This window comes from Sporosarcina sp. NCCP-2331 (assembly GCF_023707945.1).
In the GTDB taxonomy this organism is placed as follows: domain Bacteria; phylum Bacillota; class Bacilli; order Bacillales_A; family Planococcaceae; genus Sporosarcina; species Sporosarcina cascadiensis.
In genome coordinates this window covers 57,672-165,215 of the sequence record NZ_BRCD01000003.1, presented here as the reverse complement: position 1 = coordinate 165,215, position 107,544 = coordinate 57,672, and the positions used below count along the sequence as shown (strand labels likewise).

Here is a 107,544-nt window from a genome sequence, read left to right as displayed (position 1 = left end):
CACACAACTTCAACACAATTCAGAATAGTGTCCAGGTTGTGTCGCACACAGGCACCTCAATTCAGCAATCTTGAATTACTTCCGTAAAATATTCTCCATCTTCTTTCCTTTTGCCAGTTCATCAATCAGCTTATCCATATACCGGATTTCCCGCATGAGCGGTTCTTCAATATCTTCCACCCGCACACCGCAGATGACGCCCTTAATCAATTCGCGGGACGGATGAAGCTGCGGAGCCTCTTCAAAGAACGTCTCAAAATCTGTCTGCTTTTCCAGCTGCATGTCCAATTCTTCTTCACTGTAACCCGTCAGCCATTGGATAATTTCATCCACTTCCTTTTTCGTACGCCCTTTCCTCTCCGCCTTCGCTATGTAAAGAGGATAGACTTTCGCAAAACTCATCGTATAAATTTTATGTTTCGTCATTGCATTCTCCACTTTTCCGTATGCATATTATAAACGGCCTTTATAATCTCCTGGGACGATCTTTCGTAATATGTGCCTTCCCGACTTTTTCATCAGCACATAATCCACAGTATAGTTCTGATCCACTTCGATTAATGCCCATATACTGAAATCTTCAATATATACTTGCCTTTCATTCGCGAGTACAATCCATTGTTCATCAGAATTAATCTCATGGTCTTTATCGATTACATTTATATATTCAGTCGTACTCCCGACAACGCTGTCGCCAGTGAAGATGAAGAATAATGCAAACACCGCAATCGCAGCGAATAATAACAGCAGTCGAATTTTGTTATTCATAGGTTCCTCCTTGAAATTCTATGAGATATCAGAGAATGAAACTATACATTTTTTCATAACCAAACGGCAGGATTGCCGCTGTCAGTAAGGCAATCAAAATCACTGCGGACATCAATATCTGCTGTTTTCTTTTTGATATGGTTTTTCTCCTAAAGGCAATCCTCCCTGCTTTTAGAATGAATACAACCATAATCCCAATGATGACAATAGAAAATGAACTGCTCAAAATAACTTCGATGACGATTCCTCATTTCCATAACCCTTTAGCTCTCAACGTTCTTTTTTATAGTCAGCATGCTTCCTTCCTGCAATAAAAGCTGGCTGACATCAGTGATCTCGTGCAAGTACACTTCGGATTTTCTTAATATTTCCAATCCAACACGATTCGAACTTAACAGATTTGCGATTTGCACATGGCAAACCTCATAAGGAGCTGTGTGGTTGTGAATATATTGCAGTAACTCCCGCAGCTCCCACTTCTTTTCAAGACTTTGCATTTCTATTTGAATCGGATAATCGAATCCTGAAATCTCTGTCTCCATAAAGTTAAAATCAAGGGACCCGCTTCCTGCATTCATTCTTTTATCTGAAGATAGATAATAATAATGTGTCATAGCACACCTCCATCCTGCTCAGAATCGCAATTATAGTACGTTTGAAAATAAAGATCATACGCACGTTTCACTATTTCTCCAAACTACTGTTGAATTAAGCTCAATATCATATCGCCTATGTACGTTTCCACAAAGGCAGCCAGGGCAATCAGCGGCAGCACGAACAGCACGTAGATTTTCACTGTTTTGAGAGCCTTCCTGCCAAAAGATATTCTCTCTTTGTCTTTCTTACATACATTTCTGATTTTACCTCTGACAGCCCGATTTAGTTCAAATAAAACTGCGGCAAATAAACAAAGTGCAAACACTTCTATTACATAATGAGGAATCGCAGATGTGATGATCTCCAAACCTTTTCTGGGTTCAAGCTGCAATAGAATGCCAAAAAGGATGCCAGGCAATAAAGAAGTTGTAAGTATGTTTACTAGATATAGAAATTGCACTGGAATGAATGCCAGGACAAACATTTGTAAAGGCACGCTAAACCCATTATTCACAATGTATGCCCCTACTTTTTTAATCCCCGTGGCCTCTTTCACCTGCTCTGGCGACCTATTATCAACCCATTCTGTTACACTCTTCACATCAGGGCTGATTATATAAGTAAGCAAGGCTGCCAATATAGTGGCAGCTGCTGCTAGTATAAAAAATGTAAAAGCTCTTTTACATGTACTGTTATTCACGATTTTAAAGATTTACGACACCTCATCCAGAATATAAATATTCAATCCATAATTGTAACGCCATCTTCCTGCTGAGATTTCCCATTGCGAAACTTTCATTATCTAATGGCACTTTTACTGAACAGCAAAGTTGCCATTCACCAGAATCCCAACCCGCGCTGTCGATTGGACAATCCAAAAGTATTATCGATAGTTCGCTATATAGTTCACTTCTTCATAGATCTCCTTGGGATCTGCAAAGGTCCATTCTTCCACCGTTATCTCCGGATGCAATTCTAAGTAAGACCTGACTATTTTGTATCCTTCGCTGTAGTCGTAGGAAGTAGGAAGTCCATTCGCGCCTCCTATTTTCATTTCCAGAATCTCCTCCCCGGCCACACTATCAAGGTACGGTTCCAGCTTGCTCCAATGATCGCTGTTAAAACTTTCGTCTAATAAAGCATGCATATGGTTTAAATTGGGATACACGAGAGTTTCAAACATCACAGCCTCCCCTTCCAATCCTACATGATCTAACCCGGTCAGAAACTCTTTTTCCGCCAGATGTTTTCCGAGCCAGACGCTGTGATGATATTCATGGGCCATGCCCGGTTTAAAATAGTGGTCGAACCTTTCATAATGGACAATAATTTTCCCAGCGCCAATTGTCGCCATATCAGAAGGGAAGTTTTCATTTTCAGGAAAAATACATACGGCAGTTTTTTCATCTGCCGGAAGAATACTGGAGGATTTCACAAGCGATTCTTCAAATACTTCATCTAACTTATCTGTATTTATGATGGTTCTGAATAGTGTCCAAATCGTTTCTTACACAGGCACGTTTCAACGCTATGCAGCGCTTACAAATAAAACTCCCAATAAAAAACATTTACACATAAAATAAAGGTAAAGATCACTGTCAGGATCCAAAAAGCCCTTTCGTACTTGCGCAGTCTCTTACTTCTCATTTTGACAAGTAACACTCCACTGCTGGCCAGGGCCAGTACGACATACAGAAAATTGCAGAATAAAAACGGTTTGAGAGATGAATAACTCACCATGGAAGCAGTTTTATTAAATATCCAAAACAGATTGAGCGCAAAGAGCAGATGCAGCAAATGTTGGACAAATAGAAGCGAGTACATGCTTTTTTTACTCCGGACCTTTCGGAATACCGCTAATGCCATGCAGAACAAGGAAAACACAATAGCCAGCAACCCGAGTATAATTCCAGCCCATTCCAGCAGATGTTTAGGATAGGGAATGTACAGCAGATCTGAATACATATTTGATAACAGCTTCCCGCCTTGCGGGCCTGCTGAATACACATCCATACTGTACATGCTGAAATCACTTTCCGTTTGATAAATGCCCGGCTCGAGCTGCGAATAAGATAAACCGTTCGTCCTAACATCGTGCGGCCCGCTCTGTTTCGTATGGCTTCTTAACAGCAGTCCATACACCTTGCTGAATCCGTGCCGGGGCACCCGGGCCGGTTCATAAATACCTTTCCATTGTGAAGAGTCTTCCAATCTGCTGTCATTTTCACTATGTGTATAGTTACCGAAAACCAGTTCAGGTATCCCTGCTGTGAACGTACTTTCATTTTCACTATTCGTCAGCACCAAAGCTCCAGTGCGTTCTTTTCTATCCACATAAAAAGAGGAGCTGAACGCCTTGGTGTTTCCGCCATGGCCATACACATGCCCGCTCTTTGACGGTAAATAAAATAAACCGTTTGCGACCCTCGGGATATTGGTTGCGGGATAATACAGCGTCGGCTCAAACAGCGTATCAATCGTGGATTCATCCGAAAATAAAGAGGCTCCATCTTCAGCCGCCAGCGCATGCAGCAATTTCTGAAGATCTCCAGCTGTCCCTATCGCACTGCCTGCCGGATACAACGGAATGGCGTATAAGTTCGGTTCGATTACTTCCAGTTCATTCGAATAGCCCTTCACCTTTCCCCTTTGCTCTTTCACCCATTTATTATCATCTTGTTCGGGGTCTATCGCTGTTTTCGTCATGTGAAGGGGCTCGAAGATATTCTTCCGCACATAGTCCCGGTAATCCAGGCCGCTGATTTCTTCTACAATGTACGCAGCGAGTGCACTACCATAATTCGAATACGCCACCACCTCCCCGGGAGAAAATACTTGCCGGACATCCGCCGATTCCAGCACTTCCCGCAATGAATTCTTCCGGGCTGGGCGGTGAATCATCAAGTCGGTAAAGCTGTCATCAAAACCCGCGGTGTGATGCATTAAATGCCGCATCGTGACAGGTTCCTTAAGCTTTGCTTTAGGAAGAAAATCATTCGGCAGATACGTATCGACAGCTGTGTCCAGATCCAGCTTGCCCGACTCTGCCAACTGCAGAACACTGATCCAGATCAGAATCTTCGAAACCGATCCCCATTCAAAAACTGTATTTTCTGTTACCGGAATCTGTTCTTCTCTATTAGAATAGCCTTTCATCTTGTATATCACGTCATCTTGGTCCAGCACAATCGCTGCCAGTCCCGCGATCTCCGCTTCATGTTCCTTCATATACATCTCCAGCTGATCTTCCAAAGTAGAAAACTCACTTTCGGAAAACGCGGAATGAGAAGTCCATGCAATTGAACTCACAAGCAGCAGAAAGCAGATGAACATTTTAAAAACCTGACGACTGCCCACTATGTTTCCGCTCCCCTTCCCCAAACAGTTTCATTTTGGAATCTGGTACCTAGATCTGCTTACTTCTTCTTTACTCTGTAACCGCCCGGATCTCATTTATCGCATTTGTAAAACTCGGATCAGGCGTACTTATCTTATGCCCTTCGGCAAGCGAGATGTAATAATCCTTATTTGATAGTTGGAAGTAGTTTTGATTTTCCTGCTCTTTTTCAAAATAAATGGTGTATTTGTGATTGGAGTTTGTTTCTAATTCCCAGCTTCCACCCATCTCCATGACAACATTTGCCGATATTCTATGGGCAGAATAGCCATCTTTATTTTTGAATAGTTCCCCTGCAGAATACATGTTTTTCTTGAGTTTGATCACCAATAGTTCTTCGTCATTCGTTGTCGTAATCAAGTCAATATTCCCTTTAATTTCATCGCTTTGAATAAGATCTTCTATAGCCTCTTCTTTTGACGGGAAATAGCTTAATTCATCATCTTCGCTGCAGGCAGATAAAAATAAAACACTGGTCATCAGCAACATCATGATAAAACGTTTGATCATACGTACACCCTACTTTTCTATTAGTAAAATTGATAAATGAACTGCGCTTGATTCCCAAAGTCACTGATATCTTCTGCGCTTACTACTGCTGCAAGCTCGACATAAACCAAATCTTCCAATCGAAAACTCCTTCAAATTCAAAAACCTCTGCATCATCAGGAACCGGAATACCGTCTTGGATATATCCCATTTCATACCCCGGCTCCTCATTTACAAATACAGTCTCCACGTCCTCAGCGTCCTCAAACGGTCCATTCATTTGAAATGTTTCTCTAATTGCCCATTGACCATCTTCTTCATGAACCTCAGCTACCCAAATATCCTGATCATTCATCATTCCTCTAAAAACCAGTAATTCTAACTATCCATTCACTTGATGAGATCCATACACATGAGTTTCTCTTTCATCGTTTTCAACCAACATCAACTGTAAAGCATCCTCGGGGGTATCCGCTGAACTCTGACTTTTTTCAGAGCATCCTAAAAGTAAAAGCGCCAGTGAAAATGCAAGAATCATAAAATTTCTCTTCATTTTTTCACCTCTTCCAGTCAGCTCTCCAATAAATCATTCAGCTTAGAAAACCTGCCAATACATGATTAAATTCGTTGTAATTGTCGACATTGGCGTTATGCGCAGCATCACTTATTACAGCTACTGGATACCCGGTCCGGGCTGACCATTTATAATTATATTTCTTCACATTCCCCGTATGATCTTTTTCCCCAATTACTAATAAGACAGGAAAGGGAAATTTAGCTGTTTTAGTTCTCTTAAGTAATTCTTTATAGGATATGTCCATGATGTTGATAATTTCCTCTTTGCTAAGTTTAGAAATCGAAGAAAACATAACAGCAAACGCATAATCTGTTCTGGTTGCACCTTTGGAAATACTTTTGATTAACATTTTATAAGGAATTAAGGAAGATAAATAACCTACCCTAGATAAGATAAACCTTTCCCGTCTCGAATAGTAATAATATCCAAAAGGAGTGGCACCAACGCCTACCAACCCCTCTACATGTTCAGGGTAACGGACTCCAAACTCCTGGCAAACATAGCCGCCTAAAGACTGACCCACTAGTACAACTTTGCATATGTTTTCTTGAGTCAATATATTTTTTAATACGTCCGCAATGTTTGTGAATGTAAAATCCTTGTAATATCGGGACTCTCCATGCAGCGGCAGATCTAAGGTGATAATTTTACACTCGTTAAGGAAATAATTAACTTGCTTATCAAACATCGAATGGTCAGCCGTCATGCCGTGTACAAAAACGAGACATTTTGCATCAGATCTTTGATTGCCCCCAATCCAATAATATAAATCTCCATTTTGAGTATGTATGAATTTTTTCTCCATGGTTATTCTCACACCCCTTTTCTTCAATCAAATAACTTGAAGCTGACTGCAGTCTCCTTTATTTGAAATCCAAGCAGATTTTCCATTAAACTATTTTTAGCGTGCCTGTGCGCCACACAACTCGGACACTATTCAGAATTGTTTCCAAGTTGTGTCGCGCACAGGCACCTCCAAATAGAGATTGGCGAAGGGAAGGTCATTCATGTCACCGAAAAAGCGCTATACGAACCTGGATCATATGAGCAGCGGAAATTCCTTGCACGATCTCTTGCGCTGGCAGAGCGAACGCAGGAAGAATCCAAAAGACCTCAGCTTGTCGATCGAACAGGCGCCTTCTAAAGAAACCAGCCGGCTATTTGCCAACAGAACCGTAGCTTCTATCACCTGGATCGGACACTCCACATTTTTAATTCAAATGAACGGACTCAATATGATTACCGATCCAGTCTGGGCGTCCCGCATGCCGATTATGAAACGATTGACGAAACCCGGCATCAAACTGAACGAGCTGCCGGAAATCGATGCCGTGCTTATTTCTCACGGTCATTATGATCACCTGGATTTCGCGACCATTAGGCGTTTGAAAGGCAAGCCGACTTATTTCGTTCCTGCTGGTTTGGGACGCGCATTCAAAAGACGGGGTTATAAAAAAGTAGTCGAGGGAGAATGGTACGATTCCTTCCTGCTCGATGACCTGACATTCACATTTGTGCCAGCGCAGCATTGGACGAAACGGACGCTGACCGATACGAACACTTCCCATTGGGGCGGCTGGATTATCGAAAGCAGGGAACATTCCGTCTATTTCGTCGGTGACACAGGCTATTTCCGCGGCTTCAAGGAAATTGCCGCTAGGTTCACTATCGACACCGTGCTGATGCCGATCGGCGCCTATGAGCCCGATTGGTTTATGAAAGTCGACCATATTAATCCAGAAGATGCGGTGAAAGCATTTTTGGAGCTGAATGGAAAGACATTTATCCCGATGCATTATGGTGCCTATCATTTAGCTGACGACACCGGGCCAGAAGCGATTGAACGACTGGATGCAGAGTGGAACAGACAGCAATTGAATGCCTCTCAATTAAGGAAATTACTTATTGGGGAAACGCACTGGCTGTGATATATTCACGGACCAGCTGCAGCATCTTTTCCTGCATTTCCTCGTCATTCAGTTCTTTGTCAATCGAATATCCTATGTGATAAATATGTCCTTCATAATAAGCGTAAAATTCATTGGCAGCTGTCCCCACAACAGCTATCCCTTTATCCGTTTCTTCATAATACCGATATAATAACGCACTGTCGGTAGCGAGAACTTGTTGATACACAGGCAGATCTTCCGTTAGCTGTTCTTTCCTGATCTCATTTCCAACAGAGTCAGTTTTCTCTGTACTATCGTATGATTCAAGTGGATTTTTATCAGCTTCCGTTACCGAAACAATGAAAAAGTCATCGGATAAGCCATACTCATCTGTGCCAAAATAGCTTAACTGCACTTGATTTTTCACGTTACCATTCTCGTCTTTGGATGTGACCAGATACACTTTCTGCTCGTCAGTCTGGAACGGAAGCTTCGTAAGATCAATCGTCTTTACAGCGGTTTTCATTTTTTCGGATAATGAGGTATCTGATTCGATAATTGGAATCGGTTTATAGTAATTGACACGCTCTCGTTCATCCAGATGGTCGTAGGATTTGAAGTATTCGCTGAACGTCAAGCCTTCACCTTTTACTTTTTCCAAGTCTGCCTGATCCGTCGAACAGCCGGCTACTATACTGCTGAAGAATAGCAGCAACAAAATGAAGCCTGATATTCTTTTTACCGTCATACACAAACTCCCCTTCATGCTGAATTACATAACTTTCCTATATCTGACGGCAAATGCTGCCAGCATGGAACCGATGAGTAAGATGAGAATTGCGCCTGCAAGTATTAGCGCATAGTTCGGTTTATTCGAGAAATAACTTCCCAGGAGTATCGCTGGAAACATTGTCATCGAAACAAAAGTCATCCTGCCAAGCGAAGTGATTTTATGTGCCGTATCACACTCGCTGCACGTTATCGGTCTGTAATTTCGCCACAGTGAAGTGAAAATCGTCTTCCATTTAAACTGCTTGCCGCAGTTTTCACATTTTTTCAAGATAGAACCACCTCGCATTTATATCTCCTGAAATAGTCGTGTAAACTCATTCTTAATTCAGGAAATCTTTTCCTCTATGATAAGCTAAAGCTAATAGCTTTACTAGGGGAGGATGATTTTGCACCTTATTTTCTATGTACCTGTGTGCCACACAAATTAGATACTATTCAAATCAGTGCTGTACATAGCCATCCAAAAAAACAGCAGCACGAACCATTGAAGGTACATGCTGCTGTTTTTTCATTTATTTATACAAAGATATTCACCAGCAGGCCGGCGAGCAGGATAATCAACGCTCCGCCAAGTCTGGATGAAATCTGGGCAAACGGCATCAGCTCCATACGTTTTGCTGCTGAAAGAACAGCGACGTCCCCTGTTCCGCCCATATTCGCCATACAAAGACCTGCTGTAATGGCTGCTTCGATTGGATAGAAGCCTACCAGTTTGCCGACAAATCCTGCACCGATAATCGCACCGAGCACCACACCCATTACAATGAACACATATTGAATACTCAAAGCTGAAAGAATAGCTCCTAAATCGGTATAAACTACACCTACGCCGATCAACAGAGCAAGTGTAAAGTTTTTCGATACGAATTGATACCATTGACTTGCGCTTTCTTCAATATAAGCAGGCAGCAGATTGGCTGCTTTCACCGCAGCGACCACGATGATCATGATGGCATACGGGTGAATTGGAATGAATTCACCGAGAATCGTTCCAATCATATAGAAGGAAGCTGCAGCCACCAAGCCTACTCCCATCTTGCTGAAGTCAGCTTTCAAAACAGGCTGTTCATACGTGAATCCTTTGATCAGCTGTCCGTTCCCTGTCAAACTTGGGAATTTATTGCCGAGGGCATTCAAGCCGGCAGCGAAAATGATGGCAAATACATTACCAAGCGCTAATGCCGGAATCAAAAGTGACATATAGTAGCTCGTATCTTTCCCGAGAAGCTCGGAATACACCTGCGCCATCGGAACAGCTCCTGCCCCAAGGCCACCTCCCATGATCGGCAGTGTCATGACAAGCACAGAATCCTGAAGTGAAAACCCGACAAGCGCGCCGACAAGTGCAGCCAGAATAATTGCCCCTGCAATTCCTGCGAGCAGCGGCAAGGCGTAACGGACACCCGCCTGAACTAAAACTTTAGAATTCATTCCTAAAATACTGCCTGTAATTAATGCGGCGATATAGAAATTAAGAAAGTCGCCCGCTTTCATAAATTCGGAAATACTTTCGACTGTTCCTGCAGGCATTAGTCCCGAATATGCAAGGTAAGATGACCCGAAAATGGCAACAATTGCACCGCCTCCGAGAAGTGACTTGACAATCGGTGTATGATCGCCGATAAAACCGAGCAGTTCACCAAGTACAATCATGATCAGCAGTGCACCAATCAACCCTGGCGGCAGAACGCCCATATACATACTGGCGATTGCAATGGCTGAAAAGCCTAGGAACCATCCGATCGGCAAATTAAAAATCGTAACTTTTTGCGATAATAACGGATTTGCATCTATCTCTAACGTTTTTTTTGTATCCGCTGCATTTGCCATCAGTTTTCCTCCTGTCTTTTCAAATCGAGCATCTTAGCCAGTTGGCAGATTTGTCTCGCCCGCTTGATGATTGGTTCATCAACCATTTTGCCGTGTAATTGGAATACCGCAGCGCCGTGTTCTTCCACGTATGCCATAATTTCCGCTGCTTCCTCTTTCTCAGCCTGCGTCGGCTGGAAAATTGAATTGACACTATCCACTTGCGCCGGGTGGATAGCAAGCTTACCGCCAAAACCAAGTCCCTTCACCATTACCGCTTCTTTCTCCAGCCCCGCTGTATCCCTGAAATCAACGAATACTGTATCAATCGGCTTTTGCAGTTCAGCAGCACGTGATGCAAGAACAATTCTTGAGCGTGCATATAATAACTCCGTTCCTTCTGCTGTCAGTGTAGCTCCGATATCCAATCCAAAATCCACAGAGCCGAACGCCAGTCGCTTCACACGGTCTGATGAGCAGCCGATATCAAAAGCATTCTGTACACCGAGCGCTGTTTCAAGCAAAGGTAAAATCTCGACATTTGCCGGAACGTCCAATGAAGTCAGCAGCTGATCCAGCGCCATAACATCCGCATCGCGATTCGTCTTTGGCAGCATAATCGCTCTTATTGTATCCGCTTTCACCGATGCGACAGCTTGAATATCGTCTAAAAAGTAAGGTGTTTCCATGGAATTAACACGCACAACCACAGATTTGGCAGTCGCAGAGAGAGCGGCGCATACTCTCTCACGTGCATCCGCTTTCTGATCAAGCGCCACAGCGTCCTCCAAATCATAAATGATGACATCAGCAGGCAGCTGCTCCGCCTTCGCAATAACCTTTTCATTATTTCCTGGAACAAACAGTAATGATCGCAGTAACATCGCTAGTCCTCCTCAGATTGTGTTTGTATCTTTACATTTTTGAATAAAGTCTTCATCAAAATTAAATTCACGCAAGATGCTGTCTGTATTTTCGCCGACGGACGGAATCGCTTCCATCACTGGTTCAAAGTCTTCAAATGTTGCAGGCGGCAGCAAAGCCTGAATCATGCCGTTCGGTGTTTTCACATCACGCCAGCGGTTACGTGCCTGAAGCTGCGGATGCTGGACAAATTCTTCAACAGAGTTCAGTCGTGCATTTGCAATCTTCGCCTTTTCGAGCAGCTCGATTAATTCATCTGCAGTATAGGCAGAGAAGCCTTCTTCAATGATTTTCTTCAGTTCTTCTTTATTTCCGACGCGGGCTGAATTGTTCTTATATTTTTCATCCGTGATCAAATCCGGGCGCTTCATAACCGTTTCTGAGAATGAGGCCCATTCCCTGTCATTCTGTATGGAAAAGAATACAAACTTTTCATCCTTCGCGGGAAATGGTCCGTATGGGAAGATCGTTGCGTGACTTGCTCCTGATCTGGCTGGTTCCGTGCCGCCGTAATGTGAATAATAAAGCGGATAGCCCATCCACTCGCCAAGCGCTTCGAGCATGGATACCTCAAATACTGAACCTTTCCCTGTCCGGCTCCGCTGAATGATCGCTGTCAGAATTCCTGTATACGCATACATTCCGGCCGCAATATCCGCTACAGAAACACCGGCTTTCGATGGTGTATCTTCTGTTCCTGTGGTCGAGACAAGTCCCGCTTCACATTGAATCAGCAAATCATATGCCTTTTTATCGACATACGGGCCGTATGAACCGTAGCCTGAGATGCCGCAAACAATCAACTTCTCGTATTTCTCCTTCAAAACCTGCGGGCTGAAACCTAAACGATCAACTGCGCCTGGTGCTAAATTCTGTATAAAAACATCCGCTTCTGACAACAGTTTGTGCAAGATTTCTTTTCCTTCATCACTCTTCAAATTCAGTGTCAGAGATTCTTTTGATCTATTGATCCAGACAAAGTGACTGGATAGACCGTCAACTGTCGTATCGTAGTGTCGGGCAAAATCACCGCTGATCGGGCGTTCTATTTTAATGACTCTGGCACCGAGATCGGCCAGCTGTCTTGTAGCAAACGGAGCTGCAACAGCCTGTTCCAATGAAACGACTGTGATTCCTTCAAGTGGTAACATCCATTTCTCCTCCTTTGGATTCTGGATACAGAATACTGTATCAATAGTATATCGATTTTTTTAAGTTGTCAATCAATTTTTCTTTGAGGTAGAATTTCCTTTTAAAATCGCTATAATGGAGAGAACAGATGAATGGGGTGCATATCAAAATGGAACCAATTGCCAAACTATCAACCAGAGACCAAGTCATCGCAACGTTGAGGAAAGCGATTTTTAACGGTGACTTAAAGGACGGGGAAGAGTTAATTCAGGAAGATATCGCCGCTAAATTAAATGTCTCCAGAATGCCTGTCCGTGAAGCGTTCTATGCGCTGGAGCGCGAGGGACTGCTGACGACCAATCAAAAACGCCGCGTCACAGTTAAAGGAATTACACATAAGGATATTCAAGATCACTACGATATTCGTGCCATGCTCGAAGGCGAAGCCGCAGCAAGAGCAAGCCAAAAAGAATTCGACAAAGACGAGCTGCTGGAAATTCAGAAAGATATTGAAACCGCAGTAGCTGGAGGGCAGACAAAGGATTACATCGTCGCCAACGAGCATTTCCACCGCATTATCTGGAAAGCTTCAGACAGTGAACGCCTGCAGTCCTTCCTCGATCAGATGTGGAACGGCCTCCCCCCTCATCTTGCCGAGATGCTTGGAGAGCAGATGAATAAATCAGTGGAAGAACATAAAATAATTGCCGACGCCATCATTTCCGGAAATGACAAAAAGGCCCGCGAAGCAACGGAAACTCATATCCGTCGAAGCATGAGGGACTTTCTTGAGAACTATTGAATTCCCGAAAGGCGGATCTAGATGATTGAACTACGCGGTCATCACATATTCTGCCTGCTCGGCTATCGCGGGATGGGCTACTCAAAGGAATATGTAGAGAATATGACGAAGGTACACACGATTTTACGAGAACAGACGGAAACCATGATTCAAATCATTCCAGGACCTGACGATTTATGTGCGAAGTTTCCTGACGACCAGCCGTACCATTGCCTAGACAAAGGGGTTTATGAACGCGACGCCGACATCCTCAAGCGTCTCGGCCTCACATTCAGCGACGTCCTCCCTGATGCGAAGTGGAACGCCGGATTTGCGAGAATGTTGTGCCGGAGGATATTGCCGTCGTATGTGAGTCGTGTTCTTGGCGGGAGTATGGAGTTTGTGAGGAAGGGGTTGGATCGGTCAGGGAGTTGAAGGGGTTACGGAAGGTTCCTGAGAATAAAGGGGCGGCCCAATACGGCACAGCTAGTCTTTGAAATAGACTGGTTGTGCCGCTTTTATCATATAAAACTTCCAACACTTACATTTATCAAGCAAACTTCCGGTTTTTCTGATGTACATTCGTTAGGAGTGAATTTTCGTGCGCACAAGATCTTGTTACGTGCGGCTGCCTGGTTGTTTGGTTCGCAGATCTCACTTTTTCGCGCGCCTAAGTCGTAAGTACGAGCGGAGCGGTCCGCATTGAAATCATCGCCGGATCATTCTCAACCTAAGAAGACGAGCGGAACTGATCCATGAGTGCAAATGGGAACTTTGAAAGTCCGATATGATCACGCGAACGACATCAATGAGTGCACTGGCAGCTTGCACGATTTAAAATAACGTTCGACCTACATGCACTCTCTCCACCTTACATTTCATTCACAAGCGACAAAACCGTTTCATATAACAGTTCTGTCCCTTCTCCACAGTCTTCTCTGGAACTCCATTCTGCCGGATTATGGCTGATGCCGTCTTGTGAACGGACGAAAATCATGCCGATCGGAAAGAAATCTTTGAATTGCATCCCGTCATGTCCGGCGCCGCTCGGTAAGCTGAAATAGGTCATGCTTAGTTTATGGCAGGCTTCTTCGATTGTCCGCTGAACAACTTCAGAGCATGGGACAGGGGCAACTCTTTGCAATGTTTCGAATGCCACCTCAACACCTCTGCCACGACATACTTGCTGTGCATATGCCATCATGTTTTCCTCAGCCTGCTGTCGTAATTCTTCGTCAATATCCCGAAGGTCAAGTGTAAATACCGCTTCAGAAGGGATGACATTCACACCGCCAGGCTTCACGGAAATCTGGCCGATGGTCGCCACCAGATTCGGATAACTTTTCGCTTCTGATTCTATGAACTGCATGATTTCCGAAGCAGCCATGAGCGGGTCTTTCCGCAGATTCATCGGTGTTGCACCTGCGTGTCCAGCCTCTCCGGTAATGGTCCATTTCATCCAAAGCGGGCCCGCGATCCCCGAAACGGCGCCTATTGCCAAAGCCTGATTCTCCAGCACCCGTCCCTGCTCGATATGCAGTTCTACATATGCTTTTACAGCTGCCGGATCTTTCGCGGCGTCTGCAATCAATTCAGGATGAAGCCCCGAGTCCTTCATTGCCTGTGCAATCGTCATCCCATTTTCATCGCGCTGTTCCAGATCCGTATCGGTTAACGTACCGGCAATCGCCCGGCTGCCAATCATCCCGAAGCCGAAGCGACTGCCTTCTTCATCCGTAAATGCGATTACTTCAATCGGATGATCATGTGATATACCTTGTTCACTCATTGTCTGCACTACTTCGATACCGGCAAGCACCCCGAGCGCTCCGTCGAACATACCGCCATTCGGAACCGTGTCGATATGGGAACCCATCAAAACAGCCGGTGCATCTTGTTGCCGTCCTTCTTTCCTGCCAATCAAATTTCCGACCGCATCTTCTCTGACCGTCATGCCGGCTTCCGCCATATACGAAGAGACCAACGCCTTTGCTTTACGTTCTTCTTCTGTAAAAGAAAAGCGAGTGACGCCTCCGCCAGCCTGCTTGCCGATCTCTCCCAATTCCATCAACCGAGCCCAAAGACGGGTTGGATTGATCATTTAGAAGCCTCTTTCTCGCCGTTCTCTTCTTTCATTTGGAATCGGAAGTGGCAGTTGCCTTCTTTCAATACATATTGATCGTGCACCACTTCAAAATTCGGATTAAATCCTTTGGCGATGGACGGGTCAATCATATGGCAATATAGTATTCCATAGTCTTCCATCCCATCCTTTTTCCATTGCTCTGCGAACGCGCATTTAGTAAATGTCTGTTCAATCTCCGTCGGATGAAAAGTTGTTTCATATTCAAATAATTCACTACGTCCCATATCATAATTGGATAAGTAATTGTCCATCGTATTCGGTTTTCCGGCTGCTGCGGCACGGCGGGCAATATCGCGGCCGCGTTCTTCACCGAAAACGCCGACACTGTCCATCATCGCCCGCTCGCCTTCTTCTTTACCGAACTGCTCCACGACCGACTTGGCGATATGCGCAAAGAGTTTTGCCATTACGGCAAACATCGTGGAAGCTTCATGTCCTGCTGATTGCTGCGCTGCATTGTAGTACTTCGACGCTTCTTTAATCTCTTCCTCGTCAAACAGCTTTTCAAATGAAAATAGCGATTGTTCCGTCAACTGTCCGTCCATTTCCTCCTGCTGCCCGTCCACAACTTGCTGAACACCGGCCCGCATCATCTGTTTCCCCTCATCCCCGAATCTGCTCGTAAGAATTTCCTCTATATGAGCCATCAGCTTCGCCGTAATCGTGTACATGGACACCGGTTTTAAATCTACTTCTTCACGCATTTGCCAACACTCCGTTTCGTTTACTGGATTCATTTACTATCTCAAAAGCCTGCGTTAAATCTGCAATGATGTCTTCTGCATCCTCAAGCCCAGCCGACAAGCGGATGAGTCCATCTGTAATACCTGCAGCAATCCGTTCCGATTCAGGCAGCGATGAATGGGTCATCGTTGCCGGGTGCTGCACGAGGGTTTCGGGATCACCAAGACTAAAGGAAATCATCGACATTTTCAAGGCATCCATAAATGAAGTAGCCGCTGCTTTCCCGCCTTTCACCTCAAATGAAACGATACCGCCCGTCCCCTTCATTTGCTGTTCGGCAATTGCATATTGTGGATGAGATTTCAAGCCCGGATAAAATACTTTTTCCACTAGTGGATGACTTTCCAGAAATGTCGCGACCTCATGAGCATTGCTGCAATGACGCTCCATTCTGATTCCAAGTGTTTTCATTCCCCGTAAAATCAAAAATGCATCCCACGCACTTAATACTTGCCCAAGGTCGCCCATGATCTGACTGCGTATGAACTTGATGAATTCCGCATCTCCGACAATTACGCCCGCCATCACATCACCATGGCCATTCAAATACTTCGTGGCACTGTGAATAACGATATCCGCTCCCAAGTCCAACGGTTTCTGCAAGCATGGCGACATAAATGTATTGTCTACAATCAGCGGAAGATCATGGCGTTTCGTCACTTTTGCAATCGCTTGGATATCTAAAATAGTCAGCAATGGATTGGACGGTGTTTCGATATAGACTGCCTTTGTATTAGGCTGTATCGCCTCCATGATGCAATTGATATCCGTACAATCCACCAAACTGAATGTAATCCCGCAACGCGGCGCTAATGTCGTTAAGAAATGATACGTACCGCCATAGACGTCTTTCGTGACAATCAGATGATCTCCACTCTGCAAGATGCCAAACAGCACACTCGATATAGCGGCCATCCCTGAACTTACTCCAAGGGCAGACTCCCCATTTTCGAGCGCCGCCATTTTATCCTCCAATTCACGCAATGTACTGTTGCCGTATCTGCCATAATAAATCCCGTCTCTTTTTCCCGACACCGTGTCAGACGCCATCTCATGAGTTTCAAACGAGTAAGCCACAGCCGGCACGATCGGCTGGACGACAGCACCTGTTTTTCTTGTTGCTGCCGGCTGGCCATGAATAAGTTCCGTGCTAACTCCCCAATGTCTAGTCAATATCAAAACTCCAATCGTTTTATTATTCATTCTATTATAATTTCTCTATTTTACATAAGTCAAATGAATGTTTATAATACATTGTATGAATAAAATTAATAGTTGAAAGAGAGGAAACGTATGTCACTGCCAAAGTACGAGATTTTCAGAACAGTCGTCGAATTGGGGAGTTTATCAAAAGCCGCAGAGTCGCTTCAGCTCACCCAGTCTGCCGTCAGTCATGCCATTGCCAGCCTGGAAGCTGAATTCGGATTTACACTATTAATCAGAAACCGATCCGGAACGAGTCTGACCGAGAATGGTAATCACATGCTGGTATATATGCAAGAAATGTTGAAGCTCAACGAACAAATGCTGCAGGAAGCGTCTAAGATAAACGGCATCGAAACAGGAATCGTCCGAATTGGCACGTTTCCAAGCGTCTCCATTCAATGGATTCCTCTCATTCTGAAAACCTTTCAAAAGGATTATCCATTAATCAACATCAAGCTGTACGAAGGAAACTATCATGACATTACCGAGTGGATTTCAGAAGGGAAAATTGACTTCGGTTTTTTATCCCTCCCTGTGGCAAGTTCTTTTGATACTATTTTGATCAAAAAAGATCCACTGTTGTGCATCATCCCGGACACACATCCACTTTATCATAACCAACTGATTCACTATAGGGATCTTCACCAAGAGCCATTTATCATGCCTAAATCCACAATCGATAATGATGTCAGCAGAATCTTTAAAAAGCATCAAATCACACCGTCTATCCAATATGAAATCGAAGAAGACCAAGCCATCATTGCAATGGTACAAAATGGCCTCGGCATTAGTATCCTGCCTTCCATGATACTGTATCGTCTCCCTGATACTGTCCGCGCCATCCCGCTGGAAGGAAATTATTCCCGTTCCATCGGCATCGCAGCCACTTCTTTTAAACGCCTTTCCCCGGGAGCGGAGAAATTGATTCAGCATATTCAGGACCGGGTGCTATGATCGTTTTGTCGGTGCCTTTTTTTGACGGTGCCTGTGCGCCATACAATTCTGAAACAATTCAGAATAGTGTCCGAATTGCACCGCGCACAGGCACCGCTTAATATCCACTTTTAATTTTTTTAAAACCAATTGACAAATCATCAATATAGTTTTACTATTATTAAAAAGGTTTTAAAAAAAATAAAGGTGGTTTTATAGATGAGTGAAACAATTTACGGTAATACACCATGTATGTTAGGTGCGAAAAATGTATCCGCTTCCAAGGACTTTTCAGATGTCGATGTTTTAGTATACGGTGTTCCTTGGGAAGGTGCGGTTACTTGGGGAGATTACACAGGCTGTGAATTGGGACCGAAAGTAATGCGTCTCACTTCTGCGCGATACTCAGGTTATCTTCCTGAACTCAATGATATGGATGTCTTCGAACATGTAAAACTCGGTGATGTTGGCGATGTAGATGTCGTGCCGGCAGATGTGGATGAAACAATGGACCGTATCACTGCTTTTACTTCTGATCTATGGAAGTCCGGTAAATTCGTCGTCGGGCTCGGTGGAGATCACGGGGTGACATTCCCGATCGTTCGCTCCATCACTGACCAAGGCAAAAAAGTCGGCATCATTCATTTAGACGCACATTACGACAATCTGCCTTCTCACAACGGAGATCAGTTCGCGCGATGCAGCCCGTTTGCTCGTCTTTACGAACTGGAAGGTGTCCGCAACGAAAGCATTATTCACACAGGAATCCACGGTCCGCGTAATATTCCGCAAAGCGGTCGCAACGCGAAAGCTGCCGGAGCTGTTACGGTTTCGATTAATGATATTCGTGAACATAAAGATATTAGAGCAATGGCGAAAGAAATCTATGACATGGCATCAAAAGATGTTGACTGTGTTTACTTGACTATTTGCAGTGACGTACTCGATTTCGCTTTCAACCCGGGCGGCCCTGTAGACGGAAACGGTTTGACTTCCTATGAACTATTAACAATGGTTCATGAAATCTGCAAACTCGGCGTCATTGGCATGGACTTCGTGGAAATCTATCCACAGCAGGATCCAAATCAAAACTCTGCACACTTTGCGTCTACACTCATTCTTTATGCTCTTGCAGGAAATATTTTGCACAATCAGCAGAATGAAACGAAGTAATTTTGCACGCGGCTCCTCAGCCATCGGAACTCAATCGCTGAAATCACTCGATTTTTTGCCGATTATATAGGAAACTAGATAAGATGATCTTGATACTGAGGAGTGTTTTTTAAATGAAAACAAATGACTATTTATTCGAAACGTATATACGGATGGCAGATGCAATTTACAGCATCTTTAATGTGAACTGCGAAGTGGTTATCCACGACATCACCAATGTAGGATCGTCGCTGATCTATATGAAGGGCGATGTGACTGGAAGAAGCGTCGGAGCTCCAACCACGGAAGTCATTTTGCGGGAATTGAAGAAAAAGCCGGAAGACATAAAAGACCTGAACGGCGTTATCACGAACACCGCCCGCGGCAAAATGATCAAAACTTCGATCGTTTTCATCCGCAATGAAGCGGGACAGGTCGTCGGATTCATGGGTATTAATTTGGATATTACGGAAGCGAACCGGCTCCATCAGATGCTTGGGGAGATGATTCAGCCGGATGAAAGTCATGACGGACAACAGTTTGACGAGTCTTATGCAACACATATTGACGAAGTGTTTGATCAGATTACGAAGAGTACGATTGTAGAGTTGGGGATCGATATTGAAAACTTGAAACGCGAAGACCGGATTAAATTCGTGCGTCACTTGGAAAATAAGGGAATGTTTCTTATTCAAGGGTCTGTGGATCGGATTGCCGAGTTAGTGGGTGTATCGAAACAGACAATCTACAATTCACTCGAGGAAAAGTAAAGTCTCTTTTCCTCGTTCATTCGTAAGAAATTCAGGGGGATAGGAAAATGACAGCTAATTCTACAATTTCAGATACGGGCAATAAAAAAGGATTGATGGCAAAAATCAAAGCCATGGGCCCTGGTGCGATTATCACAGCTTCTTTCATTGGCCCGGGCACCATTACGACTGCGACCAGAGCAGGGGCAGGTTTTGGCTACGCAATTTTATGGGCGGTTGTATTTTCTATAATTGCCACTATTGTTCTGCAGGAAATGTCTGCACGATTAGGGGTCATTACGCAAAAAGGGCTCGGCGAAGCGATTCATGATCAGTTTCAGAAGCCTTTGCTGAAGTTCGCATCGATCTGGCTTGTAATTATTTCTATCGGAGTCGGCTGTGCTGCTTATATTTCAGGTGATTTAATGGGTACCTCATTAGGCATCTCTACCTTGACAAATATTCCTGCCAATGTTGTAAGCCCTTTCATCGGCGTTGCTATTTTGATTCTGGGGCTGTCAGGCAGTTATAAATTGATTGAAAAACTGATGATTACGCTGGTAGTCATTATGAGTCTGACCTTCATCACGACGATGATAGTCGTCAAACCGGATCTTGGCGCGGTATTCGCAGGTTCTGTGATTCCTACTATCCCTGCCGGCTCTATCATCATGATTATCGCACTCGTTGGAACGACGGTAGTTCCTTACAACTTCTTCATTCATTCCTCTATGGTGCAAGAACGCTGGACGAAAGCGAGTGATCTGAAAGAAGCTCGCTGGGATACGATTATTTCTATTTGCATCGGCGGTTTAATTACAGCGGCTGTGCTGATCACGGCAGCAACCACGATGTATGGAATGGATGTGACAAGTGTTGCAGATCTTTCCTATCAGCTGGAACCATTATTCGGCTCATGGGCGAAAACATTCATTGCAATCGGGATTTTTGCAGCAGGCTTTTCTTCCGCGACAGCCAGCCCTCTCGGTGCAGCAGTCGCTATCAGCAGCGTGTTGAAATGGGAAGGCGGCATGAAGAACAAGAAGTTCAAAATGGTTTTTGCCGCTGTTATTATCATCGGAATCGTTACTTCTGCTATCGGCTTCAATCCGCTTGATGTATTGCTAGTTGCACAGGCATTGAACGGAATTCTTCTTCCGATCGTTGCTATTTATCTGTTCATTATCATGAACAATAAGAAATTGCTGGGCAATCATCGCAATACAGTGCTCCTCAACATCATTGGGGCGATAGTCATTCTCATCGCTGTATTCCTTGGCGGCTACAGTCTGCTCGACGCCATCCAAAACTATCTATAAGAATGAACGGCACTTCCCTGCTGCACGTCGGGGGAGTGCTTTTTTATTGTTTAGCGACAGCAATTCCGGGGAAGTATGGTATCGATGGACATACGCAGGAAAACTTATCTGACAGGTTTTGAAATCAAAAATTCTTACAGAAAAGGATGATGACAGGATGAATCAGAAAAATAATAAGCAAGACCAAAAGGATCAGCAACTGGAACAATATCGTCATGAAAACAACGGTCCTGATAAGCAAATGACTGAAGAAAGCGGCAACAAAGTCTCTGATGACCAAAAGTCCCTGCGTGCAGGAAAACGCGGCCCTCTTCTCATGCAGGATTTTCATTTTTATAAGAAGCAGTCACATTTCAACCGTGAACGAATTCCTGAAAAAGTTGTCCACGCACGAGGATTTGGCGTATATGGAGATTTCGAGCTCTATGAGTCTATGAAAGAATACACGATGGCAAATTTCTTGCAAGAACCAGGTAAGAAGACTCCTCTTTTCGTACGTTTTTCTAACTTTGTCGGCAGCAAAGGTTCAAAGGACACAGCAGTCGATATCCGCGGATTTGCGGTGAAATTCTATACCGAAGAAGGAAACTATGACTCGCTTTCCTTGCAGTTCCCTGTCTTCGTAATGTCTGATCCAATGAAATTCATGGAAGTGACACATGCTGCTAAGCCGAATCCAAAAACGGATCTGCCGCAGGCGACAGTCGCCCATGATAATTTCTGGGATTATGTCGTCAACAATCCGGAGTCTGCCCATATGGTTATGTGGCTGATGTCGATGCGCGGACGTCCGAGAAGCTGGAGAATGATGGAAGGCTATCCGGTCAATACGTTCCGTTTCGTTAATGATAAAGGTGTGTCGACATTCGTCCGATTCGTCTGGAAACCGAAACTGGGTGTTCACTCCCTGAAGCTGGATGAAGCCAATCTAATCGGCGGTGTAGACCCCGATTTCCACAGACGGGATATTATCGCGGCGATTGAAACGGGTTCCTACCCTGAATACGAACTGGGCGTGCAGCTGATTGCCGAAGAAGATGAGTTCAAATATGACTTTGATCTTCTTGATGATACGAAATTGTGGCCTGAAGAAGAAGTTCCACTGAAGATCATCGGGAAGATGACACTGAACCGCTTAGTCGACAATTTCTTTGCTGAAGAAGAACAGTCTGCATTCAACCCGTCGAATCTCGTACCGGGCATTGAGTTTTCGAATGATCCCGTCTTGCAGGGCCGTTCATTCGCTTACCGTGATACGGAATTATATCGTCAGAATACACCGAACTATGAAGAGCTGCCGGTCAACCGCCCAATTTCGGAAGTGAATAATAATCTCCGCGACGGTCATTACAAAGTGCCGATTGATACGGGTACCGTTCATTACCATAATAACTCGATGGCCGGCAATACGCCTGCTGAAGTCCCGCCGGAAGAAGGCGGCTATGAAAATTATCCAGGCAAAGTCGAAGGGCATGTCACGAGGGAACATCCGAGCGATTCATTCGAAGATTACTTTACGCAGGCACGAATTTTCTGGAACAGCTTGAGCAAACCAGAGAAGGATGATCTGGTCGAATCGTTCAGTTTCCATATCGGTGGCGTCAACAATAAGGAAATACGTCAGCAGAACGTGGAGATGTGGGCAAATGTAGATGAGGAGATGGCTGCCCGGATTGCTGAAAACGTGGGGGTTAACCCGCCGAAGAACAAGCAGGTCAAAACGGACAAGAACTATCCTTCGCTCAGCCAGCTGAATTCTCCGCACTCCGCGATGACACAGAAAGTCGGTGTCTTGGTCGGAGACGGATTTAATGGAAAAGAACTGCAGAACACACTTGATACGCTCAGTAAAAGTGGTGTCCTGATCGAAGTGATTTCCGAAAAACTGGGGCCTGTGAAGGGCGATGACGGCACGGAGCTGATGCCTGCCAAGTCCTTCCTGACATCGCACCCGGCCTTGTACGACGCAATTTACGTGGCGGGTGGAAAATCGGCCAATCAGATGATGTTCGACCAGCATCTTCATGATTTCATCCGCATGCAGTTCATGCATTTAAAGCCGATCGGTGTAGCGACCGGCCTGGAAACATTTATTTTGAAAAAAGATGCGCCCGGCATCGTGCTAGCTGCGGGCAACTCGGATTTCCCTGAACAATTTGTTGGAGCGATTGCAAAAAAGCGTTTTTGGGACCGCATTTGATGTGAGTAACTGACTAACGAAAACCTGGGGGCTTCAGCCTCCAGGTTTCATTCCAGACTTAAAATTATTGCAGTACTTCCGGCAATTGGCCGCGAAGTACTTTTTTGATTTACCCGAAAAGGAAGGCTGTGAGTAAACAGCCCGCCAGTTCATCCCCGCTCACTCATACCTCCCGTTAGATGAATGAACCTCCACATTTTCCCGGCCTTTATCCGTCTCTACATCGAACTTATAGACAGTGTAAGTAAACGGCTTTTTCGTGAAGTAATCAGTATCTTTATCGGATCTCTGAGATACATAATTAACATTGACGTAACGGGCACCGTAGCTCATATACGATTCTGTCAAAAGTTTTTTGGCTTCATCGGCTGTCAATTGAAAGTTCTTTGAGCCGGCCATTTTGTACGTATAGCCGTCCAGCTTCCACTTGCCTGACTCTTTTTTAAATTTATAGTCGACAAATCCGCCATGCGCCAGACCGTCCCACAGCTCTATTGTCTGGACATGCAATGTTTCAGGTGCAGGCTGCTTGAAATCAAATCGAATTTTCGGCTCGAACCGAAGTGTCGGGAACAAGAATGAATCACACTCTGTACAGACGTTTGGATAATCGTCTTTCAGCAGACCGTCTGTGAATTCCTTCGTTGCATAGGCAAGTAATTTCGGACGGATCGTATTGAACGACTGCTTATTGCGCTTGCCTTCGATTAACGTCATTTCCGTAAGATGCGGAAGACGGTTGGACAAATCCCATGCTTTTTCCTTCGTTACAGCCTTTGTGTCTGGACGTTCCTGAACCGCCTTAATTGAACGATTTAAGAACTCTGCATAATGTGCACGTGTGACAGCGGTATTAGGTAGAAACTTCCCCTCGTCCCCTTTTGCTACACCGCTTGAATAGAGCGCATTCGCATGTGTATACCCCCAATGGCTGCTGTATACATCTTCGAATGCATGCTGTGCCGTCATATTAAAGTCAAACGCTAAATCCAGCACTTTCGCCATCTGAATTCTTGTAATCGGCGCGTCCGGATTGAACTTACCATTCGATCCACTGACAATACCCGCCTGTGATAACTTCATGATCGGTGTGTAATACGGATGGCTTTTCGGGACATCCGAATAAAATGCTTTTGCGGCAGAAGGCTCTCTCAGTTTCAAGGTTTCATTCAATAGTTTAGCCACGTGCTTGCGGCTAATCTTTTCATTCGGGCGGAACGATCCATCTGGATAACCGTTGATGTAGCCTGCTTTTTGCATAGACTGAATGGCCTCATAGTTCGGATGGGATTTCGGCACGTCTTTGAACTCTTTCGCGGACACCTGACCCGGTGCTCCCGCGGTAAATGACAGCAGCAGTAAAAGTCCTGTCCAGGCCGCAATTTGCAAAAGTTTCTTCATATAATTCCTCCTCACTCTCCTATCATTCTAGCAATATCTGGAATGTACGTAAATAGGTCAATAGGAGAGTTCAGAATTTTTGCGCATAATAGCAAAACCATTTTAGAAATGAGAAAAGCTGTCTTGCCATCCTCATTCGCCTATGATAGTATGTAAGCAATCACTTACATACATAGGAGATGATTTTTTGCCCACGCGCAATACATCTGAACGTATTTTGGACGCTGCGGTTCAATTAATCAGCGAAAAAGGCTATGCCGCTGCCACCACACGTTCGATTGCCCAGCTTGCTGAGGTCAATGAAGTCACCGTATTTCGTCATTTCGGGAGCAAACGGGGTATTTTAAGAGCTATTATTGACAAATTCTCTTATGGACCAGTCTTTGAAAACGTCATTCAGTTCGACGTTCAGTATGAATTGGAGAAAGATTTACTTCATTTCTCAAAAAAGTATTTTCAAACCATGCTGCCGATCAAAGATCTCGTCTTAATCGCGTTTAAAGAAGCGGGCGCATTTCCTGAATTTGATGAAGAGCTCGGCAGTGTTCCCCGTGCCCTTAAAGAACAGCTGATTTTGTATTTCGCCGAGATGAAGAACAGAGGGAAAACTATCGATTTGAATGAAGAGGAAATTGCTCTTTCCTTCATTGCATTAAACTTCGGTCATTTTATTTCCCATATACGATTAGGGAAAACTGTGACAAGCTTAGATATTCAGAGCTTACTGCAAACCAGCGTCTCCATTTTTTCTAGGGGCTTAACTCCCTAGAAAAAATTTTATTACATATGAAAGTAAGTACTTACATTCAAAAGGAGGATTTAATTATGAAGACTTTAAAAGGACTTTTTCAAGTAAAGGGAACCTATATAGGAATCGCTGCTGCCATTCTGTTTCAAGTAATATTCTTCTCCGTTTGGCTGACGGCTTATCATGACGTAGAAAAGCGTGCGGGGAACTTGTCCATTGGGTTGGTAAATGAAGATGCTAACAAGGATATGCAATTTGCGGAACAGCTTAAACAGGCCGTTCCTTTCCGAATAAAAGAATATTCCGATCTCGAACAAGCTGCCGGGGAATTAAATGAGCGTGCCGTCCATATGATTATTCAAATTCCCGCCGACTTTTCTACTTCTCTCCAAGCAGGCAAAACGCCTTCCATAGACTACTGGATTAATCAGGCAACCGCATCCGCCACAAAAACTATGATGCTGCAAACTGCGCAGGAAGTGAGCCGGGAACTGAATCAACAATTTTTCTCTATACAGAAGACAGCCATGTCATCAGGAATCACGCAGGCCATTGCACAAATGCCGCTTGACCCGCCCATTGCACACTTGATTGGAAATGAAACAGTCTCCGCAATCGGTTCGCTTGATTCGGAACCTGCAGAAACGGTAGTTCATAAAACGAACAACGTAGAAGAATTCTCCGCGAACCTCGTACCTTTGATGGTCATCATCAGCTCATTTGTCGGAGCAATGGTCATGATCATGCAAATTAATGAAGCTGCCACATCCATTCGATCTTTGCACCCGAAGTGGAGTTTATTTTGGAGCAGGCAGATCATCAATCTGGCGGTGGCATTCTTGCTTCCTCTATTGACAATCAGCCTGATGAAACTATTTGGCATCAACAGCCAAGAAACATTTGCTATGATTTATCTGTTTCAAAGCGTCCTCTTCCTCGCCTTCTTGACCTTCGCGCAAGTTTTCGTCTTTTTATTCGGTAATTTGGGGATGGTCTTCAATATTCTTGCTCTGTCCCTGCAGCTCGTCACATCAGGAGTCTTAGTTTCACGTGAGTTATTATCGAACAGTTATCAAAAAGTAGCGGCTTTTTTGCCGGCTACGTACGGTGCAGACGGTTACTTTGCCATTATTTTCGGCGGGGGCAGTGGGATTTTAACGGAAAACATACGGCCTTTGCTGATAATTACTGTACTGGCATTTGGTTTGGCGGCGGGTGTAACAGCACTGAAGAGGTATGGGGAAAAAGCAGTAATTACTGAAAAGATAATTGAGTCACTGTAAGGAGTGCATATTGCCCTGTGCCTTCGCGCCGGCTAGAACAGTTCGGCCCGGAATGCTAAGATAAGAAGTAATCATACTGCCGGAAAGGAAGGATCTTTCATGCCACATCGGATTATTGATCAGCTTGAGCTGACGGGCTCTCCCCTTGACCAAATCAGCCAGGTACAGACACTGTTCGCTAAGCTTTTCGAGTTTGAGAACTTGGATGTCTTACTGAAGAATGAAGAATCGGTCACCGAAGCCTTTTTGCTGGATAAAATGGTGGAACGGGGCCGCGGCGGAGTGTGCTATGAACTGAACGGCCTGCTGCAGATCGTTTTGAAAGAATTAGGATTTGACGTTTCATTTGCTGCAGCTACAGTAGCCGACGAGAATGGCTGGATTTTGGACCGTACGCATACGGTGAATTTATTCGAATACGGAAGGACTCTCTACCTGCTCGACAGCGGTTCGGGCAACAATCTGCCGATGGCGCCGATTGCATTAGACGGCGAAACGGTCAGTTCTCCGTCAGGAAGCTACCGGCTGCGTACCGAAACAACTGAACGCGGCTCCATCGTCTGCGAACATCGGACGAAAAACGGTTGGGCATTGCACTATGCATTCGAACCTGATGTGGTCGGTTGGGAAGACCTGAACCGCATCAAAAAGTTAATTCATACCCATTCTGCGTCGCCATTCAACAAAACGCTGTTAGTCGCGAAAACGCTGGAAGACGGCACTTATTCGATCAATGAAAAACGCTTTAGCCGCAAATGGTCGGACGGACGGGCAAAGACAGTCCGTTTCGCCGGATCTGCGGAGATGCTGGAGCATATACGGCTTCACGCGGCACCTGCTGTTTATGAGGATGCTAAAAAGCTGTAAACATAAAAAAACACAGCCTCAATTACCCTGCGGCTGTGTTTTGTTCCAATTCACATTTTAAAAATATATACCCGTCCTTTTCATGCGTTTCATTCATCATAACAGGAATTCGTTCTTTGAAAATCGGCCCGTCGACCACTACCGTGTGGAATTCCCCCGATTCGCCGCAGCTATCAATGCCGAGCACCTCAAGTTCTTCCATCAGCCCGATCGTAAACCGCCTGCCAATAAATTCAGCGGGCATCATTTTCGTATTGACGACCACGATATATGCTTCAAAGCCTTCTGCAATGAATTCCTCCAGCAGTTTGCGGCGCGGCTCCTCCCAAAGCGGATGCACTGCTTCCATGCCGACTTTCGCACACATCGACTGCACCCAAAGCAGATGGTCTTCCAAATCGATATCCCCGAAAACGGCCTGTGGAATTCCGTGAGCTTTACAGACACGCATGGCATCGATGAATTGCGTCTCATAACCCGCCCAATCTGCTTTGCGTATCATCAGCGGGATACCGATCTGCTTTGCCTGAGCCTGCACAATTTCCAGCGGCAGTGCATGCGACTTGGAATGGCTCTGGTCTTTCTCGAACATCGTCCATAACATCGCGGGTGTCCTGCCGTCTTTTACTGCGCGGTGAAATGCCAGCGCAGAGTCTTTTCCGCCGCTCCAGGAAGAGACGAACTTTACGCCGCTCATTGTCCGTCCGCCCAGGCGATCCGTGCATCGACCGTGCGTGCCATGCGGATCAGATAGCAGCGGAATCCGAGCTTCGGCCAGAAATAAGAAGCCAGATGATTTGCCGTATACCAGTCCGTCATAATGTATTTATAGCCCGCCTTCTTCATTTGCGTGAAACTGTGATTGGCAATCGACTTGCCGATACCCTGTCCGCGCATATCAATATTCGTTGCAGCCTGAATGAGCGCCGCCGCCTTCCCCGGCGTTGTCATCGCATGCCTGTCGTCCGCAGGTGTATACAGATGAAACGCGACTGGCACGCCGTCCTGCTCCGCCACCCAGCTGCGCGTTCCTTCTTTTCCTTCATATGATTTCAGCACGGAGCGTTCCTGATCGAGTGCTTCCTGCGTAATCGGCTTCCATGCCGGCGCTTTCGCCTGATGCATGCTGTTCCAGGATGCCATTTTCTCCAGCAGCGACTGCTCCTCAGAAACTAATTCCTTCATCGTCACCAGGCTGTTCTCACCCGGCTGTGCCCGGTAACTTTCCAATGAAAGCGCGGCAAAACGCTGCTCGAAATGAAACGACTGCTCGAGAAGCTCGAAAATTAATTCGTCATTGCCGACCGGGACATCCACCACATGCTCAAAATAACCGTTGCGGACCCATTCTGCGCCTGCTTCTGTGTACATCAGACGCGCCAGCCGCGGATGCTCGTCCTCATGAATGACAAACGACGGATAGCCGATATACACCATGCGCCCCCGCGTCGCATCCTGGCGGTATTCATACAGCAGATACCCGATGACCTTCTCATCACGCAGCGTTACAAGGCCGCCGGTATACGGCTTCGCCATCTCTTCACGCAAACGTTCTTCCGCTTTCTCCTGCTCTTCAAACCGTTCCTGCAAAAATGGAAAACGCTGACGTTCATCCTGATGTCTCGCCGCCAGCAGCGAAGCCATCTGCGATATGTATTGATCTTCAAATTGAACAAAACGAATCAACCGAATCCCCTCCCGCTTAATTGTAAGTAAATTATATCATACCCCTCTTCCTTTCCAATGAAACGAACGGACCAGATTGTTACTGCTTGGCCAGCTTCATGATACCGGCCTGTTTGGGTTTCTTTACAACATATTGATAAAAGTTAGTTTAAATAATGAGATTGAGGGGAAAATGAGGGTGATAATATCTTAGGTGGATGAATTGCCCTTCAATCGGACATGCCTTTCAATCTCTTCCTTAACTGATAACATTTGCTTGGAGATGTAAGAAGCCTTACGAAAGAAAAGGAGGTTTTTTTATGACGAATAAAGATAAGCATCAAAACGATGTACAAAACGAGTCCCGGCGCAAGTTTCTGAAAAATTCAGGTTTAACTGTCGGCAGCCTGGTTGCGGGTGGAACTATAGCCGGGATGCTGGGTGCCAATCCGAAAACTAACCATCAGGACGCGACGGACACAGAGACCGCTTCAAAAGGGTATGAAAACCCGAACGAAGCCTTAATGTTCTTTACGCCTGCTCAATATCAAACGACTCAGGCAGCGACAGAACGTATTTTTCCAAAGGATGAGATCGGTCCTGGAGCCAAAGAGTTAAATGTGGCGATTTATATTGACCACCAGCTTGCCAGTCCGTGGGGAATCAATGCGAAAAATTATATGTCGGGACCATTTTTTGAGCCCGAACCTACACAGGGAGCACAATTACGTATTCTTCGGAAAGATATGTTCCGATTAGGTTTACAAGGACTGGATGACTACAGTCAAAAAAAATATCAGAAAGCATTTACTGAATTGGAAACGGAAGAACAGGATCAAGTATTGGTGGATTTTGAGGAAGGTAAAGCCTACCAGCTTGCCGCCGGTCTTTCGACTTCCGGATTCTTTACTATATTGAAGACACTGACAATTGAGGGTGTCTATGCAGATCCGATGTATGGCGGAAATAAGGAGATGCAGGGCTGGAAAATGCGGAATTACCCTGGTACCCGTATGAGTTATGCACAGGAAATTAAGGAAGAAAAATTTATAAAGCTGGATCCGCAAAGTCTGCGCAGCCATATGGGATGATAAATTAGGAGGGTGAATATGAGTAAAAAATTACCTAAAGTACCGGTTGTAATTGTTGGAATGGGATGGGCAGGCGGCATCATCGCCTCCGAATTAACAAAAGCGGGTGTTGAAGTTGTAGGATTGGAACGCGGCAAGGAAAGGCAAGTAAGTGATTTTTTAATGGTGCATGACGAACTTCGTTATCAGCATAGGGAAGATTTAATGCAAGATTTATCAAAGGAAACCATCACTTCCCGTAATAATGCGAAGATGAAAGCTTTGCCAATGCGGGAGTACGGAACCTTCATCGTTGGAGATGGCACGGGAGGCGCTGGGACTCACTGGAACGGACAAACTTACCGCTTTCTTCCCTATGACTTTGAAATTAAAACGATGACGGAAAAAAGATACGGGCCCGATAAAATCAAACCTGGTTATACAATTCAAGACTGGGGAATTACATACGACGAAATGGAGCCCTATTACGATAAGTTTGAAAAAATGGCCGGTATTTCAGGTGAGACGGTGGATCTGTACGGACCTCGTAAAAACCCGTATCCAACAGGTCCCATGGTCAAAACACCTATCATGGAAGATTTTGAAAAAGCTACGAAAAATCTTGGCTATAAACCTTATGTCATGCCTTCTGGGAATTTATCTGAACCGTATACGAATCCTGACGGCATTTCGCGCTCTGCATGTCAATACTGCGCGTATTGTGAAAACTTCGGTTGTGAGTATGGGGCCAAAGCAGACCCGATCGTCACGGTTATTCCGGTGGCGAAGCAAACAGGAAAACTGGATCTCCGGACGCATGCAAACGTAACAAAGATTTTAAATGACGGAAAAAAAGCGTCCGGTGTAATTTATGTAAATACCATTACGGGCGAAGAGTTTGAACAGCCGGCTGAAGTAGTCGTCATCGCGAGTTATGTATTTAACAATGTGAGATTTTTGCTGAACTCAGGTCTCGGAAAGCCGTATAATCCCGAAACCGGCACTGGTTCAGTGGGCAAAAATTATTGTTATCAGGTAACGGCCGGTTCTACCACTTTATTCTTTGAAGACAAACAGTTTAATTTATACGGCGGTGCAGGCGCATTAGGTATTGAGATTCCCGAATTTACAGGAGATAACTTTGACCATACGGATGTCGATTTCATTCACGGTGCCGGTATCCGCACCACCCAGTACGGGAATCGGCCGATTGCGAATAATATCGTGCCAAAAGGTACGCCTTCATGGGGATCCGAATTCAAGAAGCAATCGATCAAATACGCGAATAGTTCATACCCGGTAAAGATACAAGGAGCCAGCATGCCGCATGAGCAAAACTATCTCGATATAGATCCTACGTATAAAGATGCGTATGGCATACCTTTATTGCGCATGACGTTCGACTATACAGACCAGGATAAAGAGCTGGTGAAATATATGATAAAAGTAACAAGAAAGATTGCAGAAGAAATTGGCGCTGATCATATTGAGTCCATTGAAACGCAAGGAGAATTCAACGTTAATAAAGATTCAAATACGCATAATACAGGTGGTGTCATCATGGGGGCTGACCCGGAAACGTCAGCAGTCAACACATACTTGCAGATGTGGGACGCCCCAAATGTATTTGTTGTCGGATCTTCCGCCTTTCCTCATAACAGCTGCTTCAATCCAACTGGCACATTAGGTGCTCTTTCATACAGAGCAGCTGAAGGTATTCAGACATATTTGAAGACAGGTGAACCACTTGTATAAGATACCAGTGCCCAAAATATCTTTCATTTCGAGATGGCGCGGCTCCTCTAAGGAGAGATAGGAAAATCCTAAGATGCAAAATAGTAATATAAGCCGTTTTGGGATTATCTTATTAACGACTGGGGTATAAGTCATAATAAGTTTGCATTAAGTCCCTGAAAATCCGTTGCACTTGCTTACCAGACCGTAGATAAAATTCAAAAGTATCGTCTAAAAGGCAAATCAAATATTTGATACGAAAGGATGGAATCAAAATGAATTTAGCAGCTATCGGTGTGCCCGGGCTCATTATTATCTTGGTCATTATTTTAATCCTGTTCGGACCTCGGAAATTGCCTGAAGTTGGTTCAGCTGTCGGTAAAACACTAGCCGAGTTCAAGAAATCTGCGAAAGATATTATGGATGATGACAATGAGCAAAATAAAACAACCGTCAAAAGGATGGATGAAACTGATAAAACAGAAATTGATAAGTAGGTGAAACGATGGATCCGTACAGTGATCAAAACCGTAAAATCCTCAGTCCGCCAGATGAAAAGAATACTGAAGAGTCTGCGCCGTCTGATCACTCTGCAGAAACTTCTTCTACTAATACTGAACCTGAACATTCTTCTGATAAAGACTCGGCATTGATTGAACATCTGACAGACTTACGTAAACAGCTGATCAAAAGTGTTGCCATTTTCTTGGTATTCTTCATCGCAACATTCAGTACGATTAATTTTTGGTTTCCGTATATTACTAGAGGCTATCAGCTGGTCGTGCTCAGTCCGCTTGAAGTTATTTCATTCTACACGGCGATTTCTGCAGCTATGGCATTCGGTCTATCAATCCCTTTCCTCTGCCATTTTCTATGGCAGTTCGTCAAGCCGGGGTTGACGGAAAAAGAAGGACGCTTCCTGAGCCTGTATTCTCCGGCTATACTGATTTTGTTTATAGGCGGCTTGGCCTTTGGATATTATATAGTGAATCCACTGAGCTATAATTTCTTAATCAAGCTTGGGAATATGAATTTCGATGTCATGATTACCGCGAAGGAATACGGGCGTTTTCTATTAATGACAACCATGCCGATTGGTTTGCTTTTCGAACTGCCGATTGTTGCATTATTCCTTTCTGTCATCGGTATTTTGACTTCCGAATCGATGAAAAAGGTTCGAAAGTGGTCGTATGTTGTACTTGCGGTCGTTTCTGCACTCATTACACCACCGGACTTTTTTAGCCAGCTCATTATTTTGATTCCGATGATTGCTCTTTACGAAGTGAGCATTTTCCTAGTGACTCGCACGGAAAGACGTGTACTTCGTGAAGATCCTGTATAAAATGAAAAGATATATTCACTGGGTGCCCATCTCGTGGATATGCCTCTTTCTAATTTCCATTTCAAAAATACATACCCGCACGGCGAATTACATAAATTAAATGAATTTTCGGCTATTACATAGTATGCTAGAATTATTGCAAAAAGGAGTGACGACTGATGAAATTGGCATCGTTATGGAGATATCCCGTCAAATCAATGATGGGCGAGGAAATGAATGCATGTGAAATCACTGAAAAAGGCGTGCGCGGCGACCGCGGATACGGTGTGGTGGACGCGGAGACAGGAAGGCTGGCGAACGCCAAGAACCCGAAGAAGTGGCCAGAAATGTTCTATTATCGAGCAGCGTTCACCGACCCTGCGATAGCCGCCTCTGTCCGCATCACCCTGCCGACCGGCGAAACTGTATTAAGCACAGACGAAGACGTGAATCGGCGGCTGTCCGAAAGTTTCGGCCGCGACGTCCATCTCGCTGTTCCTACGGGTTTGGATATCGAATTCGAAGGCTATATCCCCGAAGGCATCGAGGAACTCGAGAACCCGGGAACCGTCTTCTCCCGCACTTCACCCAATGAAACCTTCTTCGATATCGCGATGGTGCACTTGATCACGACATCCACCATCGACAAATTACGCGAACTCGCACCCGAAAGCCGCATTGAACCGCGCCGCTTCCGTCCGAATCTCATTCTCGATACGCCGGACGCAGAAGGTTTCATTGAGGAAGAATGGGTCGGGAAAACGCTGTGGATTGGGGACGAAGTGCAGCTCCGCATACTGCAGCCGACGAAGCGCTGCGTCATGACGACATTGCCGCAGGGCGATCTGCCGCGTGATCCGAATGTGCTGCGGACACTGGCCCGGCAAAACGATGGCAATTTTGGCGTCTATGCGGAAGTCATTCAGCCGGGGCGGGTACAGATTGGGGATTTGATTCGGGTTGGCGACTGAGTAATTCTTTCGATAATATTCGTTCTTCAATATGATACAAAACAGACTTTCCGTTTCCTGACAGTTGGAGCGGAAGGTTTTTTAATATGTGCTTTGCAGGATTATTTTCGACACCAAAAAACTCCTTGCATTTTTTTCGTGATAACTCTCTGTCGAATACTGCAAAATATTCATAGACAGCCCGCTTCGTTGCGAATTTGGTGATATTCCCGCAACCTTTGCATAACCATTTCCGTTCACTCAGCCTGCGCAACGGGGAATAACAAACTTCACAAATACACCCTGGAGTCAAATCATTTACATCAATATTGAAATACTCACTAAGCGGAAAAGGATTATACACAGACTGCTGATTGGTAAATTTTCGGGTCAGACTTTTTATTTGCTGTATAGACAGCACAGTCTTTTCAAAAGGATTAGATTGAAAATAAAGAGGAAGGTGCTTGGCGTACACCAAGGTCAGATCTGAAGGAGCATGATGCACAGAAGTTTTTTGACTGGCTAAGACGATCAGGCTTTGAATGGGGATTTCAAAACCCTCTTCGGTCAGCCATTTTTGTAAATACTGACGGCTGTTCTCCGTTTGCATATGCAGGCATTCCATAACAATTGGCGGACGGTTTTCATACTGGCACTCAACATGCGGTGGATTTGTCCGGCAAATCAATCTCCCTGCTATATTCTTCACTTCCAGAATGAATAGTCCTGAAGGCGTGATGAGCAAGGTATCCAGCTGAATGCGAATGTCTTTTTCCATAAGCAGCTGTACATCTGTCAAAATAGTAACCGGCACATTGAATTGGCATCTTGCCAAATATTTGTCGGCTATCTTTTCACCGGCATAACCGGCTTTGACCCGGTAAAGCGACTCTCGCAACTCCTGATAACGTGGATGCTTCGGGTTCATCCTGGCCAATAAGCTAGGCAACCCGATTAGTAACAAAGGACGTTTTCGATAGATTTTAATTCTGCTTTCCTCCTTTTATGAGACATATAAATATTACCACAATATTTTGATTAATAAAACGAAATTTAGCGGACTCATATTTTTGATGGAGTTTTAGGTGTTCGGTAAACTCAGTAGTACTTAGGGTGAACTCCGCGCAGTTTGCGGTAAACTCAGCCTGATTCAGAAAACTCAACACGAATTGCGGATAACTCAGCAACGCTTTCGGCGAACTCTAACAACTATGCGGATAATTCACCCCATTACTCAAAAGAAACCCCTTTTTCCAAATGGAAAAAAGGGGTTTCTTACTCAATCAAACCGGCATCGGCGTATCAGTCGGCTTTGCATAGCCGCCACCGCCGTACTCCGTATCAATCGCGTCACGGATTTCTTTCATCGACTTGCCGTCCTGCTTCATCTGCACAGATTTCACAGCAATCTCCAGGCAGACCTGGCAGCGTGTGCCGTGGTCGTCCCAGACAACTGAACCGTCTTCGCGCACTTCATCGAGGAAGCAGTTCATATTGCTTTTATGGCCTGCACTTTCTCCGCAGCCGCAATAGCACGGCATATACTCTAGAACTTCCGTAGCTTTCCCGGCCACTTGATAAATCAGACGCATATCCTCCGGCTTATCATCCAAAAACGACGGCAAGACGTCAGCTGATGCAGTGACTTCCTGCAAATCGCCGTTCGGCAAATGCTCCGTATGGCCAGCTTCTGCCTTCGCCTGTACGTCTGAATGATCCGTTTCTGCCGGTTTCTCCGTGGCACCGTTTCCGCATGCCGCCAGCGCCAAAGTCAGCGCCGCCAGTCCAGCGAGCAATTTCTTTTTCATGTCTGATCCTGACTCCTTCGTATAGACGTAATGTCTCCAGTATACAAAATAAGCATGGGAAACGGACGCACAATTTTATGACAACTTATTGATTGCCTGTCATCTTGCCCGGAACGACATATTCGTCAAACTGCTCTTCTGTCAATAAACCTGTAGAAAGCGCCGCTTCTTTTAGCGTCGTGCCTTCCTTATGGGCTTTCTTCGCGATTTTCGCCGCATTTTCATAGCCGATGTACGGATTCAGCGCTGTAACGAGCATCAAGGAATTCTTCACCTTATTGTCAATTTCTTCACGATTCGGTTCAATTCCGACCGCGCAGTTATCATTAAAGCTGACCATGCCGTCCGCCAGCAGTTTCGCAGACTGCAGGAAGTTATAAATGATGACCGGCTTGAAGACGTTCAACTCGAAATTCCCCTGGCTTGCCGCGAAACCGATTGTCGCGTCGTTCCCCATGACCTGCGTCACGACCATCGTCAATGCTTCGCTCTGCGTCGGGTTCACTTTCCCCGGCATGATGGAACTGCCCGGCTCGTTTTCTGGAATCGTGATTTCACCGATACCCGAACGCGGTCCGCTTGCGAGCCAGCGCACGTCATTGGCGATCTTCATCAAATTAGCAGCCAATGCTTTTAGCGCGCCATGTGTGTAGACGACTTCATCATAGCTAGTCAGCGCATGGAATTTATTCGCTGCGGAAGTGAATTCGATGCCGACAGACTTCGAGATTTCTTCCGCCACTTTTTCACCGAATCCAGACGGCGCGTTCAGCCCTGTTCCGACTGCTGTGCCGCCGATTGCAAGTTCCTTCATGGAATCAACGCTCTCTTCCAGCATTCTACGCGTTTTCACTAACATTTCATGCCATCCGCTGATTTCCTGTCCAAGTGTCAATGGCGTCGCGTCCTGCAAGTGCGTACGACCGATTTTGATGATGTCCTTGAAGTCTTCGGATTTCTTATGAAGTGTCCCTTTTAATTGGTCGATCGCCGGCAATACTTCACGTTCGACTGCGATAACACCCGCCACGTGAAGTGCTGTCGGGAATGTATCGTTGGAACTTTGAGATTTATTGACGTCGTCATTCGGGTGCAGACGGTCTTCCTCGCCCCATTCCTCAAGCAACTGGTTGCCTCGGTTTGCGAGTACTTCGTTCATATTCATGTTCGATTGCGTGCCGCTGCCTGTCTGCCATACGACTAACGGGAAGTGTTCGTCCCATTTGCCTTCGATGACTTCTTCTGCCGCCGCTTTGATTGCTTTCATTTTCGCTTCAGATAAATTGCCGAATGAATGGCTCGCGATGGCTGCCGATTTTTTCAGATGGGCAAATGCTTGGATGACGCCAAGCGGAATTCGTTCGCCGCCAATCTTGAAGTTCTGCTTGCTACGCTGTGTCTGTGCTCCCCAAAGCTTATCTGCAGGTACTTTGATCTCTCCGAACGTGTCATGCTCAATACGATATTCCATCTTTCCATCCACCTCTCGAAATTGTAATCAGACTCTCACTCTATCATGCCCTATTTATTCGGAAATTTGAATTAAAAAGGGTTGGTGTGGCAGTTGCGTATCGTTGATTATGGCTCCAGCCGGGGAAGCTTTCCGGAGGGCGTGGCTGAGCCAAGCGAACAGCATAGGGTTCGCTTAGCCTTATTTTCTGTATACTTTGCAGAAATTAAGGCCGGCTATACTCATAACGTTGCTCCATCTTCCGCCACAATCAACTAGGAAGAATTTTCAACATGCAATTAATTATACATTTTGCGCACGAAATGCTTTCCGCACAATAGTCAAATAAATAACCAGTGCACTTGTGCTGCAGATTAAGATGATGATGCCCATTGGCCAGGCGGAGAAATCTCCGGCCAGGCCGACTAGTGGTGAAACGATTGCGCCGCCGATGAACGGCAGGAGACCGAGGAACGCAGCGGCGCTTCCTGCTGATTTCCCCTGGCTTTGCATGGCCAATGAGAAAGCGGATGTGGAGACCATTCCGACGCTTGATACGACTAGAAATAATGCAGTCGCCATTAATGCAAGCGGCCATTCATTCCAGACGGCTACTAATAGAAACAGACTGCCGGTGAAGGAAATCATGACGCCTGTACGCAAAAATTTCACTTCGTGGATCTTGCCTGCCAGACGCCCTGTAATTTGGGCGGCAATAATAATGCCGATACCATTCAGCGCGAAAAATAATGAGAATTGCTGAGGTGATACACCGTAGATATTTTGCAGCACAAACGGCGATCCTGCGATGTAGGCGAACATGCTCGACATGATGAAGCCCTGGGTCAGTGCGATACCCATGAACCATTTGTCTTTCAGCAGGCCGCCGAATGTTTTGACGACAGCGAGCATGCCGCCTTCTGCACGCTGTTCGACCGGCAACGTATCCGGCAGGAAGGAGGAAGTCGCCAGAAACATTACTAAGCCAATTGCCCCTAATATGAAGAACACCACTTGCCAAGACGCGAAGCTCAATACTACTCCGCCAGCAATCGGCGCCATGATCGGTGCTACACCATTGACAATTGACAGCATTGCCATGAATTTCGTTAATTCCTATGTACAGATCCCGCGCACAGGCCCGTGCAATGACGATGCCGGCTGCACCCGTCATTCCCTGAATGAAACGCAGCAAGACGAATGCCCAGATGTTTACCGTAAACGCACACATGACAGAAGCCGCCGCATAGACGATTAACGTAATGATGAGGGGTTTGCGTCTGCCGTAAATATCACTCATTGGTCCGAATACAAGCTGTCCCGCGCCTAATCCGATCAGGCAAGCAGTCAGACTTAATTGGGCAAGGGAAGCGGAAACGCCCATATCTTCCGCGACAATTGGCAGCCCGGGCAGATACATGTCCATCGACAGCGGTCCGAATGCCGTCAGCGAGCCGAGCAGCAGGACGAGCCAGACAGTCGGAAGCGGTATTTTCTTTTGAAGCTGTTTACCCATTTCACAAAACCCTTTTCTTCATTAGATTCTTCTTAGTATAGCATGAAGAAAAAATGCTGTTCTGTCAAAGCCTACAACTGCTTATGCCGCTAGAACAGTTGACAAATCTCTTTTTGTTCGAGCATTCATAATTTTTTTACACATATTCCGTTTCTTCAAGCGGTAACTTGAACCAAAAAGTATGATAGTGGTTTTTTATAGAATCCAATCCAATCCGACCATTATGATGCTCGATAATCTCTTTCGAAATCGCTAGGCCAAGCCCTGTTCCACCTGTCCCGTGACTTCGGGAAGCATCGCCTTGATAAAACCGTTCAAACACTTTAGCTCTTTCTTCCTCTGTAATCTCCTGACCTTCACTGCTGATTGAAACTCGATAACTTTCTCCCGAAACCTTGCCATGTATCCGGATGGGCTCTTTCCCTTCATAATAACGAATGGCGTTATCGATGATGTTGCTGAGAACTTGCGGAATGCCTCCGTTATATACATTCACCATCCCAGCATCAGCTTCAACTAGTACGGGGATGCCTTTTTCCTTTAATGTCCAATGAAACATTTCAATAGATTGCTCGATCAGCAACCGCATATCTACCCGTTCTTTTTCTGTGAAGGTTTGTTTCGAGACATAATCCCATTCCTTTAATTGCTCCAACTGTTCCACCATCGTGGTCAGACGTTTCGATTCACCGCTAAGCGCACCGAATAACTCTTTATCTCCTACAATGACACCATTGCGCAACGCAATAAGATAGCTCGTTAAGTTTGATAAAGGGGTTCGGAATTCATGGGAAAGATCCGTTACCAGCTTCTGCCGGGATTGCTGATTGTTTTTCAATTGTTGCACCAGTTCATTGAAATGGATGATCAATTCTCCTATTTCCCCTCTGGATTTTGTTTGAATCACCTCAGGATAATGTCCTTTTTTCATGTCCTTAGTAGATTCAATCAGCACTTTTAACGGACGAATCAATTTCCTCGTTAAATAAAAGTGAATAAGGCTTCCCATTAAAATGGTGGATATGCTGAATATCCATAAATACTGTAATAGAGTGGCATTAAAATGACTTTGTCCTTGTTCATTCATCGTCCCCATACCATCCACCAGCACACAGGCTGTATTATAAATAGCAAAGCTGCTGAGGATGATGAAAAGTGAGATTGCGAAGACATTTAAAAATGTCAATCGCCAGAGGAGCTGTTTTGGCAGCAACGACCTGATCAACTTAACCATACACAAATTTATATCCCATTCCTCGCACCGTGAGAATGCGTTTAGGGGAAGAGGGAACCTCCTCGATTTTCTCCCTCAGTTTCTTTACATGGACATCGATGGTCCGATCTAATACAACTTTATCGCCATACGGATACAATTGATGAAGGAGATCCTCTCGCGTAAAAACGATATGCGGATTCCCCATAAAATGGAACAATAAATTAAATTCATGTTTCGTCAAGTTTATTTTTTGATCGAAAAGCAGTACTTCTCCCTTTCTTGGTTTGATACATAGCCCGTCGTATGCAATCTTTTGACAGAATGGGCCGGTTCTCCGCAAGACCGCCTCCACATGTGCGAGAAGTTCATCCGGATCAAACGGTTTTGTCATATAATCATCGGCACCCATTCGTAACCCATTGATTTTATCATTCGTATGAACTTTGGCAGATAGCATGATAATAGACACTTCATTCTGCTCTTGGTCCTTCACCCATTTACAAAAATCTTCCCCGCTACATTTTGGCAGCATCAAATCCAGTACAATCAAACAAGGATGATGCTTGAGGAAAAGGTCTTTCGCATCCTCACCATCGACTGCCGCAATTACATCGTACCCTTCTTTTTTCAAATAGATGCAAATCAAATCACGGATTAGCTTGTCATCTTCAACTACTAATATGGTCTGCTTCACCTAATCACCTCCTCATTATTGTACATTCGTTAAATTCTTATTTCATCTTCTCCACTTCTTGGACTATTAGATCATAATTGATCGCCCCAAGTGCAACGAATTGAATACGGCCATCCGATTCAATCATGTACGTCGTAGGATACGCATAGACACTATACAGATTGCTCACGTCAGAACTTCTGTCCATCAAGACGGGAAATGTCAGCCCATATTCATCCACAAATGGAGCGACCACTTCTTCATTATTTTCTGTAGATGTTAGATTGACTGCCAATATTTCGACATCCAAGTTGCTTTGTGTATACAGCTTCTGCATATCTGGCATCTCCGCCCGACATGGCGGACACCAAGTCGCCCAAAAGTTCAACAATACTCGCTGTCCTCTATAATCCGATAATTGGACTGTTTTCCCTTCCAACGTCTTCAGTTCAAAATCAGGTGCCAATTGGCCGCGCTGAATTCCGATTTCATTGGAATCTACGGTACTGAAAACATCTGCCTGAAGCGGTCGGCCCGTTGCTGTTTCCTTTTCCGAAAAGGTAAAGTCATAGACGGCCCAACCGACCAACACCATTACGACAGCTAGTAATATTACTCTCTTCTTCATTCATGATCTCCCCCTATTTATCCCAGGTTTGATAACCACGTGCCGTCTACTAAATCAAGCAGCCAACCTGTAATTAATGGCATTAAGCCGAAAAACAATACAAGACCCATCAAAATCATGATGACTGCGCCTACTTTCATGATCACCTGACTGCGGCGGACAATCCACTTCGTCGAGCCAAGGAAAAATGTCAAGATTAGGAAAGGCAGCGCAAAACCGATAACATACATAATCGTGTAGAAAATTCCCTGGCTCGGGTTACTCGCAGCCAGCATTAAAATGGAACCGAAGATTGGACCGATACAAGGCGTCCAGCCGGCTGCAAACCCGAGTCCGATGAAAAATGTCCCGAAATAGCCGGTCGGTCTCCTCGTCGATTGAATGCGTCGTTCTTTCATCAACCCCATAATATTGACCCATCCACCTATAAACAAGCCCATGACTATAATGAAAATCCCGGCAATTCGTTGGATAAACAAGCCGGAGTCTCCTCTTAACAGTTCTGAAATCCACTGACCGAAAAAGGAGGCACCGGCCCCCAGGCTGATGAAGACAAGCGATACCCCCAGTAAAAATACAAGGGAATGACTAATTAATTTTCTGCGGATTTTTATCGTCTGGTTCCCTTGAAGTTCTTTCACACTGATTCCTGTAATATACGAAAGATATGCCGGGAAAATAGGCAGCACACAAGGAGACAAAAAAGAAAGTGCCCCCGCTCCGACTGCCAGTAACATCCCTACTATCAATACCGTATCTGTTTCAATTCCACCCATAACGTCCTTCCTTCCTATGTTGTAGTATTAGCAATAGCAAATTGGCTGCGAAAAAGAGCAAGAGGAACCACGGTTTAATCATATAACCGAACACCGTTACATAAGGCTGGATCGTCAACAGCACGCCCATCCCGAATGTCCAAACCGTCAATAAGATTCCGAGTAACTTCCCCGTCGCCATCCGTCCATTCAAGTAAGTAAAAACTCCCAGAAGAATCGCCAATAATATAAGACTTCTCAATGAATAGATCTGATCATTCCAAGCGTATTGAATGAACTCATATAAAAATGCCGCGGATAAATACAGATGAACAAAAGCCCTTCCGACAGTCAGGCCCTCCAGATGTCCCTGTTTCACCTTATACGACAAGAGCAACCCACTAAATAACACCGCCGCATAGAAAGCGCCTGAATCTCCCGGGTACGCCAAAATCGCCATTGGATCTGTGATAAAGACAGGAAGATTCAAAAGAACTTTTCCCGCCCACATAAATAAAACAAAATTGATCAGTTGCGAAACCATTTCATCGACCATCTTCTTTTTCTGCTCCTTCGGCAGTTCACTCATCAAATAAAAGAGCAAAATACTAAGAGCTATGCTGAAGACTAGAATAGATATGGAGATCAATTTACTTATCGATGCCATTCAAGTCCCCCATTTCCTCTCCATCTTCATCATACTGTCCCATTATGAAAATTTGATGAAAGCGAGTTAATTGGCAACAGAAACCTGCACCCTATGCTGAATGATCATGTCGAGGGTTAATCCCTAAAGGTGATACCATGCCGGATGAAAAAGAGACTAAAATCCGTTATAAAATATTGAATTTCATCCTAGGGAAAGAAAAAGCCGGGAAGTTTACACATGACCCCTACATTACGAGAGCCATTAACGATGGATGAAAATGTGGTCGTTCATAGTGGTACAAAATATCTTAAGGGTCATGGAGATGTGATTGCCGGATTTGTCATTGGAGAGAAAAAAGAAATTGCTATGATACGAAAGAAACTAATGGGAGATTTACCTATTGCAGAGGGGAATGAAGACGCTTCCTATTAGAATGGAAAGGCATTGTAAGAATGCTTTGGAGCTTGCGAAGTACTTGAAAGTGCATCCCGCTGTAACAGCGCGCATTACCAGACGGTCGGGGTTCATCCGCTCGTCGCATTCGACGGCTTGACAGGCGACTTCCTGAAAGCAAAGTTGCGTCCTGGCAATGTCTATATGAGCAGTTCTTTTCATATTGGGCTGCGTGCCGCTGCCTGTCTGCCAGACGGCAGTATATCAAAAAACAGCCTTTCTGTTAGGCTGCCTTCCATTCTATAATAATAATCCGCCTGCAGCGCCTGTCAGTACAACGATCCACGGCGGAATCTTCCAAAATGCCAGCATGCTGAATAGTACCGCCGCCAACGCAAAATCGGCCGGTTTCCCAATTGAACTTGTGAAAATCGGATGATATAATGCAGCCAATAAAATCCCGATCACCGCAGCGTTGACACCCATTACAGCACCTTTGATCCGAGGATGGCTGCGCAACAAATCCCAAAATGGAAGCGCGCCCGCAATCAGCAGGAAAGCAGGCAGGAATATCGCAAAGGTCGCAAATAATCCGCCCTGCCAGCCGTTCATCACTGCACCGAGATACGATGCGAACGTAAACAGCGGTCCGGGAACCGCCTGCGCCGCTCCGTACCCGGCCAGAAATGCTTCACCGCTGATCCGGCCCATCGGCACCAATTCCTGTTCCAATAAAGGCAAAACCACATGCCCTCCGCCGAATACAAGCGCGCCTGCCCGATAAAAACTATCGAACAGTGCTACCCAGTAAGAGCCCGTCAGATCACGTAAAATCGGCAAAACGGCTAATAGCCCAAAAAAGAGTGTCAGGCAAAGCGCCCCTGCTTTTTTGGATAAAGGAAATTTCGATTGATCGATTCCACTGTCTTGCTCGGCAGATCGAAAGAGAAGGAGCCCCGCAATTCCCCCCAATAAAATAATTGCAATTTGTGTAAAAGCTGTCTGCCATAAAAGAACGGCAATGAGCGCAAGCAGCGCAATCGTCTTTCGTGCCGTATCGGGCGTCAGATTTTTCGCCATGCCAAGAATTGCATGCGCGACAACCGCCACCGCCACAATCTTCAATCCATGCAGCCAGCCTGCATGGCCGATATCCGAACCAACGAACAGCATCGCAAATAAAATTAAGACCAGCACGGAAGGCATCGTGAAGCCGATAAATGAAACAATTCCTCCCAATATGCCGGCCCGGGCTATTCCAACGCCAATTCCGACTTGACTGCTCGCAGGACCCGGCAGGAACTGGGCAAGCGCCACTAAATCTGCATAGCTTTTTTCATCCATCCACTTGCGCTTACGGACATATTCTTCATGAAAATAGCCTAAATGAGCAGCCGGTCCGCCAAATGAAGTCAGACCAAGCTTTGTTGAGGCAATGAGTATTTCTAGTAAACGATTCATTCCAAACACCTTTCCCGTTTCATTTGCCTCTATCATCTCATTCAGTAATTAATTTTCAACATACTTACAAAATCTTAACGCAGACGTAATAATCCCTAACAGAAAACAAAATAAAAAAAACCAAGAGCCTCCCGGAATTTCAGGAACTCTTGGTTTCTCTTATAATTCGCGCCGCAGCGCATCAATCACATCGATTTTCGTAGCCTTTCTTGCAGGACGCCAGCCTGATACAACGGCGACAGTCAGACTGATGGCGGAAGCAATAACGACCAGCTGCCAGGGAATGATGGAGAATGTGACATGTAAATCAGCAAAATCCTCTTCCCCCATTGCCGCCCCCACGATGATAGGCAGTAACCAATTGGAAACAAAGCTTACGGCGTAGGAAATAATGAGCGCTAAAACAGTTCCGACAATCCCAATCCATGCGCTTTCCATCAAGAACAGCCGCTGAATCAGCTTTGGCTGTGCACCGATCGCCTTCATGACACCAATTTCACGTGTGCGTTCCGTCACAGCCATGGTCATCGTGTTGAAGATCCCAATAGAAGAGATTAAGATGGCAATCGTGCCCACAAATACGAGACCCGCTTTCAACGCAAGAAAGAATACATCAACGCGATCCAATTCTTCTGAGATGGAATAGACATCATAGCCGTCCTCTTTCAATTGATTCGTGACCGACTTTACGTTTTCAAGCTCATCCGCGTAAACGTACAGCATACTGGACAGCAGCGGATTATCCTCCAAGTCTGCCTCCTGCTTCTGGTAGATGTTCTCCAGTTTAGGAATCAGCTCCGCATCCGCGTAAATTTTATTGTCCACCAGCCAGTCTTTTGACGGCTTTTCGGCAATGCCGACAATGGTCAATTCGGTTTGATCCTTAAATAGGTCACCTGTATTGTAATCTCCCATTTGATAAACGAACTTTTCTCCGATCAATTTTCCATCGTATGCAGGTAGATCGGGTTCTTCCTGTGAATCTGCAGGAAGTGATTCCATTATTTTATCGGCAGCCTGCTGGTCAATCAAACTCTCAGCAAAACCGCTCCCCACTACCACTTCATCAGCTGTTTCCGGCAGTCTTCCCTCTTCCAAAGCGAAGCCGACTTTTGCTTCTTCATTAAAATCAGTCACAAGTAAATTACCGTTAGCGGTATATTTCCCGATTGACTCCTGCTGCAGCGCATTGACATTCTGACGCACAACGACCGCTTTGACATGGTCGATGTCTTTCATTTCCACCGCTTTACTGACATCCAGTTCACTGGAATACACTTCAATTTGTGTAACCAGCCGATTATCCAGAATCTCGTTTCTCAGCGTATCGTGAATTCCGAAGCCGACGCTTGCCAATACGATCAGAAATGCCGTACCCATTGTTGCCGCGAGAACCGTCATGAAAACGCGCAGTTTATTTTTCCTGATATGCTGCCGAATAAAATCGATCTGGTCTTTAAACTGCATGTGGAACACCTTCTTCCGTCAAAATCCCGTCATGCATCCGGTACATCCTGTCCGCCTTGTGTGCCACTTCATCGTCATGAGTGATGATGACAAACGTGATGCCGAGCGTCTTATTAAGTGTTTGGATCAACTGCAATACTTCCAGCTCCGTCTCCGAATCCAGACTGCCTGTCGGTTCGTCCGCGAAAATAATGGGCGGATCCGTGATCAGTGCACGCGCGATACTGACCCGCTGCTGCTGTCCTCCTGACAATTCATTCGGATAATGATCCTGTACAGCAGTCAAACCCACTTGCTTCATCAACTTATTGACTTTATCTTTACGTGTATGACGATTCATCCCTGTTAACTTCAGCGGCAACTCCACATTCTCGAATGCCGTCAGACCGGGCATGAGCTGGAAATTTTGAAAAATGAAACCGAAGTTCTCCAAACGGAACTGCGCACTTTGCTGTTCGGAAAATGTGGAAGTCACCGTATCTTTCACCCGTATTTCTCCGCTGTCCGGTTTTAAGAACCCTGCTAATATATGAAGCAATGTGGATTTTCCGGAGCCGCTTCGTCCCACAATCGAGACAATCTCTCCCTGCCGGACCGAAAATGAAATACGCTTCAGCACAGGCACATTGGTTTCTTTCCCTTTTCTTCCGATTAAAAATGAATGATTTATATTATCTACTGTAATCAATATTTTTCCTCCCATGACTGTATTAACTTCAGTATACAAATGCCATCTTAAGGAACCATAAGGATGATTCTTAAGATTTTCTGAAGTTCTGCGCAAAAACCATCAAATTACTACACGATTCGCTATCTTTTTATGCAATTAATTTGGTATGATGTAGGAATCCAATACGTTAAGGCGTGTTTGGGAAACTGCTGAACTACGTTACACTAACGATTCCAACAATAGATGGAGGAAAATACATGTTAAGTCCACGAAAACCCGATCCATTTTTCACTGCTTTATTGGACATTGCGAAACATGTGCAGGAGTCGCTGCACTATGCAGATGATTTTAAAGTAGATACGGTGGCGGACCTTAAGGAAATCAGCATCAAAATGAAAGCCTTTGAGACCTCAGGCGATACGCTGATTCATGAATTGATCACCAAACTGAACACATCGTTCATGACACCGATTGAACGTGAAGATATTTTACAGCTGGCCATCAAAATGGACGACATCTTAGATGGAATCGAGCATTTCATTGGAAATTTGGAAATGTTCTCCCTCATTGAAGTGGATGAATATATGCAGAAGTTCATGGACAATATCGTCAAAAGCACGGACGAAATCGTCAAAGCAATGGAGCTTCTGACGAATAAGAAGCTTGTGGAGATGCGCACACATGCCGTGCAGATCAAAGAGTATGAACGGATTTGCGACGACGTGCTGCGGACATCCATTAAGCAGTTGTTCATTCGGGAAAAAGACCCAATCCGAATCATTCAGCTGAAGGATCTGTACGAATTACTCGAAGAAACTGCTGATTATTGCCAGGACGTCGCCAACACAATCGAAACGATCATAATGCGTAACGCGTAAGGAGTAACAGCCGATGGATACGATTCTCATACTCACCATTCTCGTTGTCGTGTTTGCTCTGGCATTCGACTTCATCAATGGTTTTCACGACACAGCCAACGCCATCGCCACATCTGTTTCGACGCGTGCATTAAAACCACGGACTGCAATTATGATGGCGGCAACAATGAACTTTATCGGAGCATTGACGTTTACAGGGGTCGCGAAGACGATTACAAAAGATATTGTTGACCCTTTTTTATTGCCTGACGGTGTGGGTTCATTGGTCATTTTGGCCGCACTTGTCTCTGCGATCATCTGGAACCTTGTGACATGGTATTTCGGAATTCCTTCCAGTTCGTCACACGCGCTGATTGGTTCGATCGCAGGTGCCGCGATTGCAGCAGCCGGTTTCGGGATTCTGAACTACAGCGGATTCATCAAGATTATTCAGGCACTCCTGCTGTCCCCGGTCATTGCGCTGGTCGGCGGTTTCATTGTCATGACGATTCTGAAGAACGTTCTGAAAAACCGAAATCTTTTCAAAGCGAATAAACGGATCCGCTATATGCAGATCGGCACGGCGGCTATCCAGTCGTTTACGCACGGGACAAATGATGCGCAAAAAGCAATGGGGATCATTACGATGGCATTGATTGCAGCCAATTTGCAGACTTCCGATGATATTCAGCTGTGGGTACGTATCGCAGCCGCTACTTCCATGGGGATCGGAACATCGATCGGCGGCTATAAGATTATCAAAACCGTCGGCGGTAAAATTATGAAGATCCGTCCGATTCACGGCATTGCGGCAGATCTGAATTCTGCTACCATCATTTTCGGCGCCACCCTGCTCCATCTGCCTGTCAGCACGACGCACGTTATTTCTTCATCCATCATGGGTGTAGGGTCAGCACAGCGTTTAAAAGGCGTGAAATGGGGCGTTGCGAAGACCATTGTTATGACGTGGATCATCACGATGCCGATCTCTGCACTTGTCGCAGCAATCGTTTATAAGGTCCTCGCGTTATTCGTGTAGGGTTCTTTTAACTTGCAATGTCTGCCAATAGTTGTTATGATAAAGGAGAATTATTTTTGTTCGACGTTGGTCCGACGATTTCATCTCGACCGTTTCAAGAATTGAGCAAGGATAGTAATACAATGTGTACACAACAGTGCACGAGGAGGAAACAAACATGGAACAAGGTAAAGTAAAATGGTTTAACGCAGAAAAAGGTTATGGCTTCATCGAACGTGAAGATGGCGACGATGTATTCGTACACTTCTCCGCTATCCAAGGCGACGGATTCAAAACTCTTGAAGAAGGTCAAGACGTGTCTTTCGAAATCGAGCAAGGACAACGCGGACTTCAAGCAACTAACGTTACAAAAAACTAATCTAACCTTTCAAACCACTTCCTTTTGGGAAGTGGTTTTTTTATCGCTCTCTTTTTTAAAATACATATACAGCAACGATCATATAACAGTGACAAGCGATCATAACAGCCTTGCTGCCGCTCGTAGTTTGCCTACAACTGAAGGTAGTATTAAAAGTGGACACCATTCAATGAGCATGTTTGTATAAGAGTATATAAATTGAACGGAGCGTGTCCACATGGGTAAACGATTTGATCCGGAACTGAGGCAGCATATTCTGAAGCTAGTGTTAGAGGAAGGAAAAAAGAACACGGAGGTCTCTCGGGAGTTTGGTATTCCTACCAGTACAATAGTTCGCTGGAAACGGGAACATCGCCAAGAACTCCAGTCGAAATCGGAAGGACAGGAATACCTGACGCCCACCGAACAGGCCAATCAGCAACGCTGTCTTGAAAAGGAAATCGCAGAACTGAAGGAAGAGAATGACATACTAAAAAAGGCCATGCACATCTTTTCAAAAGGCCGGCTGTAATCTATGCGTTCATAGAGAATCACCGGCATCAATACCGCGTGAGAAAGATGTGCAGCGTATTAGGTGTGTCCCCAAGCGGCTATTATAAATGGCGGACGAAGGAAGTCAGTCTGGCAGAGGGAAAGAAAGAGGAAGCGCAGAAACAGATCCGGCAGATCTTCTACGCTAAGAAAGAGGTATACGGGAGCCCGCGTATATGCAGGGAACTAAAGAAGAAAGGTCTGATCCTCTCGGAAAAAACAGTGGCGAACTACATGAAGGAAATGGGGCTGTCTGCCATCGTGCCATTAAAGTATACGGTCACTACTCAATCCAATCATGAACACCAGATCCATCCGAACTTGTTGAAACGCCAGTTTCACGCAGACCGCCCCAATGAAATATGGGTGGCCGATATCACGTATATCTGGACAAGGGAAGGCTGGCTGTATCTGGCAACGGTGATGGATCTCTTTTCCCGAAAGATTGTCGGTTTTAATGCGGGGGCCTCCCTTTCCACCGAACTGCCGCTGCTGGCACTGGAGCGTGCCTTGCGTCAGCGTTCACCTAAAGAAGGACTGATTCATCATTCAGATCAAGGTGTTCAATACGCCTCTCGAAAGTATATTGACCTTCTGACAGAATATAAGTGTCGCATCAGTATGAGCCGTAGAGGGGACTGTTACGATAACGCCTGTATCGAAGCCTTTCACGCCAGCCTGAAGAAAGAGCTAGTATATCGGATGGAATTTCAGACGAGAGAAGAGGCTAAGCGTGTCGTGTTGGATTATATCCTATCGTTTTATAACGAGCGACGCAGCCATTCTACGCTGAATTACCTATCACCGAATGAATTTGAAGAAACTCATCTCGAAGCCTGACTGAAACTGATCAAGTGTCGCTCACAACTTTCATGGGAGAGCAGTTGGCTTTTTAACTGCTCTCCTATGAAAGTACACCAAGCGTAGCGCGGTAGGCTTTTCAAAAAATCTGCTCATAAGAATTTGTCCACTTTCTTGACAGAAGACCACAACCTCTCTTTACACTTCGTTGAGTGCTCATACCTCTGCCCTGTGTGATCATAAAACCCCCGCAAGCGCTCATAGAAAGGTTTTGATGTCATTGATTTCAGCCGATTCGGCAAGACATTCCACCCGTTCTCCGCTATGATAATTATAGACTACCTGATCAATACATAGATCACCTGGGAGGAATCACCTTGCACAGCTTTGCAAACTTCATCACCAAATCATATAAATGGATTCTCGCATTCTGGCTGATTTTATTCGGCGTCATGACCTATTTCGCCATCCAGCTGCCCGGCCTGCTCGCGGGGGACGGCTTCCGTGTGGACGGGGAGCATGAAAAAGTTATGAAAATCGTCTCAGAGGACTTCAATCTGCCTGCTGAGACGCTGTTTTTAGTATTTGACGGAAAGACAGACAAGGAAATAGAATCAACACTTTCTGAACTGGACTCCCTCGGAATTCCGTCTAAAATCGTTTCACCGCTGAATGAAAAAGATCAATACACAGACGATCTTTCCTATGCGATGCTGCAATTCAGCGAAGAACCGGACGATATGCCGAAAGCCGTAGAGGATATCCGAGATTCATTCGAAGGAGAAAACGGCATTGTACTGACAGGCGGAGGCGCTTTTGAGCACGATATCAATAAAGCAAGTCAGCGTGACTTGATGACAGCGGAAGCGATTGGTCTGCCGATCGCGATCATCGTGTTGCTGTTCGCATTCGGCACGATCGTTGCGTCGGTAGTGCCTTTATTGGTCGGAATCGGGACCGTTGTCTGCTCGCTCGGCATCCTGGCACTGCTTGGCAACAATGTGGATCTGTCCATTTTCGTGCTGAACATCGTGCCGATGCTCGGACTCGCGCTCAGTATCGACTTTGCGCTGCTGTTCATTAGCCGCTATCGCGAAGAACTGAAGAAACAGAGCATCACGGACTCCGTCATCATGACAATCCGCACGGCAGGACGCTCGATCATCTTCTCCGCCGTCTGCGTGTTCATCGGCCTCGGCGCCATGCTGCTGATCAAAGTGGATATTTTCGGGAATATCGCGCTCGGCGGTATGGTCGTAGTCTGCATGGCGGTCGCAGCCTCCCTCACTTTACTGCCGTCTGTTCTGCTGCTGCTCGGCGAACGTATCCATAAAGGACGGCTGCTGAAGGACCGCGGTGAAGAAGCGAATGGCTGGAGGAAATTTGCCAATGCCGTCATTAAGCGTCCTGTGACCATCGCTATCGTGGCATTTGTTTTATTGGCCATCGCGCTCATCCCCGTACGCAATATGGAGCTGACGATACCGCAGATCGACTCGCTTCCTGAGTCATTCGATACGCGGCAGGCATTCGAAAGCATGCAGGACACGTTCGGAATGGGTAATGAAAGCACCGTCTTCCTTCTCGCAGAACGCGCTGGCGGCTGGGAGGATACCGGCGGGCTGTCAGAGATAAAAAAACTTGAACAACAGCTGACCGATGACCCATTGGTCGGAGATGTCTCTACAATTTACACGGTGAGCGGGGTCGAAACACCGGAACAATGGGAACAGTCACTGCTTGCTCCGGAAATGGATGCACAGCTGAAACCGGTGCTTGAGAACTTCACGAACGGTGACCAGCTGCTCGTCCCGGTCACGCTCAACGCTTCCGGCAGTTCGAACGAAGCACAGGACTGGGTGCGCGACTGGTCCGCCAAAAAGACGGACTGGAATTTATTGATCGGCGGCGAACCGCGCTTCAACCAGGAGATCTTCGACGAAATCGCCAATCAAATCGTCTACGTTCTGCTGATCATCGTCGTGTCCACATTCTTCATCCTGATGTTCGCATTCCGGTCGCTCGTCATCCCAATTAAGGCAATCCTGATGAATATTCTCGGACTGTCGGCGACATTCGGGATACTCGTCTATATATTCCAGTATGGCCATTTCGGACTGCATCCCGGAACCGTCGCACTCATTATTCCGGTCATCGTGTTCAGCCTCGTTTTCGGCTTGAGCATGGACTATGAAGTATTCCTGATTTCACGGATGCAGGAGGAATTCTCCTATTCATTCGATAACGATAAGTCTACGGTCGAAGGACTTGCGACGACAAGTAAAGTTATCACATCCGCTGCACTGATCATGATTGTTCTGACGGGTGCTTTCGCGTTTACGGACGTTATGCCGGTAAAACAAATCGGCGTCGGCATCGCTATTGCCGTTGCCATTGACGCGACGATCATCCGCCTGCTGCTCGTGCCGAGTCTGATGAAACTGTTCGGCAAGTGGAACTGGTGGCTGCCGTTCGGCAAAGGGCTGTACCGCTCGAAAAACCAGCAACCGCATGACCTAGGAAAATAAGCAAAACTCGTTTGAGCACCGATTTTTCGGTGCTCTTTTTTTCAAAATGAAACGTAGTGCCGATCCAGAACGTATGCATAATAATGGAGACGACTTCTTGAAGAATTGCGCTGTCCTTAACAGCAATAAGATCCACTAATTTTACGAGGAGGGATTTCATGAAGAAAGTATTTGAAGCGAATTATGACGGTCATATAATACAAGTTGAAAATAGATGGTTTACTGGCGAAAAGTTGTACGTAGATGGAGAATTGCAAGATGAAAATATAGGCCTGGCGCTTAGAGGTACGTTAAATGGCAACTTAACTACTAACCAGAATGAATCAAAGGATATCAAAGTGAGTATAGGCGGTTTTTTTAGTATCCACTGTAAAATCTTTATTGGTCACGCAGTAGTCACTTCCTATCAAATTAAATGAAGCAGAGAATTAGGGTCTGCACCAAAATGTGTGCTTGACTGGCTATTTCATGGGCAGTTTGAGATTTGCTGTAATTGCAGTATAGAGTTCGCTTGGCCGTATTTCTGTGGTTTTTGCAGACATTAAGGCACCTGTCGGCGTACTTAGGTTGCCTAGAACGAAGGTGCACTAGCTGGTTTTTCAATACTTCTTATGTGAGTAGACAGTATGGGTATCATATTTAATATGATTACGATAGGCTAGGTATTTCATGCAATACTTATTATTCTACAGTGGCTAAAATTCTTGTGATCAATGCGTTTGCAAAGTTGCGAAAAGAAATCACACCCACAAAACCTACACTCTGAGAAAAAGCAAAATGATATAAATACACCACGCCAGCGAAGGCGCAACTACGGGGTCGGCCGTGGCTGTGAGACTGCTGGCATGCTCTCCGCCAGTAGGCTCATAGCGTAAGCCAATCCCCCAGCGCCGAAGCGGGTTTAAACTGCAAACTCACACTTCAATTAAAATCCCTACAAAGTCGAGAAACGAAATCCGCACAAGTATATCCACACATTGCCAAAATGCATGTGAAAGGTTGTCAAGCACATGTTTTGGTGAAGAGCAGCGGATTATTTCAGAAAGTTTTTTTCAGCAATACTTCACTCTGAATTAGAAGCCGCCTTACATCCTATAACTTTTTTCGAAGTAATCACTCTTTTAATTGAGAATGGCTATCATTTACTGTATAGTAAAGCTACATCTTATTACGTGAGGAGACTATACATTGAAAATCTACTGGACAAAAATAAATAGTATCATCGAAGAAACACCTGAGGTTAAAACGTATATGCTTGACCGCCCGGAGGATTTCACATGGGAAGAAGGTTCTCACACCCACTTCGCACTGGAAGGTTTTAATGCCGGAGATAAACCGAATCGCGGCTTGATCCGCCATATGTCGATCTCCACGTTACCACATGAAAACTCAATCGGTATCACTACGCGCATCAGAGAGCAATGTTCCGAGTTTAAAATGATTTTAAGAAAAATGGAAGTCGGAAGTGAAGTTGCCATATTTAAAACACATTCAAATGTACCGCTAAAACGGGAAGACAAAAATGTGTATCTGCTTTCTTCAGGCGTCGGACTGGCTACTTTCAGACCGCTTGTACTTGATTACTTCGACCGCGCCGACAATGTCAATCAAATTCATTCGCTGAATATTGATTCTTCAACGGACTACTTATTTACTGAGATCTTTCAATCCGCGTCTGACAAAAATTTCACTTCACAGTTCGTCGATAACCGTAAAGAGTACTATGACGAAGTGAAAAATCTGGCTGCAGATAAAGACGGACTCTTTTATGTTGTCGGCAGTGACGAGTTCCTTATGCAAAACATAGAAGTCCTCTGTGAGCAGGGCATCAAGCCGGAACATATTATGCTCGACAAGCACGAACGGTCGCTTCCTGATTTCCTAACGGTTACTGCATCAATTTAAGTATAGTAAAATACTTCCTTGGAAATGCTATGTCGATATGATTGAATTATGGTAACATATATTTACATTAATAAGCGATGAAGAGACAAGTACATGTGGGTAAGCGTTACAGAGAACTCCGCCGGCTGAGAAGGAGTATGCAAATACACATGGAAACAAGCCTTGGAGCTGCACATAGGATAGTCATTACATTGATTATGTGCCGGGTTCTCCCGTTATCGAGATAGAGTATAAACCTGCGCTGTATTCTGCAGGCGTACTTGAAAAGGTTTTTGCGGCGACGCAGGAACAAACTGGGGTGGCACCGCGAACTTCTGCATTCAGGAAGTCTCGCCCTCAAGTCTATTGACGTGAGGGTGGGATTTCTTTTTTTGTGTTCAAAAAAATGAATGTAGGAGTGGCTGCCATGTTGAAATTAAATAAATGGAAAGATCCTTTATTGCTGCTGCTAGGAATCGGCGTGTCGAATCTGGGTGCCTGGGTTTACTTGATCGCCTTGAATCTAATTGTACTGGATATGACAGGGTCGCCATTCGCGGTATCTGTTCTTTATATACTTATCCCTGTTGCCGCTCTGTGCACAAACTTTTGGTCCGGCAGTCTGGTTGACCGGATAAATAAAAGAAAATTACTGATCTACCTTGACCTGATCAGAGCATTTTTACTGCTTTTACTGCTATATATGGATTCACTGCTGTTGATATATCTATGCGTATTACTCATCAATATGGCTAGTTCCATCTTCGGAACAACCTCTATGGTTTATATGACCAAGCTGATACCTGAGAGTAATAGACAGCGGTTTAACTCCCTAAGAAACTTTATCAATTCAAGCGGCTTTATACTGGGACCGTCAATAGCCGGGTTTCTCTTTCTTATCGGCTCTCCATATCTTGCAATCCAATTAAATTCCCTTGCATTATGCATTTCGGCCTTAATTATTTTGTTATTGCCTGACTTGGATAAGGTCAAGGGTGATGTCGTTATAACGGAAAAATGGAGCTTCCGCATGATCAGAAATGACTGGATAGAAATTCTCAGCTTCAGTAAATCAAACTGGCATATTGCGTGGGTGTATATTCTTTTCAGCGGAATTACTGTGTTTATGACAGGATTGGACTCACTAGAAGCTGCATTCGCAACTAAAGTACTTTCGTTGTCTGACAGTACCTACGGGTTTCTGGTCAGTATAGCAGGAATCGGAATTATACTGGGATCATTGACAAATGCTATATTCGCCAGCCGTTTGAAAACCAATATCCTCATCAGCTTCGGAGCCGTATTTACGCCGGTTGGCTACCTGATCTTTGCATTCTCCCAAAACTTCGTATGGGCTTCAACCGGCTTTTTTACATTGGCGTTTGCCTTGTCCTTTGCAAACATCGGATTCTTAACTTTTTATCAAAATCATGTACCGGTGTCTATTATGGGTCGCTTCTCCAGTGTGTTTGGCGTGGTAGAGGCACTGCTGATTATTTTCTTTACGGCTGCAATTGGTGTTCTTGCCGAGTTCTACAGCATTCGCCTTGTCTATATAATCGGATCTTTTATTTTTTTAGCATCCGGATTTCTAGTGAGTATAACGGTTTTGGACAAATCTAAAAGAGACTATTACTGACAAAACAGCAAAATAAAAAGTACCTGCACTGCACAGGTACTTTACTTTATTATCCTATTTCCCAGCCAAACGCGCCGGCTTCCATATAAGAAGGTGCTTCCATCGATTGATGATTCTTCTGTGTCGGATTATTTTTAAATGTAACTGTAACCATGAAATAGATGGCCGCCACGACAATGATCGTAAACACGACCATTCCAATTGCCAGTGTTTTCCCCTTCATTCCATTTCACTCCTATTGCATTATTTCGTTTTCAATGAAAAGCCTTCTTCCTTCAGATAGCTGACGGCTTCTCCGTAATCGCCGAAACCTTCTTCCAGATTGACGCCGTGATACACATTGAAAAAGCTGTCTTCTTCGAGCACAGTCAGCGTTGAACCATTTGGATGCTGCCATGTTTCAGACAGCGGTTCTGCTTCTGCCGGCTCTGTTGCCAGTGCTTCCACTGCCGCTTTAATGACCGTACGCAATTCCTCCGCAGTGAATTCACGGATATTAACTAGCCCGCGTTCATCCGGCTCATAGCCTTTGACGTCCGCCACGTAAACAAAGCCGTTGCCGTTCGGGTGCAAGTGCTGCACGACGACCGTCTTATCGAAAAGCGATTCTTCATAATGATAGTTCAGTCGCTTCATGGAGACCTCTTTTTTCACTAACTCCGGAAATCCCTCTATAATCTGCTGCTTCTCTTCAAATGTTAACATGTCATTCCTACTTTCCGCTATTGTGTTATCTCGTTTTCCATTCAATGAACAGGACGAGTAATATGACGACTGCAAATGCGACGATATAGAACCAGGATGGTACACTGCTAATTCCGCCGAACATGCCATCCACTCCTTCCCCGTACTCCATTCTGTTTAGTATACCCTTTTTCCATTCGCTCTGGCGATTAATTTCATGAATTCAGCGGTTTACGCTGTATTGCAGGCCCGGTAAAAGAGTATAATGTGAAAGAGGAGTGGGTGTCACATGTTCAAACGCCTTTTTCAACTGCTGTTTCTCATCGTGATTTTATACGCTGCCAAGCCTTTATGGGAAGGACCCGTTTCCAAGTACGCGGACCTGTCATTTTTGGACCCGCTGGATGCGCGCGTAGAATCTGTGCTTGATGAAGAAATGGTTGAATCTGTGCTTGATTATACAAAACAGACCATTACAACAATTGTAGCCTTTGTCTCTAATAAAACAGCAGAATCACGTGCGCCTGAAGAAGTCGCCCAGCCGGCGCTCGCAACACCGGCGCAGGGGGCTCTGTCAATTCATAATATCCAAATCGGCATGACGGAAGCCGATGTAAAAGCCGAACTTGGCGAACCCGCACGTAAATCTGTCAATGAATACTGCACCGAGTGGCTGACGTTTCATGAGAATTACCAGAATTTCGTCATGCTGTCTTATGACATTCAGCGCCGTGTCAATGCCATCTATACCAATGACCGCTTAATTTCTTCCTCAATAGGAATCGAATACGGCGTGCCAAAAGCAAAAGTCCGTGAAATTGCAGGCGAACCGATTACGGAAATCCGCAAAGGCACGAATATTTATAAATTGCAGGATGATGAGGGAATGGATATATTTCATTCGGATGGTGTCTATACGTATGTTTTCTATGATCTGCATCAGGATCAGACCGTGACGGCTGTCCAGCTGATTTCTGATAAGCTGGAGCAAAAAAAGACCGCACTTTATGCACCGCAGAATGATGCTATGAGAAAAGGCTTTGAAATACAGCTCTTTGATTTGACCAATGCGGCAAGAGTGCGCCATGGCCGATCGATTTTGACGTATGATGAGCTGGCATCTGCCACCGCCCGAAAACATAGCGTAGACATGGCGGCGCATGATTATTTCAGTCATGAGAATCTGCAGGGCGAATCCCCTTTTGACCGAATGAAAAAGGACGGCGTGAAATTTGTCAGTGCCGGTGAAAACTTGGCGTACGGCCAGTCGAGCAGCATCTTCGCCCACGAAGGTTTGATGAATTCCAAAGGTCACCGTGAGAATATTTTAATCCGCGATTATCAGTTCCTCGGTATCGGTGTGGATTTTAATGACAAAGAACAGCCTTTTTATACAGAGAATTTCTTCTCTAAGTAGGTAGGTTTGCTTTCAATTTGTCCTACAATCTATTAAAATAGAGGGAAGGCCTTCGCGTAACAGGAGGACCTTATTAAGCATTAAAGGAGAATACGAATTGAAAAAAATTGCAGCATTTTTCTTGGCCGCGACATTAATTCTGTCGCCGATCGGAAACATCGTTTTCCAGGATAATATTACAGCAGAAGCACGCGGATACAAGTCTGGTAAGAAAAGTTTCAGTACACCAAACCGTGTACAGCCTAATAAGATCGAAAAGAAACAAGATCAAACGAAACAAAACAATAATACAACAGCTGCCGGCAAAACATCGAAACCCGGCATGGGCGGCGGCCTGATGAAAGGTTTGTTAGTCGGTGGACTGGCCGGTTTGTTATTCGGCAGCCTGTTCGCTAATATGGGCATGCTCGGATCATTCCTCGGTTTGATGATCAACGTCATCGCCATCGTTTTCATCATTTCATTGGTACGGAAGATTTTCGCGATCTTCAAAGAAAAAGAACGGAAGAAAAATGAGGATATGAACCAATGGAACAGCAGATAATTGTTGAGCAGGATGTGGCGAATGCGGTCTGTGTGCTGATTGCGAAAGAAGCACGCGCGATGCCGGACGATGTGGAAGTTGAGCTTGCGTATGATGATGAGGAAGGCTTTTCTGCTGAAGCAGAGCTGAACGGCCAGGTCCATCAGCTGAATACAGCACGTCTCGTCGAAGCACTCCGTTTATGGATCGAGCAGTATTTGGATATGGATCCGATGGCTGCCGGCATTCAGTTGAAACTGGATGATGAAGAAGGCATTATTGCGGTTGTAAGATAATATGACAAGACGCTCCTTTTATGGGGCGTCTTTTTCATTTGAAGTATGGTTTCGCTGCACGCCTCATATATATAAGAAGAACCCATCTTATTATTGAGGATGTGAACGAATGAATAATGAAGATAATAAGCAGGAAGAGAAGAAGATGGAGTCTGCGGAAATTTACGCGGCCAAACTTTCATTTATTGGTTCTGCTCTTTCCACATTAGGCGATGGTCTTCAAACACTGGCTGCAGCAATTGCACTGCAGGAATTAGTAAATGCAGAAAACGACAGTCAAACGTCCGATCAGGCAAGTCAACTGGAGCAAATACAAATACAGCTGGATTATCTGACCAGAAAAATAAAAAACATGGAACGCAGCAATTACGGGCAGTTTTGAAGACGTGCATAAAACCGCTGTATGAATTCTCGAAATCAGAAAGCGAGCTGCAGTGTTCCGCGGAAATGCTGCGGCTCCCAGTGCCGCGGCGTTCCATAAACACTACCGTACAAAAAACAGTTCCTCATCAAAGAGGAACTGCTGACTGTCAATTATTTAGAAAGGTTCTCAGATGTTATTTCCGCACAGGCAAATGGTGTGCCTGAATTTCCTGCCGGATCCGTCTTGTAGTCGTCTTCTCCTTCATGTATGACCAGCGCTTTTCCACCGCCGTCAAGCAATGAATTTTCTTTGCCAAGTTCCAGCGTCACAGCATCTGTCGTGATTCGGACTTCTGCATTGCCGTTATCATCCGCTTCAATATTTTCTAAATCTCCTGCATGGTACCCTTTGGGATTGTCAAAACCATGTTCTTTGCCACCGGGGTTGAAATGCCCCCCCGCAGATGCTTTAAAGTCAGGCGCCGTACATACGCCATGTTCATGGATATGGATGCCATGCTTGCCTGGTGTAAGGCCTGTCACAGTGATATCCATTGCTACGCCGCTTTCTTCAGCACGTATGACAGCTGAACCGATGCTCTCCCCTTCCGTATTGATAATCGGAGCATTAACTTCTGATGCCGCCTTCTCCTGCTGCTTCACTCCACTTTCTCCACTGCCGCTGACCGGCACCTTTTCCTTGGCTGCGCTGCTGCAGCCGGCCGTCAATAAAATAGCGCCCAGTATAACGCCGTGTAATTTCCACATGTTACTGCCTCCTTGTTTGTGCTATATACATTCTCTCCTGTTAATCGGTAAGTATTCACTGAAATCATAATTGCCGATACCTTGTAGTTAACTTCTATCAAGGCGAAAAGCTCCAAAGCAGGAAACTTTCCGCTTTGGAGCTTCTATTTTGTTATTCAGTCTTCCAATAAAGGATAAACACCGTTCTCATCATGTGTTTCTGTTCCGACAAGCGGCGGATTAAATACGCAGATTAAGCGCATATCCTCTTTGCCGCCACGCAGATAATGCTCATCATTTTCATTCAAAGCATACATCGTGCCGTTTTTAATCGGATATACTTTACCGTCCGACGTCGTTTCAATTTCACCGTCTCCGGCAACACAGTACACAGCTTCCAAATGGTTTTGATAATGAATATGCGTTTCTGTTCCTGCATAAATAATCGTTTCATGGAATGAGAAGCCCATATTATCTTTTTTCAATAAGAAACGGCGGCTGGACCACGTTTCTGCTTTCGTTTCGTTCTCACTGCCAATAATTTCATCCAAGTTACGTACAATCAAAAGTATCTCTCCTTATTTCTTAACGACTTCTTCAATCGCTTTTTCTAATATATCGAACCCTTTATGGATTCCTTTTTCATCCATAGTCAGGGAGCCGAGGAATTTCACCACTTCCCCTTCTGGGCCGGACGTCTCGATGATCAGTCCTTTTTCAAAGGCCTTTGCACAGATTTTATCTGCATAATCTTCTTTGCCTTCACCGCAGACGATACCCTGCATGAAGCCGCGGCCTCGTGTGGTAGCCTTTAATTGAGGATAATCCTCTACAATTGTTTCCATACGCTTGGTAATAAGCTTGGATTTTTCTTGTACCGATTTAGCGAATTCATCTGTTTCCCAGTACGACAGAGCTTCTGTAGCTGTCAAAATTGCCATGTTGTTGCCACGGAACGTTCCGTTATGCTCAGCCGGACCGAATTTATCATACTCCGGTTTGATCAGCGTAATGGCCAACGGCAGTCCGTACCCTCCAATAGATTTTGACAGGCAAACGATATCAGGCTTGATGCCGGCCGGTTCGAAACTGAAAAAAGTTCCGGTACGCCCGCAGCCTGCCTGCACGTCGTCAACAATCAGTAAGATATCGTAATTACGGCAAAGACGCTCTACTTCACGCAGCCACTCAAAGCTTGCAGGATTGATTCCGCCCTCACCCTGAACGGTTTCCAAAATCATTGCCGCCGGCAGATCCAGTCCGCTGCTCGCGTCAGCCAGATACTTCTTAAGGAATGTCAATGACTGACCTTCTTCTAAAAATGTATCGAAGGGCATCGATGTCGTATTGTTCAACGGCACACCTGCACCGCCGCGGTTATAAGAATTTCCTGTAACCGACAACGCCCCGAGTGTCATGCCGTGAAAACCATTCGTAAAGCTGATAACGTTCTGGCGTCCTGTCACTTTGCGGGCAATTTTCAGCGCACTTTCCACTGTATTTGTCCCTGTAGGTCCAGGAAACATGACTTTATATTTCATGTTTCTCGGCTCCAAGATCACTTCGTTAAATCGTTCAAGAAATTCTTTTCGAACTGTCGTACCCATATCCAGACTGTGCGCGATGCCATCGTCCATAATATAGTCGACCAATTTCTGTTTCATTTTTTCATTGTTGTGACCGTAGTTCAAAGCACCCGCTCCGGCAAAGAAGTCAATATACTCCTTACCTTCCGTATCCCACATCTTGTAGCCTTTTGCTCTCTCGAATACTGTAGGGAAACTTCTGCTGTAACTTCTCACTTGCGACTCACGATTTTCGAATACTTCCATTACCTTCTGACTTTTTGTCAGTACCATGTGTAATTAATTCCTCCGTTAGATTTAGTATTTTCACGTGTCCTGTGCGACAGCCGGCCTATTGCTTAGAATGGCCCGATACGGAACAATTCTTCCGCTTCGTGTTCGCCGCCCGGGAAATGGCCGGCCGTATAGCCTTCCGAAACTGCACACTCCGTTTGCAAATCTCGTGCCAGCCCTTTAAAGAGCTTGGTGGACGGAATGTTGGTCGGGGTGACTGTCGCTTCCAAGTACTGAACAATCCGGCATACCGGTCTCTGCAGAATAGCGTGCAGCATACGGGAAGCCAAGCCCTGTCCGCGTGCCGATTCATCAACAGCGACCTGCCAGATAAACAGCGTATCCGGTGCTTTCGGCTGAATGAACCCTGAGATGAAACCGACAACTTTGCCGTGATCTTCCACAACGATACTCGTTTCACTGAATTGATCCGCCCACAGCAAATAGCTGTAAGGAGAATTCACATCAAGCACTCCTGTATCTTTCACTAGCTGCCAGATCCATTTACCGTCTTTGACAGTCGGCGTACGGAACGAATAGGGATCGTTTGGATCATATCCTGCAATCGAATACTTATGATGTTTCTGCAAACAGTTTTCCTCCAAGTCTTGTCATTTGTGTGCTCTGCACAAATGTTCATTGTCTGAAATTCTCTAAAGATGCCTGTTTGCTTCTTTACCCTCGAACGCGGCTGCATAAAACAAAGTTCATTGAAAAGTCATAACTGTGAGGTTTTTTAGTTCCGAATAAAAACATTCGGCAGATTCCCTTTTGGAAACCGATGGATTTAGCAAGGGTACTTACGTAGAAAAGCCAAATGGAGATTCGTTACTGGCTACTGGGTGCTAACTTTCTGCCTTGCGGTATGAAGAGCAAAAAAGAGCGCCTTTACAAAAGCAGGGAGCTTTTGTTCATGTAAACAGCTGATAAAATTAGGATTCGCTGATTATGAAAGACACTTTCATGATCTAGAATTTACTGCCATACGCATTCATCCAACCAACGTTCAAACACTGGTGAAGAAGCAAAACTTCATGTCTCCTCTGACACTGGTTGTAATTATAGGAAACTCTGAAAGCGTTGTCAACAGTAAATTTCTTATTTTATTTACTTGATGAAAAAGTAAAGTGTTGTCAAGACAGTCGTCGTATGGTCTGAGGAGGAATAAAAAAAGCCGGAAACTTTTTTAGTTTCCGGCAGCCGTTTATGAAAATAACAGCTTTTCTAAATCCATTGGTGCAATATAGGTTTCGCCTTGATAAACACGCATATTTCCGCCTGAAATCTCATCGATCAGCATTATATTGCCCTCGAGATCACGTCCGAATTCCAGCTTGATGTCATATAAATCTAAGCCTTTCTCCGCCATTTCAATTTTAACTATTTCAGATACTTTTTTTGTTAACTCTTTTAAGTTTTTATATTCCTCATGCGTCAGAATGCCAAGCTGTGCAAGCGCATCTTCTGAAATTGGAGGATCCTGCCGCTCGTCATCTTTCAGTGTTACTTCGACAAATGCATCCAATGTCTGACCTTCCTCACAGTACTGTCCGTATCTCCGCAAGAAACTCCCGACTGCACGGAACCGGCAAATAACTTCCAAACCGTTTCCAAAAACTGCAGCAGGCTTGACCGTCATTGTGACTTCATTCAAATCGGCAGCAATATAATGTGTCGGAATCTGCTGCTCCGCGAGCTTTTCAAAAAAGTACTGCGTCATACGAAGTCCCGACTTCCCTGCACCCTCTATTGTCAGGCCGACAGTATTGGCACCTGGATCGAATACGCCGTCTTCTCCTGTTACATCATCCTTAAATTTCAACAGCACATGGCCGTCTTCTAATTGATAGACGTCTTTTGTCTTACCAGAATATGTTAGCTTCATACGAACGTTTCTCCCCATTTCATGAATAATGTTCTTCTTTTTAAGTATAATGCATTTTGCTCCGAAGAAAAAGGGGAAAATTGCAGATAACTTGACGAGGGTCAAGGTCCATCATGTTGATCTCTCCTATACTTAAGATACTAAATACAAACGAAAAGGATGAGAACAATGAAAAAAGCAGTTTTCCTCATGGAGCCGTTCAGCTGTCCGTCATGTGTCAAGAAAATTGAAGGTGCCCTGTCCCGTGCCAAGGGAGTCCAGCAAGTGAAGGTTTTATTCCACTCAAACAAAGTACGCGTCCAATTCGATGGAGCCATCATCTCCGCCAATGAATTGCAAGAGCTCGTTGAAAAGCTCGGTTACCCGGTGCTCAACCAGAAAGTCGCTTGACTGGCTTACTTGAAAAGGAGGAATTTATATGCATGCCAAACAAACGATGCGCATCACTGCCGCTTCCGCCATGCTCTTAGCGTTCGCAGTCATCCTTCACTTCACAGGATGGCGTGATGCCCGTCAAATCATATTGATTATGTCCACCATTTTAGCAGGAATGCCCATCGCCATCAAAGCTTTCAAAGCAATTCGGATGAAAGCCTTCAGCATTGAACTGCTCGTTACCATCGCTGTCATCGGTGCATTATTCATTGGAGAATATGTAGAATCCGCAGCCGTAACCTTTCTGTTCTTATTCGGTGCGATGCTCGAAATCCGAACAATGGAAAAAACGCGTTCATCCTTGAAAGCTCTTACCGATTTGGCACCGCTTGAAGCACATGTTGTCCGTGACGGAAAAACCTTTATTGTTCCAGTGGACGACATTGAAATCGGTGACCGGGTTGTCATCCGTTCAGGAGAAAAAGTTTCGGTCGACGGTCCGATTATTTCAGGAAACGCAACATTGAATGAAGCGGCCATCACAGGTGAATCAGTGCCTGCGAGCAAAATGCCGGATGATCAAGTGTTCAGCGGGACCATCGTCGAACAAGGATATATAGAAGTGATCGCTGCACGAGTTGGCGATGACACGACTTTTGCCCGTATTATTGAACTCGTGGAAGAAGCGCAGGAATCCAAGTCAAAAACCGAAAAGTTTCTCGAACGCTTCGCTAATATCTACACACCGTCCATCGTGGTTTTATCCGTACTCGTCTATCTGTTCACTCGCAATATGGAAATGACTTTAACTTTCCTCGTCATCGCCTGTCCCGGCGCGCTTGTCATTTCTGCCCCCGTTTCAATTGTCGCGGGGATCGGCAACGGAGCCCGCAACGGAGTATTGGTCAAAGGCGGCGAAGTGATGGAACAGCTGGCGAAAATCGATACAGTTGTCTTCGATAAAACCGGCACATTGACAAAGGGACGTCCCGAAGTAACCGATGTGTGCGGATGGGGTATAGAGAATAAGGAGTTATTGCGTCTGACGGCCGAAGCGGAAATGATTTCCGAACACCATTTAGGTCAGACGATCGTTAAGGAAGCAAAGAAACGTGCCATTCGTTTGGTAAATCAACCAGAGGATGCAGAAGTGGTCAGGGGCAACGGAATATTGTCTACAATAGAAGGAAAGCGTTTGGCTGCCGGCAATCGCAAATTAATGGAAGCACAAGGCATATCCATTCCTTTTGACGTGGAAGAATATGCACTTAAACGCGAAAAAGCAGGAAATACGGCGATCTTTGTTAGTATTTCCCGGGAAATAGCAGGAATTATCTCGATTGCTGATCAAATACGTCCAGAAGCTGCCGAAGCGCTGGCTAAGTTGCGGAAAAATGGAATCAGCCAAATGATCATGCTGACAGGCGACAACCGACACACAGCACAGCTAGTCGGCGAGCAACTTGGCCTTGACGCTGTATATGCCGAACTATTACCCGAAGATAAGGTAGCAGCGGTCCAGCGTTTGAAAGAACAGGGTCACCATGTCGCAATGGCAGGCGACGGAATCAATGATGCCCCCGCTATCGCTACAGCGGACATCGGACTCGCCATGGGGGAAGGCGGCACAGATATTTCGATGGAGACGGCAGATATCGTCTTGATGGCAGACCGGCTCGATCAGTTCTCCCATGCTTATGCTTTAGCGAAAACCACTGTACGGAACATGAAGCAGAATACCTTCTTTGCGGTCGGCACCGTATTCCTCCTGTTGCTCGGTGTACTGCTCGGCAAGGTGTTCCTCTCTTCCGGCATGCTCGTCCATGAAGTGAGTGTACTTCTCGTCATCTTGAACGCGATCCGGTTAATACGCTATACTAGCGACAAACCAATGAAACAGAATAAAAGTGAGGTGATACCGAATGAACCAAGAATCACATTGTGAACTGGGCGCGAAAGAACATCATCATTCCTGCGTTGCGCTCGTCCCTCTCTTCAATCATTTGGATGAGCAACAGATGGACCAAATTGTCGAACTTGCCCACAGCGTGAACTACCCGCGCGGAGAAACGATTTACCATAGCGGCGACCGGTCTGAAGGCTTGTATATTTTGCATAAAGGGCGAATTAAGGTCTACCGTCTGTCAGAAAACGGCAAGGAACAGCTTGTCCGCATTCTAGAACCCGGGGATTTCACAGGGGAACTGTCTTTGTTCGATGCGAAACCGCATGACGCCTATGCGGAGACATTGGAAGGCGTTGAATTATGCATTATCCAGCGGGATGAAATGCAGCAGCTCCTGCAGACACACCCCGCTATTTCATTAAAGATGCTGACGGAATTCTCTTCCCGCCTCGCAGATACAGAACAGCGGGCCGCCCGAATCGCCATGGAATCAGCTGAAACCCGCCTTGCATTGTATTTAGCGGATCTGTCTGAAGAACAGCAGCAATTGACCGTCGAACTGCCGATGAGCCGAAAAGATCTTGCATCCCATCTTGGTACGACTCCTGAAACGATCAGCCGGAAATTAAGTGCATTCGAAGAACAAGGATGGATTCACCAGGCCAGTTCCAAAACCCTGGAAATCATCGACCTAGACTCTTTATTACTCGTTTAGCAGTCGGAAAATCGGCATACCTCTTTTCTTTCAATCTGGTAAGTGCTATGCTGTTAGTGAAAATCATAATCTTTTGACCATTAGGGGAATCCTTTACAAGGACTGAGAAAAGAGTGCGGCTCTGAAACCCTTATCACCTGAACAGGTTTGTACCTGCGGAGGGAAGTGGCAAGTGTTTTGGCGTATTCTCATGCATGCTGACACATCCAACCACTTTCCGATTCGGGAAGTGGTTTTTTCATTTGGAGGCGAACGGCAATGAAATTAATCGGGATTACGGATGATCGTCATTCTGTTGACGAATTGCTGCTCAAGCTGCGGCAGACAGAACCTTATATCAATGCATTCATTCTGCGGGAGAAGTCTAAGTCGGATGAACAGCTGGAAAAACTGATTTTCCGCCTCACCGCCAGCGGATTCCCGCCGGATAAATTAATTATGCATGCGCGTCCCAGCCTCGCGGAATCGCTGTCCATCTCCTGCCAGCTGACGGGTTTCGGCATGTCAGCGAATGATGTGCGGGCCGCTTTCCCTTCATTGAAATTCGGGTGTTCCGTCCATTCATTGGAGGAGGCGTGCAAAGCGCAGGCAGCAGGAGCGAATTGGCTGCTGTACGGTCATATTTATCCGACAGCTTCGAAAAAAGGACTGACTCCGCGGGGTACGGATGAGCTTTTTGAAATAGCTGCATCATGTTCTGTCCCCGTTTATGCAATCGGTGGAATTCAGCCGGTACATCTGCCATTTCTTAGAGAACATGGGGTCTGCGGCGCGGCAATCCTGTCTCCTCTCAGCAATCCGGATGCGGTGGACACAGTGAAAATGTATGTACATGCAAGGGATTTATAGAAAGGGAGAGATCATCATTGGATAAAACGATTGATTTAAACGGCAAGTCGTATTCGGTGGTTCCTGAAGTAGAAACGGTGCAGCAGTTATTAGAATATTTGAAGCTTAGCGACCGAATTTTAATCGTCGAGAAGAACAAAGAGATTTTGCAGAAGGATCATTATGGCGCACCAATCATGGACAGAGACCAAATTGAAATTATACATTTTGTAGGAGGCGGATGAGTATGTTACAAATCGCAGATAAGAAGTTTTCTTCACGTTTATTATTGGGAACAGGTAAATACCCTTCATTTGAGACACAGAAACAGGCAGTCGCGGTGTCGGAAGCTGATATTCTGACGTTCGCCGTGCGCCGGATGAATATTTTTGAAGCGTCACAGCCGAATTTCCTGGAGCAATTGGATTTGGACCGTTATACCCTGCTGCCGAATACAGCGGGGGCAAGCACAGCGGAAGAAGCAGTGCATATCGCAAAGCTCGCAAAAGCATCGGGGCTGTGCGATATGGTGAAAGTGGAAATCATCGGCTGCAGCCGCTCTCTGCTGCCGGATCCTGTCGAAACACTGCGTGCGTCGGAAATGCTGCTTGAAGAAGGATTCATTGTTCTTCCGTATACGTCTGACGATGTGGTGCTGGCAAGAAAGCTTTGCGAGCTCGGTGTACATGCCATCATGCCGGGCGCCGCGCCAATTGGCTCAGGTCATGGAATCCTGAATCCGTTGAATCTTTCTCTGATTATTGAACAGTCTAATGTGCCGGTCATTGTCGATGCGGGAATCGGTTCTCCTAAAGATGCAGCTTACGCGATGGAGCTTGGAGCGGACGGTGTGTTATTGAATACGGCCGTTTCCGAAGCGGCGGATCCTGTGAAGATGGCGCTGGCAATGAAATTGGCGATTGAAGCGGGACGTCTCGGCTACAGAGCGGGACGCATGCCGGTCAGGGATTACGGAGTCGCCAGCAGTCCGATGGAAGGGCTTGTGCCGAATTGAGCGGAAAATATTCACGGCAGGAGCTGTTCGCACCGATCGGCAAAGAAGGACAGGAACGGATCCGGGCAGCGAAAGTATTCATCCTAGGTGCAGGGGCGCTTGGTTCTTCGGGGGCCGAGATGCTCGTGCGCGCAGGGGTCGGTGAAGTAACGATTGTCGATCGCGACATTTTGGAGTGGACCAATCTGCACCGCCAGCAACTATACTCCGAAGAAGATGTGATTGCCCAATTGCCGAAAGCAGCGGCAGCGGAAAGACGGTTGCGCGCGATCAACAGCGACGTCAAAATTACCGGGATCGTAGCGGATGTCACGCCTCAGAATGTACTGGAATTATTCGAAGGACATGATTATGTGCTCGACGGAACCGACAATATCGAAACGCGCCTCCTCGCAAATGATGCCTGTCTGAAGCTGGGACTCCCCTTCTTCATGGGAGCCTGCGTCGGCAGTTACGGCCTGACATTTCCAATTGGTATTGCAGAAGATCAGCCCTGCCTGCACTGCCTGCTTGAAGCATTGCCTACGCAGTCGCTCACCTGTGATACCGTCGGCGTCGTCAGCCCGATTGTCGTGACGACAGCTGCACGGCAAGCGGCTGAATTGCTGAAATACGTGACGGGTGCTGAAATGAATCCCCGTCTGGAGTCAACCGATCTATGGACAGGAGAACGGTCGGCAATGAACGTCCGTAACTTGAAAAAATCTAAATGCCCCAGCTGTTCCCGGAAGCCTTCCTATCCGTTTTTATCCGCGACAGATATGGTGCATACAGCTGTGCTCTGCGGACGCAATACTGTGCAGCTGACCTGGCCGAAAAACCGTCAGATCGAACTGCCTGTTTTTGCGGAGACCATCCAGGGCACCGTATCAAAACTGGTGCAAAACCCATTCTTAGTTTCGTGCGAATACCATAATCACCGGCTTGTCCTGTTCCGCGACGGCCGGATGCTCGTCCATGGCACAAAAGATGTAACAGAAGCAAGAAAGATTGCCGCCGGGCTGCTCGGCTGACTTTTCATTGGTCATTGCTGAATTTCGCGTGATACACTGGCTATAAAAAAGGAGCCGGTTAAAATGAAGGAATTCAAAATCACCTATTTCTTTGATGAAATCCACTACATCAGGCGGTTTGTCCATTTGCATTCATTCGAAGAAGCCCGGCAGCTTGTGCAGGATGAACGCGGCGGCTACGTCTCATTCTGCGACAGCCGCGGCATCTATCACGTACTGGATACGCGCAATGTGCGTGTCGTGCAGATTTCCGAATACCACCGGACGGACAAGGGTGCCGGGAAAGAGATAGAATAAATTCGATCAGCATCTCAACCGAGGTGCTTTTTTATTGCCTGTAAAATATCTTGATGTTATCTTGACTTAACATTTTGCATACTCTACTATACATACAAGAGGATATTCCGGAGGGGAAGAAAGTTGATGAATAACCGAGTGAAAGAGCTGCGGGCCAGGTTCGACTTTACGCAGGGGGAACTAGCAGAACGAGCAGGCGTTACCAGGCAGACGATCGCTGCAATGGAAAAAGGAAGCTACATTCCCTCCCTGCTGCTTGCGATGAATCTTTCTGAAATATTCGGACTGCCGATTGAAGAGATTTTCTGGAAAACTGGAAAATGATTTTGCCTACCGGCCGGAAAACTGGCAGACGACTACTATATTTACGGGGGGATCAGCAATGAAACTATTAACGAATGCCATATTATTGAGGATTCTCTTAATTTTCTCCTTCGCTCTAAACATGTACGGCACCGTGACGCAATCTGCCTACCACTTTTACTTTCAAAGTTTGTTCTACCTTGCCATCGTGCTCCTAGTCATTGAAATACTGGCACACAGGAAAAGAAATGACGGCCGGATTGTATTTAAAGGCAACATCATACCGGATCTTGCACCAAAAGATGAACGGGAAGTACAGATTGTCGGGGAAGCATACAAAATAGCCTTTTCTACGGTTTTTGTGCTGTCCTTTATTCTGATTATCGCCGCTGCATTCCTGCTCGTTTTCGGCCCTGTACATCCGCTTATCGTCCTGCTCGGAATAGCTATTCTTCCAATCTCAGGCTTTATCGCCTTTTATCTGTCTTATCGTTATAACTATTAAGCGAAACGATAAATAAGTTTAATTGTACAAAAAAACGTGAATGTTTAAACATTCACGTTTGTTTCGCGCACAGGCACCCTATTGGAGTTCCAGCACGCCGTCTGTCATTTGATATACCTTGTCAAAATACTTGATCAGCCGCGTATCGTGCGTGACGACTATCGTTGCGGTCTGCTTCGACTTGGTTTCATCGCGCAGCAGCTCCATCACTTCAAACGCACGGTCCGAGTCTAACGAAGCAGTCGGCTCATCCGCCAGAATAATGGCCGGATTGCTGTACAGGGCTTTTGCGATTGCGACACGCTGGCGTTCCCCACCTGATAAATCAGAAGGATATTTTTTATGCAGTTTTGCGATTCCGAGATCTCCATACAACTGCTGGCGTTCCTCTTTCGGCATATTATTCTTCTTTACTTTATTCAGCAGCTCAAGTTGTTCATCGACTGACAGGAACGGCACCAAATTCGAGGCCTGTAAAATAAAACCAATTTCTTGAAGTCGAATTTTCGAGCGTTGTTTTTCATTGAGCTTCGACAGCTCGTTGCCGTTAATAATGACCTGGCCTTCACTCGGGGACTGTAATCCGCCCGCGATCGTCAGAAATGTACTTTTTCCTGAACCCGAAGGACCGATGACCGCAACCAGTTCGCCGCGTTCAACTTTGAAGTTCGTTTCCTTCATCGCTTCCACAAGCGTATTTCCTTCGCCAAACGTCTTCTTTGCATTTCGCAGTTCCAATACCATCATTTACCCTCCTATCGCTTCTAGCGGATCAATCCTAATGATCGTCCATACTGAGATGACGGCTCCTAAAATAGCCACCGCAATCAAAATCAAACCGTAAATGATCATCGTCGGCAAATCAAATTGCACAGGTACCGCGCTCGGCAGGAAGCTTCCAGCAAGCAGTGTCAGACCGAATCCCACAACAACCCCTATCAATGCCAGCATGAATGTCTGGGCAACCACGGATTTTGCCAAATAACTACTTGAAATCCCCTGTGCCTTCATTAAACCGAACATACTGATTTTCTGCACAGTCAGCACATAAAGGAAAATCGCTACGATCGCTGCTGAAATGACGAACAGGAAGTAGATCATATACGTCAGCGTCAGATTCTGCTCGGTGTAGCCAGGCAAATTCTCAATGAATGTTTCCATTTCAATGATCTCCATATCAGACGGTACTTCCAAACTGTTCCAGCTCTTATCTTTAATGACCACCGCACTGACAATATCCGCGTTGATCTCTGCTGCATCACCGAATTTAAGCTGCTGCAGGTCTTCCAGATCCATATACAGCACTGGTGACGCATTAAAACGCGCTTTGTCAGTAAAGCCGACGATCTCTAGTTCTGTATCACTGGATGACAACTCCAGTTTATCGCCAATTTTAAATCCGTCATCTTTCAGCGCATCGGACGCGATGACTCCATTTTCCACTGAAAATTCGGCAGCACCATCGGTTACTTTGGGCATAACAAATTCCTCAGGAACTATTCCGAACATAATGACATTCTTTTTGACGTCCCCATTGTTTGCGATGGAGCCCATCTGACCGACTATCGCAGTTTCATCTGCACCGAGTGCATCGGCTTCCTCTTTGTTGAATGCAGACTGATAGAGGCTCTTATCGGATTCCTCCGTCAGTAAAACTGCGTCGGCATCCCATTTATCCACTGCTTCCCGATTCATGCTCGCCAGTCCGTTTGCAAGTCCCGATAAAAAGAATACTAAAAATGACACTAATAATAAAATAGACGTAATCAATAAAAAACGTAATTTATTGCGCTTAATTTCACTCCATGCTAAAAACATTCATCATTCACTTCCTTTTATAAGATATTGATTGCTTCTTCGAGCTCATGTGAGGTAGAAACAACTTCTTTCGATACGTTCCCGATGGACGCAATCACTTCCTGCAGATTATTCATATGATCGGAGAAATGATTACTATCATCGATCGTCAAATGAACGGTGTCGGTAATTGTCTGGAACGTAACCTTGGTAGACTCCGTTTCTTTCATTCCCAGATCCGCATATTTTGTCACATGCTCAATTGCCTTATGCACTGCCAGCGTCTTCGCCTTAGACTGCGAGACAAGTTGGGCGATATTATCCGTCGACTGTTTCGTTTGATCTGCCAGATTTCGCACTTCATCCGCTACAACTGCAAAACCCGCGCCGTGAACACCTGCTCTTGCCGCCTCGATTGCAGAGTTGAGAGCCAGCAGATTCGTCTGGTCAGCAATCGTTTTGACAAGCTGCACCACCTCTTCAATTTGGACCGACGCCCGGTTCAGCTCATCGATCAACACCGCCATTCCGGCCGTTTCCTTCACAATCGTTTCTGACGTATAAACAAGTTGGGCCATTTGTTCGATTCCTGACTGCGCCTGGTTCGCCGATGCTTCAGAACGCTCGATGCTCTTCTGAATCTTGTCGTCCAGTTCAGCCAACTGCTCAATCAATTCATTGACAACGGAATATGTCGACTCCGATTTTTCTTCAATTTCATGTGCAATGCTGCCGATCTGCTGCTTCACGCTGTCCTTCACTTCCTGCTGTTTCCGCTGCATTTCTTCAGTTGTGCTCTTTTCAAAAGCTTCAATCACCAGCTGTTTCTCAAAATTCAGGATCTTGCTCAGCGCTACAATCATTTCCTGTTCTTCTGCACGGTCAAGTTTCAATTCGAATAAAATGTCCAGCATCGTTGCATGCAAGTTTTGAAATGCGGCCACATACCACTTGGGCTCAAGTCCGATACGCATATGCGCATGCGCCACTTTACTGCGATTTTCTAAGTACTTCTCATCTATCACACCATCAAACAAACCGCCCAGATGAACAGCCAGCATTTTACTCAGATAATCCGTATTGCTGTGCTGCCGAATCAGATGAGATAAATGAGGCACGGCTGTTACGCTGTCGTAGAATGCTTTGACAATATCATCGATCCGCGCATGCATCGGTTCTTTCAACGCCCGGAGCAGTTGCAAATCCCGCTCTCTCAATTTAATGGCGTCCAGCTGTAATTGAATTTCCTTTGCAGATACTTGAAGCGTAACTGGAGCAGAGGAAACAGGCTGAATTAAGGACGGGGTCTTGCGCTTTTTTGTGATCCACATTATTGTAATCTTCTTTTTCTTTCACTGACACGGTCAAACAGTGTTTCACTTAGTTGTTCACACTTTGTATAATGTTTGTTACAGCTAAGTATACAGACGGTCAGTCGAAAACACCAGAGATAATCATTAATTTCTATCTGCTTCTTCTTTCCTGTCCACCCTTTTCACCATCCAGCCGGCCAGCAGTCCGTATAACGCATGCCCCGCTATCCACCAAAAAAGAGCCGGCATGTCTGCGGCATCTGGAGTACGGTCAGAAAACGATGTGGTCGGGTACAGTAAAAAGCCAATGAACACATTAACTAGGAACGAAGTCCAAATGAATTGTTTCCTCATGATGCCTCGGCTGCTTTTATACAGAATAAGCAGCAGGAAACAGAGAATAACCGAGATGATTAAGTGGAATGATACTTCTGCAGCTTCAGGAAACTGAAACTCCTTTATAACCGGGATATAGTCGACGTTCAGCAACAATGTATACACTTTGCGGCCTGTAACTGCCTGGACGCCTTTCAGGAAGAGTGCTAATATTAGTCCTGCTATTACGCCGGACCATGCAGCTTTCCAAACAATCTTAGTGTTCATAGAGTCACCTTCTTTTACGATAAAAATAACAGATTTGACTCAACTCGTCAAATCTATGTATAATGTTAGATATCTAGAACTTAACGGAAAAAAGTACTCCATATCAGTCAGTACAGAAAGGTTGATTGCTGTGAAGTCGTCATCTGAAACCCCCTCCTATACAATTAAACAGGTTGCGGATCAAACAGGTTTGTCGAGGCAGGTCTTGAGGAAATGGGAAGAGCGCTACGATATTGTTGTGCCGCAGCGTCTGGAGAACGGCTACCGTGTATACCGGGAAGAAGACATCCGTCTCTATCTATTGATGAAGCGTTATGCAGAGGATGGTTTTGCGCTTGCGCAGGCCTCTGAGATGGCAAAATCCCAGCAGCATTCCGACTTTTCTTCTGAACCAGCAGAAACTTACACAGATCAGGCACTCCAGGAGCTTCTGCGCCATGGAAAAAAATGCGACGAACTGGAATTGAACTTTTCATTGCTGGCCGCCTATCATCGTCTTGGCCTGGAACGCTATCTGAAGCAAATCGTCATTCCGTTCCTGAAAAAAGTCGGTGATAACTGGGCCGCTGGTGAGTGGGACGAATACCAGGAGGCGTTATCAAGTCTGGTGGTGCGTGATCAGCTTGTTCAGCTGCGGCGCAACTTCCAATACCGGAATGATGCACCGCTCATTCTTGGTGCCTGTCTTCCAAATGAATCACACGAGATTCCTGTGCACATCATCCTGCTGCAACTGATGCTGAAAGGCTGGCGTACAGCGATGATCGGCGCTTCGCCCGCTCCTGGAGCCATTCAATCCTTCACTGAAAGCATTAAACCTGCAAAAGTGCTGCTGTCCGCATCCACCACTACGCCATTTGAGGAAAATCCGATGCTGATGAAGGAACTGGATGATTTCGCAGGCAAGCATCCCGACACGGAATTTTACCTGGGCGGATATGGTGCGCATATTTGGGCAGATCAGCTGGAAATGAAATATATACGCCTGCTTGAGTCAATTGACAATATTTAATCATCGGCTGATTTCTTAATTTCTTCATAAGCAGCCAGTGCGAGCATGCGGGCTGCCCGGTGATCGACAATCGGAGCCGGATAGTCATCACCGATGTTAACGCCGGCCGACTTTAACACTTCTGCAGGTGCGTCTGCAGGCTGCCATATATACTTTACCGGCAGTTCTGCGAGCTCAGGCACCCACTTCTTCACATATTCCGCTGCCGAATCAAATTTTTCTCCCTGTATAATCGGGTTGAAGATCCTGAAATAAGGAGAAGCATCAAATCCGCTGCCGGCAACCCACTGCCACCCCATCGCATTATTCGCTTCATCCCAGTCCACCAGTGTCTGTTCAAACCACCTCAGTCCAACCCGCCAATCCACTAATAAATGCTTGATCAGAAATGAAGCGGCGATCATCCGCACACGATTATGGATAATACCGGTTTCCCAAAGTTCGCGCATTCCCGCATCAACGAGCGGATAGCCGGTCTGACCTTTCTTCCACGCCTGAATCTGCTCCTCTTGGGGTTTCCATGGGAAGCGTTCAAATTCAGGACGCACCGGTTTTTCACTCATGTCCGGAAAATATAGCAGCTGATAATGAGCAAAGTCCCGCCAGGCGAGCTGGCGCAAGAAAGCTTCTGCCTGTTCATCACCGGCTATTTCTGCCGCAGTAAGCACTTCATACCAAAGCGACCGCACACTGATATTACCGGCAGCCAGGTACGGAGACAAACGCGACACAAAAGATTCTGCCGGCAAATCCCGTCCTTCTTTATAAGATGACAGCCCTTTTTCACTGAACAGCTGCCAGACTTTTATCGCGGCTTTTTCCCCCGGCTCCCAATGCGTATCGAGCTTTTTCGGCCAGACATGGTCAGGCAGCAGATTCCATTCATCTGCGTCCAATGAATCCAGTGTAACTGACGACTGAAGCAATTCAGGTACAGGCAATGGCTGTGCAATCGGTTCCTGCCGCAGTCTTTTCCAAAACGGCGTAAATACTTTATACGGCACACCGGTTTTATTGAAGATTACGTCGGGCGGCACGAGTAAATTCCCCTGGAAAGAACGCATCTGTATTTCAATCTTTTCAAAAGAAGCTGCCAGCTCACGTTCCTGTTCTCTGCTGACCCGATCATACAGTTCATTGAAAACGAGCTGGCCGGCCCCGCTCTCTTTTTGAATGATTTGCAGCTGCTCCACTGGATTACCTTTTCTAACAATGAACTGTATCTTTTGATCCGAAAATTTCTGCTGCAGCTCAAGCAAACTGTAATGCAGCCACCAGTCTGAAGCTGCGTGAGGTTTTTCAGGCAAAATGAAAATCGGCAGCACTTCCCCGTGTGCTGCCGCCTCTGTTAACGCCGGATGATCGTGCAATCGTAAATCCTTTCGAAACCAGACAATCGTTTTTTGCATAAGTTCCTCCTTTTAGCGGCTTAAGTCAGCTGATTGAGCGGCAGTTTGCTGTTTTGGTGCTCTGCGGACAGTGATTGGTTCGGCTGCCTTTCTTTTTCGCGCGGTGACGGGCAGTTTTGGCGCGTTCTGCCCGCCTGGTTTGCGCAATGACTAGAAAGCTCCCGATCCGCCGCCTCCTCCACCGGTTCCTCCGCCGCTGCTTGAACTGCTGCTTGGCGCATTGGACGATACATTTGAAGAAGCCTGGTTGAATGAGCCCGTCAGGAAGACCGGATTGTGAACATAGAAACCATCGCTGCCGTATTCCGAGCCGGATACCGATCGATGTGCCGCCAGCTGCTTCTGCGCCTCGGCAAACTCTTCGTAATACGCTTCCAGCTCAGGGTGCTGGATACCCACCCCGTAAATCAGTACACGGAAACGGTCATCGGTAGTTAAAGCATCCCATTTATTCGGCTCCATATTGTTCATCCAATCCTCCACTTGCTGCCATTCCTGAAGCATCAATGTGCCTGCGTAACTTCGCGGGCTGTAAAAAATCGCAAACAGCAGAGAAAGTACCGCAAGAACTATAGCAAATGTCATCAGCATAAACAGCTCATATACACCGAAAAAGATCGCGAGCGTGATGCCCGTTAATGTGATGATACTAAATAGGGAACGAATACCTGCACTGGATTCCTTCAGATCATACTGCTTTCGTTCGTTCAACAGCAACTGGCTCCACATAGTAAAGGACTTCGACCACTCCTCATAATTCTTCTCTTCTTTCGTGTATGCTTTCAGCTGTGACAATGTGAAGCGCGTGTCATCGCCGACCTGGAAAAACAGCAGCTTGATCAATTCCTGTTCGTGGTCGAGCTCCGCATTGACGTCAATTAATTCGAATTCGTCATCGGCAATCTGGCGCACATTGCCTTTACGCACCAGATCGAGAAGCGCGGCTGACATAAGTTCAACAGTCGCTGCTCCCTTTTTAAATAAAATAGTCGCCGGCAGACTGATGTCATAAGACGGAACAAAGAAACCGCTCGATGCGATTTGCGATTTCACTTCCCGAATGTAACGCTTTCTCCTGAGGCCGGCAAATAGGCTGGCCATTGCAACACTCAGTGCACTGACGCCAAGGACAATTCCCCCAATAAAGTTTGTCTTCTCTTTATTGGCCGCAAATTGCGCCCGCTCAATTTCCTGCAGCTGCAGATCCGCTCTGACAGCCGGCCGGACTTTTCTGTCCACCGCAGTCATCGCAGGAAATAGCGATGGTTCATATACGACACGGATATCGCCATTCGTTCCTTCTGCAACTTCACCGAGCGCAAATAGTACACTTCCGTCATCTTGCAGGGATCCTTTTTCTTCTGCACTGTTATACCCTGCGAACAGCACATCATGAGCCCGATCAGGCGGCATAATTGTAATTGTCATATTGCCATAGTCTGTTTCATTACGTTTGTCGAAAAATGGCCAGTAAAATTCTGCACCGTCTTCATATTTTGTCATGCCATCCTTAATTTCATAACGCAGATCGAATACATACGTGCCCTTCTTCCCTTTCCGCTGTATCCGATATTCATCTTTCTTCTTCTCCACATCTAACTTATTGCCGTTTTCAAAGGCCTCAAACCGCTCAATCGCCGACCCTTTTTTCGGCGCAATTTCCCGAATAATCCCTTTAAATTTCGAATCAAATTCATACGTATGCTTCTCATTCACCCGCACTGTGCCGTCCTGCTGCAGCTGTGCATCTATCTGCACATCCGGTATGCTGAAGTCGACTGCTCCGGCCGGTGTCGGGAATAAAACAAATGCCAGCATCGCGACTGTTAAAAGTCTCCACTTCATGAAAATCACCCCTTACCATGTCTATACGGTAAGAGGTGAAGGATGGTTTCAACTATTCTGATTACAACTTCATCACACGATACATATAATAGCCTATGGAACCAAAAAGCAGCACCATAATCCCAATGAAAATGGGCATATTCAATGATTCTGTCAGTCCCAGCGCGATATCAGTCATTTGCCATATGATAAAAATGAACAGCAAAGTACTGATGTTTTTTACGATATTCATGAAAATTACACCGTAACGATATTGGATTTTGACATTATCCGGCTTCAAGTTGATGTAGTTATATACATGAGGATATTTTTCCAAGAACCATAAGCCGACCCACATCGCAACGGCTATAGCAGGCAGCAGCAACAATTCGAACCTGGAGCCGAATCGATCCACTTCCCCGTCGGCGCCAAAATGAGCTGGGATTTGTTCGGGCAGCTGATTCCACTGCAAAAACAAGTAAAGCAGGCAAGCGACGAATAACGCGATGATCAATAAATCGAAGACTTTCGCCATTACGGGTTTGGCTATATTCATTTTCGGTTTTTCAGTCTGCATACCGCACCTCCCCTGTTTATGAAGCAGGTTCACTTGTCATTTCAAAAACGTCAAAGACATTTTCGCGAATGTTCAGCGACATGATCTTCCCATTCTTTTCGTAGAAATGAATGGCTCCTCTGCGATCATCGACCATCTCCGTCCAGCCCCATTCTTCAATCGTGCGCAAATAATGAGCAGGTGGATCTCCGTTTTCATCACCAATTCCCTGCAGTGTATATTTTGCAGCCTTCGAAATTTCATCCGTACATTCTTCCGGTTTCACTTCATAGGCATTTTTCGGCACAGGAAATCCCTGATTAATCACTGCCATACGATAGCCGTCTTCCTGACTGTAGACATTGGAGCATCCCGCCAGAAGAAACAGTCCCGTTACAGACAGCAGGGCCAGCAACTGTTTCATATCATTACCTCCCGTTTCACAACTTGTTACTCCAAGCGTACTAGGAAATATTGTCACTGTCACCCGACGTTTCTGTGACGGTTTCATCAGGCTGGTTATCGAAGTTTCTTCACGATCACGACTTTCAGATAATTGAACTCCGGATAGTCTCGGGGCGTGCGGAAATCCTTCGGCAAAGTTGATTCTTCAAGTACTTTGTAGCGGATATCCGTTTCTTTGAACGCCTGCTCAATGAAACCTTTAAACTTTTTCATACTGAAACTTGCGTTGTTCGTAGACGCTACGATAATTCCGTTTTTCTCCGTCACAGCAATTGCTTCTTTCATCAGCATCGGGTAATCCTTCGCTGTGCTGAACGTATATTTCTTGGAACGCGCAAAGCTTGGCGGATCCAGCACCACAAGGCCGAACTTCATGTCATGGCGCTTCGCATAACGGAAATAATCAAAAACATCCATCACTTTAATATCTTGCTGCTCATAATCAATGCCGTTGACACTGAACTGTTCAATCGTCTTCGCCACACTGCGTTTAGCTAAATCCACGCTCGTCGTTTTCGTAGCACCGCCAAGGGCCGCCGCCACTGAAAATGCTCCTGTATAAGAGAATGTATTCAACACTTCGCGGCCTTCGGAATAATTGTCGCGAATGGCCTCGCGCACATCACGCTGATCAAGAAAAATCCCTGTCATCGCACCGTCATTCAAGTCCACCGCAAACTGCATGCCGTTTTCCTTAATAATAATCGGGAAATCTCCAGGCGTCCCCTTAACAAAGTCATCTTGCTCCACGTACTGCCCTTGTGTATCAAAGCGTTTCTTTTCATAAACCGCTTTGTACTCCGCACGTTTATCAAGCACATTGTAAATATGGTGACGGAATGCATAGATCCCCTCACTGTACCAGCTGACCATATAATAACCATCAAAATAATCAATCGCCAGACCGCCGATACCGTCCCCTTCTCCGTTAAACAAACGGAATGCCGTCGTATCGGGATCCTCCATAAGCAAATCACGGCGTTGAAACGCAGCCGACATCTTCTGGTCAAAGAAATCAAAATCGATCTCTTCCTGTTCATTCGAAGTCAGCACCCAGCCAATTCCTTTATTCTGCTTGCCGTAATAACCCTTAGCCAAAAATTTATGATAGCGGTCCGTCAATTTAATCAAACTGCCTTCTTCCGCATGAACATCACTCATCACAGCATCCTTCAAAATCAACGGATAGCCCTTCTTCAAAGCCACTGTCCCCTGTGCATTTAACTGTATCTCCACTAATTTACTCATATCGTCATCCTTAGAATGTATTTTCCCTATTATCGCATGGATGAACCAAAAGTGAAAGGCGCCGGGTAGCTGCGACAGGCGTTGGAGGAATTACCGGAAAGACGCTCTTTGTCTTTTTGGTAATTTCGAAACGTCCCGAGCAGCTGGCGCCTGCAACTGGATGAATCAAAAGCGAAAGCGGCTTGGTAGGAGCGGCAGGCATAAGACGAACTGGACCTGAGGCGCTTTTTGCCTCATGGCCAGGCCGGCTTATGACCCGAGCTCCTAGCCGCTACAGCTAGATGAACCAAAAGTGAAAGGTGGCGCTTAGAGGCGACAGGCATAAGACAGACTGGACCTGAGGCGCTTTTTACCGCACAGCACTTTTACTTATGACCCAAGCTTTAAAAGCGCTGATCAAAGAAGCTGACGACATGGCCGGTAATTACTATGGGACTAGAGACGAAGAGACGGATGATCTCTTTGGCAACGTGATGTAATAAGCAATATGCTGCCCTTATTCACCTTCTAATAAAACATCAAATTTTGTAACAAAAACCGCATTACCTGATATTCCAACCTTATAGATTTCATCGCTTTTTGAGATATGTACCATTACCCTGCCGTCCTTCCCTATTTCCTGCCCCTGTTCTACGACAAGACTCATAGTTCCATCAAATAAATCCTTCTTTATATAGCTGGCAAAATAAGAACCCATCACGCCGGAAGCGGTTCCCGTAACGGCATCTTCGACGGTTCCTGAGTAAGGAGAAGAAAAATGCCTTGCATGCATATCGGCAGTTGGATCATAGGTTTGTAGACAGAACGGATGAAGTGATGTCTTCGGCATTTCTTTTAGAATTGAAGGAAACTGCTGATTATTAGGACGCATTTTCTTAAAGCTCTCCAATTTCTTGATGGGGATCAACAATGTCCATGTGCCCGTGCTGCCATATAGTATGGGAAGACTGTCATCAATATCTGATGCCTCTAACCCGATTGAATTGGCTAAATCTTTTTTAGACCCGTTAAACGCTTCAAATTGTGGAGGCGCTTGTCTCATTTCGATCTGTATTTCATTTGCAGTAGAGGTATGGATGTTGATCGGTAAAATTCCGGCTTTGGTTTCTATGGTTAATTCTGTTTTATTGCCTAAGAGCCCTTTTGTTATCAATGCATAGATTGTTGCCATTGTTCCATGACCACATAAATTCATTTCATGCCCGGGGGTAAAGAAGCGGATTCTCAAGTCGGCCACATCAGACCTTATCGAAAAAGCCGTTTCATTAAAGCCCACTTTAAAAGCAATTTCTTGCATCTCGGTATCTGTTAAATCGTCACCATCCAACACAACCCCTGCAGGATTGCCTTTATTCGGCTCTTTACTGAATGCATCGTAATGATAAACTTCTATTGATTTCACTTTAAATTCCTCCAATTAATAAATACACAGCAATTTTTTCAATCTACACCGCTGATCTTATCCACTACTTCTCCATTCGAAATATCCATATAATATACCAAATCTTCCAGCATGCCTTCCATATACTCCCGGTTATCCGTCAGAAGCCGGACTGCCCACACTTCGACGTCTTGATCCAGTTTCTTCGAATAATGAAAAGCCTTCACCGTTTTCGTATTGTACAATGTAAATAATCTGGAGTTGCTATAACCTTCCGCAGTTGCTGTATCAATGGCAATTGTTTCCGCTTGTTTTTTCGAAATTTCATTCGCATTTTGTTTCATCAAGCTCGGAGAACAGCCGAATAAAATCAAACTGCACAGCATAAAACCTATGATTTTCACCTTCATCATTCTCTCCAGCCAGCTCCCCTCCAAACTGTTCGACTATTCAATACACTTCATTATACTTCTTCACACCATACAAGGAAACGGCAGGCCAGCATAAACTTCTACGACTTTTGCATGCTCATCCCTTACAATAAAGGAATGATCACAACGAACAGGAGGAATTCTCATGAACATCATTCCCCTCGGCATCTGGGGCGGCTATCCGAAAGCGAACGGTGCGACGTCTTCTTTTCTTATCGAACATGACGGATTTCATTGCCTGATCGACTGCGGCAGCGGCGTGCTTGCATCCCTGCAGAACTATATCGCCTTGGAGCAGCTCGACGCCGTCGTCATCAGCCATTATCACGCCGATCATATCGCGGATATCGGCAGCCTGCAGTACAGCCGTCTAATCCAGTATTATCTCGGACAGCCTTCTCCGGTACTGCCGATTTACGGTCACGCGCGGGATAAACAGCAGTTCGCAAAACTGACCCACAACCAGCAGACCCGCGGCATCGAAATTAAAGAGCAACAGACAAAACAGATCGGACCTTTCACCGTCACTTTCTGTCCGACTGTCCATCCCGTCTACTGCCTCGCCATCAAGTTTTCAGTAGGGCATCAGTCCGCCGTCTTCACCGCAGACACTGAATGGTCGGACAAGCTCGTTTCATTCGCAGAAGGCGCAGACCTGCTGTTCAGCGAAGCCAATTTGTACGAAGAACATATCGGCGTATCACCCGGGCACATGGCCGGCAGCCAGGCAGGAAAACTAGCGAATGAAGCCAAAGTCGGACAACTAATCCTCACCCACCTCCCGCATCACGGGAACATAGAAGATATTTTGCAAGAAGCACAAAATGTCTTCAAAGGCCCCGCAGAGATTGCAGAGGTAGGGAAAAATTACTCTTTTTCATAACGGGTTCGGAACACGGGAAGAAAACATAAAATTGTATACCAACCGGGGACGCAATTCGCATATGAATTGGTGTCCCTTTTTTTGTTGCTGTATCAACGATGCGGTTTGAAATTCGAGCGAATCTGCAATGCCAAGAAAAAAATAATTCACAACATCCTATAATTTTGTCTGGTTATAAATTAAAGTACTAATTGTAATGCTATTAAATGTATTAATTGAGGATTGGAAAATTGTTTTGGAAGTAACTGTAAGTATTAAAGAGGACAAATAGTTTTGTGATAGAATAGGGGTAGTAAGAAGTGGGCTTGTTCAAGAAACGGGCCATTTAGTTTAAGACTGTTGCAAGAAAGTAATCATTAAGGGGAATACTATGAAACCTAAAATGAACAGAAGAGATTTATTAGACAACGACAATATATGGAACACTATTATAACAGTGATAAGTGAATGTGATTTATCTACTAAAGACACAGTTTTAAATGAAGCATTTATTGTTTTTCAATACTATTCTGAGCTTGAAAGTGGAGGACACGAAACTTTACTGAATTGGATTGAATCGTATATCGATGAGATAAGCATTGACATTTATTTAAACAAATTAATACCTACCCTCGAGAAAATTGGTGCTCAAGACTATGCAATGATTGAGAAAAGATATGGTCAAGAATTGTGGAGGTTGTACGTTGCTCTAGAAAATGATGAGATAGAAGAAGATGAATTTTATAATGTTATTAAAAAGGCTGATGACGAATATCACAAGCTTAACGGGATATTAGAGAATTTACTAAAAGCTTACTTTGTTAGTATTCATACTGATTTAATAGATGTAGTTGAAGATTAATCAATAAAGGATGCTATAGTACCTTCCGTAATCGGGCGCTTTAACTGAATAAAGAAGTGCCCTGAATTGCATTATCGGAACATTATCTAGAGTGGATTAGTAAAGTAATCAATTTTTTTAAAAATGGAGGGATTGATTAGAATGATGATTTTAGCACCATTTCTTGGGGCTATTTTGTCGGGAAGCATTGTATTGTTGATTACTTGGGGCTTAACAAAAAAAGGTTTTTCTGTACTTGTAAGAAATCTACCGGGAGTCGCTACAGTAATAGCTGCGATAATCCTATTTTACTTCGGCTTTGTAACTGTTAGAGGATTTGAAGGTGCAGCGTATTTAATTCTTGCTCTCTTTTTAGTTGGTTTTGCACTAGCTGCTTTTGTAATGACAAACGTAATGACAAAAAAAGTGGTTATCACAAAGTAATAATAACTTTTGTCTTTTCAGGAATCGCGCGCGATTGCGGGAAAGCGAATTGCATCCGTTCTGCATTCGGGGTGATATTGAAGATAGAATTTACTCACTCTCTTATTAGATTAACGATAAAAAAACGACCTAGCCGCATACTAATGGCCTGGTCGTTTCTTTTCTTATAAAAACACAATAACCGCTAAAACAGCAGCCAGCACAATCCGGTAAATCGCAAACGGCACCAATTTAATTTTCGAAATCAACTTCAGGAAGAAGCGGATTGAAATGAGCGAGAACACGAACGCGCTCAGGAACCCGACTACATAAAACCAGATATGGTCCATCGACATATACTCCCAGTTTTTCATTACAGACACAAGACTGGCACCTGCCATGATCGGCACCGCCATGATGAACGTAAAATCCGCTGCTGTCCGGTGATTCATTCCAAACAGCACACCGCCTGAAATGGTCGCGCCGGAACGCGAAAAACCGGGCCACAGCGACAGACACTGCACGAGTCCGACAGTGAATGCCTGCCGGTATGTAATTTGATCCAACGTCTGAATCTTCGGTTGTTTCGGACCAAATTTATCCGCCGCAATCATTAACAGCGCTCCTGCCACCAGTGCATAGATGACAGTTTCGATTCCAAATAAATAATCATCGATCAAGTCTTTAAATGCAAAGCCTAAAATAACGGCCGGCAGCATCCCGACAATCACATGAAGCAAATTGAAGCGCTCGCTCATTTTCACATCGCTGTCCACTTTATACAACCCGACAAGACTGAATAATCGCTTCCAAAATACCACGACAACCGCCAAAATTGAACCCAACTGAATGACGATCTTGAATGTGATCGCCGGATATTTCCCTAAAAACTCCTCTGTTTTCAGCCACATATTATCCACGATAATGAGATGGCCCGTTGAAGAAACAGGAGCAAACTCTGTCATACCTTCTACAAAACCTAAAATTAATGCTTTAATTAAATCGAATAATTCCATAGAACTCTCTTTCCGCGAAGGCTGCCCTTCCGCTATGCTATTTTCTGCTGCACGGCAGTACAATCATGACGCCGAGATCAGTGGATAAGTTTCCGCAATAACTTATCCACATGTGCATACTAAAATATTTACTTGCCTTAATGTACAGTTATGCACAATGTCAGTGGATAGTTTGTGGAGAAGTTCGTAATTTCTGACTATTTAACTCTAGAAATCTTCTTTATCCACAATATGTATTATAGGTTACACATATGCACACTATTACCGATCAATCCGCCAGCTTCTTCTGAAACGCATAAATAACCGCCTGTGTGCGGTCCTGGACTTCCAATTTCGATAAGATATTGCTGACATGCGTCTTGACCGTCTTCAGCGCAATAAAAAGTTCATCCGCTATTTCCTGATTAGACTTTCCTTTGGCAAGCAGCAGCAGCACCTCAAGTTCCCTTTCAGTTAACTCTTCATGCAGTTCATGAGTTTGTCCGCCGCGCATTTTACTCATCATTTTTGACGTTACTTCCGGCTCAAGAACGGTCTGTCCCTGCATCGTCTCCCGAATCGCGTCTGCCACCCGCTTGGCATTGGACGTCTTCAAAATATAGCTGACCGCGCCTGCCTCGAGAGCCGGATATAACTTATCATCATCCAAAAAGCTCGTCACAATAATAACTTTTGCTTCCGGCCAATTGGCAATAATGGCAGCTGTCGCTTCAGCACCGTTCATTTCAGGCATCACCATGTCCATCAAAATAATATCAGGCCGCAATTCGAGCGCCTTTTCCACGGCTATCCTGCCGTTCTCCGCTTCCCCGATCACTTCTATGTCCGGCTGCATCTGCAAATAAGCCGATACTCCAATGCGAACCATTTCATGATCATCAACCAACAATACCCGAATCATCAGCGGTCACTCCTCTCTCTATCGGTAATTGAACTTCTACAATCGTCCCCTGCGAAGGCACCGACACAATTTTACAGCTACCGCCGATTTCAATCGCCCGTTCCTTCACATTCTGAAGACCGTAGGAACCGCCCTTGCCGTCATCCTGCCTGAATCCTACACCGTTATCCTGCACACGTAAAATCGCCAGGCCTCCGCGCTCAATCAATAATACTTCCACTTCCGTCGCTTTCGCATGCCGCAATGTATTGGACAACGTTTCCTGCGCAATCCGGAATAAATGATCTTCCGCTCCTTTTGAAAGCTCAATGTCCTCCAGACGATGCGTAATATCGAATGTCACTTTTTCCTTTAATTCATTCAATAACTCTTCAAGCCCCTTGGAGAGCGACTGATTATGCAAAGCCGCCGGACGTAAATGGAGCAGGAGCGCCCGCATTTCAAGCTGGGCCTGCTGCACCATTTTTTCCACCTGCAGCAGCGGTTTCCGGATTGGTCCTTCTTCCGCCTGTTCTGCAATGGCAGACAACAGCATGGACGCCGCAAATAATTGCTGGGAAACTGAGTCATGAAGTTCTCTCGCCAAACGCTGCCTTTCTTGGACGATACGTTCCTGAATAATCTGATCCTGTGCTTCAGAACGTTCATCAGTAATACGCCGCAGGCTATTGCGCTGCGCGTGGAGTACGTCATATAACTGCTCGATTGAATGATTTATCTGTTTATTCATCTTTTTCGACGGAACAAATTCCTGTTTCGAATAAAGATTTTCAAGCTTCTGCTTAATAAACAGCTCTTTTGTCCGGCTGCTCGACGTCATCCAGACTGCAATCATCAGGCTGATCACGAAAATGGTCATCAAAAGCCACGCAGCCAAAGGCATTTCTGCAGCCTCTGTTTCCATCAGCATGATGCCGTAGCCTTCCAGAGTCGTATCAATAAATAAATAGAAAAATACAGCAACCAAACTGCTGAATATCAGTGTCAGAAGTATCGTACGGCTAATGATTGATCTCATTTTCTCCGCACCTCCACATCACCGATCCACGTAAACAGTGAAATAATCAATTCAGGGTCATTCGGCTGCTTCGTTTCATAGCCGTCCGTCTCCTGCATCGATTCATTCAGCAAACGGCGCGGTCCGCGGCCCAACACATTCGCTTCGCCATACAGCGTCGCATAATGAAAACGCACCGGAATATCGTACGGCAGATCAATAATAATTTTGCCGACACTCTGCCGAATCGAAATAAAGGATGCCCCTTTAGGAAGCACCGTATCTGTCACATCTACATGAATATTTCCGAACAACCCCTGCATATGAACGTCTTCCCACTCATACGCGGAAAACGGTGTGGACTGGACGGAAAACAGACGATTTCTCCATAGACCTTCCGAACCTTGCGCACGCTCTGTCCGCAGCGTACCGAAGATTTCATTGGAAGGCGTCCCTTTCCACATCTTCACCAACACATATACAATGGCAGCGAGAAAGAGCAGCCGCAAGCTCCAAAGACTCATCAATGCGAGAAAAATAAAAATACTGGCGATGATGACCGTCCATTTCTCACGTTGCTTATATCCATAATAGAAGAAAACTCCACCGAGAAGGAGAAAAATAATATTGCCGTTTCCAAGAAGCACGGATTCCACGAAAGCCAGCGCCAGAAAACCAAGCACGAGCATCGCCACTTTATTCGAACCATTGCCGTTCATTTCATTCTCCCCCTTCTCGATGAAGGAAGCAAAGCGCTTCCTCCTCTAGTTTACACAATTTCCTCTTGTTTTGCGCTGCTTTTTTCCAATGAATCTAACCGCTGCTCCATCGAAGAAGCAGATGACGCCGAACGTTTCGAACCGCCCAGATTTTCGATGTAGGAATGCAGGTCGTCGAGCGTCGAGAATAGAGTCTCCGGAGCTGCAAATCGATCCATCTTCTCCTGTGCCCGCGTCACGTTTTCCTTACCCATCAACTGCAGCTGGCGAACCCGCATATCTTTCACGCGGTGCTTCATTTCTTCAAACTTCCGCTCCAATGAAAGCAATTCATTCGTCGCTTCCTGAATGCTTGCAGACAGACGCGCCACACGTCCTTCATAAGCTTCCGTTTCCGCTTTCGCGAATGAAATCAGTTCTTCCTCGCCCGTTGCTTCTGCCAGTTCAAGCTGACGGCGGCGTTTCATTGCCATCAAATCCGCGTCCTGACGCTCCTGCTCCAGCTCCTGTTTCAGTCTTCCCTGACGTTCGAGCAGCTTGCCGATCTCCGCTGTCTGCTGCTGGGCGTCCAAAAAGTATTGATTCAGCTGCTCAATCGGGTTCTCTTTCCCCGTCTTCTTGTCCATCAAACTATTCAAATCTTCCTGTACCGTATATTTTAACCGATGCCAAAATGCGTTCATTGCCCATCTCTCCTTTACTTAGTCATTTCATTCCATTGGCGTTCGAAATTTGTGAATGGATCATTCGAGTCCGTGATATCCGGGTTCACAGTGCGCTCATTCCACTTGCGCCACACATAGTAGATCCCGATCAATGCGACAATACCGATGAAAGCGGGAATGTTCGAAATCGAGCTGATCAAACTTACAATCAAAACAATCATCCAAACCGCCTTCGCGAATGCGGATTGACTCTTTCTCCAGTAATGAAAGCTGACAAATGCGATAGCTCCTGACACTGCGAGTGCAATCATCGGGCCTATATTTATCCCCAGCGTAAACACTGCCGCAATTCCCAGCAGTACAAGTCCAAGTTTTTTCATGTGTATGTCCTCCCTTCATTTGTAACCTTAGTTTATAATGAATTCCGGTTTCCTCCGACGGTCGCATAGCGGATTTCCGTCTCAGACTTAAGGCTGAGAAGTATGTAGGGCTTGGTTTGGTGCGGTTATGAACGGGTTTCGCTCGGTCTCGTTCCGGTTTGGCGCGCTTCAGGCTGACTTTCGCTCTTTATCACATGTTTTTGGCGCGGTGGAAGTTGTTTTTCGCTCGGTCATCACCTGTTTTGGTGCGGCAGCCAGAAATGTGCGCGCAAAAAAACAGCCAGATATTATCTGACTGCCTGCATTCATCTATTTACTCTGGCCAACCCGTCAATCAGTCCGGCATGAATCCCTTCGTGCCACGCAAGAAAACTCAATACATCGTCTACCGTATACAATGTAATAAATTTGCCGATTTCAATAGGCGTATCCGGTACCTGCCCCAATTGCTCATCTGTCAGCTCTGAAATGAATTTGCCCTGGTCTTTCATTGCGGCAAACAGCTCTTCTTCCGACGGAGGAAGCTCCAGCCAGTCTGATGGGCTCGTGCCTGCTTTGAAATAGCCCGCCCATTCACGATGCTGTACTTCATAACTCTCCAAAGCCTGACTTAATAGATAATCGGCCAGATTATATATATGTCCGGCATTCCAGCGAATCGTATTAGAAAATCCTTCCGGCTGTCTGTCCCACGCGTCTTCATCCGCTTTCTTCAGCAAGTTTAATGTGTAGCCCCTTGCCAGATATAACTGTTGAACTGTTCCCATTTCATCCCGCCCCTTATATTCTCTATCTAAAAACAGCCGCGCAGATCAGCGGGCTGGTCATTAGGATAAGTCTGTTGGCTTCTCAATTTTCTTATGTTCATTCCATTGTCCGTGTGCTTCTTGGTTAAACTTCCGGTTATACTCTTCCTGATCACCGAACGGGAATTGCTCTCCTGGTTTCAGGTCATGATAATTTTGGCTTGGTGATTTATTCTGGCTGTATGCAGAAGGCTTATGCTCGCCTGTCTCATCCTGCGCATTCTCCCTGAATACAGCTGTTGAATCCGAATCAGCAGGATCTGCCAATGGAAGTGCATCCGGATCTATAACTCTTTTATTTTTATCTGACATGTCTTTGACTTTAGGTTCCAGATCTTTTTTGTTTGGGTATTTACCATCAATAATTGTCATCGTAACATTCCTCCTTCTAAAGATGTCATCATTTTGAAGAAACTCCACTCCTTATACATACCCCAATTCGCCGCCGCACAAACTGCTTCCTTCTTTAATTTAAAAATTCAGAGAAAGACAGGAGTTTCCTCCCGTATTCCCCTGAATCCATTTACCCAGCTGCTATATCAATGGTCACTTTGAATAAATCACCGTCGACTTCCACATCCATCCTGCCGCCGTGCAATTCAACAATCGACTGCGCAATGGCAAGGCCGAGGCCTGACCCTTCCGTCTGTCTTGATTCATCGCCGCGTTTAAACCTTTCGAATAATTCAGCAGTATTGCCGCCGATTTCATATTTCGCAATATTTTTCATGGTGAACCGTGCCTGATTGGCTGTTTTTTGAAGACTGACATAGACACGGGTACCAGGCAAAGAATACTTCAATGCATTGATCAGCAAATTATCCAGCACTCTCCATAATTTCTGTCCGTCAACGAGTGCATACACCGGTACTTCCGGCAATGAAATCCGCACGTCCAGGTTTGCATCAGAAAAATCCTCCGCATGTTCGGCAAATGCCTGCTGCATCAGCTGATTCAAGTCCACATGCTGCTTCACCAGCTCCAAATTGCCGCTCGCCATTTTCGATACTTCGAATAAATCTTCAATCAGCGTTTTCAGACGCTGTGATTTCTGATCGATAATCCCCACATATTTCGTCCGTTCTTCTACAGACAGCGTTTCATCTTTCAGCAAATCAGTATACGTAATGATCGAAGTGAGCGGTGTCCGTAAGTCATGGCTGACATTCGTGATCAGCTCCGTTTTCAAGCGTTCACTTTTCGCCTGTTCATTCGTCGAGATGCGCACGCCATCACGCAGATTGTTCAGATTCCGTGCATGTTTTGCCAACGGCGACTTGCCTTTGACCGGAATCTCCTGCGTCAAATGACCCGCCGCCATCGCGTCCGTCGCGGATAAGATACGATTTAAGTATGCTCCCCTCCGAACAAATAAGAATAATGCAGGCAATGCAACAAATACTACACAAAAAGCGTAAATGACAGCCAGTTCCGGAGCAAAAAATATTCCTACGAAGCCAATACCCGCCAAGAAAAAGATGATTAACAGTGAAAATAGCTGCACGCCAATTGTCCGATTGCTGAATAATTCGTTAACATTCCGCAAAAGTCCGGCTGCGTAACTGTCTTTCATCAGAGCTTCCACATCGCGTGACTGTTTCAGCGTTTCCATCAAAGAGACGAGCTGAAATGCGGTAAACGCTGCAGGCAGATAGCCGAAGATTGTGAAGATCATAATGTTTGATGCATACCGTCCTAGTGAATAAGGATATAATTCGTGAGGCAGGTTAAATGCAACAGATTGCAGATAGACAAATAAAATGGCGGCAGACAATAAGAGCAGCGCAATCTGCAAGTCTATTTTCAAACGACTATACTTTACGGCTTCCTTGGTTCCGATCACCCAGTCCTTTTTAAATTTCACCACTGTCAGCAGGGCGATGATTGCCAGTACGGTGAGGATCCAAAAACTATATAACAAGATTTTTTGCAAATTAAAGTCATGTACTCTCTGCTGTAATTCTCCCCCGGCCAATGCAGCTTTTGAAATGATAAGCGTTCCAGACAATTTACGCACGGGATTTTTCACTTGCTGAAGATTTTCTTCACTCAATACTATGTGGTCATCTGAAGCATACTCCATTGTCTGAGTGTTATAGTTGGCGCCATCTGGCAGAGAATCCGCACGGAAATAGCCGTTTACTTCATTATATACTTTCTTGAACGCTGCCGGATCGGAGACATCCCCTTTCGTGAAGCGTTCGCCAGTTTCCGTATCCACGAAATCATAGGCGACCGCAAACCCTCTTGAATAGTTTTCTTTCTGCAGTTCCAAGTAGCCGGTTAGCTGCCGTTCTTTTTCCTTCCTGATTTTCCGTTCCACATATTCATCATTATTGAAGTTTTCCTGTATATCCTCCAGCTTATTGTCACGTTCTTTGACAAGAGCCAGCAGCAAGGTTTCATTTTTATTTTCCTTCGCTTCCGCTATTCTCGTACGATATTGCCTCTCGATATTATCGAGCTGTTCAGCCAGTGTACCGTATTGGAAGCGATAGTCATCGATTTCTTGCTGTGTGACGATCAGTTTCTCCTTCGCTTCTTTCGGATCAATCCGATTCAATACGTTGACGCTTACATCTTCATAAATGGATTCTAATTGCCAGTTGAAATCCTCAGTTTCAAACCAGGTCTTGCCTGTATATTTTGGTCCGGTATAAAAAATTGACAATACACCGACCAGGGCAATGACGACTAAAGCCGGCCATAATGCGAACTTCAGCTGCTTTCTCATCAAATGACATCTCCTTTTACAATTCTTCCAAAGTAATCCACAGCCAGACTCAAGCGTTCCCATCCGTTTACAACTAATTCGGCCGCAAACGACGCACAATATAGGAGACTGACGACAGCAAAGGCAATAGCGATCAGTGACCAGACAATACCACTTTTATTTCTCGATTTTGTAGCCAACGCCCCACACCACCTTCACGTACCTTGGATTTTTCGGATCTGCTTCAATTTTCTCTCGTATTTTACGGATATGCACCGCCACGATATTCTCCGCATTGTATGCTTCTTCATTCCACACGCGTTCATAAATTTCATTGATAGAAAACACCCGGCCCGGATGCTTCATCAGCAGTTCTGTGATCTTATACTCAATCGGAGTGAGCCGAACCGGTGTCCCATTCACCGTCAGCTCCTTCGCCTCTTCATTGAGGACGAGTCCGTCAATTTCAATCATTTTCTGTCCTTCATATGTCCCGAGCTGCACATAGCGCCGAAGCTGCGATTTCACACGCGCCATCAGCTCGAGCGGATGAAACGGCTTCGTCACATAGTCGTCCGCTCCGACTGACAGTCCGTGGATTTTATCCGAATCCTCGACTTTTGCACTCAGCATGATAATCGGGATATTCTGCACTTCCCGAATTTTGAAAGTTGCCGTAATGCCATCCATATTCGGCATCATAATATCAAGAATGAGCAAATGTACTTCATTGGAAGCCAATAACTCAAGCGCTTCCCGACCGTCCTCCGCTTTCAGCACATCATAGCCTTCATTTTTCAAATAAATCTCAATTCCTTCACGGATTTCCTTATCGTCATCCGCAACCAGTACTGTAAATTCCGCCATTCCCTTCACCCCGTCTCACTTATGATTTTATTCTATCATCCAACTCTGAATAAAGATTCATGATAAGTATGAAGAAATTCTTAAGGTTTCATTGCGGCGTGATCATAGAAACTGCACAGTCGCTCATAAACCCGGGTTGAATGATCATAGCGCTGCTGCTCGTGATCATACGGCATTCACAGGTGATCATTCATCCTTCGCGAGTGATCATAACTGAATTCAGCTGCTCATAGCCACCGCATAATCCGCAGATAACGAGCCACACTTCTATAATGGAGGTGAATACAGTGCCGAATAAAGACAAACCGAAAAAGGATAATCGCAAAATGAGGGAAGAGTACGGCTACGGTTACGATCTCAGCCCCGATGATCTGGATGTGATCGGACAAAATGATGAAGCAAAGAAAAATAATGCAAATTCACAAAAAGACAAGAAGCGTGTGCAGACAGGCGACGACTACACTGTCAATCCATAATTTCTAAAGCCCGCGGATGCGGGTCTTTTACATAGCAGGAGATGGTGTTTTAGATGTGGAATTAATGAAGGAAACAAATAGGGAAGGTGACTTTCATTGGAAGCATGGCAACCTATACGATGATGAAATGTGAAATATATAGCCAACTTCTCATGAAACTCTCATTTTACTCACAGCGTCCTGTAAATCAGCTCCTTTAATATGTAGTTATGCAACAACCACTACTTATCCCAAAGGAGAGATTCATTATGAAAAAACAAATCATTTCTACACTAGGTGCGCTAATGCTGACAACAGGTGCGCTTCACGGAATTAACGCAGAGGCAAGCCCGAACAATACATCTAGCCACAAGGCTGCTGTTTCACATTACCAGGGCGGCTACAACAATCAAGCAGCGAAGATGGATGTTACGAAACTTCCTGAATATGCAACGATCGATTCAAATGTAAACGCATCTGCATTCAACTTTAGAGTAGTAGAAGATCAAAAAGTTATCCGTAAAATGCTGCTGAACGACGCACAGGGGCGCACGCAGTATAAAACGATATTCAATAAAACAACTAAGCAATTAAAAATCATCAACACACGCGGCGGCATGGTGTACAACCAAGTTATTAAAGAAAAGCCGGCTGCTCAGGCAAAACCGGTCAAACCAGCTGTGAAACCAAGCCAGCCGTCAACAGACTTGAGCAGCTACACTGCACGCGTCGTTTCCGATAACTACAATACACGCGTGACTGTATATACAGATGCACAAAACCGCGCGCAGTATAAAACGATTCTTGTGAAACGCACAGGCGCAGTGAAAACGATTCGTTTATAAAAGAACGTAAAAGAGCAGCCTGGACAATTTGTCCGGCTGCTCTTTTTCTATACTTGTTCCTGTCATACTGCCGCTTCCTCTAACAAGAATGTCCCCGCTGAAATCCCGTCACAGCTCCTGATAATCCCGCTGATATTTCCCTCCGTCTTTTACTTCCGCATGATACAGAGCTTTCAGAGCAAAACTCTTCTCCAATTCATGCTCTTTCATGATCGACTTTAACTGTCGGTTGAGCTCCGGGCTTTCTTTGACGAGCTGCAGCATTTTAGGCTGTGAGTATTGCATGAAAATCCTCTCCTTCTCAAGTTAGTTTCTCTAGTATAGCACGCAGACGCTCAGAATAATTACGTGAACAATGAAAATAGACCGTTCCTTTAGAAACGACCAGTCCAACTCATGTGCACTGCATAAGTTTTTGCTATATTTTCTTAAAGGAGTCTTTCAAATGAATGTCAAAGCACTGACCATCAGCGATATTATTGCAGCCCTCTTTACAGCCTGCCTCTGTCTGTTCCACTTCATAAATTCCTTTTGCTATCTAGCCATTATGATGTTTGCACCCTGTCATTTTTGGGTAAAATTACGTGTATATGCGCAATTATTCACTCTAACTGTGCCAGGCTATTTTTTCGCCCGGCATCTTTTAATAATACGTTCAGATCAGGAGGCTTTATGAAAAAGATATCCATTACATTTTATATTACGCTCGTCGCTGTGGCCTTAGCTGTAGGATATGGCGTCATAGCGCCAAAACAATTTGAAGGGGTCACTACGTCAGCCAAGAACTTTATTGCTGATTCATTCGGGTGGTATTATCTTCTGATTGTCTCCATGCTGTTTTTCATTTCGATCTTTTTGATTTTCAGCCCTATTGGGAGAATTCGTTTAGGTAAAGACCATGACCGTCCTCAGTTCTCTATGATTTCTTGGCTGGCTATGCTCTTTTCGGCGGGCATGGGCATCGGGCTGGTATTTTACGGAGCAGCAGAGCCTTTGTCGCACTATGCAGTAGACCCCGCCACTGCTGCCCCTGAAACAAAAGCCGCTTATAAAGAAGCAATGCGGGAAACATTTTTCCACTGGGGCTTCCATGCCTGGGCAGTCTACGGTATGACAGCTCTTACACTTGCCTATTTCCAGTTTAGAAAAGGGCAAACAGGTTTGATATCCGTTACACTGCGCCCGATTTTTGGGGACCGGGTAGACGGGCGCCTTGGTATAGTCATTGACGGTTTCGCCATATTTGCCACAGTATTCGGTGTCGCCACTTCGCTCGGCTTTGGTGCCGTGCAAATTAATGCGGGGCTTCATTATTTATTCGGCATTCCTGTCGGTTTCGTATCGCAGCTGGCCATCATCGCAATCGTAACGGTGCTGTTCTTGATTTCAGCATGGAGCGGTCTTGGCAAAGGCATCAAGATTTTGTCCAATACCAATATGGTCCTGGCTCTTGCACTGCTGCTCTTCATCATTGCGCTTGGTCCGACGCTGCTGATTTTCAATATGTTTACCGATTCAATTGGCGGTTATTTGGAAAACCTGATCCGGATGAGCTTCCGGACGGCGCCGCTTACTCCCGAGAACCGAGTATGGCTGAATGATTGGACACTCTTCTATTGGGCCTGGTGGATGGCTTGGTCGCCTTTCGTGGGTATGTTTATTGCACGTGTCTCAAAAGGACGGACAATACGTGAATTCATGATCGGTGTGCTTGTCGTGCCTACTGTGCTGAGTGCTGTTTGGTTTGCGGCTTTTGGTACTACAGCTATCGAAACGCAAAGAGCGGGAATCATTGATCTGGCATCCACTGCTACAGAACTGACGATTTTTGAGATGTTCAGCGGGCTGCCTTGGTCGTCATTCATTTCTGGTATTGCCATTCTGCTGATCATTTCATTTTTCATCACATCTGCAGATTCTGCAACATTTGTACTCGGCATGCAGTCTTCCTACGGATCACTGACACCCCCAAACAACTTAAAAATCATTTGGGGTGTTATTCAATCATCTATTGCGGTTATTTTACTATTCGTAGGCGGTCTGGATGCTTTGCAGAACGTCATCATTATTGCCGCCCTGCCTTTTTCCATCATCTTGATTATGATGGTCGTCTCCTTATTCAAATCACTGAAAGAGGAACGAAAGAAGATAAAGCGGCCGTAAAAAAGAGGAAACCATTTCGCAGTTGAAATGGTTTCCTCTTTATGTTTACTTATTAAACGGTTTGCTTAACCGCTTTTTCGATTGCCTGCTTCAAGTCTGTAATGATATCATCAGCATTTTCCAGTCCTACAGACAGACGAATCAACTCTTCACTGACGCCCGAGTTCTTCAAATCTTCCGTGGAAAGTTGCTGGTGTGTAGTGGATGCCGGGTGAATGATCAGAGATTTCGCATCGCCGACGTTTGCAACATGCGACCAGATATTCACATTATCAATCACTTCACGCCCTGCATCACGGCCGCCTTTGATGCCGAATACGATAATCGAGCCGTATCCATTTTTCAAATACTTCTGCGCCAAATCATGCGTTGGGTGATCTTCCAGCCCTGTATATGTCACCCACTCTACCCCCGGATGCTCTTTCAGGAAATCCGCTACTTTCTGTGCATTTTCATTATGACGGGGAACGCGCAAATGAAGCGTCTCAAGTCCCTGCAATAAGTTGAATGCACTGTCAGGTGCCAGACATGGCCCGAAATCTCGCAGCAATTGAACGCGCAGCTTTGTTGCAAATGCGGCGCCTGCCGTGTCAATTCCGTAACGTAATCCGTGATAAGAGTTGTCAGGCTCTGTAAATCCAGGGAATCTGCCCTGCGTCCAATCAAATTTCCCAGCGTCAACCGCAACTCCGCCGATTGTTGTTCCGTGTCCGCCAATCCACTTCGTTGCAGAGTGGATCACGACATCTGCTCCATATTCAATCGGATTCAATCCGTATGGAGACGGAAATGTATTATCGACCAGCAACGGAAGTCCGTTATCGTGTGCCACTTTCGCCACTGCTTCGATGTCCAAAACCTGCAGGCTCGGATTTCCGATTGTTTCTGCGAACAACGCTTTTGTTTTATCCGTAATAGCCGCTTCAAAATTTTTCGGATCGGATGCATCCACAAATTTCACCGTAATACCGTAACGCGGCAATGTCACAGCAAACAGATTGTACGTTCCGCCGTACAGATTGCTGGCCGCCACAATTTCATCGCCGGCGCTTGCGATATTCATAATAGAGAATGCAATAGCCGCCATTCCGGAAGACAACGCGACTGCTGCCGATCCCCCTTCTAGCTCTGCGATACGCTCTTCAAACACGGCAACTGTCGGATTTGTGATGCGTGTATAAATATTGCCCGCTTCCTGCAGGGCAAATAAATTCTGTGCATGTTCCGTGTCTCTGAATACATAAGAAGTCGTACGATGAATCGGCAAAGCACGTGAACCTGTTACGGGATCGGGCTGCTGTCCTCCGTGCAATAATACTGTTTCCGGCTTAAAATTCGTCATTACTATTTCCCCTTCCAAAATGGAATTTATTATATTGAAAGATGCACGTCCGAATACACAAAAAACCTCTTCCTATAAATAAGAAGAGGGCTCTGCTTTCGCTCATTCCCTCTTATCTTCCAGACTGATCGTCTGCAGGAAGTAGCACCTTTGCTTACAAAGCCGGTTGCCGGGCATCACAGGGCCTAATCCCTCCGCCACTCTTGATAAGAGTCCGTCTATTCGTTTTCCATCTTGAAAAATAGTATAAAGCTAAACTCAGCCTATTGCAAGGGTTATTAATAGAATCTTTCGAAATGACTTTTATTTATAAAAGATATCCAGCCAGATTTTTACGGCTGATCCCATTATTAACACGGCAAGTATCCCTTGCAGCACTTTCACATTGATTTTCCGGCTTGCTTTTACACCCAAAGGAGCTGCCAGGATACTCGCCGCAATCATTACAAGTGCAGGCATATACGGCACTTGCCCTGTAAACAGCTTACCTGAAGCAGATCCGATTGACGACAGAAGTGTAATGGCGAGCGAAGTTGCTATCGTCACACGCGTAGGGATTTTTAATATAACCAGCATGATCGGCACCAGAATGAACGCGCCTCCAGCCCCTACAATCCCCGCAGCTAACCCGACGAGTAACGCTGCGATGGAGGCAACCCATTTATTGAAAGTAATCTCTTCAATCAACTGATCTTCCAATCCTTTTTTCGGAATGAACATCATAATTGCCGCCATGACAGCCAGTACGCCGTAGACAATATTGACTGCGTTTTCAGATAGAAAGCTTGAACCGGCACCGCCGATAACACTTCCGACCAATACACTAATCCCCATGTAAAAAACAAGCGGCTTCAATATCAGATTGCGTTTTCGGTATGCCAATACGCCAGAAAGTGATGAAAAGAATACCTCCACTGCTGTAATCCCTGATACGTCATGCGGCGAAAAGGCAGTGAAACCAAGCATAGCAGGAATAAATAACAGCATGGGGTACTTGACGATCGCGCCGCCAATACCCATCATGCCGGAAAGAAATGAGCCGACAACCCCAATGAGGAAGATGGTAATGATGAATGGTACGCTCATGATGTCCTCCCTTCTTCCTTGTCTCTGTGCTTAGTTTACCCTTTTTGAATCCAGAATTTAAAGACATTCGCCTCTTGCTGCTTTTCTTTCAGATCATGGCCGCCGGAAGCCGCCCAGGCCGTCAAGTCGGCAACGGAGCCTTTGTCCGTCGTATGAATTTCCAGGATGTCCCCTGTCTGCAGTTCTTTCATTACTTTTCTTGCCCGAACGATCGGCATCGGACAAGCCAATCCTTTTGCATCTAAGAATGTGGTTGTACTCATATTTATCTTCTCCCCTACTAAAGTTTTTTGTCATTCATCATCTCACTGCACAGCGGTTTGGACCAATCTCCATTTCACGCTGCATTTCTTCGTCAGGCTGGATTTTACCCATATTGGTCTGACGGATTTCCTGATAGGCATTTGGCTGCGGCGGCAGATTTCCTGTTACTAGCTCTCTAAATTCATCCTCATTGTCGATCTTCAGTCCGTGATTTTGCTTATATAATGCGCCTAACTTCTCCGAGACACTGCCGTTTTCATTCAACTCTTCAATCATCATGAAGTGAGCCGGAAGCACCGTCAGATCCTCTGATAGTTGAGGATAGCGGTTGTACAGCGATTCACGCAGATCGCCGACCCAGTCCTCCGCAAGTCCGGCTAAATCCGGACGGCCGATGGAATCGATGAACAGAATATCACCTGTCAGCAAATAGCTGTCATCCACGATGAATGACGTGGAGCCGATCGTGTGGCCCGGTGAATAAAGCGGCTGGATCTCAATCTTTGTACTGCCGACTGTAATCGAAACCCCTTCTTCCAATGAAGCAAAATCAAACGTCACTTCTTCGGCGTCTTTCGAGGGCAGCCAGTACGTTGCACCTGTCGATTCCGCAAGCTTTCGGCCGCCGGAAATATGGTCGGCGTGTAGATGTGTATCCAATACGTGTATGATTTTCGCATCTACGCCGTCCGCGAAATCCGTAAATACACCGGTCATGCGAACTGCATCCACAACCGCCGCTTCTCCACCAGAAACAATCATATAGGAGAGACATCCTTTGCCGAGACGGACGAATTGATACAGCTCGCCGCCTGATTTCAGGTCACCAATTTTCACGGGCTCCAGATACTCGCTCCAGGCTTTCATTCCGCCCTGTAAGTAAGCAGCTGAACAGCCTTCCTCCTCGAGAATTTCCGCCACCATAATGGATGACCCTTCCTTTGCACAAACAACCATGATTTCCTGATCTTTCGGCAGCTGATCAACAATGGCTCCTGCACCGTCCAGCAATTCGAAATACGGCACATTCAAATGAACAACCTGCTCGCCTTCAATTTTCCAATCCTGAAACGCCTCTTCATTTCGCACGTCCAAAATAAATAACGGTTGTTTTTGTATGACCTTTTTTGCAATCTCACTTGCTGTAGCAATTCTCATCTCTTTATACCCCCTACTGTATTTTCAGTATCACCATGCCACTTCGACATACCGGGCACTACATTTGTCACACACTCAAACCCTTGTGCCGCAAGCTTCTGGCAAGCCATATCACTGCGGTTTCCTGTGCGGCATACGATAAAGTATTTATGTTTTTTATCCAGATGTTCTATTCGCTCTTCCAGCTGACCTAGCGGAATCGACAGGGCACCGGGTATGTGATTGAATGTATACTCTGCAGATTCTCTGACATCGATCAGCACCGTACCAGGTTCCTCCAATTTATCTGTAAGCTTTTCGTTTGCAACGGTAAATGGATAGGTCCTTTCCTGCCGTTCTTCTTTGTCGGACTTTCTGACGAAATGGCGCCAGACCCCGTCTTCTTGAACGTTTCCTATATATTGGTGGCCTGCACTTTCAGACCAAGCCTTCAAGTCCGCCGTTGTTCCTGTGTCAGTTGAATGGACTTCAAGCACCTGCCCCTCTGTCATTTCTTTGATCGCTTTTCTAGTTTTAACGATCGGCATCGGGCAGGCAAGATTTTTAGCGTCCAGTACCTTATCTGTTTGAATCATTGTATTCCTCCTATACACCATGGGGTATATTTATTTTCAAAATTTTTTAAATGAACAGGTTTACCCGGCCCTCCTGCGCTTCACCTAAATAGGCTGCTACACCGCCGTACTCCACTTCATCAAGCAACTCTTCCTGTCCAAGTCCCAATAAATCCATTGTCATCGTGCAGGCGATCAATTTAACGTCCTGCTCAGCGGCAAGAACAATAAGCTGCGGTAGACTCATAGCTGAATGCTTTTTCATTACACGCTTGATCATCTTTGGCCCCATACCTGCAAAATTCATTTGAGAAAGTCCCATTTTATTCGCACCTCTCGGCATCATTTTACCGAATAGCTTTTCAAGAAATCCTTTCTTACTCTGAATCGGTTCATCTTTGCGCAGCGCATTCAATCCCCAAAATGTATGGAAAATTGTTACTTCATGATCATATGCAGCAGCACCGTTTGCAATAATATATGCCGCCATTGCTTTATCATAATCACCACTGAATAATACGATTGTCGTTTTTTTCTGTTCTGTCATGTTCTCTGCCCCTTTTATCTGTCATTTTCGTAATAAATACCTATAGGGGTATATTACACGAGTGAAAAAAAGAGTCAAGCGTAAATGCTTACCGACTCTTTACCAGCAATTCCACAGCTTCGTTAATAATCGATTCATGTGTTCTGTCATCTGTTTCATCCAGGTTTTCCATGCACGCAATTAAATTGGAACTGACGATTACGCCGATTGTCCGGTCGATGGCTGAACGGCTTGCAGACAGCTGAGTGATGACCTCTTTACAGTCCTTGCCTTCTTCTATCATACGCAGAACCCCTTTAATCTGCCCCTCAATACGCTTCAGACGATTCTTCACTTTATCATCGTATTCCATAAATCTCACCGCCTTTTATTATCTTCAGATTATACCCTGACAGGTATATTGTCAAATCAATTGCATTCGACTTCACCCTATATCTTACTCCAAAAAGTACGATCTACCATTCGACAGGTTTCTACTATTCTGAAATTTTTCCCGATATATGTTATACTACTTATAGTAAGCTATTGCACGTTTTCCGTCTTTTCTCTGCAGCATATGAAAAAGACGAGATTTTACTATTGAAGGAGTTGATTCGGTTGGCATTTCCACGCAAAGATCGTCCGATTTCTGATTTTGTGGCCTCAAGATATGTAGATGAAGTCATATCCTTCAACCGCAATGAACACGAAGTTTCCGGAACAATTCACAAGATTCTCGAGAACTCCGTAATTGTTAAGATTTCTGATTCAGACGCAGAACAAATTGGGGCAGCATCCAATATGACTGTTGTCGCACATAAAAATTATACGGTGATTTAATCCCCTACATGCCTTGCAGCTGATTGCAAGGCTATTTTTTTGCCTAAATTTTATACAAAGCATACTTTCCGTCCATCACGAAAACTACATTATATAATGAATTCAATCAGTATTCATAATAACAGGAGTGAAAGCCATGCAAATTGAAGAGCTAAAGACATTTGTTGCCGTAATAGACCAGAAAAACTTCACAAAAGCAGCTGTCTTATTGAAGCTTGCACAGCCAACCGTCAGCCTGCACATAAAAAACTTAGAAGAAACGCTGCAGACTTCATTGCTGAAACGAACCTCACGCAGTTTTCAAGTCACCCCTGCGGGTCAGTTATTATATGAGCGTGCTGTGCAGCTGATTGATCTGGCTGACCGCACTAAAATGGAATTGACCCGGCCACAGAGTTCCGCAGCCGGTACATTGCGGATTGCTGCTTCTCCGGTGATAGCGGAAGGTATTTTACCCGATGTGCTGACACGTCTGCACGCAAAGTTTCCAGAGCTTTATTTGCGTCTGGAAGTGATTTCAGCCCATTCTATCGACGACGTCGTTCATAATAAAAAAGCGGATATCGGATGCAGCGAAGTAACGAAAACTACTTTAGCCAACACATTTATGGAAGATGAGCTGTTATTGGTTGCTGTTTCAGGTTATCCATTGGCCAGGAAGAAGAGTTCTTCTATTTTGGATCTGCAGGAAACTCACTGGATTCTTCCATATGAAGAAGACCCGGAACGAGATCTGATCGACAGCTCACTTACACAGTATGGTGTCCATCCAAAGCATACCGTGATCAGCTCGCCTGAAGGCAGAAAACGAGCCGTACTGAGCGGTTTGGGCATAGCATTTTTGTCACGCCACAGCTGCAAGCGAGAGCTCGAACGCGGCGAACTGGCGGCGCTGAATTATAAAGTTGCACCGATCCACCGTCCATTTTACTCTTTGGTCAATGAAAATTCGCTTGCCGCAACGGCGTTTCTTGATGAACTACATGCTTACTGCCGCTTATGGAGTATGTAATCAGGCAGGCAGCCGGCCAAGCTCCCGTTTACTGCGCCAATTGACAAGGAAAATACCCAGGCTGATGAGCAGACCGCCGGCAATCAGTGAATAAGAAAGCTTTTCGTCCAGCAAGAGCCAGCCGCTCAGCGTGCCGAAAAAAGGTGCCAGGAATAAAAAAGCGCTTGTTCTTTCCGGATTGCCGGTCTGCAGCAAATAAAACCAAATGGAGAATTGAATAATTGAAGCCGCAATAGCCAACCATGCTAGTATGCCAAGCGATAATGCGTTCACTTCAAAGAAAGGTTCTTCCAGTAAAAAGCTGGCGATAAATAATATTAAGCCGCCGAACAGCATCTGATAAGCGGTCATAACCCACGTATCAAAACGATAGCCGTGGACTTTGACGATCAGTGTTGAGCACGCCCAGGCGATGGCTGAAATAAATCCGAGCACTGTCCCGATTTTCAAATCCAGATGCGCACCCATCGTAATGAACACGCCGAGAAGTCCGCAGATGACGCCGATCCACTGCTGCAGCCGATAACGGATACGCAAAACCAGTGTGCCGATGACGACAACCAGCAAAGGATTCGTAAATGTCAGGATAGATGTTTCTCCCGACGTGATGGTCCGCAAAGCAATAAAGATACAGCCCATAACGGCCGCTGTCTGCAATGAACCGATCAATACCAGCCACTTCCACTCACCAAGCTTTTTGGGGTGCGGCTTCTTCAGAATCTTAACGACGATTGCCATGATTACACCGGCAATCGTAAAACGCAATGCCACCAATAATAACGGCGAGGAGTACGCGAGACCAATCTTGCCGATTGCAAATGACGAACCCATGAGAGCCGTCGTGACGATGACTAAAAAGCCAAATAAAAATTTATTCATTTATTCAATTCCTTTCCACTGACTGACAGTACACTCATTTTACTCACCTATAACTTTCAGGCATGAATCCATAAATAAGAAGTATTAGAGTTACGAAACAGAAAGTATTACAATATAGAGTATCACGCTTGAAAGGATGAAGTATATTGTTAATTCAAACAAATGAAAAATTCTGGTCAGGCCGGACAGACAGCGAAACGGACAGAGCCGCATTTCGCATGCATCAAATTGTACAGCTTTCCGCCCCAAAGGAAAGCGTTTCCAATAAATCTTGTACACTGATTGGATTTTCATCCGAAGAAGGCGTACGTCGAAACAACGGCAGACTGGGGGCTGCAGAAGGACCGAATGCCCTGCGCAGCGAGCTGGCTAAACTGCCCTGGCGTATGGCGGCAGAATATCAGCTGATGGATGCGGGCACTGTCGTATGTGAAGATGACCGGCTCGAACAGGCACAGGCTGAGCTCGGAGCCGCTGTTTGCGCCAGCTTGTCAAAACAGAGCAAGCCCGTTATTTTAGGCGGCGGTCATGAAACGGCTTATGGCCATTACCTGGGTGTCCGCGAATTCATCGGACCCGACAAGAAACTCGGCGTCATCAATATTGATGCACATTTTGACTTGCGCAGCTATGAAGAACAGCCTTCTTCCGGCACGATGTTCAAGCAGATGCTTGATTCGGATCAGAACGTGGAATACCTCGTGCTTGGTATTCAGGAGTTTGGCAATACAGACATTTTATTCAATGAAGCTGATGCTAAAGGCGTAACCTATGTATTGGAACAAGAAATTACATCAGGTATATTGAACGAAACTTTGCAGAAAATCAGCTCTTTCATTGAAAAACAAGACTATGTTTTGTTAACATTATGCTCGGATGTATTGAATTCGGCAGTTGCTCCAGGTGTGAGTGCTCCTTCTCCATTTGGATTGGATCCGCTCGTTGTACGAACATTTATTCAAACCGTAGCTTCCCATGAGAAAACCCTTTCATTCGACATCTCAGAAATCAACCCGGCACTTGATCATCACAATCAGACGGTCAAACTGGGCGCCTACTTAACAAATGAAGCAATCGTTGCATTGCTGGGAGGAAGAAACACATGACGTTTGAGTTAAATCAAATTACCACGCTATTTCTGGCATTAGCTCTACTGACAATTGGAACTCTTCTCGTACGTAAAATCGGAGTTCTCCAAAAATTCTGTATACCCGCCCCTGTTGTAGGCGGGTTGCTTTTTGCCCTTTTAGCGACTATTTTGAAGTATTTCGATTTGGTAAACTTCAAATTAGACACATCTTTACAAAACTTATTCATGCTGACGTTCTTCACTACAGTCGGTTTAGGTGCGAGCTTCCGCCTTATACGTCTTGGCGGAAAATTGCTTATCATCTACTGGGTCGCCTGTGGTTTTTTGGCATTGGCGCAAAATGTGATCGGAGTATCGATGTCCTATCTGTTTAATCTGCATCCGCTTATCGGAATGATGGCAGGA

At 45.4% G+C, this 107,544-nt stretch carries 122 protein-coding genes, 2 pseudogenes, 2 riboswitches and 1 other annotated feature (1 of these 127 cut by a window edge); of the genes and pseudogenes, 53 read left to right on the top strand and 71 right to left on the bottom strand.

The features are described from left to right. Window positions 1-75 precede the first annotated feature (75 nt). The 10 genes from NCCP2331_RS03215 to NCCP2331_RS03170 all read right to left on the bottom strand — a co-directional run bounded on the left by NCCP2331_RS03215 (window position 76) and on the right by NCCP2331_RS03170 (window position 6,633). Window positions 76-426, bottom strand: coding sequence for a DUF2200 domain-containing protein (locus tag NCCP2331_RS03215; protein WP_251668465.1), 351 nt, complete (start codon window positions 424-426; stop codon window positions 76-78). A gap of 27 nt (window positions 427-453) precedes the next feature. After that, window positions 454-768 (bottom strand): hypothetical protein, encoded by a 315-nt coding sequence (locus tag NCCP2331_RS03210; protein ID WP_153723583.1) that lies wholly within the window; start codon window positions 766-768, stop codon window positions 454-456. Between the two features lie 263 nt (window positions 769-1,031). Further along, the gene (locus NCCP2331_RS03205; protein WP_251668462.1) at window positions 1,032-1,382 is read right to left on the bottom strand and encodes a hypothetical protein; all 351 of its coding nucleotides are present in this window, start codon (window positions 1,380-1,382) and stop codon (window positions 1,032-1,034) included. Window positions 1,383-1,465: 83 nt separating this feature from the next. Beyond that, the gene (locus tag NCCP2331_RS03200) at window positions 1,466-2,065 is read right to left on the bottom strand and encodes a stage II sporulation protein M (RefSeq protein WP_264879265.1); all 600 of its coding nucleotides are present in this window, start codon (window positions 2,063-2,065) and stop codon (window positions 1,466-1,468) included. A 183-nt stretch (window positions 2,066-2,248) separates the two neighbouring features. After that, window positions 2,249-2,842 (bottom strand): DUF2268 domain-containing putative Zn-dependent protease, encoded by a 594-nt coding sequence (locus NCCP2331_RS03195; protein ID WP_483882475.1) that lies wholly within the window; start codon window positions 2,840-2,842, stop codon window positions 2,249-2,251. Window positions 2,843-2,904: 62 nt separating this feature from the next. Beyond that, window positions 2,905-4,722 carry a serine hydrolase domain-containing protein gene (locus tag NCCP2331_RS03190; RefSeq protein WP_251668457.1) on the bottom strand — a complete coding sequence of 606 codons (1,818 nt, stop codon included), beginning with the start codon at window positions 4,720-4,722 and terminating at the stop codon, window positions 2,905-2,907. A 70-nt stretch (window positions 4,723-4,792) separates the two neighbouring features. After that, the gene (locus NCCP2331_RS03185) at window positions 4,793-5,272 is read right to left on the bottom strand and encodes a hypothetical protein (RefSeq protein ID WP_153723587.1); all 480 of its coding nucleotides are present in this window, start codon (window positions 5,270-5,272) and stop codon (window positions 4,793-4,795) included. Between the two features lie 82 nt (window positions 5,273-5,354). Continuing rightward, entirely contained in the window at window positions 5,355-5,609 is a 255-nt protein-coding gene (locus NCCP2331_RS03180; RefSeq protein WP_153723588.1) for a hypothetical protein, read from the bottom strand. Between the two features lie 24 nt (window positions 5,610-5,633). Then, the gene (locus tag NCCP2331_RS03175; RefSeq protein ID WP_153723589.1) at window positions 5,634-5,804 is read right to left on the bottom strand and encodes a hypothetical protein; all 171 of its coding nucleotides are present in this window, start codon (window positions 5,802-5,804) and stop codon (window positions 5,634-5,636) included. A gap of 37 nt (window positions 5,805-5,841) precedes the next feature. Further along, window positions 5,842-6,633, bottom strand: coding sequence for an alpha/beta fold hydrolase (locus NCCP2331_RS03170; RefSeq protein WP_153723590.1), 792 nt, complete (start codon window positions 6,631-6,633; stop codon window positions 5,842-5,844). A gap of 202 nt (window positions 6,634-6,835) precedes the next feature. Here NCCP2331_RS03170 and NCCP2331_RS03165 point away from each other — a divergent pair, with 202 nt between their 5' ends. Further along, window positions 6,836-7,756 carry an MBL fold metallo-hydrolase gene (locus NCCP2331_RS03165; protein WP_251668456.1) on the top strand — a complete coding sequence of 307 codons (921 nt, stop codon included), beginning with the start codon at window positions 6,836-6,838 and terminating at the stop codon, window positions 7,754-7,756. Here the strand turns inward: NCCP2331_RS03165 and NCCP2331_RS03160 are convergent. From NCCP2331_RS03160 to NCCP2331_RS03140, 5 genes are all read right to left on the bottom strand, one after another. Next, window positions 7,731-8,465: a hypothetical protein gene (locus NCCP2331_RS03160; protein ID WP_251668455.1), complete on the bottom strand. Its 735-nt coding sequence runs from the start codon at window positions 8,463-8,465 to the stop codon at window positions 7,731-7,733. The two genes, NCCP2331_RS03165 and NCCP2331_RS03160, sit on opposite strands and share 26 nt — an antisense overlap. A 24-nt stretch (window positions 8,466-8,489) precedes the next feature. Next, window positions 8,490-8,777, bottom strand: a complete 288-nt coding sequence (locus tag NCCP2331_RS03155) for a TIGR04104 family putative zinc finger protein (RefSeq protein WP_251668454.1) — start codon at window positions 8,775-8,777, stop codon at window positions 8,490-8,492. A gap of 248 nt (window positions 8,778-9,025) precedes the next feature. Then, on the bottom strand, window positions 9,026-10,339 hold the full coding sequence (locus tag NCCP2331_RS03150; protein ID WP_153723594.1) for a 2-hydroxycarboxylate transporter family protein: 1,314 nt from the start codon (window positions 10,337-10,339) through the stop codon (window positions 9,026-9,028). Further along, on the bottom strand, window positions 10,339-11,202 hold the full coding sequence (locus NCCP2331_RS03145; protein WP_153723595.1) for an HpcH/HpaI aldolase/citrate lyase family protein: 864 nt from the start codon (window positions 11,200-11,202) through the stop codon (window positions 10,339-10,341). Before NCCP2331_RS03145 ends, NCCP2331_RS03150 begins: the two co-directional genes overlap by 1 nt. A gap of 12 nt (window positions 11,203-11,214) precedes the next feature. Further along, window positions 11,215-12,393: a CaiB/BaiF CoA transferase family protein gene (locus tag NCCP2331_RS03140; RefSeq protein WP_251668453.1), complete on the bottom strand. Its 1,179-nt coding sequence runs from the start codon at window positions 12,391-12,393 to the stop codon at window positions 11,215-11,217. Between the two features lie 128 nt (window positions 12,394-12,521). Between NCCP2331_RS03140 and NCCP2331_RS03135 the strand changes: the two genes are divergently transcribed. Both NCCP2331_RS03135 and NCCP2331_RS03130 read left to right on the top strand, forming a co-directional pair. Further along, window positions 12,522-13,175 carry a GntR family transcriptional regulator gene (locus NCCP2331_RS03135; RefSeq protein WP_153723597.1) on the top strand — a complete coding sequence of 218 codons (654 nt, stop codon included), beginning with the start codon at window positions 12,522-12,524 and terminating at the stop codon, window positions 13,173-13,175. Between the two features lie 21 nt (window positions 13,176-13,196). After that, on the top strand, window positions 13,197-13,589 hold the full coding sequence (locus tag NCCP2331_RS03130; RefSeq protein WP_309296355.1) for a DUF1284 domain-containing protein: 393 nt from the start codon (window positions 13,197-13,199) through the stop codon (window positions 13,587-13,589). A 436-nt stretch (window positions 13,590-14,025) separates the two neighbouring features. On the opposite strand, the gene NCCP2331_RS03125 is transcribed toward NCCP2331_RS03130, so the two are convergent. From NCCP2331_RS03125 to NCCP2331_RS03115, 3 genes are read right to left on the bottom strand one after another with little or no spacing between them, the layout of a single operon-like run. Next, window positions 14,026-15,255, bottom strand: a complete 1,230-nt coding sequence (locus tag NCCP2331_RS03125) for a Zn-dependent hydrolase (protein ID WP_251668450.1) — start codon at window positions 15,253-15,255, stop codon at window positions 14,026-14,028. Beyond that, window positions 15,252-16,004, bottom strand: coding sequence for an L-2-amino-thiazoline-4-carboxylic acid hydrolase (locus NCCP2331_RS03120; RefSeq protein WP_251668448.1), 753 nt, complete (start codon window positions 16,002-16,004; stop codon window positions 15,252-15,254). Before NCCP2331_RS03120 ends, NCCP2331_RS03125 begins: the two co-directional genes overlap by 4 nt. Further along, complete coding sequence (locus NCCP2331_RS03115) at window positions 15,997-17,220, bottom strand: trans-sulfuration enzyme family protein (protein ID WP_251668483.1); 1,224 nt, start codon at window positions 17,218-17,220, stop codon at window positions 15,997-15,999. The genes NCCP2331_RS03120 and NCCP2331_RS03115 overlap by 8 nt, the downstream gene beginning before the upstream one ends. Before the next feature lie 117 nt (window positions 17,221-17,337). Between NCCP2331_RS03115 and NCCP2331_RS03110 the strand changes: the two genes are divergently transcribed. From NCCP2331_RS03110 to NCCP2331_RS03090, 5 genes are all read left to right on the top strand, one after another. Then, window positions 17,338-18,204, top strand: a complete 867-nt coding sequence (locus NCCP2331_RS03110; protein ID WP_251668446.1) for a LysR family transcriptional regulator — start codon at window positions 17,338-17,340, stop codon at window positions 18,202-18,204. Window positions 18,205-18,402: 198 nt separating this feature from the next. After that, a complete protein-coding gene (locus tag NCCP2331_RS03105; protein WP_153723600.1) occupies window positions 18,403-19,356 on the top strand; it encodes an agmatinase family protein in 954 nt (317 codons plus the stop codon). 113 nt (window positions 19,357-19,469) lie between these two features. Next, on the top strand, window positions 19,470-20,105 hold the full coding sequence (locus tag NCCP2331_RS03100; protein WP_153723601.1) for a helix-turn-helix transcriptional regulator: 636 nt from the start codon (window positions 19,470-19,472) through the stop codon (window positions 20,103-20,105). A 47-nt stretch (window positions 20,106-20,152) separates the two neighbouring features. Then, window positions 20,153-21,403 (top strand): Nramp family divalent metal transporter, encoded by a 1,251-nt coding sequence (locus NCCP2331_RS03095; protein ID WP_251668444.1) that lies wholly within the window; start codon window positions 20,153-20,155, stop codon window positions 21,401-21,403. A 157-nt stretch (window positions 21,404-21,560) separates the two neighbouring features. Continuing rightward, window positions 21,561-23,603 carry a catalase gene (locus tag NCCP2331_RS03090; RefSeq protein WP_251668442.1) on the top strand — a complete coding sequence of 681 codons (2,043 nt, stop codon included), beginning with the start codon at window positions 21,561-21,563 and terminating at the stop codon, window positions 23,601-23,603. Between the two features lie 159 nt (window positions 23,604-23,762). Here NCCP2331_RS03090 and NCCP2331_RS03085 read toward each other — a convergent pair whose 3' ends face one another. After that, window positions 23,763-25,004, bottom strand: a complete 1,242-nt coding sequence (locus NCCP2331_RS03085) for an S-layer homology domain-containing protein (RefSeq protein WP_251668440.1) — start codon at window positions 25,002-25,004, stop codon at window positions 23,763-23,765. A 187-nt stretch (window positions 25,005-25,191) separates the two neighbouring features. Here NCCP2331_RS03085 and NCCP2331_RS03080 point away from each other — a divergent pair, with 187 nt between their 5' ends. From NCCP2331_RS03080 to NCCP2331_RS03070, 3 genes are all read left to right on the top strand, one after another. Next, on the top strand, window positions 25,192-25,773 hold the full coding sequence (locus NCCP2331_RS03080) for a TetR/AcrR family transcriptional regulator (protein WP_251668438.1): 582 nt from the start codon (window positions 25,192-25,194) through the stop codon (window positions 25,771-25,773). A 56-nt stretch (window positions 25,774-25,829) separates the two neighbouring features. After that, the gene (locus NCCP2331_RS03075; protein WP_251668435.1) at window positions 25,830-27,035 is read left to right on the top strand and encodes a YhgE/Pip domain-containing protein; all 1,206 of its coding nucleotides are present in this window, start codon (window positions 25,830-25,832) and stop codon (window positions 27,033-27,035) included. A 99-nt stretch (window positions 27,036-27,134) separates the two neighbouring features. Further along, window positions 27,135-27,902, top strand: coding sequence for an arylamine N-acetyltransferase family protein (locus NCCP2331_RS03070; RefSeq protein WP_251668434.1), 768 nt, complete (start codon window positions 27,135-27,137; stop codon window positions 27,900-27,902). Window positions 27,903-27,924: 22 nt separating this feature from the next. Here NCCP2331_RS03070 and NCCP2331_RS03065 read toward each other — a convergent pair whose 3' ends face one another. Then, entirely contained in the window at window positions 27,925-28,599 is a 675-nt protein-coding gene (locus NCCP2331_RS03065; RefSeq protein WP_251668432.1) for a Dph6-related ATP pyrophosphatase, read from the bottom strand. Then, window positions 28,596-29,588 carry a GNAT family N-acetyltransferase gene (locus NCCP2331_RS03060; RefSeq protein WP_251668430.1) on the bottom strand — a complete coding sequence of 331 codons (993 nt, stop codon included), beginning with the start codon at window positions 29,586-29,588 and terminating at the stop codon, window positions 28,596-28,598. Before NCCP2331_RS03060 ends, NCCP2331_RS03065 begins: the two co-directional genes overlap by 4 nt. A gap of 299 nt (window positions 29,589-29,887) precedes the next feature. On the opposite strand from NCCP2331_RS03060, the gene NCCP2331_RS03055 reads away from it, so the two are divergent. The 5 genes from NCCP2331_RS03055 (at window position 29,888) to NCCP2331_RS03035 (ending at window position 34,663) form a co-directional block, all read left to right on the top strand. Then, window positions 29,888-30,658, top strand: coding sequence for a gluconate 2-dehydrogenase subunit 3 family protein (locus NCCP2331_RS03055; protein WP_251668428.1), 771 nt, complete (start codon window positions 29,888-29,890; stop codon window positions 30,656-30,658). A gap of 18 nt (window positions 30,659-30,676) precedes the next feature. After that, window positions 30,677-32,392, top strand: a complete 1,716-nt coding sequence (locus tag NCCP2331_RS03050; protein WP_251668426.1) for a GMC family oxidoreductase — start codon at window positions 30,677-30,679, stop codon at window positions 32,390-32,392. A gap of 254 nt (window positions 32,393-32,646) precedes the next feature. Next, entirely contained in the window at window positions 32,647-32,868 is a 222-nt protein-coding gene (gene tatA, locus NCCP2331_RS03045) for a twin-arginine translocase TatA/TatE family subunit (RefSeq protein WP_251668424.1), read from the top strand. Window positions 32,869-32,876: 8 nt separating this feature from the next. Continuing rightward, entirely contained in the window at window positions 32,877-33,713 is an 837-nt protein-coding gene (gene tatC, locus NCCP2331_RS03040) for a twin-arginine translocase subunit TatC (RefSeq protein ID WP_251668422.1), read from the top strand. Between the two features lie 158 nt (window positions 33,714-33,871). After that, window positions 33,872-34,663 (top strand): MOSC domain-containing protein, encoded by a 792-nt coding sequence (locus NCCP2331_RS03035; RefSeq protein ID WP_251668411.1) that lies wholly within the window; start codon window positions 33,872-33,874, stop codon window positions 34,661-34,663. On the opposite strand, the gene NCCP2331_RS03030 is transcribed toward NCCP2331_RS03035, so the two are convergent. The 9 genes and pseudogenes from NCCP2331_RS03030 to NCCP2331_RS02990 form a co-directional block, all read right to left on the bottom strand. Then, window positions 34,611-35,570 carry a nuclease-related domain-containing protein gene (locus tag NCCP2331_RS03030; protein WP_251668481.1) on the bottom strand — a complete coding sequence of 320 codons (960 nt, stop codon included), beginning with the start codon at window positions 35,568-35,570 and terminating at the stop codon, window positions 34,611-34,613. The two genes, NCCP2331_RS03035 and NCCP2331_RS03030, sit on opposite strands and share 53 nt — an antisense overlap. 355 nt (window positions 35,571-35,925) lie before the next feature. Beyond that, window positions 35,926-36,450 (bottom strand): PCYCGC motif-containing (lipo)protein, encoded by a 525-nt coding sequence (locus tag NCCP2331_RS03025; RefSeq protein ID WP_251668406.1) that lies wholly within the window; start codon window positions 36,448-36,450, stop codon window positions 35,926-35,928. 85 nt (window positions 36,451-36,535) lie between these two features. After that, window positions 36,536-37,921, bottom strand: a complete 1,386-nt coding sequence (gene fumC, locus NCCP2331_RS03020; protein WP_251668405.1) for a class II fumarate hydratase — start codon at window positions 37,919-37,921, stop codon at window positions 36,536-36,538. 282 nt (window positions 37,922-38,203) lie between these two features. Further along, window positions 38,204-39,416, bottom strand: a pseudogene (locus NCCP2331_RS03015) (multidrug effflux MFS transporter). A gap of 136 nt (window positions 39,417-39,552) precedes the next feature. Next, window positions 39,553-40,650, bottom strand: a complete 1,098-nt coding sequence (locus NCCP2331_RS03010; protein WP_251668404.1) for a sensor histidine kinase — start codon at window positions 40,648-40,650, stop codon at window positions 39,553-39,555. After that, entirely contained in the window at window positions 40,643-41,326 is a 684-nt protein-coding gene (locus NCCP2331_RS03005) for a response regulator transcription factor (protein WP_153723431.1), read from the bottom strand. Before NCCP2331_RS03005 ends, NCCP2331_RS03010 begins: the two co-directional genes overlap by 8 nt. A 37-nt stretch (window positions 41,327-41,363) precedes the next feature. Beyond that, window positions 41,364-41,933 (bottom strand): redoxin domain-containing protein, encoded by a 570-nt coding sequence (locus NCCP2331_RS03000; RefSeq protein WP_251668403.1) that lies wholly within the window; start codon window positions 41,931-41,933, stop codon window positions 41,364-41,366. 17 nt (window positions 41,934-41,950) lie between these two features. Further along, window positions 41,951-42,709, bottom strand: a complete 759-nt coding sequence (locus NCCP2331_RS02995; RefSeq protein WP_251668402.1) for a cytochrome c biogenesis CcdA family protein — start codon at window positions 42,707-42,709, stop codon at window positions 41,951-41,953. Further along, window positions 42,696-43,355 (bottom strand): hypothetical protein, encoded by a 660-nt coding sequence (locus NCCP2331_RS02990; RefSeq protein ID WP_251668401.1) that lies wholly within the window; start codon window positions 43,353-43,355, stop codon window positions 42,696-42,698. The genes NCCP2331_RS02995 and NCCP2331_RS02990 overlap by 14 nt, the downstream gene beginning before the upstream one ends. A gap of 219 nt (window positions 43,356-43,574) precedes the next feature. Between NCCP2331_RS02990 and NCCP2331_RS02985 the strand changes: the two genes are divergently transcribed. After that, a complete protein-coding gene (locus NCCP2331_RS02985; RefSeq protein ID WP_251668400.1) occupies window positions 43,575-43,769 on the top strand; it encodes a PLP-dependent transferase in 195 nt (64 codons plus the stop codon). A 66-nt stretch (window positions 43,770-43,835) separates the two neighbouring features. Continuing rightward, window positions 43,836-43,943, top strand: a pseudogene (locus tag NCCP2331_RS02980) (transposase); the annotation flags it as partial. A gap of 87 nt (window positions 43,944-44,030) precedes the next feature. Here NCCP2331_RS02980 and chrA read toward each other — a convergent pair. The 3 genes from chrA to NCCP2331_RS02965 all read right to left on the bottom strand — a co-directional run bounded on the left by chrA (window position 44,031) and on the right by NCCP2331_RS02965 (window position 47,346). Further along, window positions 44,031-45,191 carry a chromate efflux transporter gene (gene chrA, locus NCCP2331_RS02975; protein ID WP_251668398.1) on the bottom strand — a complete coding sequence of 387 codons (1,161 nt, stop codon included), beginning with the start codon at window positions 45,189-45,191 and terminating at the stop codon, window positions 44,031-44,033. A 159-nt stretch (window positions 45,192-45,350) separates the two neighbouring features. After that, complete coding sequence (locus tag NCCP2331_RS02970) at window positions 45,351-46,658, bottom strand: ABC transporter permease (RefSeq protein WP_153723424.1); 1,308 nt, start codon at window positions 46,656-46,658, stop codon at window positions 45,351-45,353. Then, on the bottom strand, window positions 46,648-47,346 hold the full coding sequence (locus NCCP2331_RS02965; RefSeq protein ID WP_251668396.1) for an ABC transporter ATP-binding protein: 699 nt from the start codon (window positions 47,344-47,346) through the stop codon (window positions 46,648-46,650). The genes NCCP2331_RS02970 and NCCP2331_RS02965 overlap by 11 nt, the downstream gene beginning before the upstream one ends. A 239-nt stretch (window positions 47,347-47,585) precedes the next feature. On the opposite strand from NCCP2331_RS02965, the gene NCCP2331_RS02960 reads away from it, so the two are divergent. The 9 genes from NCCP2331_RS02960 to NCCP2331_RS02920 all read left to right on the top strand — a co-directional run bounded on the left by NCCP2331_RS02960 (window position 47,586) and on the right by NCCP2331_RS02920 (window position 56,965). Continuing rightward, window positions 47,586-48,206 carry a DUF47 domain-containing protein gene (locus NCCP2331_RS02960; RefSeq protein ID WP_153723422.1) on the top strand — a complete coding sequence of 207 codons (621 nt, stop codon included), beginning with the start codon at window positions 47,586-47,588 and terminating at the stop codon, window positions 48,204-48,206. A 13-nt stretch (window positions 48,207-48,219) separates the two neighbouring features. Then, a complete protein-coding gene (locus tag NCCP2331_RS02955; RefSeq protein ID WP_251668394.1) occupies window positions 48,220-49,224 on the top strand; it encodes an inorganic phosphate transporter in 1,005 nt (334 codons plus the stop codon). Between the two features lie 157 nt (window positions 49,225-49,381). After that, on the top strand, window positions 49,382-49,582 hold the full coding sequence (locus tag NCCP2331_RS02950) for a cold-shock protein (protein WP_009766462.1): 201 nt from the start codon (window positions 49,382-49,384) through the stop codon (window positions 49,580-49,582). 217 nt (window positions 49,583-49,799) lie between these two features. Further along, window positions 49,800-50,093: a transposase gene (locus tag NCCP2331_RS02945; RefSeq protein ID WP_251668392.1), complete on the top strand. Its 294-nt coding sequence runs from the start codon at window positions 49,800-49,802 to the stop codon at window positions 50,091-50,093. Then, window positions 50,093-50,953 carry an IS3 family transposase gene (locus tag NCCP2331_RS02940; protein WP_309296356.1) on the top strand — a complete coding sequence of 287 codons (861 nt, stop codon included), beginning with the start codon at window positions 50,093-50,095 and terminating at the stop codon, window positions 50,951-50,953. The genes NCCP2331_RS02945 and NCCP2331_RS02940 overlap by 1 nt, the downstream gene beginning before the upstream one ends. 338 nt (window positions 50,954-51,291) lie before the next feature. Continuing rightward, on the top strand, window positions 51,292-53,442 hold the full coding sequence (locus NCCP2331_RS02935) for an MMPL family transporter (protein ID WP_251668390.1): 2,151 nt from the start codon (window positions 51,292-51,294) through the stop codon (window positions 53,440-53,442). Window positions 53,443-53,600: 158 nt separating this feature from the next. Continuing rightward, window positions 53,601-53,861 (top strand): hypothetical protein, encoded by a 261-nt coding sequence (locus NCCP2331_RS02930; protein ID WP_251668388.1) that lies wholly within the window; start codon window positions 53,601-53,603, stop codon window positions 53,859-53,861. Between the two features lie 769 nt (window positions 53,862-54,630). Then, complete coding sequence (locus NCCP2331_RS02925) at window positions 54,631-55,347, top strand: dihydropteridine reductase (protein ID WP_251668386.1); 717 nt, start codon at window positions 54,631-54,633, stop codon at window positions 55,345-55,347. 68 nt (window positions 55,348-55,415) lie between these two features. Next, window positions 55,416-55,688, top strand: a binding site (T-box leader). A gap of 65 nt (window positions 55,689-55,753) precedes the next feature. After that, entirely contained in the window at window positions 55,754-56,965 is a 1,212-nt protein-coding gene (locus tag NCCP2331_RS02920) for an MFS transporter (RefSeq protein ID WP_251668384.1), read from the top strand. Between the two features lie 49 nt (window positions 56,966-57,014). Here NCCP2331_RS02920 and NCCP2331_RS02915 read toward each other — a convergent pair whose 3' ends face one another. Both NCCP2331_RS02915 and NCCP2331_RS02910 read right to left on the bottom strand, forming a co-directional pair. Continuing rightward, the gene (locus NCCP2331_RS02915; RefSeq protein WP_251668382.1) at window positions 57,015-57,188 is read right to left on the bottom strand and encodes a hypothetical protein; all 174 of its coding nucleotides are present in this window, start codon (window positions 57,186-57,188) and stop codon (window positions 57,015-57,017) included. A gap of 20 nt (window positions 57,189-57,208) precedes the next feature. Then, window positions 57,209-57,670, bottom strand: a complete 462-nt coding sequence (locus NCCP2331_RS02910) for a hypothetical protein (protein ID WP_153723416.1) — start codon at window positions 57,668-57,670, stop codon at window positions 57,209-57,211. Window positions 57,671-57,938: 268 nt separating this feature from the next. On the opposite strand from NCCP2331_RS02910, the gene NCCP2331_RS02905 reads away from it, so the two are divergent. The 4 genes from NCCP2331_RS02905 to NCCP2331_RS02890 all read left to right on the top strand — a co-directional run bounded on the left by NCCP2331_RS02905 (window position 57,939) and on the right by NCCP2331_RS02890 (window position 60,267). Then, complete coding sequence (locus NCCP2331_RS02905; protein WP_251668380.1) at window positions 57,939-59,066, top strand: CAP domain-containing protein; 1,128 nt, start codon at window positions 57,939-57,941, stop codon at window positions 59,064-59,066. 97 nt (window positions 59,067-59,163) lie between these two features. Next, window positions 59,164-59,610 carry a hypothetical protein gene (locus NCCP2331_RS02900; RefSeq protein WP_153723414.1) on the top strand — a complete coding sequence of 149 codons (447 nt, stop codon included), beginning with the start codon at window positions 59,164-59,166 and terminating at the stop codon, window positions 59,608-59,610. Beyond that, on the top strand, window positions 59,595-59,885 hold the full coding sequence (locus tag NCCP2331_RS02895) for a DUF2653 family protein (protein WP_251668379.1): 291 nt from the start codon (window positions 59,595-59,597) through the stop codon (window positions 59,883-59,885). The genes NCCP2331_RS02900 and NCCP2331_RS02895 overlap by 16 nt, the downstream gene beginning before the upstream one ends. 109 nt (window positions 59,886-59,994) lie before the next feature. Then, window positions 59,995-60,267 (top strand): translation initiation factor 2, encoded by a 273-nt coding sequence (locus tag NCCP2331_RS02890; RefSeq protein WP_251668377.1) that lies wholly within the window; start codon window positions 59,995-59,997, stop codon window positions 60,265-60,267. Window positions 60,268-60,419: 152 nt separating this feature from the next. Here the strand turns inward: NCCP2331_RS02890 and NCCP2331_RS02885 are convergent, their stop codons facing one another. From NCCP2331_RS02885 to NCCP2331_RS02865, 5 genes are all read right to left on the bottom strand, one after another. Next, on the bottom strand, window positions 60,420-61,016 hold the full coding sequence (locus NCCP2331_RS02885) for a superoxide dismutase family protein (protein WP_251668375.1): 597 nt from the start codon (window positions 61,014-61,016) through the stop codon (window positions 60,420-60,422). Between the two features lie 155 nt (window positions 61,017-61,171). Further along, the gene (locus NCCP2331_RS02880) at window positions 61,172-61,561 is read right to left on the bottom strand and encodes an ectoine synthase (protein WP_153723411.1); all 390 of its coding nucleotides are present in this window, start codon (window positions 61,559-61,561) and stop codon (window positions 61,172-61,174) included. Between the two features lie 12 nt (window positions 61,562-61,573). Then, a complete protein-coding gene (gene ectB, locus NCCP2331_RS02875) occupies window positions 61,574-62,854 on the bottom strand; it encodes a diaminobutyrate--2-oxoglutarate transaminase (RefSeq protein ID WP_251668373.1) in 1,281 nt (426 codons plus the stop codon). A 65-nt stretch (window positions 62,855-62,919) separates the two neighbouring features. Then, entirely contained in the window at window positions 62,920-63,444 is a 525-nt protein-coding gene (gene ectA, locus NCCP2331_RS02870; RefSeq protein ID WP_153723409.1) for a diaminobutyrate acetyltransferase, read from the bottom strand. A gap of 614 nt (window positions 63,445-64,058) precedes the next feature. After that, a complete protein-coding gene (locus NCCP2331_RS02865) occupies window positions 64,059-64,739 on the bottom strand; it encodes a phosphoribosylaminoimidazolesuccinocarboxamide synthase (protein WP_153723408.1) in 681 nt (226 codons plus the stop codon). Window positions 64,740-64,907: 168 nt separating this feature from the next. Here NCCP2331_RS02865 and NCCP2331_RS02860 point away from each other — a divergent pair, with 168 nt between their 5' ends. The 10 genes from NCCP2331_RS02860 to NCCP2331_RS02815 all read left to right on the top strand — a co-directional run bounded on the left by NCCP2331_RS02860 (window position 64,908) and on the right by NCCP2331_RS02815 (window position 71,696). Beyond that, window positions 64,908-65,129: a heavy-metal-associated domain-containing protein gene (locus NCCP2331_RS02860; protein ID WP_251668371.1), complete on the top strand. Its 222-nt coding sequence runs from the start codon at window positions 64,908-64,910 to the stop codon at window positions 65,127-65,129. A 28-nt stretch (window positions 65,130-65,157) separates the two neighbouring features. Then, window positions 65,158-67,059 carry a heavy metal translocating P-type ATPase gene (locus tag NCCP2331_RS02855; RefSeq protein WP_251668369.1) on the top strand — a complete coding sequence of 634 codons (1,902 nt, stop codon included), beginning with the start codon at window positions 65,158-65,160 and terminating at the stop codon, window positions 67,057-67,059. Beyond that, on the top strand, window positions 67,037-67,735 hold the full coding sequence (locus NCCP2331_RS02850; RefSeq protein WP_251668367.1) for a Crp/Fnr family transcriptional regulator: 699 nt from the start codon (window positions 67,037-67,039) through the stop codon (window positions 67,733-67,735). Before NCCP2331_RS02855 ends, NCCP2331_RS02850 begins: the two co-directional genes overlap by 23 nt. Before the next feature lie 72 nt (window positions 67,736-67,807). Continuing rightward, window positions 67,808-67,916, top strand: a riboswitch (TPP riboswitch). 77 nt (window positions 67,917-67,993) lie between these two features. After that, a complete protein-coding gene (locus tag NCCP2331_RS02845) occupies window positions 67,994-68,584 on the top strand; it encodes a thiamine phosphate synthase (protein WP_251668365.1) in 591 nt (196 codons plus the stop codon). A 17-nt stretch (window positions 68,585-68,601) separates the two neighbouring features. Then, entirely contained in the window at window positions 68,602-68,808 is a 207-nt protein-coding gene (thiS, locus tag NCCP2331_RS02840; RefSeq protein WP_376776793.1) for a sulfur carrier protein ThiS, read from the top strand. Then, complete coding sequence (locus tag NCCP2331_RS02835) at window positions 68,805-69,578, top strand: thiazole synthase (RefSeq protein ID WP_251668363.1); 774 nt, start codon at window positions 68,805-68,807, stop codon at window positions 69,576-69,578. Before thiS ends, NCCP2331_RS02835 begins: the two co-directional genes overlap by 4 nt. Next, window positions 69,575-70,591, top strand: coding sequence for a ThiF family adenylyltransferase (locus NCCP2331_RS02830; protein WP_251668361.1), 1,017 nt, complete (start codon window positions 69,575-69,577; stop codon window positions 70,589-70,591). Before NCCP2331_RS02835 ends, NCCP2331_RS02830 begins: the two co-directional genes overlap by 4 nt. Window positions 70,592-70,654: 63 nt before the next feature. Continuing rightward, window positions 70,655-70,888, top strand: coding sequence for a hypothetical protein (locus NCCP2331_RS02825; RefSeq protein WP_251668358.1), 234 nt, complete (start codon window positions 70,655-70,657; stop codon window positions 70,886-70,888). Window positions 70,889-71,014: 126 nt separating this feature from the next. After that, on the top strand, window positions 71,015-71,212 hold the full coding sequence (locus NCCP2331_RS02820; protein WP_251668357.1) for a helix-turn-helix transcriptional regulator: 198 nt from the start codon (window positions 71,015-71,017) through the stop codon (window positions 71,210-71,212). 58 nt (window positions 71,213-71,270) lie between these two features. Continuing rightward, complete coding sequence (locus tag NCCP2331_RS02815; RefSeq protein WP_251668355.1) at window positions 71,271-71,696, top strand: hypothetical protein; 426 nt, start codon at window positions 71,271-71,273, stop codon at window positions 71,694-71,696. Between the two features lie 78 nt (window positions 71,697-71,774). Here the strand turns inward: NCCP2331_RS02815 and NCCP2331_RS02810 are convergent, their stop codons facing one another. The 4 genes from NCCP2331_RS02810 to NCCP2331_RS02795 form a co-directional block, all read right to left on the bottom strand. Beyond that, complete coding sequence (locus NCCP2331_RS02810) at window positions 71,775-72,443, bottom strand: ABC transporter ATP-binding protein (protein ID WP_251668353.1); 669 nt, start codon at window positions 72,441-72,443, stop codon at window positions 71,775-71,777. Then, complete coding sequence (locus NCCP2331_RS02805) at window positions 72,444-73,514, bottom strand: ABC transporter permease (RefSeq protein WP_251668351.1); 1,071 nt, start codon at window positions 73,512-73,514, stop codon at window positions 72,444-72,446. Between the two features lie 17 nt (window positions 73,515-73,531). Beyond that, window positions 73,532-74,824, bottom strand: a complete 1,293-nt coding sequence (locus NCCP2331_RS02800) for a globin-coupled sensor protein (protein WP_251668349.1) — start codon at window positions 74,822-74,824, stop codon at window positions 73,532-73,534. A 126-nt stretch (window positions 74,825-74,950) separates the two neighbouring features. Further along, a complete protein-coding gene (locus tag NCCP2331_RS02795) occupies window positions 74,951-75,409 on the bottom strand; it encodes a hypothetical protein (RefSeq protein WP_251668348.1) in 459 nt (152 codons plus the stop codon). Window positions 75,410-75,464: 55 nt separating this feature from the next. Between NCCP2331_RS02795 and NCCP2331_RS02790 the strand changes: the two genes are divergently transcribed. Further along, window positions 75,465-76,421, top strand: a complete 957-nt coding sequence (locus NCCP2331_RS02790) for a MerR family transcriptional regulator (protein ID WP_264879209.1) — start codon at window positions 75,465-75,467, stop codon at window positions 76,419-76,421. Here NCCP2331_RS02790 and NCCP2331_RS02785 read toward each other — a convergent pair. The 7 genes from NCCP2331_RS02785 to NCCP2331_RS02755 form a co-directional block, all read right to left on the bottom strand. Further along, on the bottom strand, window positions 76,418-77,830 hold the full coding sequence (locus NCCP2331_RS02785) for a cryptochrome/photolyase family protein (RefSeq protein ID WP_251668344.1): 1,413 nt from the start codon (window positions 77,828-77,830) through the stop codon (window positions 76,418-76,420). The two genes, NCCP2331_RS02790 and NCCP2331_RS02785, sit on opposite strands and share 4 nt — an antisense overlap. 150 nt (window positions 77,831-77,980) lie before the next feature. Further along, window positions 77,981-79,675, bottom strand: a complete 1,695-nt coding sequence (locus NCCP2331_RS02780) for a DUF2207 domain-containing protein (RefSeq protein WP_251668342.1) — start codon at window positions 79,673-79,675, stop codon at window positions 77,981-77,983. A 61-nt stretch (window positions 79,676-79,736) separates the two neighbouring features. Further along, entirely contained in the window at window positions 79,737-80,231 is a 495-nt protein-coding gene (locus tag NCCP2331_RS02775) for a DUF1648 domain-containing protein (protein WP_251668341.1), read from the bottom strand. Window positions 80,232-80,247: 16 nt separating this feature from the next. Then, window positions 80,248-80,634, bottom strand: a complete 387-nt coding sequence (locus tag NCCP2331_RS02770; protein ID WP_251668339.1) for a hypothetical protein — start codon at window positions 80,632-80,634, stop codon at window positions 80,248-80,250. Between the two features lie 95 nt (window positions 80,635-80,729). Then, on the bottom strand, window positions 80,730-81,923 hold the full coding sequence (locus NCCP2331_RS02765) for a class I SAM-dependent rRNA methyltransferase (protein ID WP_251668337.1): 1,194 nt from the start codon (window positions 81,921-81,923) through the stop codon (window positions 80,730-80,732). Between the two features lie 496 nt (window positions 81,924-82,419). Beyond that, complete coding sequence (locus NCCP2331_RS02760; RefSeq protein WP_251668335.1) at window positions 82,420-83,325, bottom strand: PhzF family phenazine biosynthesis protein; 906 nt, start codon at window positions 83,323-83,325, stop codon at window positions 82,420-82,422. Window positions 83,326-83,363: 38 nt separating this feature from the next. Then, window positions 83,364-83,717, bottom strand: a complete 354-nt coding sequence (locus tag NCCP2331_RS02755; protein WP_251668334.1) for a hypothetical protein — start codon at window positions 83,715-83,717, stop codon at window positions 83,364-83,366. A 163-nt stretch (window positions 83,718-83,880) separates the two neighbouring features. Between NCCP2331_RS02755 and NCCP2331_RS02750 the strand changes: the two genes are divergently transcribed. The 3 genes from NCCP2331_RS02750 to NCCP2331_RS02740 all read left to right on the top strand — a co-directional run bounded on the left by NCCP2331_RS02750 (window position 83,881) and on the right by NCCP2331_RS02740 (window position 85,882). Further along, window positions 83,881-84,618 carry an MBL fold metallo-hydrolase gene (locus tag NCCP2331_RS02750; protein WP_251668331.1) on the top strand — a complete coding sequence of 246 codons (738 nt, stop codon included), beginning with the start codon at window positions 83,881-83,883 and terminating at the stop codon, window positions 84,616-84,618. A gap of 370 nt (window positions 84,619-84,988) precedes the next feature. Further along, complete coding sequence (locus NCCP2331_RS02745; RefSeq protein WP_114925431.1) at window positions 84,989-85,459, top strand: DMP19 family protein; 471 nt, start codon at window positions 84,989-84,991, stop codon at window positions 85,457-85,459. A gap of 141 nt (window positions 85,460-85,600) precedes the next feature. Next, the gene (locus NCCP2331_RS02740) at window positions 85,601-85,882 is read left to right on the top strand and encodes a hypothetical protein (RefSeq protein ID WP_251668329.1); all 282 of its coding nucleotides are present in this window, start codon (window positions 85,601-85,603) and stop codon (window positions 85,880-85,882) included. A gap of 164 nt (window positions 85,883-86,046) precedes the next feature. On the opposite strand, the gene NCCP2331_RS02735 is transcribed toward NCCP2331_RS02740, so the two are convergent. The 11 genes from NCCP2331_RS02735 to NCCP2331_RS02685 form a co-directional block, all read right to left on the bottom strand. After that, window positions 86,047-86,877 carry an undecaprenyl-diphosphate phosphatase gene (locus NCCP2331_RS02735; protein WP_251668328.1) on the bottom strand — a complete coding sequence of 277 codons (831 nt, stop codon included), beginning with the start codon at window positions 86,875-86,877 and terminating at the stop codon, window positions 86,047-86,049. 268 nt (window positions 86,878-87,145) lie between these two features. Beyond that, the gene (locus NCCP2331_RS02730) at window positions 87,146-87,778 is read right to left on the bottom strand and encodes a response regulator transcription factor (protein ID WP_251668326.1); all 633 of its coding nucleotides are present in this window, start codon (window positions 87,776-87,778) and stop codon (window positions 87,146-87,148) included. Then, window positions 87,756-88,796, bottom strand: a complete 1,041-nt coding sequence (locus NCCP2331_RS02725) for a sensor histidine kinase (protein ID WP_251668324.1) — start codon at window positions 88,794-88,796, stop codon at window positions 87,756-87,758. The genes NCCP2331_RS02730 and NCCP2331_RS02725 overlap by 23 nt, the downstream gene beginning before the upstream one ends. Beyond that, on the bottom strand, window positions 88,793-89,494 hold the full coding sequence (gene liaF, locus NCCP2331_RS02720; RefSeq protein ID WP_251668322.1) for a cell wall-active antibiotics response protein LiaF: 702 nt from the start codon (window positions 89,492-89,494) through the stop codon (window positions 88,793-88,795). The genes NCCP2331_RS02725 and liaF overlap by 4 nt, the downstream gene beginning before the upstream one ends. Before the next feature lie 50 nt (window positions 89,495-89,544). After that, on the bottom strand, window positions 89,545-90,177 hold the full coding sequence (locus tag NCCP2331_RS02715) for a PspA/IM30 family protein (RefSeq protein ID WP_251668320.1): 633 nt from the start codon (window positions 90,175-90,177) through the stop codon (window positions 89,545-89,547). Window positions 90,178-90,191: 14 nt separating this feature from the next. Continuing rightward, window positions 90,192-90,539 carry a lmo0954 family membrane protein gene (locus NCCP2331_RS02710; protein ID WP_251668318.1) on the bottom strand — a complete coding sequence of 116 codons (348 nt, stop codon included), beginning with the start codon at window positions 90,537-90,539 and terminating at the stop codon, window positions 90,192-90,194. 305 nt (window positions 90,540-90,844) lie between these two features. Further along, window positions 90,845-91,306 carry a DinB family protein gene (locus NCCP2331_RS02705; RefSeq protein WP_251668315.1) on the bottom strand — a complete coding sequence of 154 codons (462 nt, stop codon included), beginning with the start codon at window positions 91,304-91,306 and terminating at the stop codon, window positions 90,845-90,847. 60 nt (window positions 91,307-91,366) lie between these two features. After that, window positions 91,367-91,717, bottom strand: a complete 351-nt coding sequence (locus NCCP2331_RS02700) for a hypothetical protein (protein ID WP_251668314.1) — start codon at window positions 91,715-91,717, stop codon at window positions 91,367-91,369. A 151-nt stretch (window positions 91,718-91,868) separates the two neighbouring features. Then, window positions 91,869-94,079 carry a sensor histidine kinase gene (locus tag NCCP2331_RS02695; protein ID WP_251668312.1) on the bottom strand — a complete coding sequence of 737 codons (2,211 nt, stop codon included), beginning with the start codon at window positions 94,077-94,079 and terminating at the stop codon, window positions 91,869-91,871. Continuing rightward, entirely contained in the window at window positions 94,079-94,258 is a 180-nt protein-coding gene (locus NCCP2331_RS02690) for a hypothetical protein (protein ID WP_251668310.1), read from the bottom strand. The genes NCCP2331_RS02695 and NCCP2331_RS02690 overlap by 1 nt, the downstream gene beginning before the upstream one ends. After that, on the bottom strand, window positions 94,236-94,925 hold the full coding sequence (locus tag NCCP2331_RS02685; RefSeq protein WP_251668308.1) for a response regulator transcription factor: 690 nt from the start codon (window positions 94,923-94,925) through the stop codon (window positions 94,236-94,238). The genes NCCP2331_RS02690 and NCCP2331_RS02685 overlap by 23 nt, the downstream gene beginning before the upstream one ends. Before the next feature lie 287 nt (window positions 94,926-95,212). Here NCCP2331_RS02685 and NCCP2331_RS02680 point away from each other — a divergent pair, with 287 nt between their 5' ends. Together NCCP2331_RS02680 and NCCP2331_RS02675 are read left to right on the top strand one after the other, a co-directional pair. Next, window positions 95,213-95,401: a hypothetical protein gene (locus NCCP2331_RS02680; RefSeq protein WP_309296354.1), complete on the top strand. Its 189-nt coding sequence runs from the start codon at window positions 95,213-95,215 to the stop codon at window positions 95,399-95,401. A gap of 248 nt (window positions 95,402-95,649) precedes the next feature. Continuing rightward, the gene (locus NCCP2331_RS02675) at window positions 95,650-96,225 is read left to right on the top strand and encodes a lipocalin/fatty acid-binding family protein (RefSeq protein WP_251668306.1); all 576 of its coding nucleotides are present in this window, start codon (window positions 95,650-95,652) and stop codon (window positions 96,223-96,225) included. A gap of 108 nt (window positions 96,226-96,333) precedes the next feature. Here the strand turns inward: NCCP2331_RS02675 and NCCP2331_RS02670 are convergent, their stop codons facing one another. Further along, window positions 96,334-96,510: a hypothetical protein gene (locus tag NCCP2331_RS02670; RefSeq protein WP_194841211.1), complete on the bottom strand. Its 177-nt coding sequence runs from the start codon at window positions 96,508-96,510 to the stop codon at window positions 96,334-96,336. 160 nt (window positions 96,511-96,670) lie between these two features. Here NCCP2331_RS02670 and NCCP2331_RS02665 point away from each other — a divergent pair, with 160 nt between their 5' ends. Both NCCP2331_RS02665 and NCCP2331_RS02660 read left to right on the top strand, forming a co-directional pair. Then, window positions 96,671-96,901 carry a hypothetical protein gene (locus NCCP2331_RS02665; RefSeq protein ID WP_251668304.1) on the top strand — a complete coding sequence of 77 codons (231 nt, stop codon included), beginning with the start codon at window positions 96,671-96,673 and terminating at the stop codon, window positions 96,899-96,901. Further along, entirely contained in the window at window positions 96,898-98,388 is a 1,491-nt protein-coding gene (locus tag NCCP2331_RS02660) for a glycine betaine uptake BCCT transporter (RefSeq protein ID WP_251668302.1), read from the top strand. Before NCCP2331_RS02665 ends, NCCP2331_RS02660 begins: the two co-directional genes overlap by 4 nt. A gap of 52 nt (window positions 98,389-98,440) precedes the next feature. Here the strand turns inward: NCCP2331_RS02660 and NCCP2331_RS02655 are convergent, their stop codons facing one another. The 7 genes from NCCP2331_RS02655 to NCCP2331_RS02625 form a co-directional block, all read right to left on the bottom strand. Then, window positions 98,441-99,730 carry an O-acetylhomoserine aminocarboxypropyltransferase/cysteine synthase family protein gene (locus tag NCCP2331_RS02655; protein WP_153723361.1) on the bottom strand — a complete coding sequence of 430 codons (1,290 nt, stop codon included), beginning with the start codon at window positions 99,728-99,730 and terminating at the stop codon, window positions 98,441-98,443. 109 nt (window positions 99,731-99,839) lie between these two features. Further along, window positions 99,840-99,943, bottom strand: a riboswitch (SAM riboswitch). A gap of 90 nt (window positions 99,944-100,033) precedes the next feature. Continuing rightward, a complete protein-coding gene (locus NCCP2331_RS02650) occupies window positions 100,034-100,816 on the bottom strand; it encodes a sulfite exporter TauE/SafE family protein (RefSeq protein WP_251668300.1) in 783 nt (260 codons plus the stop codon). Between the two features lie 35 nt (window positions 100,817-100,851). After that, window positions 100,852-101,079, bottom strand: a complete 228-nt coding sequence (locus tag NCCP2331_RS02645; RefSeq protein WP_153723359.1) for a sulfurtransferase TusA family protein — start codon at window positions 101,077-101,079, stop codon at window positions 100,852-100,854. Window positions 101,080-101,116: 37 nt separating this feature from the next. Continuing rightward, on the bottom strand, window positions 101,117-102,238 hold the full coding sequence (locus NCCP2331_RS02640; protein WP_251668298.1) for an MBL fold metallo-hydrolase: 1,122 nt from the start codon (window positions 102,236-102,238) through the stop codon (window positions 101,117-101,119). Next, window positions 102,235-102,813 (bottom strand): sulfurtransferase TusA family protein, encoded by a 579-nt coding sequence (locus tag NCCP2331_RS02635; protein WP_251668296.1) that lies wholly within the window; start codon window positions 102,811-102,813, stop codon window positions 102,235-102,237. Before NCCP2331_RS02635 ends, NCCP2331_RS02640 begins: the two co-directional genes overlap by 4 nt. A gap of 46 nt (window positions 102,814-102,859) precedes the next feature. Further along, window positions 102,860-103,339 carry a DsrE/DsrF/DrsH-like family protein gene (locus NCCP2331_RS02630; protein ID WP_251668294.1) on the bottom strand — a complete coding sequence of 160 codons (480 nt, stop codon included), beginning with the start codon at window positions 103,337-103,339 and terminating at the stop codon, window positions 102,860-102,862. Between the two features lie 88 nt (window positions 103,340-103,427). Further along, window positions 103,428-103,691 (bottom strand): metal-sensitive transcriptional regulator, encoded by a 264-nt coding sequence (locus tag NCCP2331_RS02625; protein ID WP_153723355.1) that lies wholly within the window; start codon window positions 103,689-103,691, stop codon window positions 103,428-103,430. A 245-nt stretch (window positions 103,692-103,936) separates the two neighbouring features. Here NCCP2331_RS02625 and NCCP2331_RS02620 point away from each other — a divergent pair, with 245 nt between their 5' ends. Then, complete coding sequence (locus tag NCCP2331_RS02620) at window positions 103,937-104,158, top strand: DUF2187 family protein (RefSeq protein WP_153723354.1); 222 nt, start codon at window positions 103,937-103,939, stop codon at window positions 104,156-104,158. Window positions 104,159-104,294: 136 nt separating this feature from the next. Continuing rightward, a complete protein-coding gene (locus NCCP2331_RS02615) occupies window positions 104,295-105,170 on the top strand; it encodes a LysR family transcriptional regulator (RefSeq protein ID WP_251668291.1) in 876 nt (291 codons plus the stop codon). Here the strand turns inward: NCCP2331_RS02615 and NCCP2331_RS02610 are convergent, their stop codons facing one another. Next, window positions 105,171-106,049, bottom strand: coding sequence for a DMT family transporter (locus NCCP2331_RS02610; protein WP_153723352.1), 879 nt, complete (start codon window positions 106,047-106,049; stop codon window positions 105,171-105,173). Window positions 106,050-106,195: 146 nt separating this feature from the next. Here NCCP2331_RS02610 and hutG point away from each other — a divergent pair, with 146 nt between their 5' ends. Next, window positions 106,196-107,155, top strand: coding sequence for a formimidoylglutamase (gene hutG / locus NCCP2331_RS02605; RefSeq protein WP_251668290.1), 960 nt, complete (start codon window positions 106,196-106,198; stop codon window positions 107,153-107,155). After that, window positions 107,152-107,544: the 5' portion of a sodium/glutamate symporter gene (gene gltS / locus NCCP2331_RS02600; protein WP_153723350.1), read on the top strand. 798 nt of this gene lie beyond the right edge of the window; 393 of the gene's 1,191 nt are visible here — the first part of the coding sequence; the start codon lies at window positions 107,152-107,154; its stop codon lies beyond the right edge, outside the window. Before hutG ends, gltS begins: the two co-directional genes overlap by 4 nt.

Bases quoted from the DNA above. Each gene is read 5' to 3' on its own strand.
- NCCP2331_RS03215 (WP_251668465.1), bottom strand. From the start codon at position 426: ATGACGAAACATAAAATTTATACGATGAGTTTTGCGAAAGTCTATCCT.
- NCCP2331_RS03210 (WP_153723583.1), bottom strand. From the start codon at position 768: ATGAATAACAAAATTCGACTGCTGTTATTATTCGCTGCGATTGCGGTG.
- NCCP2331_RS03205 (WP_251668462.1), bottom strand. From the start codon at position 1,382: ATGACACATTATTATTATCTATCTTCAGATAAAAGAATGAATGCAGGA.
- NCCP2331_RS03185 (WP_153723587.1), bottom strand. From the start codon at position 5,272: ATGATCAAACGTTTTATCATGATGTTGCTGATGACCAGTGTTTTATTT.
- NCCP2331_RS03180 (WP_153723588.1), bottom strand. From the start codon at position 5,609: ATGATGAATGATCAGGATATTTGGGTAGCTGAGGTTCATGAAGAAGAT.
- NCCP2331_RS03175 (WP_153723589.1), bottom strand. From the start codon at position 5,804: ATGAAGAGAAATTTTATGATTCTTGCATTTTCACTGGCGCTTTTACTT.
- NCCP2331_RS03170 (WP_153723590.1), bottom strand. From the start codon at position 6,633: ATGGAGAAAAAATTCATACATACTCAAAATGGAGATTTATATTATTGG.
- NCCP2331_RS03165 (WP_251668456.1), top strand. From the start codon at position 6,836: ATGTCACCGAAAAAGCGCTATACGAACCTGGATCATATGAGCAGCGGA.
- NCCP2331_RS03160 (WP_251668455.1), bottom strand. From the start codon at position 8,465: ATGACGGTAAAAAGAATATCAGGCTTCATTTTGTTGCTGCTATTCTTC.
- NCCP2331_RS03150 (WP_153723594.1), bottom strand. From the start codon at position 10,339: ATGGCAAATGCAGCGGATACAAAAAAAACGTTAGAGATAGATGCAAAT.
- NCCP2331_RS03145 (WP_153723595.1), bottom strand. From the start codon at position 11,202: ATGTTACTGCGATCATTACTGTTTGTTCCAGGAAATAATGAAAAGGTT.
- NCCP2331_RS03140 (WP_251668453.1), bottom strand. From the start codon at position 12,393: ATGTTACCACTTGAAGGAATCACAGTCGTTTCATTGGAACAGGCTGTT.
- NCCP2331_RS03135 (WP_153723597.1), top strand. From the start codon at position 12,522: ATGAATGGGGTGCATATCAAAATGGAACCAATTGCCAAACTATCAACC.
- NCCP2331_RS03130 (WP_309296355.1), top strand. From the start codon at position 13,197: ATGATTGAACTACGCGGTCATCACATATTCTGCCTGCTCGGCTATCGC.
- NCCP2331_RS03125 (WP_251668450.1), bottom strand. From the start codon at position 15,255: ATGATCAATCCAACCCGTCTTTGGGCTCGGTTGATGGAATTGGGAGAG.
- NCCP2331_RS03120 (WP_251668448.1), bottom strand. From the start codon at position 16,004: ATGCGTGAAGAAGTAGATTTAAAACCGGTGTCCATGTACACGATTACG.
- NCCP2331_RS03110 (WP_251668446.1), top strand. From the start codon at position 17,338: ATGTCACTGCCAAAGTACGAGATTTTCAGAACAGTCGTCGAATTGGGG.
- NCCP2331_RS03105 (WP_153723600.1), top strand. From the start codon at position 18,403: ATGAGTGAAACAATTTACGGTAATACACCATGTATGTTAGGTGCGAAA.
- NCCP2331_RS03100 (WP_153723601.1), top strand. From the start codon at position 19,470: ATGAAAACAAATGACTATTTATTCGAAACGTATATACGGATGGCAGAT.
- NCCP2331_RS03095 (WP_251668444.1), top strand. From the start codon at position 20,153: ATGACAGCTAATTCTACAATTTCAGATACGGGCAATAAAAAAGGATTG.
- NCCP2331_RS03090 (WP_251668442.1), top strand. From the start codon at position 21,561: ATGAATCAGAAAAATAATAAGCAAGACCAAAAGGATCAGCAACTGGAA.
- NCCP2331_RS03085 (WP_251668440.1), bottom strand. From the start codon at position 25,004: ATGAAGAAACTTTTGCAAATTGCGGCCTGGACAGGACTTTTACTGCTG.
- NCCP2331_RS03075 (WP_251668435.1), top strand. From the start codon at position 25,830: ATGAAGACTTTAAAAGGACTTTTTCAAGTAAAGGGAACCTATATAGGA.
- NCCP2331_RS03070 (WP_251668434.1), top strand. From the start codon at position 27,135: ATGCCACATCGGATTATTGATCAGCTTGAGCTGACGGGCTCTCCCCTT.
- NCCP2331_RS03065 (WP_251668432.1), bottom strand. From the start codon at position 28,599: ATGAGCGGCGTAAAGTTCGTCTCTTCCTGGAGCGGCGGAAAAGACTCT.
- NCCP2331_RS03055 (WP_251668428.1), top strand. From the start codon at position 29,888: ATGACGAATAAAGATAAGCATCAAAACGATGTACAAAACGAGTCCCGG.
- NCCP2331_RS03050 (WP_251668426.1), top strand. From the start codon at position 30,677: ATGAGTAAAAAATTACCTAAAGTACCGGTTGTAATTGTTGGAATGGGA.
- tatA (WP_251668424.1), top strand. From the start codon at position 32,647: ATGAATTTAGCAGCTATCGGTGTGCCCGGGCTCATTATTATCTTGGTC.
- tatC (WP_251668422.1), top strand. From the start codon at position 32,877: ATGGATCCGTACAGTGATCAAAACCGTAAAATCCTCAGTCCGCCAGAT.
- NCCP2331_RS03035 (WP_251668411.1), top strand. From the start codon at position 33,872: ATGAAATTGGCATCGTTATGGAGATATCCCGTCAAATCAATGATGGGC.
- NCCP2331_RS03030 (WP_251668481.1), bottom strand. From the start codon at position 35,570: ATGAACCCGAAGCATCCACGTTATCAGGAGTTGCGAGAGTCGCTTTAC.
- NCCP2331_RS03025 (WP_251668406.1), bottom strand. From the start codon at position 36,450: ATGAAAAAGAAATTGCTCGCTGGACTGGCGGCGCTGACTTTGGCGCTG.
- fumC (WP_251668405.1), bottom strand. From the start codon at position 37,921: ATGGAATATCGTATTGAGCATGACACGTTCGGAGAGATCAAAGTACCT.
- NCCP2331_RS03010 (WP_251668404.1), bottom strand. From the start codon at position 40,650: ATGGTTAAGTTGATCAGGTCGTTGCTGCCAAAACAGCTCCTCTGGCGA.
- NCCP2331_RS03000 (WP_251668403.1), bottom strand. From the start codon at position 41,933: ATGAAGAAGAGAGTAATATTACTAGCTGTCGTAATGGTGTTGGTCGGT.
- NCCP2331_RS02995 (WP_251668402.1), bottom strand. From the start codon at position 42,709: ATGGGTGGAATTGAAACAGATACGGTATTGATAGTAGGGATGTTACTG.
- NCCP2331_RS02990 (WP_251668401.1), bottom strand. From the start codon at position 43,355: ATGGCATCGATAAGTAAATTGATCTCCATATCTATTCTAGTCTTCAGC.
- NCCP2331_RS02985 (WP_251668400.1), top strand. From the start codon at position 43,575: ATGACCCCTACATTACGAGAGCCATTAACGATGGATGAAAATGTGGTC.
- chrA (WP_251668398.1), bottom strand. From the start codon at position 45,191: ATGAATCGTTTACTAGAAATACTCATTGCCTCAACAAAGCTTGGTCTG.
- NCCP2331_RS02970 (WP_153723424.1), bottom strand. From the start codon at position 46,658: ATGCAGTTTAAAGACCAGATCGATTTTATTCGGCAGCATATCAGGAAA.
- NCCP2331_RS02960 (WP_153723422.1), top strand. From the start codon at position 47,586: ATGTTAAGTCCACGAAAACCCGATCCATTTTTCACTGCTTTATTGGAC.
- NCCP2331_RS02955 (WP_251668394.1), top strand. From the start codon at position 48,220: ATGGATACGATTCTCATACTCACCATTCTCGTTGTCGTGTTTGCTCTG.
- NCCP2331_RS02950 (WP_009766462.1), top strand. From the start codon at position 49,382: ATGGAACAAGGTAAAGTAAAATGGTTTAACGCAGAAAAAGGTTATGGC.
- NCCP2331_RS02945 (WP_251668392.1), top strand. From the start codon at position 49,800: ATGGGTAAACGATTTGATCCGGAACTGAGGCAGCATATTCTGAAGCTA.
- NCCP2331_RS02930 (WP_251668388.1), top strand. From the start codon at position 53,601: ATGAAGAAAGTATTTGAAGCGAATTATGACGGTCATATAATACAAGTT.
- NCCP2331_RS02920 (WP_251668384.1), top strand. From the start codon at position 55,754: ATGTTGAAATTAAATAAATGGAAAGATCCTTTATTGCTGCTGCTAGGA.
- NCCP2331_RS02915 (WP_251668382.1), bottom strand. From the start codon at position 57,188: ATGAAGGGGAAAACACTGGCAATTGGAATGGTCGTGTTTACGATCATT.
- NCCP2331_RS02910 (WP_153723416.1), bottom strand. From the start codon at position 57,670: ATGTTAACATTTGAAGAGAAGCAGCAGATTATAGAGGGATTTCCGGAG.
- NCCP2331_RS02905 (WP_251668380.1), top strand. From the start codon at position 57,939: ATGTTCAAACGCCTTTTTCAACTGCTGTTTCTCATCGTGATTTTATAC.
- NCCP2331_RS02895 (WP_251668379.1), top strand. From the start codon at position 59,595: ATGGAACAGCAGATAATTGTTGAGCAGGATGTGGCGAATGCGGTCTGT.
- NCCP2331_RS02890 (WP_251668377.1), top strand. From the start codon at position 59,995: ATGAATAATGAAGATAATAAGCAGGAAGAGAAGAAGATGGAGTCTGCG.
- NCCP2331_RS02885 (WP_251668375.1), bottom strand. From the start codon at position 61,016: ATGTGGAAATTACACGGCGTTATACTGGGCGCTATTTTATTGACGGCC.
- ectB (WP_251668373.1), bottom strand. From the start codon at position 62,854: ATGGTACTGACAAAAAGTCAGAAGGTAATGGAAGTATTCGAAAATCGT.
- NCCP2331_RS02865 (WP_153723408.1), bottom strand. From the start codon at position 64,739: ATGAAGCTAACATATTCTGGTAAGACAAAAGACGTCTATCAATTAGAA.
- NCCP2331_RS02860 (WP_251668371.1), top strand. From the start codon at position 64,908: ATGAAAAAAGCAGTTTTCCTCATGGAGCCGTTCAGCTGTCCGTCATGT.
- NCCP2331_RS02855 (WP_251668369.1), top strand. From the start codon at position 65,158: ATGCATGCCAAACAAACGATGCGCATCACTGCCGCTTCCGCCATGCTC.
- NCCP2331_RS02850 (WP_251668367.1), top strand. From the start codon at position 67,037: ATGAACCAAGAATCACATTGTGAACTGGGCGCGAAAGAACATCATCAT.
- NCCP2331_RS02845 (WP_251668365.1), top strand. From the start codon at position 67,994: ATGAAATTAATCGGGATTACGGATGATCGTCATTCTGTTGACGAATTG.
- NCCP2331_RS02835 (WP_251668363.1), top strand. From the start codon at position 68,805: ATGAGTATGTTACAAATCGCAGATAAGAAGTTTTCTTCACGTTTATTA.
- NCCP2331_RS02825 (WP_251668358.1), top strand. From the start codon at position 70,655: ATGAAGGAATTCAAAATCACCTATTTCTTTGATGAAATCCACTACATC.
- NCCP2331_RS02820 (WP_251668357.1), top strand. From the start codon at position 71,015: ATGAATAACCGAGTGAAAGAGCTGCGGGCCAGGTTCGACTTTACGCAG.
- NCCP2331_RS02815 (WP_251668355.1), top strand. From the start codon at position 71,271: ATGAAACTATTAACGAATGCCATATTATTGAGGATTCTCTTAATTTTC.
- NCCP2331_RS02810 (WP_251668353.1), bottom strand. From the start codon at position 72,443: ATGATGGTATTGGAACTGCGAAATGCAAAGAAGACGTTTGGCGAAGGA.
- NCCP2331_RS02805 (WP_251668351.1), bottom strand. From the start codon at position 73,514: ATGTTTTTAGCATGGAGTGAAATTAAGCGCAATAAATTACGTTTTTTA.
- NCCP2331_RS02800 (WP_251668349.1), bottom strand. From the start codon at position 74,824: ATGTGGATCACAAAAAAGCGCAAGACCCCGTCCTTAATTCAGCCTGTT.
- NCCP2331_RS02795 (WP_251668348.1), bottom strand. From the start codon at position 75,409: ATGAACACTAAGATTGTTTGGAAAGCTGCATGGTCCGGCGTAATAGCA.
- NCCP2331_RS02790 (WP_264879209.1), top strand. From the start codon at position 75,465: ATGTATAATGTTAGATATCTAGAACTTAACGGAAAAAAGTACTCCATA.
- NCCP2331_RS02785 (WP_251668344.1), bottom strand. From the start codon at position 77,830: ATGCAAAAAACGATTGTCTGGTTTCGAAAGGATTTACGATTGCACGAT.
- NCCP2331_RS02780 (WP_251668342.1), bottom strand. From the start codon at position 79,675: ATGAAGTGGAGACTTTTAACAGTCGCGATGCTGGCATTTGTTTTATTC.
- NCCP2331_RS02775 (WP_251668341.1), bottom strand. From the start codon at position 80,231: ATGCAGACTGAAAAACCGAAAATGAATATAGCCAAACCCGTAATGGCG.
- NCCP2331_RS02770 (WP_251668339.1), bottom strand. From the start codon at position 80,634: ATGAAACAGTTGCTGGCCCTGCTGTCTGTAACGGGACTGTTTCTTCTG.
- NCCP2331_RS02765 (WP_251668337.1), bottom strand. From the start codon at position 81,923: ATGAGTAAATTAGTGGAGATACAGTTAAATGCACAGGGGACAGTGGCT.
- NCCP2331_RS02755 (WP_251668334.1), bottom strand. From the start codon at position 83,717: ATGATGAAGGTGAAAATCATAGGTTTTATGCTGTGCAGTTTGATTTTA.
- NCCP2331_RS02750 (WP_251668331.1), top strand. From the start codon at position 83,881: ATGAACATCATTCCCCTCGGCATCTGGGGCGGCTATCCGAAAGCGAAC.
- NCCP2331_RS02745 (WP_114925431.1), top strand. From the start codon at position 84,989: ATGAAACCTAAAATGAACAGAAGAGATTTATTAGACAACGACAATATA.
- NCCP2331_RS02740 (WP_251668329.1), top strand. From the start codon at position 85,601: ATGATGATTTTAGCACCATTTCTTGGGGCTATTTTGTCGGGAAGCATT.
- NCCP2331_RS02735 (WP_251668328.1), bottom strand. From the start codon at position 86,877: ATGGAATTATTCGATTTAATTAAAGCATTAATTTTAGGTTTTGTAGAA.
- NCCP2331_RS02730 (WP_251668326.1), bottom strand. From the start codon at position 87,778: ATGATTCGGGTATTGTTGGTTGATGATCATGAAATGGTTCGCATTGGA.
- NCCP2331_RS02725 (WP_251668324.1), bottom strand. From the start codon at position 88,796: ATGAGATCAATCATTAGCCGTACGATACTTCTGACACTGATATTCAGC.
- liaF (WP_251668322.1), bottom strand. From the start codon at position 89,494: ATGAACGGCAATGGTTCGAATAAAGTGGCGATGCTCGTGCTTGGTTTT.
- NCCP2331_RS02715 (WP_251668320.1), bottom strand. From the start codon at position 90,177: ATGAACGCATTTTGGCATCGGTTAAAATATACGGTACAGGAAGATTTG.
- NCCP2331_RS02710 (WP_251668318.1), bottom strand. From the start codon at position 90,539: ATGAAAAAACTTGGACTTGTACTGCTGGGAATTGCGGCAGTGTTTACG.
- NCCP2331_RS02705 (WP_251668315.1), bottom strand. From the start codon at position 91,306: ATGGGAACAGTTCAACAGTTATATCTGGCAAGGGGCTACACATTAAAC.
- NCCP2331_RS02700 (WP_251668314.1), bottom strand. From the start codon at position 91,717: ATGACAATTATTGATGGTAAATACCCAAACAAAAAAGATCTGGAACCT.
- NCCP2331_RS02695 (WP_251668312.1), bottom strand. From the start codon at position 94,079: ATGAGAAAGCAGCTGAAGTTCGCATTATGGCCGGCTTTAGTCGTCATT.
- NCCP2331_RS02685 (WP_251668308.1), bottom strand. From the start codon at position 94,925: ATGGCGGAATTTACAGTACTGGTTGCGGATGACGATAAGGAAATCCGT.
- NCCP2331_RS02675 (WP_251668306.1), top strand. From the start codon at position 95,650: ATGAAAAAACAAATCATTTCTACACTAGGTGCGCTAATGCTGACAACA.
- NCCP2331_RS02670 (WP_194841211.1), bottom strand. From the start codon at position 96,510: ATGCAATACTCACAGCCTAAAATGCTGCAGCTCGTCAAAGAAAGCCCG.
- NCCP2331_RS02665 (WP_251668304.1), top strand. From the start codon at position 96,671: ATGAATGTCAAAGCACTGACCATCAGCGATATTATTGCAGCCCTCTTT.
- NCCP2331_RS02660 (WP_251668302.1), top strand. From the start codon at position 96,898: ATGAAAAAGATATCCATTACATTTTATATTACGCTCGTCGCTGTGGCC.
- NCCP2331_RS02655 (WP_153723361.1), bottom strand. From the start codon at position 99,730: ATGACGAATTTTAAGCCGGAAACAGTATTATTGCACGGAGGACAGCAG.
- NCCP2331_RS02650 (WP_251668300.1), bottom strand. From the start codon at position 100,816: ATGAGCGTACCATTCATCATTACCATCTTCCTCATTGGGGTTGTCGGC.
- NCCP2331_RS02645 (WP_153723359.1), bottom strand. From the start codon at position 101,079: ATGAGTACAACCACATTCTTAGATGCAAAAGGATTGGCTTGTCCGATG.
- NCCP2331_RS02640 (WP_251668298.1), bottom strand. From the start codon at position 102,238: ATGAGAATTGCTACAGCAAGTGAGATTGCAAAAAAGGTCATACAAAAA.
- NCCP2331_RS02635 (WP_251668296.1), bottom strand. From the start codon at position 102,813: ATGATTCAAACAGATAAGGTACTGGACGCTAAAAATCTTGCCTGCCCG.
- NCCP2331_RS02630 (WP_251668294.1), bottom strand. From the start codon at position 103,339: ATGACAGAACAGAAAAAAACGACAATCGTATTATTCAGTGGTGATTAT.
- NCCP2331_RS02625 (WP_153723355.1), bottom strand. From the start codon at position 103,691: ATGGAATACGATGATAAAGTGAAGAATCGTCTGAAGCGTATTGAGGGG.
- NCCP2331_RS02615 (WP_251668291.1), top strand. From the start codon at position 104,295: ATGCAAATTGAAGAGCTAAAGACATTTGTTGCCGTAATAGACCAGAAA.
- NCCP2331_RS02610 (WP_153723352.1), bottom strand. From the start codon at position 106,049: ATGAATAAATTTTTATTTGGCTTTTTAGTCATCGTCACGACGGCTCTC.